The organism is Paenarthrobacter sp. E2MeOHC11 (assembly GCF_058744955.1).
The window spans coordinates 4,742,818-4,857,564 of record NZ_CP196673.1 but is presented as its reverse complement, the minus strand read 5'-3'; the positions used below and the strand labels follow the sequence as shown (position 1 = coordinate 4,857,564).

At 62.1% G+C, this 114,747-nt stretch carries 102 protein-coding genes and 1 pseudogene (2 of these 103 cut by a window edge); 51 read left to right on the top strand and 52 right to left on the bottom strand.

Annotated features, from left to right (window positions below; genetic code table 11):
* The 4 genes in view from ACSSVG_RS22465 to ACSSVG_RS22450 are tightly spaced (each overlapping or abutting the next) and all read left to right on the top strand, a layout consistent with a single transcriptional unit that may run on beyond the window.
* On the top strand, positions 1-2,813 hold the 3' portion of the coding sequence (locus tag ACSSVG_RS22465; protein ID WP_492416419.1) for an HAD-IA family hydrolase. 355 nt of this gene lie to the left of the window's left edge; 2,813 of the gene's 3,168 nt are visible here — the last part of the coding sequence; the start codon falls outside the window, past its left edge; it ends in the stop codon at positions 2,811-2,813.
* Complete coding sequence (locus tag ACSSVG_RS22460) at positions 2,810-3,835, top strand: 6-phosphofructokinase (RefSeq protein ID WP_492416417.1); 1,026 nt, start codon at positions 2,810-2,812, stop codon at positions 3,833-3,835. Before ACSSVG_RS22465 ends, ACSSVG_RS22460 begins: the two co-directional genes overlap by 4 nt.
* Complete coding sequence (locus tag ACSSVG_RS22455; RefSeq protein WP_492416415.1) at positions 3,798-4,274, top strand: YegP family protein; 477 nt, start codon at positions 3,798-3,800, stop codon at positions 4,272-4,274. The genes ACSSVG_RS22460 and ACSSVG_RS22455 overlap by 38 nt, the downstream gene beginning before the upstream one ends.
* Positions 4,271-4,492, top strand: a complete 222-nt coding sequence (locus ACSSVG_RS22450) for a hypothetical protein (protein WP_492416413.1) — start codon at positions 4,271-4,273, stop codon at positions 4,490-4,492. The genes ACSSVG_RS22455 and ACSSVG_RS22450 overlap by 4 nt, the downstream gene beginning before the upstream one ends.
* Before the next feature lie 26 nt (positions 4,493-4,518).
* Here the strand turns inward: ACSSVG_RS22450 and ACSSVG_RS22445 are convergent, their stop codons facing one another.
* Positions 4,519-5,526: a zinc-dependent alcohol dehydrogenase family protein gene (locus ACSSVG_RS22445; RefSeq protein ID WP_492416411.1), complete on the bottom strand. Its 1,008-nt coding sequence runs from the start codon at positions 5,524-5,526 to the stop codon at positions 4,519-4,521.
* 211 nt (positions 5,527-5,737) lie between these two features.
* Between ACSSVG_RS22445 and ACSSVG_RS22440 the strand changes: the two genes are divergently transcribed.
* Together ACSSVG_RS22440 and ACSSVG_RS22435 are read left to right on the top strand one after the other, a co-directional pair.
* Positions 5,738-6,184: a universal stress protein gene (locus ACSSVG_RS22440; RefSeq protein WP_231340644.1), complete on the top strand. Its 447-nt coding sequence runs from the start codon at positions 5,738-5,740 to the stop codon at positions 6,182-6,184.
* A gap of 1 nt (position 6,185) precedes the next feature.
* The gene (locus ACSSVG_RS22435) at positions 6,186-6,629 is read left to right on the top strand and encodes a pyridoxamine 5'-phosphate oxidase family protein (RefSeq protein ID WP_231340643.1); all 444 of its coding nucleotides are present in this window, start codon (positions 6,186-6,188) and stop codon (positions 6,627-6,629) included.
* Between the two features lie 85 nt (positions 6,630-6,714).
* Here ACSSVG_RS22435 and ACSSVG_RS22430 read toward each other — a convergent pair whose 3' ends face one another.
* From ACSSVG_RS22430 to ACSSVG_RS22420, 3 genes are all read right to left on the bottom strand, one after another.
* The gene (locus ACSSVG_RS22430; protein WP_231343483.1) at positions 6,715-7,578 is read right to left on the bottom strand and encodes a universal stress protein; all 864 of its coding nucleotides are present in this window, start codon (positions 7,576-7,578) and stop codon (positions 6,715-6,717) included.
* Positions 7,579-7,677: 99 nt separating this feature from the next.
* Positions 7,678-9,063, bottom strand: a complete 1,386-nt coding sequence (locus ACSSVG_RS22425; RefSeq protein WP_492416409.1) for an MBL fold metallo-hydrolase RNA specificity domain-containing protein — start codon at positions 9,061-9,063, stop codon at positions 7,678-7,680.
* Between the two features lie 130 nt (positions 9,064-9,193).
* The gene (locus ACSSVG_RS22420; RefSeq protein WP_231340225.1) at positions 9,194-9,556 is read right to left on the bottom strand and encodes an SPW repeat protein; all 363 of its coding nucleotides are present in this window, start codon (positions 9,554-9,556) and stop codon (positions 9,194-9,196) included.
* Between the two features lie 240 nt (positions 9,557-9,796).
* On the opposite strand from ACSSVG_RS22420, the gene ACSSVG_RS22415 reads away from it, so the two are divergent.
* The gene (locus ACSSVG_RS22415) at positions 9,797-10,495 is read left to right on the top strand and encodes a response regulator (protein ID WP_492416407.1); all 699 of its coding nucleotides are present in this window, start codon (positions 9,797-9,799) and stop codon (positions 10,493-10,495) included.
* 4 nt (positions 10,496-10,499) lie between these two features.
* Here the strand turns inward: ACSSVG_RS22415 and ACSSVG_RS22410 are convergent, their stop codons facing one another.
* Positions 10,500-12,209 carry a GAF domain-containing sensor histidine kinase gene (locus ACSSVG_RS22410; protein ID WP_253468084.1) on the bottom strand — a complete coding sequence of 570 codons (1,710 nt, stop codon included), beginning with the start codon at positions 12,207-12,209 and terminating at the stop codon, positions 10,500-10,502.
* Positions 12,210-12,362: 153 nt separating this feature from the next.
* On the opposite strand from ACSSVG_RS22410, the gene ACSSVG_RS22405 reads away from it, so the two are divergent.
* The 4 genes from ACSSVG_RS22405 to ACSSVG_RS22390 all read left to right on the top strand — a co-directional run bounded on the left by ACSSVG_RS22405 (position 12,363) and on the right by ACSSVG_RS22390 (position 16,367).
* Positions 12,363-12,833, top strand: a complete 471-nt coding sequence (locus tag ACSSVG_RS22405) for a pyridoxamine 5'-phosphate oxidase family protein (RefSeq protein WP_231340222.1) — start codon at positions 12,363-12,365, stop codon at positions 12,831-12,833.
* Positions 12,830-13,294 (top strand): pyridoxamine 5'-phosphate oxidase family protein, encoded by a 465-nt coding sequence (locus ACSSVG_RS22400; RefSeq protein ID WP_253468085.1) that lies wholly within the window; start codon positions 12,830-12,832, stop codon positions 13,292-13,294. Before ACSSVG_RS22405 ends, ACSSVG_RS22400 begins: the two co-directional genes overlap by 4 nt.
* Positions 13,295-13,355: 61 nt before the next feature.
* The gene (locus tag ACSSVG_RS22395; RefSeq protein WP_492416405.1) at positions 13,356-14,423 is read left to right on the top strand and encodes a zinc-dependent alcohol dehydrogenase family protein; all 1,068 of its coding nucleotides are present in this window, start codon (positions 13,356-13,358) and stop codon (positions 14,421-14,423) included.
* 9 nt (positions 14,424-14,432) lie between these two features.
* Positions 14,433-16,367 (top strand): heavy metal translocating P-type ATPase, encoded by a 1,935-nt coding sequence (locus ACSSVG_RS22390; protein ID WP_492416403.1) that lies wholly within the window; start codon positions 14,433-14,435, stop codon positions 16,365-16,367.
* On the opposite strand, the gene ACSSVG_RS22385 is transcribed toward ACSSVG_RS22390, so the two are convergent.
* Positions 16,306-16,728, bottom strand: coding sequence for a pyridoxamine 5'-phosphate oxidase family protein (locus ACSSVG_RS22385; protein WP_231340219.1), 423 nt, complete (start codon positions 16,726-16,728; stop codon positions 16,306-16,308). The two genes, ACSSVG_RS22390 and ACSSVG_RS22385, sit on opposite strands and share 62 nt — an antisense overlap.
* Before the next feature lie 210 nt (positions 16,729-16,938).
* Here ACSSVG_RS22385 and pta point away from each other — a divergent pair, with 210 nt between their 5' ends.
* On the top strand, positions 16,939-19,008 hold the full coding sequence (pta, locus tag ACSSVG_RS22380) for a phosphate acetyltransferase (RefSeq protein WP_492419279.1): 2,070 nt from the start codon (positions 16,939-16,941) through the stop codon (positions 19,006-19,008).
* Between the two features lie 2 nt (positions 19,009-19,010).
* Here the strand turns inward: pta and ACSSVG_RS22375 are convergent, their stop codons facing one another.
* Together ACSSVG_RS22375 and ACSSVG_RS22370 are read right to left on the bottom strand one after the other, a co-directional pair.
* A complete protein-coding gene (locus ACSSVG_RS22375) occupies positions 19,011-19,469 on the bottom strand; it encodes a universal stress protein (protein ID WP_492416401.1) in 459 nt (152 codons plus the stop codon).
* A 66-nt stretch (positions 19,470-19,535) separates the two neighbouring features.
* Positions 19,536-22,136 carry a cation-translocating P-type ATPase gene (locus tag ACSSVG_RS22370; RefSeq protein WP_492416400.1) on the bottom strand — a complete coding sequence of 867 codons (2,601 nt, stop codon included), beginning with the start codon at positions 22,134-22,136 and terminating at the stop codon, positions 19,536-19,538.
* 134 nt (positions 22,137-22,270) lie between these two features.
* On the opposite strand from ACSSVG_RS22370, the gene ACSSVG_RS22365 reads away from it, so the two are divergent.
* The gene (locus ACSSVG_RS22365) at positions 22,271-22,777 is read left to right on the top strand and encodes a pyridoxamine 5'-phosphate oxidase family protein (RefSeq protein WP_492416398.1); all 507 of its coding nucleotides are present in this window, start codon (positions 22,271-22,273) and stop codon (positions 22,775-22,777) included.
* On the opposite strand, the gene ACSSVG_RS22360 is transcribed toward ACSSVG_RS22365, so the two are convergent.
* Positions 22,774-23,568: a universal stress protein gene (locus tag ACSSVG_RS22360; RefSeq protein ID WP_492419278.1), complete on the bottom strand. Its 795-nt coding sequence runs from the start codon at positions 23,566-23,568 to the stop codon at positions 22,774-22,776. The genes ACSSVG_RS22365 and ACSSVG_RS22360 overlap by 4 nt on opposite strands.
* A gap of 170 nt (positions 23,569-23,738) precedes the next feature.
* On the opposite strand from ACSSVG_RS22360, the gene ACSSVG_RS22355 reads away from it, so the two are divergent.
* From ACSSVG_RS22355 to ACSSVG_RS22340, 4 genes and pseudogenes are all read left to right on the top strand, one after another.
* Positions 23,739-24,887 (top strand): acetate/propionate family kinase, encoded by a 1,149-nt coding sequence (locus ACSSVG_RS22355; protein WP_492416396.1) that lies wholly within the window; start codon positions 23,739-23,741, stop codon positions 24,885-24,887.
* Positions 24,888-24,894: 7 nt separating this feature from the next.
* The gene (locus ACSSVG_RS22350; RefSeq protein ID WP_492416394.1) at positions 24,895-27,312 is read left to right on the top strand and encodes a phosphoketolase family protein; all 2,418 of its coding nucleotides are present in this window, start codon (positions 24,895-24,897) and stop codon (positions 27,310-27,312) included.
* A gap of 39 nt (positions 27,313-27,351) precedes the next feature.
* Positions 27,352-27,810 carry a DUF1003 domain-containing protein gene (locus ACSSVG_RS22345; RefSeq protein ID WP_231340213.1) on the top strand — a complete coding sequence of 153 codons (459 nt, stop codon included), beginning with the start codon at positions 27,352-27,354 and terminating at the stop codon, positions 27,808-27,810.
* A 127-nt stretch (positions 27,811-27,937) separates the two neighbouring features.
* Positions 27,938-28,347: pseudogene (locus ACSSVG_RS22340) on the top strand (thiamine pyrophosphate-dependent enzyme); the annotation flags it as partial.
* Between the two features lie 223 nt (positions 28,348-28,570).
* On the opposite strand, the gene ACSSVG_RS22335 reads toward ACSSVG_RS22340, so the two are convergent.
* The 4 genes from ACSSVG_RS22335 to ACSSVG_RS22320 form a co-directional block, all read right to left on the bottom strand.
* Entirely contained in the window at positions 28,571-29,251 is a 681-nt protein-coding gene (locus tag ACSSVG_RS22335; protein WP_492416392.1) for an MBL fold metallo-hydrolase, read from the bottom strand.
* Between the two features lie 189 nt (positions 29,252-29,440).
* Positions 29,441-29,902, bottom strand: a complete 462-nt coding sequence (locus ACSSVG_RS22330) for a hypothetical protein (RefSeq protein ID WP_231340211.1) — start codon at positions 29,900-29,902, stop codon at positions 29,441-29,443.
* Between the two features lie 39 nt (positions 29,903-29,941).
* Positions 29,942-30,199: a hypothetical protein gene (locus tag ACSSVG_RS22325; protein WP_253468091.1), complete on the bottom strand. Its 258-nt coding sequence runs from the start codon at positions 30,197-30,199 to the stop codon at positions 29,942-29,944.
* Positions 30,200-30,385: 186 nt separating this feature from the next.
* Complete coding sequence (locus ACSSVG_RS22320) at positions 30,386-31,102, bottom strand: FadR/GntR family transcriptional regulator (RefSeq protein WP_231340209.1); 717 nt, start codon at positions 31,100-31,102, stop codon at positions 30,386-30,388.
* Positions 31,103-31,440: 338 nt separating this feature from the next.
* On the opposite strand from ACSSVG_RS22320, the gene ACSSVG_RS22315 reads away from it, so the two are divergent.
* The gene (locus tag ACSSVG_RS22315) at positions 31,441-33,636 is read left to right on the top strand and encodes a beta-glucosidase (RefSeq protein ID WP_492416389.1); all 2,196 of its coding nucleotides are present in this window, start codon (positions 31,441-31,443) and stop codon (positions 33,634-33,636) included.
* 22 nt (positions 33,637-33,658) lie between these two features.
* Here the strand turns inward: ACSSVG_RS22315 and ACSSVG_RS22310 are convergent, their stop codons facing one another.
* From ACSSVG_RS22310 to ACSSVG_RS22275, 8 genes are all read right to left on the bottom strand, one after another.
* Entirely contained in the window at positions 33,659-35,122 is a 1,464-nt protein-coding gene (locus ACSSVG_RS22310) for an MGDG synthase family glycosyltransferase (protein WP_492416388.1), read from the bottom strand.
* A 403-nt stretch (positions 35,123-35,525) separates the two neighbouring features.
* Positions 35,526-36,812: an ATP-binding protein gene (locus ACSSVG_RS22305; protein ID WP_492416386.1), complete on the bottom strand. Its 1,287-nt coding sequence runs from the start codon at positions 36,810-36,812 to the stop codon at positions 35,526-35,528.
* A gap of 42 nt (positions 36,813-36,854) precedes the next feature.
* Positions 36,855-37,700 (bottom strand): pyrroline-5-carboxylate reductase, encoded by an 846-nt coding sequence (gene proC / locus ACSSVG_RS22300; protein WP_269215657.1) that lies wholly within the window; start codon positions 37,698-37,700, stop codon positions 36,855-36,857.
* 80 nt (positions 37,701-37,780) lie between these two features.
* Entirely contained in the window at positions 37,781-39,274 is a 1,494-nt protein-coding gene (locus ACSSVG_RS22295; protein ID WP_492416384.1) for an aminopeptidase P family protein, read from the bottom strand.
* Between the two features lie 157 nt (positions 39,275-39,431).
* The gene (locus ACSSVG_RS22290) at positions 39,432-40,889 is read right to left on the bottom strand and encodes an APC family permease (protein WP_492416382.1); all 1,458 of its coding nucleotides are present in this window, start codon (positions 40,887-40,889) and stop codon (positions 39,432-39,434) included.
* Positions 40,890-40,974: 85 nt separating this feature from the next.
* A complete protein-coding gene (locus ACSSVG_RS22285; RefSeq protein WP_231340202.1) occupies positions 40,975-42,549 on the bottom strand; it encodes a hydantoinase B/oxoprolinase family protein in 1,575 nt (524 codons plus the stop codon).
* Positions 42,546-44,555, bottom strand: a complete 2,010-nt coding sequence (locus ACSSVG_RS22280) for a hydantoinase/oxoprolinase family protein (RefSeq protein WP_492416380.1) — start codon at positions 44,553-44,555, stop codon at positions 42,546-42,548. The genes ACSSVG_RS22285 and ACSSVG_RS22280 overlap by 4 nt, the downstream gene beginning before the upstream one ends.
* A gap of 55 nt (positions 44,556-44,610) precedes the next feature.
* A complete protein-coding gene (locus ACSSVG_RS22275) occupies positions 44,611-44,949 on the bottom strand; it encodes an antibiotic biosynthesis monooxygenase (RefSeq protein WP_492416378.1) in 339 nt (112 codons plus the stop codon).
* A gap of 518 nt (positions 44,950-45,467) precedes the next feature.
* Here ACSSVG_RS22275 and ACSSVG_RS22270 point away from each other — a divergent pair.
* Positions 45,468-46,154 carry a TetR/AcrR family transcriptional regulator gene (locus ACSSVG_RS22270; protein ID WP_231340199.1) on the top strand — a complete coding sequence of 229 codons (687 nt, stop codon included), beginning with the start codon at positions 45,468-45,470 and terminating at the stop codon, positions 46,152-46,154.
* Positions 46,155-46,272: 118 nt separating this feature from the next.
* Here the strand turns inward: ACSSVG_RS22270 and ACSSVG_RS22265 are convergent, their stop codons facing one another.
* The gene (locus tag ACSSVG_RS22265) at positions 46,273-47,367 is read right to left on the bottom strand and encodes a DNA glycosylase AlkZ-like family protein (protein ID WP_492416376.1); all 1,095 of its coding nucleotides are present in this window, start codon (positions 47,365-47,367) and stop codon (positions 46,273-46,275) included.
* Positions 47,368-47,647: 280 nt separating this feature from the next.
* The gene (locus tag ACSSVG_RS22260) at positions 47,648-48,445 is read right to left on the bottom strand and encodes an SDR family NAD(P)-dependent oxidoreductase (RefSeq protein WP_492416374.1); all 798 of its coding nucleotides are present in this window, start codon (positions 48,443-48,445) and stop codon (positions 47,648-47,650) included.
* Between the two features lie 62 nt (positions 48,446-48,507).
* Here ACSSVG_RS22260 and ACSSVG_RS22255 point away from each other — a divergent pair, with 62 nt between their 5' ends.
* Positions 48,508-48,963 carry a MarR family winged helix-turn-helix transcriptional regulator gene (locus ACSSVG_RS22255; RefSeq protein ID WP_492416372.1) on the top strand — a complete coding sequence of 152 codons (456 nt, stop codon included), beginning with the start codon at positions 48,508-48,510 and terminating at the stop codon, positions 48,961-48,963.
* 318 nt (positions 48,964-49,281) lie between these two features.
* Here ACSSVG_RS22255 and ACSSVG_RS22250 read toward each other — a convergent pair whose 3' ends face one another.
* Together ACSSVG_RS22250 and ACSSVG_RS22245 are read right to left on the bottom strand one after the other, a co-directional pair.
* Positions 49,282-50,268, bottom strand: coding sequence for an aldo/keto reductase (locus ACSSVG_RS22250; RefSeq protein ID WP_492416370.1), 987 nt, complete (start codon positions 50,266-50,268; stop codon positions 49,282-49,284).
* A 2-nt stretch (positions 50,269-50,270) separates the two neighbouring features.
* Entirely contained in the window at positions 50,271-51,191 is a 921-nt protein-coding gene (locus tag ACSSVG_RS22245) for a helix-turn-helix transcriptional regulator (protein WP_492416368.1), read from the bottom strand.
* 179 nt (positions 51,192-51,370) lie between these two features.
* Between ACSSVG_RS22245 and ACSSVG_RS22240 the strand changes: the two genes are divergently transcribed.
* The gene (locus ACSSVG_RS22240; protein WP_492416366.1) at positions 51,371-51,706 is read left to right on the top strand and encodes a carboxymuconolactone decarboxylase family protein; all 336 of its coding nucleotides are present in this window, start codon (positions 51,371-51,373) and stop codon (positions 51,704-51,706) included.
* 20 nt (positions 51,707-51,726) lie between these two features.
* Here the strand turns inward: ACSSVG_RS22240 and ACSSVG_RS22235 are convergent, their stop codons facing one another.
* Positions 51,727-52,599, bottom strand: coding sequence for a helix-turn-helix transcriptional regulator (locus ACSSVG_RS22235; RefSeq protein ID WP_492416364.1), 873 nt, complete (start codon positions 52,597-52,599; stop codon positions 51,727-51,729).
* 106 nt (positions 52,600-52,705) lie between these two features.
* Entirely contained in the window at positions 52,706-53,677 is a 972-nt protein-coding gene (locus ACSSVG_RS22230; RefSeq protein ID WP_492416362.1) for an aldo/keto reductase, read from the bottom strand.
* A 189-nt stretch (positions 53,678-53,866) separates the two neighbouring features.
* On the opposite strand from ACSSVG_RS22230, the gene ACSSVG_RS22225 reads away from it, so the two are divergent.
* A complete protein-coding gene (locus tag ACSSVG_RS22225; protein ID WP_492416360.1) occupies positions 53,867-55,015 on the top strand; it encodes an MFS transporter in 1,149 nt (382 codons plus the stop codon).
* 92 nt (positions 55,016-55,107) lie between these two features.
* Positions 55,108-55,311, top strand: coding sequence for a hypothetical protein (locus tag ACSSVG_RS22220; protein WP_231340190.1), 204 nt, complete (start codon positions 55,108-55,110; stop codon positions 55,309-55,311).
* Positions 55,312-55,365: 54 nt separating this feature from the next.
* On the opposite strand, the gene ACSSVG_RS22215 is transcribed toward ACSSVG_RS22220, so the two are convergent.
* The 6 genes from ACSSVG_RS22215 to ACSSVG_RS22190 all read right to left on the bottom strand — a co-directional run bounded on the left by ACSSVG_RS22215 (position 55,366) and on the right by ACSSVG_RS22190 (position 61,656).
* Positions 55,366-56,385 (bottom strand): fumarylacetoacetate hydrolase family protein, encoded by a 1,020-nt coding sequence (locus ACSSVG_RS22215; RefSeq protein WP_492416358.1) that lies wholly within the window; start codon positions 56,383-56,385, stop codon positions 55,366-55,368.
* 10 nt (positions 56,386-56,395) lie between these two features.
* Positions 56,396-57,475: an amidohydrolase family protein gene (locus ACSSVG_RS22210; protein WP_492416356.1), complete on the bottom strand. Its 1,080-nt coding sequence runs from the start codon at positions 57,473-57,475 to the stop codon at positions 56,396-56,398.
* Positions 57,472-58,596, bottom strand: a complete 1,125-nt coding sequence (locus ACSSVG_RS22205) for an FAD-dependent monooxygenase (protein ID WP_492416354.1) — start codon at positions 58,594-58,596, stop codon at positions 57,472-57,474. Before ACSSVG_RS22205 ends, ACSSVG_RS22210 begins: the two co-directional genes overlap by 4 nt.
* Positions 58,597-58,691: 95 nt before the next feature.
* Positions 58,692-59,699, bottom strand: a complete 1,008-nt coding sequence (locus ACSSVG_RS22200; protein WP_492416352.1) for a cyclase family protein — start codon at positions 59,697-59,699, stop codon at positions 58,692-58,694.
* On the bottom strand, positions 59,696-60,637 hold the full coding sequence (locus ACSSVG_RS22195) for a fumarylacetoacetate hydrolase family protein (RefSeq protein WP_492416350.1): 942 nt from the start codon (positions 60,635-60,637) through the stop codon (positions 59,696-59,698). Before ACSSVG_RS22195 ends, ACSSVG_RS22200 begins: the two co-directional genes overlap by 4 nt.
* Entirely contained in the window at positions 60,637-61,656 is a 1,020-nt protein-coding gene (locus ACSSVG_RS22190; RefSeq protein ID WP_231340184.1) for a VOC family protein, read from the bottom strand. The genes ACSSVG_RS22195 and ACSSVG_RS22190 overlap by 1 nt, the downstream gene beginning before the upstream one ends.
* Before the next feature lie 304 nt (positions 61,657-61,960).
* On the opposite strand from ACSSVG_RS22190, the gene ACSSVG_RS22185 reads away from it, so the two are divergent.
* The 13 genes from ACSSVG_RS22185 (at position 61,961) to ACSSVG_RS22125 (ending at position 76,988) form a co-directional block, all read left to right on the top strand.
* A complete protein-coding gene (locus tag ACSSVG_RS22185) occupies positions 61,961-63,169 on the top strand; it encodes an MFS transporter (RefSeq protein ID WP_492416348.1) in 1,209 nt (402 codons plus the stop codon).
* A 28-nt stretch (positions 63,170-63,197) separates the two neighbouring features.
* Positions 63,198-64,154, top strand: coding sequence for a LysR family transcriptional regulator (locus tag ACSSVG_RS22180; RefSeq protein WP_253468119.1), 957 nt, complete (start codon positions 63,198-63,200; stop codon positions 64,152-64,154).
* A gap of 82 nt (positions 64,155-64,236) precedes the next feature.
* Positions 64,237-65,034: an SDR family NAD(P)-dependent oxidoreductase gene (locus ACSSVG_RS22175; RefSeq protein ID WP_253468120.1), complete on the top strand. Its 798-nt coding sequence runs from the start codon at positions 64,237-64,239 to the stop codon at positions 65,032-65,034.
* Positions 65,035-65,073: 39 nt separating this feature from the next.
* A complete protein-coding gene (locus ACSSVG_RS22170) occupies positions 65,074-65,835 on the top strand; it encodes an SDR family NAD(P)-dependent oxidoreductase (RefSeq protein WP_253469234.1) in 762 nt (253 codons plus the stop codon).
* Between the two features lie 124 nt (positions 65,836-65,959).
* Entirely contained in the window at positions 65,960-67,066 is a 1,107-nt protein-coding gene (locus tag ACSSVG_RS22165; RefSeq protein WP_231340179.1) for a LacI family DNA-binding transcriptional regulator, read from the top strand.
* A gap of 78 nt (positions 67,067-67,144) precedes the next feature.
* Entirely contained in the window at positions 67,145-68,818 is a 1,674-nt protein-coding gene (locus tag ACSSVG_RS22160) for an ABC transporter substrate-binding protein (RefSeq protein WP_253468121.1), read from the top strand.
* Between the two features lie 121 nt (positions 68,819-68,939).
* Positions 68,940-69,917, top strand: coding sequence for an ABC transporter permease (locus tag ACSSVG_RS22155; protein ID WP_231340177.1), 978 nt, complete (start codon positions 68,940-68,942; stop codon positions 69,915-69,917).
* A gap of 10 nt (positions 69,918-69,927) precedes the next feature.
* Positions 69,928-70,854, top strand: a complete 927-nt coding sequence (locus ACSSVG_RS22150; RefSeq protein ID WP_492416344.1) for an ABC transporter permease — start codon at positions 69,928-69,930, stop codon at positions 70,852-70,854.
* Entirely contained in the window at positions 70,851-71,813 is a 963-nt protein-coding gene (locus ACSSVG_RS22145) for an ABC transporter ATP-binding protein (RefSeq protein WP_231340175.1), read from the top strand. Before ACSSVG_RS22150 ends, ACSSVG_RS22145 begins: the two co-directional genes overlap by 4 nt.
* On the top strand, positions 71,810-72,904 hold the full coding sequence (locus ACSSVG_RS22140) for an ATP-binding cassette domain-containing protein (protein WP_492416342.1): 1,095 nt from the start codon (positions 71,810-71,812) through the stop codon (positions 72,902-72,904). Before ACSSVG_RS22145 ends, ACSSVG_RS22140 begins: the two co-directional genes overlap by 4 nt.
* The gene (locus tag ACSSVG_RS22135) at positions 72,901-74,451 is read left to right on the top strand and encodes a glycoside hydrolase family 32 protein (protein ID WP_492416341.1); all 1,551 of its coding nucleotides are present in this window, start codon (positions 72,901-72,903) and stop codon (positions 74,449-74,451) included. Before ACSSVG_RS22140 ends, ACSSVG_RS22135 begins: the two co-directional genes overlap by 4 nt.
* Before the next feature lie 137 nt (positions 74,452-74,588).
* Positions 74,589-76,013: a glycoside hydrolase family 32 protein gene (locus ACSSVG_RS22130; protein WP_492419276.1), complete on the top strand. Its 1,425-nt coding sequence runs from the start codon at positions 74,589-74,591 to the stop codon at positions 76,011-76,013.
* A gap of 30 nt (positions 76,014-76,043) precedes the next feature.
* Positions 76,044-76,988: a carbohydrate kinase family protein gene (locus tag ACSSVG_RS22125; RefSeq protein WP_492416339.1), complete on the top strand. Its 945-nt coding sequence runs from the start codon at positions 76,044-76,046 to the stop codon at positions 76,986-76,988.
* Positions 76,989-77,226: 238 nt separating this feature from the next.
* Here the strand turns inward: ACSSVG_RS22125 and ACSSVG_RS22120 are convergent, their stop codons facing one another.
* From ACSSVG_RS22120 to ACSSVG_RS22105, 4 genes are all read right to left on the bottom strand, one after another.
* Complete coding sequence (locus ACSSVG_RS22120) at positions 77,227-77,379, bottom strand: hypothetical protein (protein ID WP_492416337.1); 153 nt, start codon at positions 77,377-77,379, stop codon at positions 77,227-77,229.
* Between the two features lie 95 nt (positions 77,380-77,474).
* Complete coding sequence (locus ACSSVG_RS22115) at positions 77,475-77,864, bottom strand: FCD domain-containing protein (RefSeq protein WP_492416335.1); 390 nt, start codon at positions 77,862-77,864, stop codon at positions 77,475-77,477.
* Positions 77,865-78,278: 414 nt separating this feature from the next.
* Positions 78,279-80,474, bottom strand: a complete 2,196-nt coding sequence (locus ACSSVG_RS22110) for an amylo-alpha-1,6-glucosidase (RefSeq protein ID WP_492416333.1) — start codon at positions 80,472-80,474, stop codon at positions 78,279-78,281.
* Between the two features lie 85 nt (positions 80,475-80,559).
* Positions 80,560-80,817, bottom strand: a complete 258-nt coding sequence (locus ACSSVG_RS22105; RefSeq protein ID WP_253468128.1) for a hypothetical protein — start codon at positions 80,815-80,817, stop codon at positions 80,560-80,562.
* A 170-nt stretch (positions 80,818-80,987) separates the two neighbouring features.
* Here ACSSVG_RS22105 and ACSSVG_RS22100 point away from each other — a divergent pair, with 170 nt between their 5' ends.
* Entirely contained in the window at positions 80,988-81,344 is a 357-nt protein-coding gene (locus ACSSVG_RS22100) for a cupin domain-containing protein (protein WP_492416331.1), read from the top strand.
* 73 nt (positions 81,345-81,417) lie between these two features.
* On the opposite strand, the gene ACSSVG_RS22095 is transcribed toward ACSSVG_RS22100, so the two are convergent.
* From ACSSVG_RS22095 to ACSSVG_RS22065, 7 genes are all read right to left on the bottom strand, one after another.
* Positions 81,418-82,110: a GntR family transcriptional regulator gene (locus ACSSVG_RS22095; RefSeq protein ID WP_253468130.1), complete on the bottom strand. Its 693-nt coding sequence runs from the start codon at positions 82,108-82,110 to the stop codon at positions 81,418-81,420.
* Positions 82,111-82,149: 39 nt separating this feature from the next.
* On the bottom strand, positions 82,150-83,604 hold the full coding sequence (locus ACSSVG_RS22090) for an NAD-dependent succinate-semialdehyde dehydrogenase (RefSeq protein WP_253468131.1): 1,455 nt from the start codon (positions 83,602-83,604) through the stop codon (positions 82,150-82,152).
* A gap of 25 nt (positions 83,605-83,629) precedes the next feature.
* Positions 83,630-84,883: an aspartate aminotransferase family protein gene (locus ACSSVG_RS22085; RefSeq protein ID WP_253468132.1), complete on the bottom strand. Its 1,254-nt coding sequence runs from the start codon at positions 84,881-84,883 to the stop codon at positions 83,630-83,632.
* 80 nt (positions 84,884-84,963) lie between these two features.
* Complete coding sequence (gene solA / locus ACSSVG_RS22080; protein WP_253468133.1) at positions 84,964-86,097, bottom strand: N-methyl-L-tryptophan oxidase; 1,134 nt, start codon at positions 86,095-86,097, stop codon at positions 84,964-84,966.
* Positions 86,098-86,099: 2 nt separating this feature from the next.
* Positions 86,100-86,867, bottom strand: coding sequence for an amino acid ABC transporter ATP-binding protein (locus ACSSVG_RS22075; protein ID WP_492416328.1), 768 nt, complete (start codon positions 86,865-86,867; stop codon positions 86,100-86,102).
* The gene (locus ACSSVG_RS22070) at positions 86,864-87,778 is read right to left on the bottom strand and encodes an amino acid ABC transporter permease (protein WP_492416326.1); all 915 of its coding nucleotides are present in this window, start codon (positions 87,776-87,778) and stop codon (positions 86,864-86,866) included. Before ACSSVG_RS22070 ends, ACSSVG_RS22075 begins: the two co-directional genes overlap by 4 nt.
* A 26-nt stretch (positions 87,779-87,804) precedes the next feature.
* A complete protein-coding gene (locus ACSSVG_RS22065) occupies positions 87,805-88,725 on the bottom strand; it encodes an ABC transporter substrate-binding protein (protein ID WP_253468136.1) in 921 nt (306 codons plus the stop codon).
* Positions 88,726-89,059: 334 nt separating this feature from the next.
* On the opposite strand from ACSSVG_RS22065, the gene ACSSVG_RS22060 reads away from it, so the two are divergent.
* The 11 genes from ACSSVG_RS22060 to ACSSVG_RS22010 all read left to right on the top strand — a co-directional run bounded on the left by ACSSVG_RS22060 (position 89,060) and on the right by ACSSVG_RS22010 (position 102,491).
* Positions 89,060-89,734: a haloacid dehalogenase type II gene (locus tag ACSSVG_RS22060; protein ID WP_492416324.1), complete on the top strand. Its 675-nt coding sequence runs from the start codon at positions 89,060-89,062 to the stop codon at positions 89,732-89,734.
* 27 nt (positions 89,735-89,761) lie between these two features.
* Complete coding sequence (locus ACSSVG_RS22055; RefSeq protein ID WP_253468138.1) at positions 89,762-91,039, top strand: NAD(P)/FAD-dependent oxidoreductase; 1,278 nt, start codon at positions 89,762-89,764, stop codon at positions 91,037-91,039.
* 15 nt (positions 91,040-91,054) lie between these two features.
* The gene (locus tag ACSSVG_RS22050; protein WP_253468139.1) at positions 91,055-92,605 is read left to right on the top strand and encodes an aldehyde dehydrogenase family protein; all 1,551 of its coding nucleotides are present in this window, start codon (positions 91,055-91,057) and stop codon (positions 92,603-92,605) included.
* On the top strand, positions 92,602-93,714 hold the full coding sequence (locus ACSSVG_RS22045) for a tartrate dehydrogenase (protein WP_253468140.1): 1,113 nt from the start codon (positions 92,602-92,604) through the stop codon (positions 93,712-93,714). Before ACSSVG_RS22050 ends, ACSSVG_RS22045 begins: the two co-directional genes overlap by 4 nt.
* Positions 93,711-94,691: a D-2-hydroxyacid dehydrogenase gene (locus ACSSVG_RS22040; protein WP_253468141.1), complete on the top strand. Its 981-nt coding sequence runs from the start codon at positions 93,711-93,713 to the stop codon at positions 94,689-94,691. The genes ACSSVG_RS22045 and ACSSVG_RS22040 overlap by 4 nt, the downstream gene beginning before the upstream one ends.
* 59 nt (positions 94,692-94,750) lie before the next feature.
* A complete protein-coding gene (locus ACSSVG_RS22035) occupies positions 94,751-96,247 on the top strand; it encodes a CoA-acylating methylmalonate-semialdehyde dehydrogenase (protein WP_492416321.1) in 1,497 nt (498 codons plus the stop codon).
* Between the two features lie 88 nt (positions 96,248-96,335).
* Entirely contained in the window at positions 96,336-97,379 is a 1,044-nt protein-coding gene (locus tag ACSSVG_RS22030; RefSeq protein WP_492416319.1) for an NAD(P)-dependent alcohol dehydrogenase, read from the top strand.
* Positions 97,380-97,543: 164 nt separating this feature from the next.
* Entirely contained in the window at positions 97,544-99,094 is a 1,551-nt protein-coding gene (locus ACSSVG_RS22025; protein WP_253468143.1) for an ABC transporter substrate-binding protein, read from the top strand.
* Between the two features lie 32 nt (positions 99,095-99,126).
* Positions 99,127-100,068 carry an ABC transporter permease gene (locus ACSSVG_RS22020; protein WP_253468144.1) on the top strand — a complete coding sequence of 314 codons (942 nt, stop codon included), beginning with the start codon at positions 99,127-99,129 and terminating at the stop codon, positions 100,066-100,068.
* Entirely contained in the window at positions 100,052-100,897 is an 846-nt protein-coding gene (locus ACSSVG_RS22015) for an ABC transporter permease (RefSeq protein WP_253468145.1), read from the top strand. The genes ACSSVG_RS22020 and ACSSVG_RS22015 overlap by 17 nt, the downstream gene beginning before the upstream one ends.
* Positions 100,890-102,491, top strand: coding sequence for an ATP-binding cassette domain-containing protein (locus tag ACSSVG_RS22010; RefSeq protein WP_253468146.1), 1,602 nt, complete (start codon positions 100,890-100,892; stop codon positions 102,489-102,491). The genes ACSSVG_RS22015 and ACSSVG_RS22010 overlap by 8 nt, the downstream gene beginning before the upstream one ends.
* Before the next feature lie 248 nt (positions 102,492-102,739).
* On the opposite strand, the gene ACSSVG_RS22005 is transcribed toward ACSSVG_RS22010, so the two are convergent.
* Both ACSSVG_RS22005 and ACSSVG_RS22000 read right to left on the bottom strand, forming a co-directional pair.
* Positions 102,740-103,420, bottom strand: a complete 681-nt coding sequence (locus ACSSVG_RS22005; RefSeq protein ID WP_253468147.1) for an MBL fold metallo-hydrolase — start codon at positions 103,418-103,420, stop codon at positions 102,740-102,742.
* 166 nt (positions 103,421-103,586) lie between these two features.
* Entirely contained in the window at positions 103,587-104,087 is a 501-nt protein-coding gene (locus tag ACSSVG_RS22000; RefSeq protein WP_253468148.1) for a cupin domain-containing protein, read from the bottom strand.
* Between the two features lie 76 nt (positions 104,088-104,163).
* On the opposite strand from ACSSVG_RS22000, the gene ACSSVG_RS21995 reads away from it, so the two are divergent.
* Positions 104,164-104,778: a TetR/AcrR family transcriptional regulator gene (locus ACSSVG_RS21995; protein ID WP_253468149.1), complete on the top strand. Its 615-nt coding sequence runs from the start codon at positions 104,164-104,166 to the stop codon at positions 104,776-104,778.
* A 315-nt stretch (positions 104,779-105,093) separates the two neighbouring features.
* Here ACSSVG_RS21995 and ACSSVG_RS21990 read toward each other — a convergent pair whose 3' ends face one another.
* Positions 105,094-105,240, bottom strand: coding sequence for a hypothetical protein (locus tag ACSSVG_RS21990; protein WP_253468150.1), 147 nt, complete (start codon positions 105,238-105,240; stop codon positions 105,094-105,096).
* Positions 105,241-105,804: 564 nt separating this feature from the next.
* Positions 105,805-107,553 carry an L-aspartate oxidase gene (locus ACSSVG_RS21985; RefSeq protein ID WP_492416314.1) on the bottom strand — a complete coding sequence of 583 codons (1,749 nt, stop codon included), beginning with the start codon at positions 107,551-107,553 and terminating at the stop codon, positions 105,805-105,807.
* 71 nt (positions 107,554-107,624) lie between these two features.
* Between ACSSVG_RS21985 and ACSSVG_RS21980 the strand changes: the two genes are divergently transcribed.
* The gene (locus ACSSVG_RS21980) at positions 107,625-108,566 is read left to right on the top strand and encodes a LysR family transcriptional regulator (protein WP_492416312.1); all 942 of its coding nucleotides are present in this window, start codon (positions 107,625-107,627) and stop codon (positions 108,564-108,566) included.
* Positions 108,567-108,606: 40 nt separating this feature from the next.
* Here the strand turns inward: ACSSVG_RS21980 and mtr are convergent, their stop codons facing one another.
* The 3 genes from mtr to ACSSVG_RS21965 all read right to left on the bottom strand — a co-directional run bounded on the left by mtr (position 108,607) and on the right by ACSSVG_RS21965 (position 113,117).
* Positions 108,607-110,019 carry a mycothione reductase gene (gene mtr, locus ACSSVG_RS21975; protein ID WP_492416310.1) on the bottom strand — a complete coding sequence of 471 codons (1,413 nt, stop codon included), beginning with the start codon at positions 110,017-110,019 and terminating at the stop codon, positions 108,607-108,609.
* Positions 110,020-110,540: 521 nt separating this feature from the next.
* Positions 110,541-111,986, bottom strand: a complete 1,446-nt coding sequence (locus ACSSVG_RS21970; protein ID WP_253468154.1) for an SLC13 family permease — start codon at positions 111,984-111,986, stop codon at positions 110,541-110,543.
* Between the two features lie 12 nt (positions 111,987-111,998).
* Positions 111,999-113,117, bottom strand: coding sequence for a PrpF domain-containing protein (locus ACSSVG_RS21965; protein WP_492416307.1), 1,119 nt, complete (start codon positions 113,115-113,117; stop codon positions 111,999-112,001).
* Positions 113,118-113,355: 238 nt separating this feature from the next.
* Between ACSSVG_RS21965 and ACSSVG_RS21960 the strand changes: the two genes are divergently transcribed.
* On the top strand, positions 113,356-114,294 hold the full coding sequence (locus ACSSVG_RS21960; RefSeq protein WP_231340965.1) for a LysR family transcriptional regulator: 939 nt from the start codon (positions 113,356-113,358) through the stop codon (positions 114,292-114,294).
* A 239-nt stretch (positions 114,295-114,533) separates the two neighbouring features.
* Here ACSSVG_RS21960 and ACSSVG_RS21955 read toward each other — a convergent pair whose 3' ends face one another.
* Positions 114,534-114,747, bottom strand: the final stretch of a protein-coding gene (locus ACSSVG_RS21955) for a hypothetical protein (protein WP_492416305.1). It continues 344 nt past the right edge of the window; only the last 214 of its 558 coding nucleotides appear in the window; its start codon lies beyond the right edge, outside the window — the gene reads right to left on this strand; it ends in the stop codon at positions 114,534-114,536.

The window sequence follows — 114,747 nt, the reverse complement described above, 5'->3', positions numbered from 1 at the left end:
ACGGCGTTCAGGCATACCCGGGAACACTGGAGCTGCTGGGCAGTCTGCAGGCGGCAGGGGTTAAGGCGGGGGTGGTGACGTCGAGCCGCAACGCCACTCCCGTGTTGGCCGCGGCCGGCATGGCAGAGACTTTCGCGGTGGTGCTGGACGGTACCGTCGCCTCAAAATTGGGGCTCCCGGGCAAACCTGAACCGGATGTATTCCTGGAGGCGGCCAGGCGCCTGGGGGTCCCGCCGGCTCGCGCCGTGGTCATAGAAGACTCAGTGGCGGGGGTGACATCCGCGCGTCGCGGTGGATTCGGGCTTGTGGTGGGCATCGACCGGCAGGGGACCCGCCGACAACTCGAAGCAGCTGGTGCGCACGTGGTCCTCAACGATGTAGGCGAGCTGGACCTGGGCCTGGTCATGAGTGATCCTTGGCAGCTCACCTACGAAGGGACAGCGCCGGAACACGAGGGGCACCGGGAAGCCCTCACGACGTTGGGCAACGGATATATGGGTGTTCGCGGGGCTGTTTCCGAAGGCGGCCGGGAGTCGCGCTATGCCGGCATGTATCTGGCCGGTGTCTACAACAGGGTGGTCGCCAGAATGGGCGAGGAGTCTGTAATCGACGAGCACATGGTCAACGCACCCGATTGCCTTCCCTTGGACCTCTGCCTGGAGAACGGCACGTGGTGGTCGGAGGGTGGCTTGCGTTTGGTGGAGGAGCGGCGGACTTTGGACATGGGTCGGGCTCTGTTGATTCGTCATGTTCTTCTGGAGTCCCCGGACGGTCGGCGTCTGGACGTCGCTGCAAGGCGCTTGGTCTCCATGGCGGAGCCGCACGTGCTGGCTGTCGAGACTCTCTTGACGCCGCTGGGCTGGAACGGAACAGTCACGGTGCGGAGCGGGGTCGATGTTGGCATCAGGAATGCGAACCTGCCGGAGCCGGCCATGGGAAGCCGCGTCCACTTGAGCGACAAGACGGCAGGAAGCCGTGGTGGCCCAAGCTGCGATCTTCTGGTCGAAGCCGAAACCAGCCAGAGCCAAATACGCGTAGCCGTTGCCTTCCATGCAGATGCTGCAGGCAATGCAGGGTCGCCTGGAAGGGTCAAGGCGTTCCACTTCCTCACTTTTGACGTTGCTTGCACTGATGGTGCGGCAACCGCCTTAACCAAGGTTGCCGCCGTCGTAACATCCCGGGATAAGCCCATATCGTCCGCGGGTTCGGCCGCTTCGGCCGTTCTTGCGAGGGCGGGCACAAACTTTGAAGCTCTGCTGAGTTCCCATGTGGCCGCGTGGAGGCGGATCCTTCGGCCGTTCCTCGTGGAACTCGACTCCTCCACCCAGGTCCAATTGGTCTTGAACCTTCATCTTTTCCACCTCCTGCAGACCCTGACGCATCACACGGCAGAGCTCGACGCCGGTGTTCCGGCCAGGGGACTGCACGGCGAGGGCTATCGGGGTCACGTCTTTTGGGACGAGCTCTTCGTCCTGCCCGTACTTACTGCCAGAACCCCCGAGGTGGCCCGGGCACTGATCGAATACCGATGGCGGCGGCTCCCGGAAGCAAGGCAGGCGGCGTCAAGGCTCGGTTTGCCCGGAGCAATGTTCCCGTGGCAAAGCGGCAGCGACGGCAGCGAAGAAACTCCGCATTGGCTCTACAACGCCAGGTCGGGGCGCTGGGTGCCGGACCATTCCAGGATGCAACGGCACGTGGGGCTCGCGGTTGCCTTCAACGTCTGGGAGTACTTTGAAGCCACTGGTGACAAGGCTTGGTTCCTGTACAAAGGAGCAGAACTCGTTGTGGAGGTGGCACGCTTCTTTGCTGCCATGGCGGCGTATGACCACCATGATCACCGTTTCCACCTGAAAGGCGTCGTAGGCCCGGATGAATACCACACCCGCCGTTCAGGGGAGCCCGATCCGGGCCTGGATGACAACGCCTACACCAACGTCATGGCGGCATGGACCTGCGAGCGCGCCGCAGAGATTCACGGGATGCTGAAGGGCCATGAGCTGGCTGATCTCACGGAGCGTTTGAGCATCACGGCTGACGAAGTGTCGTTGTGGAAGCGGGTGTCCCGGAGGATGTTTGTTCCGTTCCACGCCGATGGTGTCATCAGCCAGTTTCATGGGTACGACGCGCTGGAAGAACTTGACTGGGACAAGTACCGCCAGATGTACGAGAACATCGAGCGGCTGGATCTCATCCTTGAAGCGGAGGGCGACGACGTCAACCGCTACAAACTCGCGAAGCAGGCCGACGTGTTGATGTTGCCGTATCTGCTGGGCCATGAGGGGCTCCGCGAGTTCATGGCGAAACTTGGTTACGCCTTGTCCAACGAGCAACTGGACCGGACTATTGAGTACTACCTGGCCAGGACGGCTCACGGTTCCACTCTGAGCCGCGTCGCCCACGCCTCTGTCCTGGCTTCCGTGGACCCGGATAGGGCATGGGATAGCTTTCGGGAGGCGTTGGACGCAGATCTCGATGACACCCAGCATGGGACAACCAAAGCGGGCATTCACCTGGGTGCCATGGCAGGTTCCATAGACGTCATTCAGAGGAGCTTTGCCGGGCTGAAGTTGGGGCGGGATGGTTTGTCTTTCACGCCGTCCATGCCGAGGGGATTGCGCGCGGTTACCTTTCATGTGAAGTACAAGGGACATTCGTTGAAGATCCAGCTGAAGGATGGTCGCCTCCGAGTATTGTCCGCGGATGGCGATGCCGCTCCCGTTTCTCTTCGGATGGAAGGGCAGGCTGTCATGTTGGCTCCCGGGGAGAGCCGGAGCTTCAGGATGAATCCTGGCCAGGAGGCGCGCCGGTCATGAGGCGCTTGGGGATTCTCACAAGTGGTGGTGACTGCCCGGGTTTGAATGCTGTCATCCGAGGGGCAGTTCTCAGGGGGACCATCAGCCACGACTTCGAGTTCGTTGGATTCCGCGATGGGTGGAAAGGTGTCCTGGGTGACGATGTCATACCACTGCCCAGGTCTGCGGTGCGGGGGATTTCCGGTCTCGGGGGCACGATGCTGGGGACATCCCGGACGAATCCCCTGCGGGACGGTGAATCTGGGGCCGTGAGCCAATCACTTCGCAGGCATGGTGTGGACGGGTTGGTAGCCATTGGGGGTGAGGGAACCCTTGCGGCGGCCCGGATCTTGTCAGAGCAGGGAGTCAACGTTGTTGGTGTACCAAAGACCATCGACAACGACTTGGGTGCTACGGATTACACGTTTGGATTCGACACTGCCGTCCAAACGGCTACCGAGGCAATCGATCGCCTGCGAACAACCGGGGAGTCCCATCATCGGTGCATGATTGCTGAGGTCATGGGAAGGAGTGCAGGGTGGATCGCCTTGCATGCAGGGATGGCCTCGGGCGCCCACGCGATCCTGATACCCGAGCACAGGGTTTCCTTGGAGCAAATAGCCGTTTGGGTCAGTTCGGCCCATGAACGCGGCAGGGCCCCTTTGGTGGTTGTTGCAGAGGCTTTCGCACCCACGGGACAGGAGGCACCGTATTCACCAAGGGGTCTTGATACCTTCGGCCGGCCGCGTCTCGGTGGCATCGGAATAATGTTGGAAGGGCTGGTGCAGGAGATGACCGGGATCGAAACCAGGGCCACCGTTCTGGGACACATCCAGCGCGGGGGCGCACCCACGGCTTTCGACAGGGTCCTCGCCACCCGCCTGGGTATGGCTGCGGTTGGTCTCGCTTCTGAAAGGAAATGGGGGACCATGGTCTCCCTGAGAGGCACCGACATCACGGACGTGCCCCTCGCGTCGGCTTTGGGGGATCTCAAGACCGTTCCGGATGCACGCTTCAAGGAAGCGGAAGCCTTGTTCGGATAGCGGGGAGATTGGTCCGCCGTCATGGGGCATGCCTTCCAGCGTCCAAGGTCCTGCAACGGGACCGGGCAAGAAGCAACGGGACTTCCGGCCCTTACGACCCAACTCTGTCAGCGGGCATCCTGATGGAAGGCATAGGGGGACCGATGATGCCGTGATCAGCAAGTGCAGAAAGGGCGGACCCATGACTGGGATCTTTGAGCTTTTTACTGACGGCCAAGCCAACGTCAGGTTCCGGCTGGTGGACTCCGAAGGACGGGAACTCGCAGTCTCGTGCTCGTACGTAGACAAGGACTCCGCGGTGCGGGGCATCTCTCGTGTCCGTGAGTGCGCGGGGATGGGCTTGGTCCAAGACCATTGTTTGCCGATGTCGCCAGCCGACACGAAACCCGCAGGCAGCCGGGTTCCTGCGCATGGGCAGATGCGCAGGGTTGCCGAATGAAGATCGAACGCAGTTCTGGGAAATCGGAACCCGGACCTCAACGCCCATCTGAGACGGCCGAGCCAGGGTCGGGCAATCAGGGCAGTCAGCCGCAACGCCGACGGGTTCCTTCAATCCCACAGAATCCGCTGGTTCAGCAGTTGTTTCGGATGGGCAAACGCCGCGAGGACGCGGAAGCAAAACTCGAGAAACGGTTCGCGAAAAGAAAGAAAACCTGACGTCCAAGCCCGGTGACGGTGACCCGTCATGGAATCCTCAACACGGCGGCTCCAGTGATTCTGTCATTCGCGAGGTCGTCCAAGGCTTGATCGGCAGCGGCAAAGGGATATGCCGTGGTGGTGGGAATCAATGGCATGTCCGCTGCGAGGGAAAGCAATTCCGTTCCGTCAGCCCTCGTGTTGGCGGTGACGCTGCAGACTTGCTTCTCGTAGAAGAGCTCGTCCGCGTAGCTAATCGAGGGGATGTCGGAGAGGTGGATGCCGGCGACCGCCAGAGTTCCGCCCCTGTCCAACGCCCTCATCGCGATAGGTACCAGTTCACCGACCGGTGCGAAGAGAATGGCTGAGTCCAGCTTCACCGGGGGAGCGTCGAATGCACCGCCGACGTATTCTGCCCCCAGGCTTCGGGCCAAAACCTGCGCTTTCCCGGATCGTGTCATGACGAAGACCGACGCGCCTGAATGGATTGCGATTTGCGCGGTCAGGTGGGCTGAGCCTCCGAACCCGTAGATGCCCAAGCGGCCGCCGGGGGGAAGGGCAGCCCGTTTCAGGGCACGGTAGCCAATGATTCCGGAGCAAAGGAGCGGCGCTGCCTCCTCATCACTGAAGTGGGGAGGAATGGCGTAGGCAAAGTCCTCCCTGACTGTCATCATTTCCGCGAAGCCGCCGTCACGGTCCCAGCCAGTGAAAATCGGTTTGCTGCACAGGTTCTCGGCGCCGCGCTGGCAATAGCTGCAAGCACCGCATGTGCCGCCGAGCCAGGCGATGCCCACCCTGTCGCCGGCTTCAAACCTGCCTGTGCCTGATTCCACTACGATTCCCACAGCTTCATGACCTGGAACAATCCGGGAATGGCGCGGAGGAAGGTCACCTTCAGCCAGATGCAGGTCCGTGCGGCAGACACCACACACGTTGACTTTAACGAGTAATTCGCCCTCGTCAGGTGTCGGTACGACCTTGCTCCCTTGCTCCAGCGGGTGAGTCGAAATGCTTCCTGGCCGTCCCACCCACCACGCCTTCATCGTGTTTGCCATGCAATGAGCGTGATGCAGATGTGATCCGGCAGCAAGAGTCAAAGGTCCTACAGGAACTGGGGTGGGTACGCCTGCTCATCCCTATCGAGGTCTGGACCGAAGATATCGGGCACTTGGGTCTCCGGACACTGTGACCTTCGGCCCTGTTCGATGCTGGCCAACCACGGCATTCTGACAGGAAGGAAAGCCACAAGCGCCAGGAGGAAAAAGAATGAGCAAAGACGGATCACCGGGGAAGATTATTGTGGGGGTGGATGGTTCGGAGCCGTCCATCGAGGCGCTCCGCGAAGCCCAACGTTTGGCAGTCCCCTTGGGGGCAGCAGTCGAGGCGATGGCCTACTGGGATTTTCCGCCGGTCTATGAGGGCTATCTCGCCGTGGGGATCACGGGATTTGAGGAGGCAGCCGGGCAAGTCCTGAAGGAGTCAGTCGAAAAGGCGTTCGGCATTGACGTGCCGGACAACGTCACTTCGCACCTGGAACAGGGCCATCCCCGGCAAGGACTGATCAAAGCAAGCCGCGGGGCTGAGATGGTGGTCGTGGGCAGGCGCGGCCATGGCGGATTCGGCGGCCTACTGATGGGATCGGTCAGTTCGGCCTGCGTCGCCCACGCACATTGCCCCGTTCTTGTAGTGCACACCCCCGAAAAGGAAGCATGAAATGAGTGTGCCCAGCCAAGAACCTGTACGCATCGATGGTGCCCGTCACGTCAGCGAAGACCTTAGTGAGGTGCAGTGCTGGGAGAAGCTGCATTCGCACGACACTGGGCGGATAGGTTTCGTCCACCACGGCAGGGTGATGATCTTGCCTGTCAACTATCTGGTTCACGATCACGCCATTTACTTCCGCACTTCGCTGGAAGGGCTGATTGGTGGGCCGGCGGCCCGGATGCAGACATCTTTCCAAATCGACGATGCCAGGACTGATCGAAGCGAAGGATGGTCGGTGTTGGTCAGCGGGTCCTCAACCCATGTTGTTGACCGGGAGTTACTCACGCGCCTTTGGGGCCACATGACGGCAGAACCATGGGCCGGTGGGGACCGAGGCCTCTTCATCTGTATCCAGCCCACCATCATGACAGGGAAGCACGTTTATCTCGCCTAGCTGTGACGCGAAAGTGCGGGCTTGCCCGGGGGAACCGGCAAGCCCGCACTTTCAGTGCCCTAAGTTTGGGGTGTCATCGTCACTTTCAGTCGGAGTGCTTGACCGGGCTGATCCGCGCGATAATCGTGGGACACGGCAATTTGGTGAGAACCGCATGCGCTGTCGAACCCAACAAGAGGCGTTTGAAACTGCCCCGGCCGCGGCTGCCTACCACCAGCAGTTGTGCTGTGGCCCCGGCCGCGAGCAGTGCTTCGGCGGGCCGCGTGTGGGTGTCGAGGACTTGGTGTACCACCAGATCCGGGTACTTGTCTGCCAAACCGGCGACAGTTTCGGCCAGGACGACGCGCTCTTCTTCCGTGATGACCTCGAAGTAGTTGGTGTTCGGTACACCGCGGGTTACCCAAGGTTCCGGTGTGAGGAAGGCATGGAGAACCGTCAGCTCCTGTCCCTGGCGGTCGGCCTCTGCCGCGGCAAACGCGACGGCCTGTGTGGCCTCTTCAGAACCGTCCACGCCGACTAAAATCCCTTTGCGGTTTGTCATGTCGTGCTCACCGATAACTGCTACGGGACAACGCGCGACGGCGGCAACCTGTAAAGCACGATCGGTCAGGGAACCTCCGGCCCAGCCATGGCCGGAACCAATGACCACCATGGCGGCCTTTTTGGACCTCTTGCCCAAAGCGTAGCCGGCCCCACCCGAGACGAGGTCGGTGGTGACATTGACGGTGGGTTCCATCTTTGCGGCACGGTCCTTGGCAGCAGCAAGAAAGTTGATGCCGGATTCCCGGATCCACTCGTTATAGCCCACAGAATCGTACGCCCAGCGGTCATCCACGGCATGGACAAGCTGTACCGGCAGCTTCAGGGCGGCCGCTCGACGCATGGCCCACCCCATGGCAGCCTCGCTGCTGGGTGAATCGTTGACACCGACGACAATTGCTTCATTCATGGCTTGGCCCGTTCTTCGTTGATGGGTTCCCGGATATCGGCCGGGGCCTTGTTGTCAGTTTGTACCGGGTTCATACCGCCCAGTTAGGGCCGGAAGTCCTTATTCCGGTGTGGCTACGGAGATGGTCTCCTGATACTCCGGAACCCGGGCATTCCACCCCAGTTCATGCTTGATACGAAGCCGGAGTGCCTCGGATGCCTCCGGTTCACCATGAGTGATATATGTCATCCGTGGTGAGGTGGGTGCTGACCGCATCCAACGAATGATGGCGTCCGAGTCCGCATGGGCGCTGAATCCTTCGAGTTGGACTACTTCTGCACGGATCCGGACGTCTTGCCCATAGACCCTCAGCTCTCGTGACCCGGCGGCCAACGCAGCGCCCCTTGTTCCGGCGGCCTGATACCCGCTCAAGATGACTGCGTTCCTGGGATCGCTGCCGTATGCCTCAAGGTGATGCAGTATCCGTCCACCGGTCAGCATGCCGCTGGCGGAGATGATGATCATGGGACCACCTCGGAGATTGAGGAGCTTTGAATCGTCCGCCGTTCGGGTCATGGTGGCCAAGTGGTACATGTCCTTGAATTCTTCCGGGCCCAGCCGATGTTCATCCGGGTGCTGCTGGTACATGTAGGAGGCATCAATTGCCATGGGGCTGTTGAGATAGACGGGAATATCGGGAATGAGGCCTTTTCGGCGCAGGCGCGCCAGCTGCAGCATGAGTGTTTCCGCGCGGCCGACGGCGAATGCTGCGATGAGGATGACGCCATTCCGCTTGGCCACCCTGGACACTACCTCGCCTAGTTCGGTTTCGGGACTTCCGGACGGATGGGTCCGGTTGCCATAGGTGGACTCCGTGATAAGCACGTCAACGGACTCCAGCGCCCGGGGCGGGTACATCAGCGGGTCGTCGTCGCGGCCCAGATCTCCGGTGAAATGAACAGTGTTTCCGCCCACCCGGATGTGAAGCTGCGCGGCCCCCAGGATGTGACCTGCCGGAACGAACCTGGCCTGGACGCCGTCGCCAAGGTCCATGGGCTCGTCGAACTCAACAGGGCGGAAACTATTGAGCGACTTCACTGCGTCTGCCGCCGTATACAAAGGCAGGTCGGGGGTGTGGATTGACGATCCACGGCGATCGGCGTACTTGGCTTCCTCCTCCTGCAGGTGTCCGCTGTCAGGCAGCAGGAGTTTGCACAGTTCAGTGGTCCCGTGTGTGGCATGGACGGGACCCCTGAAACCATCCCTCACGAGCCTGGGAACGTAGCCTGTATGGTCCAAATGGGCATGCGTCAGCAGGACTGCATCAATGGATGCGGGGGAGACAGGAAAAGGCTGCCTGTTCCGTAGGCGGAGCCGTTTGTAACCTTGGAACAGTCCGCAGTCCACCAGGATTCGTGTTCCTTGGAAGTCCACCAGGTAGCGGGAGCCAGTTACGGTGTCCGTGGCGCCAAGAAAGCGCAGAGTTGCGGGACTTTTGGTGGCCATGTCGATGCTCCATCCTTAGGGCAGGGTACGGCTCCACGGGGTGAACAAAGGCCGGGCCGTTGAGGGCTGTTCACTGCGATGAAGCCATTGGCGCCGCGCGGTTGCGCGGCGCCAATCAGTGGTGTGGTGATTATGGCGTGGACGCCACGTGGTGGTGCCTGTATTCCTCAGTGCTTGGCCTGATCGCCAGAGCGGTCACCACCAAAGCCACCGCACCTGGGATCCAGGCACTCCAGGCTGCGCCGGTTGCGGAGGTGAAGCCACCCACCCAAGGAGCCAGGAGGAGGGCTACTGCCACTATTGCCTGGGCCCACTCAGCGACGGGCATGCCGGGCATGGCCAGGTTCACCACGCCTCCAATGACCAGCAAGAGGCCCAACGTGACCATGATCGCCGTCGACGACCCGGTTTGCGTGGTCCACAGAACTGACAGGGCTGCATATGCGCCGGCAGCGATCACGGTATAGTCCTGCCAACGCGTCCATTTCTTCATGGGGATCGATACTCCTTCATTTTGTTCGATGCCGGGGCCGCCCACCTTCTGCGAGCGGTTTCGGGTCTCCCGTTCTTCCAGCGTCGGTACAAAGGCACGTTCCCAACAGGGCCAAAAGTCACACGCGCCGGCAGGGTCCTTGGGCCCTTGTGGGCAGGGCAGGCAGTCGGCAAGAATTTGGCAGAGCCGCCAACAAAAAGCTCTCGATATTGCGGCCATCGGCCGCCGGACAGGAGAATCATGGATCGCCCAGAAACAGCCGGCCAAACCACCGGCGTTTCCCCCGGAGAACCAATCCGCGTCTTCATCCTCGATGACCATGAGTTGGTTCGCAGAGGCCTCCAGGAACTTTTGGAAGGCGAAGGTTTCGTGGTGGTCGGCATGTCTGGTTCAGCGGAAGAAGCGACGCGCCGGATTCCCGCGTTGCGTCCCGATGTCGCTGTTCTGGACGCACGGTTGCCCGATGGCACCGGAATCGAGGTGTGCCGGGACGTTCGCTCCGTCGACCCTGGACTGAATTGCCTGATCTTGACGAGCTACGACGACGAGCAGGCCCTCCGCGCCGCTGTTCTTGCCGGGGCTGCAGGCTACGTCCTGAAGGAAATCGGGGGCACGGACCTGCTGGGCGCCTTAAGGAAAGCCGCCCACGGTGAGTCGTTGTTCGACGAAGCCGTCAAGACGAGAATCGTCCAAGGCCTCACTGCACCGAAGAAGCAGGATCCCAGGACAGCTTCCCTCACGCCGCAAGAGCGCCGTGTCCTTGACTATGTTGGTCAGGGCATGACCAATCGCCAGATCGGTGAGGAAATGCTTTTGGCAGAGAAAACGGTTAAGAACTACGTCTCATCCTTGCTGGCCAAACTCGGGTTTGAGCGCAGAACCCAGGCGGCGGTGTTCATGGCTCAAGCACCCGAAGAGGATGCCGGTTCCCTGCGCTGAAGGATCAGCTCAGCGGGACAGACCATGTCATTGCTGTCCCGTTTCCAGGCGCACTGGTGATGGAACTGGTCCCGTTCATTTCCTTTGCGCGCAGAGCAATGTTGGCCAGGCCGTTTCCCGGGGCCGGATCGACAAATCCGCATCCGTCGTCCACCACTTCCAAGGTCAGCCAACCTTCGGCCACTGAAACTGAAACACTGATGGATTGAGCCCCTGAGTGGCGCACGGCATTGCTGAGGCCTTCAGATACGACAGCCAGAAGGTGTTTGATGATGGCTTCATCGTCCACCAAGTCAACGGCGCCAGCCAGCGTCAGATGTGGCGCGTACGGCAGGGACTTGGCACCGGCCTGGATTGACTGGAGGATGCGGCCGCTCAACGGCTCCCGCTCACGGGTACTGGCCTGCAGCGAATAGATGGTGTTGCGCAGATCGCGGATACTTGTGTCCAGCTCTTCGGTCACAGAGTCGATCCTGCTCAAGGCAGCCTCGCCGGTCGTGAAACGCCGGAGGCTTTGGAGGCTCAGCCCAGCTGCAAACAGCCGTTGTATGACCAGGTCATGGAGATCCCGTGCGATCCTGTCCCTGTCGGAGAACACCATCACTTGTTCCCGGAGCCGGTGAATCCGCTCCAGCGCCAGCGCGAGGGCCACGTGCGAACCGAAGACTGCCCCCATCTCCACATCGGTCTTTGAAAAATTGCCTGAACCGGGATCGCGGGCAAGGACCAAGAGACCGTGATGGGCTCCTTGGGCGCTGAGGTCGATGATCAGCAGCCGGGCCGACACCCCCTCGCTGGCAAGACCGAGGAGATCCTGGGAATCATCAAGGCAAGCGGGCTTTCCGGTGCTTGCGACGCCCTGCACTTCAGTGGCTTTCATCGCCAACGACGCGCCGGCGAATTCAGCGCCACGGGCTCCAGCGGTGCCCGCCACTACATAGGGCTCATGAGGAGACGGAACAAGGATCAACGCCAGATGGGAACCCGATTCCCGGAGGGCCCTCGCCGCGATCAGGTCCAATGCCGAGTTCTCGGCCTGCCCCAGTTGGTCTGCGCCGAGCATTGTTCCCGTAACGTCCATGCAGGCTTCAAGCCAAGAGGCGCGGCGGCGGGCATCTTCATACAGCCGGGCGTTCTCGATTGCCACGCCGGCCGCCGCGGCCAACGCCACGGCAAGGTCCTCATCCTCTGGCGTAAAGTCTCCGCCGCCTTCTTTTTCGGTCAGGTAGAGGTTCCCGAATACCACATCCCGTACCCGCACCGGGACTCCGAGGAACGACTTCATGGGAGGGTGGTGCTGCGGGAATCCGTAGGCTTTCGGATGGTGGCCGAGGTCATGGAGGCGCAGCGGCGTCGGCTCCGTGATGAGCAGTCCGAGGACACCGTGTCCAGTAGGGAGAGGGCCGATGCGTCGGGCGAGCTCGCCGTCTATACCTACCGTAATGAAATGACTGAGAGCGTTGTCCTCCCCGATGACACCCAAGGCGCCATAGCGCGCCTGAAGCAGCCGACATGCCGAGGTCACCACGCGGTCCAGCACCGCTTCGAGGCTTAGGTCTTCTGCCACGGCCACAACCGCCTCGAGCAAGCCCCGTGTTCTTTCCTGTGCCTGGAGAAGCTCTCCCGCGCGGCCAACAAAGTCCTTCAGGAGGTCCTCAATCCGAATCCGAGGCACAACGTTGGGCTGGGGCTCGGGTGCTTCTGAGTCGTTCACCGGTTCCTTTCAAAGAATGCTGGAAATCCTGTGAGGGGACCGAACGGCGCCCTGTTGCCAGACTACTCTGGCGCCCGCGCGGCAACCATGGACATTGTGCATGTGGGCCTTTGGGCCCTGTTGTCCCCGCGCAGCCGGACCTACGGTCTAACCATGACGAACAAACCCACGGTTCCGGAAGCAGAGATCCTGGACAACAAGCAGTGTTGGGAACTGCTGCGCGGTGTCTCGGTGGGCCGCCTCGCAGTCTGGGCGCAGGACCATCCAGACATCTTTCCCATCAATTACAAAGCAGACCACGGCACGCTGGTCTTCCGCACCGGTGAGGGGAGTAAGCTCCACGCAGCCCTCAGCGCCACACCGGTAGCGCTGGAAGCTGACGGAGTTGACCCACAGTCGGGAGTCGCGTGGAGCGTGGTGGTCAAGGGAAAAGCAGAGAGCATCAAGCTGACCCAGGAAGTACTGGACACTGTCGGTCTGCTGCTCTTCCCGTGGCAGGCCGGGCGGAAGGATCATTTTGTCCGGATCGTTCCCACCTCGTTGACCGGGCGCCGCTTCAACGTGACCCCACCGCTGACGTGGTGGAGTCCGCTCGACGACGCCACCCGGGCGGGTTTGGAATGAAAACAAAGCCAAGTGCCGGCGTCGAACGTCTGGAACCGGACGAATGTTGGGACTTGCTGGCGCAGACCAACGTTGGACGCTTGGCCGTCCTGGTGGACGGGCACCCCGATATCTTTCCCGTGAACTATGTGCTTGACGGTGACAGCATCGTGTTCCGAACCGGGGCGGGCACCAAGTTTTGGAGCACACTGACAACCCCTTGCGCTCTGGAAAGTGACGGCTACCGGACCTTCAGCGGAAAGGCATGGAGCGTCGTTGTCCGAGGGCAGACGCACCTGATACTCGACCGGCAGGAAAGAGCCGACGTCGACGCCCTGGGCCTGGATCCTTGGCAACCAGGCATCAAGGACTGCTACCTGAGGCTGACTCCGGAGGCGGTCACTGGGCGGCGGTTCAAGACCAAACGGCCAGATCTCTGGGGGACCCCCTTGAACGACGCCCGCCTGGACGACTTCCACTAGCGCACGCACCAGCGCACGCGCCCGGTGTTTCAGCCAGGCATAACAAGGACGGAGCAACACAATGAAGGCACTCGTCTACGGTGGCCCCGGCGAAAAGTCCTGGACAAACGTTCCGGATCCGGTCATCCTGCACCCCACCGACGCAATCGTTCGCATCGACACCACCACCATTTGCGGTACGGATCTGCACATCCTCAAAGGAGATGTCCCAGCGGTCCAGCCAGGGCGCATCCTCGGGCACGAAGGGGTAGGGACCGTCACCGATGTTGGGAGTTCAGTGAGTTCACTCCGCCGGGGGGACCGGGTGATCATCTCCTGTATCAAGTCATGTGGGCATTGCGGCAACTGCAGGAGGGGCCTGTTTTCGCACTGTCTGGGTGATGAAGGACAGGCTGGAACCGGCTGGATCTTCGGCCACCTCATCGATGGTACCCAGGCTGAATCCGTTCGGGTTCCCTATGCCGAGAACTCCCTGCACAAACTGCCCCACGGCGTGACCGACGACGAAGCCGTCATGCTCTCCGACATACTGCCCACGGCCTTCGAAATCGGAGTCCAGGCCAGACACGTGGCTCCGGGAGACGTCGTGGCCATCGTGGGGGCAGGACCCATTGGACTGGCGGCCATGGCAACAGCCGGACTCCACGGTGCGGCAACGGTGGTGGCCATAGATCCAGACGAGGGCCGGCTCACCAAGTCCCGCGACTTCGGAGCCACCCACACGGTCAATCCCGGCAACCCCGAATGGATTGCGGACGTTCTCGCCCTCACTGATGGCGCCGGGGTGGACGTGGCCATGGAAGCGGTCGGATTACCGGAGACTTTTGACATGGCCCTGCGCTTGGTCCGCCCCGGCGGGCACGTAGCCAACATCGGGGTCCACGGAAAACCCGTCCAACTGCCCCTCCAGGACCTGTGGATCCAGAACATCAACATCAGCATGGGACTGGTCAACACCGACACCACCCCGATGCTGCTTCGCCTGGTGGCCCAACACAAGCTCCCTGCGGATAAGTTCGCTACGCATCATTTCGGGTTGGAGCAGATCATGGATGCCTATGACACGTTCTCGCGGGCGGTGGAAACAGGGGCCCTGAAGGTGGTTCTCAGCCGAAACCCTCATGACTGACCAGCGGACATGACACAACGTCTGCTGCACTCGGCCTTGCGCTTTCCGTTAGTGACAGCGACAGTCGTGGTGCTCGCCGCCGTCGCGGTCCTGGCTGCCATCGGACTCATACCGGCAGCCCAAGGGCTGGCGAGCATATTTGCCCTTGGTGTTGCCCTCTACCGGGCCGGCACCATGATTAAAGGGCTCCTGCACGGACGCTGGGGCATCGACCTCCTGGCCGTGATGGCCATTTGTTCAACTGTTGCGGTGGGGGAATACCTGGCATCCCTGATCGTGGTGCTGATGCTGACAGGCGGGGAAGCGCTGGAACAATTTGCCCAGGGCCGCGCAACCAAGGAGCTCCGTGCACTCCTGGATCGGTCCCCACGGAACGCGCACCGGGAACGTCCCGGACTGCCCGTGGAAGATATCCTGGTCGATGCCGTGATCCCGGGGGACGTGCTGCTGGTCAGGCCGTCAGAGTTGGTTCCGGTGGACGGTAGCTTGCTGTCCGACGTCGGAATCTTTGACGAGTCAGCGTTGACGGGCGAAAGCCTGCCTGCTGAGCGAACCAAGGGCGAACTGCTGCTCAGTGGCTCGATCAACGGGGCCGATGCCGTGCGTATGAAGGCTACGGCCACCGCCGGGGATTCCCAGTACAGCCAAATAGTCGCCTTGGTTCAGCAAGCCGCTGCAAGCCGTGCGCCGACGGTACGGCTTGCGGACAAATATGCTGTGCCTTTCACTCTGGTCGCCTTGGTGCTGGCCGGCGCTGCCTGGTTTTTCAGCCAGGATCCGGGACGGTTCGCTGAGGTCTTGGTGGTAGCCACCCCGTGCCCATTGCTGATTGCTGCACCTGTCGCGTTCCTTGCGGGGACCAGCAGGGCCGCACATGCCGGCATCATCATCAAAAACGCCGGGACGCTGGAGCAACTCAGCAGAGTCAAGACCGCCGTCTTCGACAAGACCGGGACCCTCACCCAAGGCAATCCTTCCCTGGCCGGAATTCGGGTGGCTCCGGCCTCGAATTTGTCCGAAGATGCCCTGCTGCAGCTGGCCGCTTCCGCTGAGCAGTATTCCACCCACGTCCTGGCAGCTTCAGTCATGGCAGCAGCCCGAGCTCGAGGCCTGGCGCTGATACCGGCAACGAGCGCGAGTGAACATGCAACCAACGGGGTCACGGCCGACTGCGGAGACCACCACGTAGTCGTCGGAAAACCTGCCTACGTCGGTTCCCTGGTGAGCGGCTTCGTCAAGACGGCACTGCCCGGAGGCCATCTCGGGATTTACGTCGGCGTGGATGGTGGCTTTGCCGGCACTCTGGTCATGAGCGATCCATTACGCCCAAATGCGAAGGACACCCTGACGGAACTTCGGAGGCTCGGGGTCGCTGAGACGATGCTCCTGACCGGAGACACCGCAACGACAGCCCAACATATCGCTGCGGAGGCGGGCATCAGCAACGTCATGGCCGAATGCCTGCCTGCTGACAAAGTTACTGCCGTCGCGGCCCTTCCGCTCAGGCCCGTGATGATGGTTGGCGACGGCGTCAACGACGCTCCGGTACTGGCAGCGGCCGACGTCGGCATCGCCATGGGTGCCAAAGGTGCCACTGCGGCCAGCGAGTCGGCGGACGTGGTGATTATGGTCGATGACCTGTCCAAGGCCGCGGTCGCGGTTGGCATCGGTCAGCGTACCCTTCGAATCGCGCGGACCAGCATTTGGACTGGGATACTGCTGAGCCTGGGCCTGATGGTGATGGCCTCGCTCGGCATGATTCCGGCTGTCGCCGGGGCGCTGCTGCAGGAGCTGGTGGATCTTGCCACCATTCTCAATGCCCTCAGGGCCTTGGGTCCCGGACGGTCTGTCGCGTCAGTGCAGGTTGCGGAGGGCCGTGGGGTCAATACCGCTCCGGCTCATCACCGAGTTCAAAGTGGCGGCCATGGACCCGGGTGGGAGTGATCTCCACGTAGGTGTATTTGCGCGTCGGAATCCACGGCTTCAGGGGCAGTTTGTCGGCCTCGTCGATCTCCGATTGCGACTCGATCACCCTGGCAGTCCCCTTAAGGACAACACTCCAGGCTTCGGCGTCGACAATCTCCTCCACTTCGAAGGCGACCTTCTCATTGACGGTCAGCTCAGCGAGCTTTGTCCCCGGGTTCGTCCTCAGCAGCAGCCGCTGCTGGTGGGCGATGAAATTCAGGGGGTAGATGTCCGGCTCGCCCAGGACGCTCACTGCCAAGCGACCATGCTGGTTGCGTTCCAGGACCTTCCATGAGTCGGCTTCGGATAGGACGGTTCCGGGGCGTTCGTCGGTTTCCATGGGTCTTTGTCTCCTGGGTGGGGGTGGCTGCTGGCGAATCGCCACGTCACCGTTGGCTTCGATGCTCCCGAGCCTATGGCTGGCTCCCCGCCCCCAACAGAGTCCAAAGTCCCGAGGGCGAAACAGCCATCGTGACCTTTGCCTCTGGTGGTGACGGCCTGCGGGGTGGAACCTGTGAAGCATCGGATGACCGGCCCGGAGGGATACACCATGGTCCAAGGCGTTTATGTTCTGTCCGTTGCACCGGAAGCCGGGAAGTCACTCGTGGTCCTGGGCTTGGCTGACGCGTTGCACCGCAGAACAGGCCGTCTGGGTTTCTACCGGCCAATCGTGAACGGAACAGATCCGGCCAACGACCCGCTCCTCAGGATGCTTCGCAGGCGGTACAAAATGGAGTCAGTCCGCTGCAGGGGCGGAATGACGTTGGCGGACGCCCGGGAAGCACTGGCGGCAGGCCGCGAGGACGAGGTTTCTTCCCGGGCACTCGAGGAGTATGGACGCATCGCGGAGGAATGTGACGTGGTTGTGGTGGACGGTTCGGACCTGAGGGGCGCGGACGCCGGGAGGGAGTTCGACCTGAACGCCCAACTGGCCACCAATCTCGGTTTGCCGGTTCTTGCTGTCATCGGGGCCCAGGGCCTGACCCCGCGGGAGACCACCCAGGCTGTGGCCGAGGCATCACGGCAGCTCGAGGCGGCCAGATGCACGGTGTTGTCCGTCGTGGTCAACCGCGCCCGGCCAGCGGGCATCGACACAGTCCGGGGAGCTGTTAGGGCAGCTACGGGAAGCCTGCCGAGCTATGTGATTCCCGAGGTTCCTGAGATATCGGCGCCCACCGTGGCCGATGTGGCGATGTCGTTGTCTCTTGAACGGCTCTCGGGCAGTGCAGAGCTGGACCGGGACGTGGGCAGCGTGCAGGTGGCCGCTATGAACGCGGAGAACTTCCTGCGGGTACTTGAGCCAGGGAACCTGGTGATTGTTCCCGGGGATCGCACTGATATTGTCCTGGCCTGCATGGCCTCTGCCTTGTCACCGGAGCTGCCCACGCCGTCCGGAGTCATCCTGACCGATGGCCTTGTCCCTGCAAGCTACGTTTTGCCTTTGGTGGCACATGCGCCATTCCCTGTCTTCGCTGAAACTGCGGATACCTACACTACGGCTCGACGGGTCTCGCGCGTCCGCAGCGAGATCCACTCCGGGGAAAGCCGCCGGCTCGCTGCAGCGTTGGGAGTGTGGGCCCGCTCCATCGACGAAACAGAGTTGCTGGAACGTCTGGCGCTGCCGCGTCCGGCAACCATGACGCCACTGCGCTTCCTCAATGACCTCGTTGAACGCGCCCGCCAGCAGAAGAAGCGCATCGTTCTGGCTGAGGGCACGGATAGCCGGGTATTGCGTGCGGCGGAGATTCTGCGTCGCAGGGATGTGTGCCGCGTGACGCTTCTTGGGAACCCGTCGGCGGTCCGGGAGCTTGCCCATGCCGAAGGTATCGAAGTAGCCGGCATCACGATCATCGACCCCGCCCACTCGCCATTACGTGATCGATTCGCGTTGGAATATCAGCGGTTGCGCGCCCACAAGGGCGTGATCCTGGAACGGGCCAGGGAGGTCATGCTCGATGGCGCCTACTTTGGCACCATGATGGTCCACCTGGGAGAGGCCGATGGGATGGTCTCCGGAGCGGCGCACACCACAGCCAACACCATCCGGCCGGCGTTGGAGTTCATGAAGAGCCAGCAGGGCAACGGGCTGGTGTCCTCGGTGTTCTTCATGCTGTTTCCGGACCGCGTGCTGGTGTACGGAGATTGCGCCGTGGTGCCCGATCCCACGGACCGGCAACTGGCAGACATCGCGCTGGCATCTGCGACGACGGCGGGGCAGTTCGGCGTCGAGCCCAGGGTGGCTATGTTGTCGTATTCCACTGGCGTATCCGGCGCCGGGTCGGCGGTGGACAAGGTCAGGCGTGCCACGGAAATGGTGGCGGCTGCCCGGCCGGACCTTGCGGTGGATGGGCCCATCCAGTACGACGCAGCGGTGGATGCGGCCATCGCGAGTTCAAAGTTGCCGTCCTCAGCCGTCGCGGGAAAGGCGACAGTGTTCATCTTCCCTGACCTGAACACAGGCAACAACACCTATAAGGCCGTGGAGCAGTCTTCCGGTGCTGTCGCCGTCGGGCCCATCCTTCAGGGGCTCCGCAAACCCATCAACGACCTGTCCAGGGGATCAACGATAGAAGACATCATCAATACCGTGGCCATCACCGCTGTCCAAGCACAGAGGTAGTGCTAGCCCTTTTTATCCTGAGTGACTACCAGGACGGGGCACTGCGCATGGGCCGAGCAGGCCCGGCTGACGGATCCAATGGGCTGATTGAGGAAACCGCCGGAGCCCCGCCTCCCCACCACGAGTAGTTGTGCCCCGTGGCTTTCTTCGACGAGTACCTTGGCTGGTTCGCCGAACTTGACCGTCACCGTTAGATCCTTGGGGCGGTCTGCACCGAAGGCTCGTTCCACGGCCTCATCGACCAGCCGCTTGGCGGTGTCTTCCAATTCCGTGGTGAAGCGTGTCAGTTCGGGCTCGAAGCGGGAAGCCATGAAGTAGTCGGACATTCCAATACAGGTGATCACCTCCAGGGGGCCTCCCAACGCAGCTGCCATGCGACCGGCCATCTGCAAGGTGTTGGAGGAATATTCGGATCCATCGACGCCGACAACGATCCGATCAGAGCGCGATTGTGTATTCATGGGACCAGCCTGCCGTCCACCTGGCCGCCCCACTAGGGTCGAAGGGCACGGATCCGGCGAGCTGCATCAATGGGGGAGGGCCCCTCCGTGGCGCAGCCGTTTGTAGAGCCAGTCCGCGCCGAGCACGCCGGGAATCGCCAGGAGCGCAACGGCAAAGCCAGGGAGCGGAGGAGGAGCCTGGCCCAGGATGCCCGCAACGGGAGGTAGGTAGAGGAACAGTGCCAACGCCGCCAGTTCCACCCCAACGGCCCACAGCAGCAACTTGTTGGTGAACCATCCCTGCTTCCATGCAGGAGCCGTAGCACTGCGGCAAGCGAAGGCAGTTGCCAACTGGCCAAGGACCACCGCCGTGAACGCAGATCCGGACGCGCCCATCAGCACTCCCTGGTCCAACGGATCCCCACGGCCCCAACCACTGCCAAAGAGCACCACAGAGAAAGCACCCATGGCGAACAACGCCTCGGTGGGACCCATGACCGCAAACACCCTCAGTATGAGTTGCCGATCCAGGAGATGCCGCTTTTCGGGAGGCCGGCTCAACACCCGTTTACCTGGTGGCTCCGCCCCGAGCGCCAGCGCGGGAAGCAGGTCGGTTCCGATGTCCAAGGCCAGTATTTGGAGGACGCCGAGGGCCAAGGGGAATTGACCACCGGACAGTGCCCAAATCACGAAGGGCGTGAGTTCAGCGACATTGTCAGTCAGGTGGTACGTGAGGAACCGGTGAATATTTGAATAGGTGGCCCGGCCCTGTTCTATGGCGGCGACGATGGTGGCGAAATGATCATCCAGGAGCACAAGGTCTGCGGCCTCACGGGCCACATCGGTGCCGCTGAGTCCCATGGCCACGCCGATATCGGCTTGACGCAACGCGGGACCGTCATTGACGCCGTCGCCGGTCATGGCAACAACGTGCCCGCGGCTCTGTAAGGCTTTGGCCACCCTCAGTTTCTGTTCAGGAGAAACCCGGCTCACCACCACCCCATCACGGTCCAAGAGGGCCCCAAGAACCTGTTCGTCATGGGGGAGGTCCGCGCCTTGGAAGACCAGGTCCGGGTGCCCCAGCAGGCCAATTTCCCGAGCAATCGCCGCTGCTGTGGAGGGGTGGTCGCCGGTGATCATCGCAATACGGATTCCTGCGCGCCTGGCCGTGGTGATGACGTTGGCGACGTCCGGCCGGGGTGGGTCGTGGAGGCCAATGAGGCCTAGTCCTTCGAGGTCCCGCTCAGCCTCGTCCGCGGGCCGGTCGCGCCAACTGCCGGCTGCTCCAGGCAGTTCCCTCGTGGCGACGGCAATGACGCGCAGGCCTTTGGCAGCCATGGTTTCCACTGCTTCGAACAGTTGGGCGGCTTCGACTCCGCAGAGGGGAAGGACGGATTCAGGAGCTCCCTTCAAGTAGAGGGTATTGCCCACCATCACAGACTCCCTCCTACGGTCGGCGTCGAAGGCGAACCTTACCGCTGGCTGAAGTTCCCCTGGTGGACTCCCCAACAGGCGTCGCGCCAGAACATCGATCGCAGCTTCCATGGGATCCCCGCTCGCTACCCATTCGTCGCCGTGGAGCACTGCGCGCCCCTGCGAAGCGGCCCGGGCTGCACAGGCCACCCGGAGGGCGTCGGGATGTCCCGGCCCTTCCACCCGGGCCTCGGGTGCGTAGCCGTCGCCGCTGATATGGAGCGACCCTTTTAACGTGAAGACCTCGACGGCGTTCATCCGGTTTTGCGTCAGCGTGCCGGTCTTGTCGGTGCAAATGAAGGTCGTGGAACCGAGCGTCTCCACCGCTTCAAGGTTGCGGACCAGTGCGTTTCTGGATGCCATGCGCTGTGCGCCCATGGCGAGGGACAAAGTAACCGTTGGCAGTAAGCCCTCGGGGATGAGCGCAACCGCAACCCCAATGGCAAACAGGAAGGAATCACGCCACACAATTCCGACGAGGAGCGAAACCACAAAGAACAACCCGGCGACGGCGAGCGCCACGGTGGCAACCAAGCGGACTATTCTGCGCAGCTCCATGGTCAAAGGTGTTGGCGGAGCTTTGGTGCCGCTGGTCAGCGCTGCTATGGCTGCCAGCTTGGTGTTGGCACCGGTGGCGGTCACCAGCCCTTCGGCTTGGCCATTGACCAGGAACGTTCCGCCCCACGCTGTGTCCGTCGCGGTTTTGGGTACGGCCTCACTCTCTCCGGTGAGCATGGATTCATCGATGCTGCATGCTGATGCGGAGATGAATTGCACGTCTGCCGGCAACCTGTCTCCTGCGGTCAGGACCACCACATCTCCGGGTACCAAAGCACTCGCGTGCACGCTCTGACGCCGCCCATCCCGCCGGACAGTGACGTCGGCGGGAAGCAGCCCTTGCAATCGTTCGGCTGCGTGTTGGGCGCGTTCCTGCTGAATATGGGCGAAGACGCCGTTGACGATCACCACGATGATGATTGCGATGCCCAGCTGTGGCATGCCTGCCACGTAGGCGAGTGCCGCTGCAACCCACAGCATCAGGGCGAAGAAGTGCGTCAGTTCCCCGAGCAGTTTTCGCCATTGGGGGACGTTCTTGGCGGTGGGCAGAACGTTTGGTCCGCTTCGTCGCAACAAATCGCCGGCGGCCTGCGAGCTCAGGCCCTCGGCGCCCGGGGTCGCGGACAGCGAGGCGGGGGATGTGTTCCCAGGGGGCATCTTTTCTCCAATGCGGGAATGCCTGTTCGATGACAGACTCCACCGCGGAACTGCCCGCGTCTAGGGTCGAAGGGCACGGTAGGGCGGGACCTTCTGCCCTATATGGGGATAGCCGGAGGGGATAGGCTCGGCCAATGGAGAACACATCGACGGATCAGGACACCAAGGAACTCAGCGTCCACGATTGCTGGAAGTACCTTCAATCGGTGTCCATCGGCAGGATCGCCCTCATCAACGGCGAGGTCCCGGAGATCTTTCCGGTGAACTTCGTCCCGAACTATGGAACTGTTCTTTTCAGGACCGGGCCGGGGACCAAGCTCGACGCCCTGCGGGAAGGGGCGGTGATTGTGCTGGAAGCCGATGGGTTCAACCGTTATGGGACCGTCGCCTGGAGTGTCATCCTCAAAGGAAGCCCGGAGTTCGTGACCCAGCCTGAAGACATCCAGGAGGCAGTGGAAGCCGGCCTTTCTCCATGGCAGCCCGGGGCCAAGGACGTCCTGGTCAGGGTCACGCCAACGGAGATCAGTGGGCGCCGGTTTGTCATTGCGCCTCCGTCCAAGTGGTGGCCGCCGCTGGATCCGACCGCCTCTGACGTTCACGACGGCGAAACTCACGTTGTCCCGCCCGGCACCTCTGGCTAGGGTCGGGTCAGGAGGGTGGGGCACTGCACATGCAGGAGCACATGCTGGGCAACGGAGCCCAGCAGCACGCTCAACCCTCCCCGCCCTTTGCAGCCCATGACCAGCAGCTGCGCTTCCCTTGCAGCAGCTATCAGAGCCTCTCCGGGGCTACGGGTGGTATCCAGGACTTCCTTCACGACGACGGACGGGAACTTGTGGTTGACCCGCTGGACAGCCGCGTCAAGGACATTCCCACCCTCGGCAAGCCCAACGTCGGGCCCTGTCGCATGGACAATCATCAATTCATCATCCAAACGTTGGGCTTCCGTGGCCCCTTGATCCAGGGCATCGACTGACTCAGCGGAGCCGTCAACGCCAACCACTACGCCCGAACGCTGGTGAGGTGCAAGCACCGGGACGACGGCGACGTCGCACTTGCTGGTCACAGCAACCTGGAAACTGACCGAACCGTATCCCTGTCCTTCCGTGCCGGGTCCGCGGTCCGTGCCCAGCACCACCATCGAGTAGGCAGGTGACAAGGAAGCAATCGTTGCGGCAGGTTCGCCAGACAACCGCTGAGTCGTCACGCCCACGTTGGGAAAGGCTGCCGCCAGCCGTTGCGCTTCGCTGTTGAGCAGATCCTCAGCGCGGCTTAGGGCCAGGTGATGGTCGTTCTCGCGGGGGTAAGCCCACTCCCCGGGAACCACGTGGACCAGGGCCAGGCCAAGATCAAGGGAATCCGCTCGGGCCGCAGCCCAGTCAGCCACAGGCGAGCCAGCCCGTGAGCCGTCAAGGGCAACCAGAATCTGCATCTTCACGAACCGACGTTCCCTTCGGATTACCAACGGTGGTGGTCTCCACTATCGGCGGGACGGCCTTTCGTCGCAAGGGCCGGAAGGCCCTCCCACTGAACGGCTCAGTGCATTAGGGTCCAGAGGAGAGGCCTCGACCGTAGCCTTCCCCGCGGAAGTGAGAGGAGAACATGCGTGTTCTTGTGCTGAATCCCGGGTCCTCATCGCTGAAATACCACCTGCGTGAAACGGCAGCTACCAACCCGGCTGCTGCCCTTCTTGCCTCCGGACAGGTTCACTGGCCACCGGACGAGCGTTCCAGCGCGACCCGCCTGCACACTGCCTTTGAAGAGCTGAATGACACCATGAAGCGCCTCGGAGCCGTGCATCCGGAGGCTATTGGACACCGCGTCGTCCACGGCGGCGTCCGGTTCGGAACACCGGTGCTTATCACGGCTGACGTGATAGCGGCGATTGAAGGGCTAAGTCCTTTGGCGCCTCTCCACAACCCCGCCAGTGTCGCTTGTATTGACGCCGCCGGCCAACGTTGGCCCGATCTTCCGCAGGTAGCCGTCTTTGACACGGCGTTCCATCGCACCATTCCGGACTTCGCCGCCCGCTATGCCATTCCGGAAGACGCCTACCGTGTCCATCCAGTGAGGCGCTATGGCTTTCACGGCATCTCGGTGGAGATGGCCTGCCGTGACACAGCAGAGTTTCTCGACGTGGCGCCTTTGACTGCGATAGTGGCCCACGTTGGCAACGGCGCATCCGTCACCGCCGTCAGGAACGGGCTCAGCGTGGACACCTCCATGGGAATGACCCCGTTGGAGGGCCTGGTCATGGGGACGCGGTCGGGAGACCTGGATCCTTCCATCGTCTTGTTGATGCAGCATGGCGGTGCCACTGCCGAAGAAGTTGATGGCATCCTCAACCACCGCTCGGGCTTGTTGGCGCTGGCTGGAACTGCTGACATGCGGGACGTTGGCGCTGCTGCCCGCCAAGGAGAACCTGGTGCGATCCTCGCCCTGGACATGGCCGCCTATCGTCTCGCCAAGTACATAGCTGCCTACTCCATGGTGGTTGGCCGGCCTGACGCCCTGGTGTTCACCGGCGGCGTGGGTGAGAACTCTGCTCTTTTCAGGGCCAGGGTGGTCGCCTGGTTGGGACCACTGGGGCTTGGGCTTGATGAGGACCTGAATACGTCCGTCCAGGAGGGCACTCGCAAAATCAGCAGCACAAATTCGGCATTCCCGGTGCTCGTAGTACTAAGTGACGAAGAACGAGCCATTGCAGAATCGACGGCGGCCTTGCTCGCCATGCCCCCTATGGAAGGTTGATCGCGACATGAGCCTGGATGAGAAAAGGACCGCCACAGACACCGTGCCGGACGCCGGGAACTTTGACCTCCTGCACCGGTATTGGTCCGCGGCCAACTACCTGACCGTGGCACAGATCTATCTGCAGGAGAACGCCCTGCTCCGGGAGCCGCTGCAAGTAGAGCACATCAAGCCTAGGCTCTTGGGCCACTGGGGTACCAGCCCGGGCTTATCGCTGATCTACGCACACCTTAACCGCCTCATTCGTCGCACCAGTGCGGAAGTCCTCATGGTGACGGGCCCAGGCCACGGAGGTCCCGCCGTCGTCGCCAATACCTATCTGGAAGGCAGCTACTCGGAGGTATACCCGACCGTTGGCCAAGACCTGAAAGGGCTTCGGAAACTGGTCCGGCAGTTTTCGACGCCGGGAGGCATCGCCAGCCACGTCGGCCCGGCCACGCCCGGCTCCATCCATGAGGGCGGCGAACTGGGCTATTCCCTCATGCACGCCACCGGCGCGGCCATGGACAATCCGGGCCTGATCGTTGCCTGCGTCGTCGGTGACGGAGAGGCGGAAACCGGTCCACTCGAGGGCTCCTGGAAGGCGCCCTCGTTCATCAACCCCCTCAGGGACGGGGCGGTACTTCCCATCCTGCACCTCAACGGGCATAAGATCTCCGGCCCCACCGTGCTGGGCAGGCGGTCGAACACGGACGTGGCGTTATTGCTCGCAGCGCACGGCTGGGATCCAGTCATCGTCTCCGGCGATGACCCCGCGCTCGTCCACCCTGCCCTGGCCTCAGCAGTGGACTCGGCCTACGCATCCATCCGCGCCATCCAGTCCCACGCCCGCACGGAGGGAGTCACCGGACCCGCACGATGGCCCGCCATCATCCTGCGCACCCCCAAGGGATGGACAGGACCGGCGACAGTAGACGGAAAGCCTGTCGAGGGAACCCACCGCTCCCACCAAGTCCCACTGGCCGGAGTCAGGGAAAACCCGGACCATCTGAAGCAACTTGAAACGTGGATGCGTTCCTACCGGCCGGAAGAACTCTTCGACGACGACGGGCGCCTTATCCCCGAGCTCGCACAACTCGCCCCAACAGGCGATCTCCGCATGGGCGCACTGCCCGCCAGCCGCGGAATGGAAAGTACCGACCTGGTGATCCCCAGGCTCGATCGTTACGCCATAGAGGCTGTTCCCCGCGGGGGCGTGATGCACCAGAGCACCAAACCGTTGGGGGAGATGCTGCGGGATATCTACATCGATACCGCCGATGACCCCCGATTCCGCCTCTTCTGCCCGGACGAAACCAACAGCAACAGGCTCGGCGCAGTCTTCGAAGCCACTGACCGGTGCCTCCTCGAACCAGCCGCCTCCACGGAGGCCGCGCTCGCGGACGATCATGTTTCCGCCAGCGGACGCGTGATGGAAGTCCTGTCCGAACACCTCTGCCAAGGGTGGCTGGAAGGGTACGTGCTGACGGGCCGGCACGGACTCTTCGTGAGCTACGAGGCATTTGCCATGGTGAGTGCTTCCATGACCATTCAGCATGCCAAATGGCTGCAGCATTCACGGGAGCTGGAGTGGCGGCAGCCCGTGCCGAGCCTGAACATCCTGCTGACCTCTACGTGTTGGCGGAATGATCACAATGGGTTCAGCCATCAAGGTCCTGGCCTCATCGACACGGTTCTGTCCCTGTCCAGCACCGTCATCCGTGTCTACTTCCCTCCTGATGCCAACACCTTGCTGGTCACCGCGGAACATATGCTGCACAGCAAGGACTACGTGAACCTGGTGGTGATCGACAAGCAGGAACATCCGCAATACCTGACGCTCGAAGAGGCACGGGAGCATGCAGCCGTGGGCGCATCCACCTGGGATTGGGCTGGAAATGAAATACCAGGGACCTCAGCGGGCATCGCCCCGGACATTGTCCTGGCATGTGCCGGAGATGTGCCCACGCAGGAGACCTTGGCGGCAGCCTGGCTCCTCAGGAAGCACGTCCCGGACATGTGCGTCCGGGTGGTCAACGTGATGGATGCCATGGTCTTGCCACCTCCAGAGGTCCATCCACATGGGCTGGCGGGCGACAAGTTCGAAGAACTCTTCACTCCTGACGTGGACGTGGTGATGGCGTGGCATGGATACGCGAGGGCCCTGCATCAACTCCTGCACGGCCGACCTCATCCTGAGCGGTTCCATGTTCGCGGTTACAACGAGCAAGGCACCACCACCACACCCTTCGACATGGTGGTCCTGAACAAGGTCAGCCGTTACCACCTGGTGATGGAAGCGTTACGCCGCGCCAGTGGGCAATTTGCGGGGGCAGACCACCTGCTGGAGCTTTGCAGGACGCAATTGGACGCCCATTACCGCTACATCCGCGAGCACTTCGAGGATCTTCCCGACATCAGGGACTGGGTGTGGACGCAGCAGTAGCAGGCTCCCGCCCAGGTCCCGTGTCCTTACTCTGTGCTCATGAGTGAGCGGGAGAGTACTTGGCACGGTCAGCACAAGGCTGGCCTGAGCAGGGGTGAGCGTGCAGCCGACTACCTCCGCAATGGCATGGGCAGCTGGATCTTTGTTGGATCTTTCGTCCTGGTGATGCTGGTCTGGGCCGCCGTGAATTCATACCTGCTGGCCGAGGATGCCTGGGACCCTTACCCGTTCATCCTGCTGAATCTCTTCCTGTCCATGTTGGCAGGCCTCCAGGGCGCCATCCTGCTCATCGCCGCGAAAAGGCAGGACGCCATAGCGGCAGCCATGGCCCAGCACGACTACGACACTGACGTGCAGGCCAAGACGGAGATCGACCGGCTCATGGCCATCAACAGCCAACAGCTGGAACTGCTGGAGGAGCTACGGGCTCTTCTACGCCAACAAAGGGCGATCGGGGAGGATGACGACGAAAAACCACGAAGTGGCGATTCGCCGTAAGTCAAAAGATCATCAGCGCTGCTTGGAAGCTTGTCGGTGCCAAACATCAGCGGAGCCAGGAAGGCCGCGGGGTGTCCGTGGCGCCGCGGGTCGCGACGTTGTTTGCTGCAAGGTCGCGAAAGCGGACGGTCCGGATACAGCCACCTCTCTTGGGGCGGCATTTGCCAGGCCTGACCGACTACCGGCCCTGGGAACGGGGATGGTGGCTTCCTCATGGCTATTTCAGAGTTGGAGACAGCGGTACGCGAACGCATCCCGCTGGTGGTCATTGTCTACAACGATTCCACATACGGGGCCGAGGTCCACCACTTTGACGCGGACGATTCAGAACTTGAGGTGGTTCGGTTTCCAACCACCGACATCGCCTCAATCGCGGCCGGATACGCCGCGGCGGCCCTCACGGTTCGACGACCAGAAGACCTGTCCAGAGTGAACGAGTGGTTGTCGGGTCCCCGCGAGACCCCGATGGTCATCGATGCCAGGATCGCGTCTGATGGCGGCGCTTGGTGGCTGGCCGAAGCTTTCAAGGGCCACTGAGGCCGCAAACCCTGTCGGCAGCGTGTGTACATTTTGGGTGGTCAGGTTCGTCTGACACTGGCCGCGGGGTATGCCTGGCGCCGCGCGTCGCCTCCTTGGTGCGTCCGGTAGGTCGTTGTTGTTCTTCCGTCCGCCATCATCTACTCATGCGAGTCAGTGGCCATGACTACATGACGCCTCAGTGTTGCTTGATCTCTGGGGGCGTCGCGTTCGCCCACCCGATTCAGCCCTGCTCGGATAGATCGACTAGCCGGCGGAGTTGGGCGACCGGGTCGGGGATCTCGGGTCCGTGCGAGAAAAGCATTCTTGTTGGTTGTAACTGGCTGAGTTTAAGCAAAGAAAGTTCAGCTTCGGCGGCATCCGCTGTGAACTGGGAAGGACCACGTGTCATGGCCCCTTTCATTGTGCCTACTGTGTCTCCGACGAACAGGATGCCTGCATCGTCGTGGAGCAAACTGATATGACCTGCTGTGTGTCCCGGCGTCTGTAGTATCCGCATTCCGTGGACATGGTCCCCGTCCGAGAGCGGGCGGATTGGTGCATCTGAAGCGATTTGGGGGATGTCCGACGCTCCGGCCCAGATGGCGGCCTCGGGCGCTTTTAATGCCACCTCCGCCAACCCGCCGACATGGTCTGGATGCGAGTGGGTCAGTACGAGATCCGTGATGTCCTTCCATTCCGCTCCGAGCCGTCCCAGCGCTTGTTCTAGCGCAGGTGCGCTGCCCTCAAGCCCGGCGTCGATCAGCACCACCCCGGACGCTTCCCCCACAAGAAAGCAACGCACGTCAAAGTCCAGCTCATCAGCCCCGGCTACTCCCGCAGGTAGATGGATCTGCTGGATGATCGGCTCCACAGAAAGCTGAGGTGCAGCAGCGAAGGGTTTTCCCGGGTCGTTGTTGGTCATGAAGGCATCGTGCCACCGCATGCCCGATTCAGGAAGGCACGAAAGCCGGGGAGGGCCTCACTCGGCGTCGGGCCTGACGTCCCGGGCGTCGCCCCCACCCGCTCCTGGGCAGTGACGCATGGAAGCGCAAGGCGGAACTGCGTTCTGGCGGTTCCGTGGCGTGGTGGTTGGCAGCGCATGGCGCTGGTGCTAGAAGCGGATGAGGATTGTGAAGATTTCTGCAGGGAGGTGGGTGTGGCGGGCTGCTGCTGTTCGGGCCGCATTGGGGATGTCGACGAAGCTGCGGGCCGTACTGGTGAGGCCTGGGTAGTCGTCGAACGCCAAGCCCAGCCGACCGTCGGATGCGTCACTGATGTAGACGGTCACGGCTATTCGCGGTGGTTGTAATGGTTTGTGTTCTTTTGTCGGAAGAGCGGTGAGGGAATAGTAGGGAGTCGACCCCCATCGTTGGCCCGCTGGGATGTCCACTTGGACACTGCCTTCCTGTTCAAGTTCAGCCAAGCGGGTTCTGATGGTGTCGCGGCAGGCGGGTACGGCATTCGTTATGTCGGTGATCGGGCTGGCGCCGTGTCGGTCGAGGTAGTTGATGATATGGGCTTTGATGCGTTCGACACTGGTCCGGGGTGCATACGTATTGGCGGTGGTAGTCATAGCCAGGCTTTCGCTGCAGTCAGAGGTTACTAATGGTGATCAGTGCACTGGGATTTGTGCCGCCGGGCTTGGGGAGAGCCCGGAGTCTGGTACGGCAGGTGGGATCGTTTGACTGGTGGATGCGGTGTCGTGGTGGCGGCCGATGACGGCGGTGGCGATGGCGTTGCCCAGAACGTTGGTCGACACCGCGGCTTCCCGGGGACCGTCGGGTAACAGCCAGTGCCCGATAAGTCCACTGATTATGCCCAGCAGCAGTGCCGCCAGGATCCACAACGTTGGTTTCTTCTTGTTCTTCATGACGGGAATTCCTCCGGTTATCGGATGCCTGGCACTGCGCTGTGCCAGGCAAACACATATTTCGGGTGTGAAAGATCACCCTTTGTACCGGCGCGAACGTGCAGTACAAACGTTGTCCAATGACCACTGGTGCTGGGTGGATATGAAGCCGGTAGAGGTGCCCTGGCTTAGCCGGCGGGCGCCTGGCTACAGCTTGGGAATATCCGTGACGGTGACCGACTCAAGGGCGACTTCCACGCCCTGCAAATGAAGCTCCATTGCACGCGTTGCATCATCGGCCGATCCGCGTTCAATCGCGGCGAAAATTGCTGCATGTTCGGCCCCGGATTCCTTACGGCGATCCACGACCTGGTTCAAGGTGTTCGACTGTTTCGCCATCGCGTCATCGATGTCCTCCTGCATCGTCGCGAACACTCCGTTGCCGCTGGCGCGGGCGATACTGGCATGGAACTCCGAGTTCAGAACCACCCACTGGGACAGTTCTTCCTCATGTTCCATCGCTTCCAGAATCTCCCGCAGGCGATCGAGTTCTTCGATAGTTCGGCGCTGCGCCGCGAGTCCCGCGGCCGGGATCTCGATGTGGGGACGGGCCTCCAGCAGCTGCTGTGCCGAATACTTCCCCAACCGCAGGTCTTTTACGGCTCGGTCGGCAACTACGAACGTGCCCTTGCCTGTATGCGTCGCTGTTAGGCCCAATGATGACAACGATCTCAGCGCCTCGCGCACCATGGTCCGGGACACCCCGAACCGCTGGGCGAGGGCCGCTTCAGCTTCCAATTTTGTCCCGACAGGGATTTGCCCGGACTCTATGGCGGACCGCAAAGCGGCCAGAACACCCTCAGCGGCCCCCACTCTCACCACGGGCCCCTGACCAACTGTCCAGCTGTCCAACAGGTTGTTCATGCTCATACGATGACAGGCCCGTCACTGTGGGTCAAGAAATTCCATGAATATGTCGCAAGAGGTTGCTCTAAGACCGCGGCGCGATGGATACAGCACCCTTACACAGAGGATCGGACCAGAGATTCTGGATACCAGTGACGTGCGGAGCCATCCCCATTCCGCCACTTCGGCGGGTGCCGGACGGGCCGACGAGTACACGACCGGCACAGGCGCGTAACGGCCACGCCCACTACGCGCATTAACAGGGTGCAGACTTAGGCATGAAGACTAATGCGGGCGTCAGTGTACGGAGATTGGTGCGGGCAGCGCGAACGCGAGAGTTGGATTCGACGGATACGATGCCGGCAGAGAGCAGCCCCTACGTCGATGCCGTCCGGGCAGTCCGGACGGGTGAGCTCACCGCGGATGAAGCGGCGAACCAGCTGATCACCATGATGACGGATAGGGAGATCCTCGGGCTGCTCGATGGCGACTCGCCCAGATTGGTGCTCCCGTTCATCCCGATACTGCTGGACAGGGTGCCGTTCGTGGCCGGGGCGGTTTCGAGGCTCGGAATACCGGGCATTCGGTTCAGCGACGGTGGCCGCGGCGTAGTGATCGGCGCCTCTACGGCATTCCCGGTGACCATTGCGCGGGCAGCGACCTGGGATCCATCGCTGGAAGAACGCGTCGGCGTCGCGATCGGTCTGGAAACCAGGGCGCGCGGAGCGAACTACTCGGCCTCGGTCTGTGTAAACCTGCTTCGCCACCCAGCGTGGGGCAGGGCGCAGGAGTGCTACGGGGAGGATCCGGTGCTCACTGCCCGTATGGGATCGGCCCTCACCCAAGGTGTGCGGGTAAATACGATGGCGTGCGTAAAGCACTTTGCGCTCAACTCGATGGAGAACGAGCGCTTTGAGGTGGACGTGGCGGTGGACGAACACTCCTTGCACGAGGTGTATCTGCCGCACTTCAAAGCGGTCGTTGACGCCGGTGCAGACTCCGTGATGAGTTCGTACAACCGTGTGCGGGGCGAGTACATGGATGTCAATCGGGCCCTGCTCACGGACGTCTTGAGGCACGAGTGGGGCTTCTCCGGGTTCGTGACAAGCGACTGGGTGTTCGGTACGCACAATGCGGTCGTCAGCCTCGAGGCGGGAATGGACGTGGAGATGCCGCTCCGGTTGCTGCGCGCCCGCGCGCTGCCCCACGCACTGCACCACGGTGACTTGGCCCGTTCCACTATGCTCCAGTCCGCCCGCCGCATTCTGCGCACGTGCGTGCAGCACGCCGCGACCCGGGAACCGGCGGTCCCCACCCGCGCCGTCATCGCCTCTCCGGCACATCGGGCGCTTGCCCACGAGGTAGCGACGGAGTCTATCGTCCTGCTGAAGAACGAAGCCGTCGGCGCGGCGCCGCTGCTGCCATTGGCTCCCGCTACCCGGCATCTCGCCGTGATCGGACGACTCGCGGCACAAGCGAACCTCGGCGATCATGGCTCATCCCGTGTAAGGCCGCCCTCCACTGTTTCGCCCCTGCAGGGCCTGCGTGAGGCGCTGCCGGGGGTCAGGATCACCACGACGAACGGTCGGGACGAAGGCCGCGCGGCCTCGTTGGCTGCCGCGGCGGAGACGGCGATCGTCGTCGTAGGCCTGGACCAACACGACGAGGGCGAATCCGTCGTCACCGGAGGGGTCGACGTGGGCGTGCTCGGTCGGGAATTCCGCTCAGGGCCCCTCCGACGGTTGCTCATCGGACTCGCGCACCTGGCCTCCCGGTTCGTCCGGGGCGGGGACCGGAGCTCGCTTAACCTGCGTCCCTCTGACGAGCGGCTTATCCACCTGGTCGTCACCGCGAACCCCAAGACCGTCGTCGTGCTGGTCAGCGGCAGCGCCATCCTCACTGAAACATGGCGTGACCGCGTGCCAGCGCTCCTCTTTGCCTGGTACGGCGGTATGGAGGGCGGCCGCGCGCTCGCGAGCGTGCTGACCGGCAGCGAGGAGCCCGGCGGACGGCTGCCTTTCGTGCTGCCAACGGACACCGCACATCTGCCATTCTTCGACTCCACGGCAAAGTCCGTTGTCTATGACAACCAATGGGGTCAGCGCAGGCTCGACGGCCAGGGCCACAGGCCCGCGTACCCGTTTGGATTCGGCCTGGGCTATACAAACATCGAGCACCGACTCCTTGACCACACGTTGGACGACTCTGGCGGCAACGCGAACGTGCACGTAGCGAACAATGGCAACCGCAAAGGCTCCACCGTTGTTCAGGTCTACGCTGCAGATGTGTCCCTCCGCAGGCCTGTGGCCCAGCTCCTGGGCTTCCGGAAAGTGACCCTGGAGCCTGGCGCGGAGACCACTGTGCGGGTCGATTTGGATGCGGGCCCCACCCTGCAGCGCGATTCGACCACACGGCGCTGGTCTGCCCGCTCGGGGGAGTGGGCCCTGCAAGCCAGCCAACACAGCCCGGACAGCTGGGAGAACGCCGTCAGCTTGCGATGTACGGAGGGTCTGATTGACCAGGAAGGTATTTCAGACGGCAAGCCGGCCTGATGTAGTCGGGTGGTTCGGCCGGTTATCCGGGAAGATCGCGGAACGTCGCCAAGGGCCCCTCGACACGGACAGGCAGCGCGTCCTCGCCCCGCAGCATAGCGCGTACCAGCCGACGTTCCTCCCAATGGAGAAGCAGGGACGCCCGGCCTGGGCGCAGCACCAAGTTCCCGTCCGGAGTCGTGTAGCGCTTCTGCAGATCCGCCAACTCCTCCTCTTGCAGCAGCGCAACCGTGCTGCCCGAGACTTGGTCGATCAAGCGGACCAAGGACGACGGCCCCGTGAGATCGGTCGCGACGAAGCGCTGCTCGCTGGCGGCAAGAATCGTCCTTTGCGCCGCCCGCGTTACCACCAGCGGACGGGACGGCCCGCCCAGCAGCTCGCTAAGTACGTCGGCCGCGGCATCGGGGCGACTTGTCCTCTGTGCCGCCGCCTGCATCTTCTGTAAACGGCCGGGTTCGCGCAGCACCCCATCGATTTTCCAGCCGATGGTTGCCGCTGCGTTGCATCGGACTGCCGCCCCCTGCTCCATGAGGTAGTCGCCGTTGCGGACCTCCTGACCAGGGATCGGGTTCACAAGCACCATGGGGAGCCCTGCGGCCATGCACTCCGACGCCGAGAGCCCACCCGGCTTGCCCACGAACAGGTCCGCGCGCTGCAGCAGCTGCGGCATTTCCGAGGTGAATCCGAGCACGCTGTAGCGGTCGCCAGCCGACGCGACGAGCGTCTCGATGCGCTGCCGGAGCGCATCGTTGTGTCCGCACACGACTGTGGCTGTAAACGCGGAGCGCATATGCATCGTCTGCCGCACCACCGAGACAGCGTAGTCGCCACCGGTCGCGCCAGCCGAGATCAGAAGCATTGGCGGCTTGTTGGCATTGCGCACGGGCGCTGGATTGAGCTGTTTGCCGATCGGAATTCCAGAAGCACAGACGCGGTCGGAGGGAAGGCCGAGCGCCATGAGCTCCACCTTTCCCTCTTCCCTTGCCACAAAGATCTTATGGAACGCGCCTGTGAGCGACAGGCCCTGGAAGTCATAGTCGGTGGTCACCACAGCTGTCCGCGCATCAACCACGCCGCGAAGAAGCAGTGAGGCCAACAGCTGAGCGGGGAGGAAATGCGTGCAGACAATCGCGGTGGGCCGGAACCGCTTGATGGCACTGACAACAGGGCCGGCATTCGCCCGCGTCCAGGGGTCGATCGGGCCACGACGCCGGAACGGCGGGTTGCTGATGTCATAGCCCCACTCGACCAGCCAAGGTAAATCCTCCACGAGGACGAAGTAGCCCTTGCCCAGCAGGGCGCGGTAGAGAACGCTGCTCACCTGCAGCACGTCAAGCACCTGCACCTCGGCGATGTCATCGCGGGCGGCACATGCTTGCTGCACCGCCGCCGCAGCGCTGTTATGCCCTGATCCCACGCCAGCGGACAGGATCAGTACGCGCTGTCCGCTGGCGGTGGCTTTGGCTCGTGCCGACGTTGTGCGCATGAGGAGAGGCTAGCAGGCCGCATTCCTGTGGAGGGTTGGCCCGCACCTCTTCATGGACCGGCATGCTGAGGACAACATGACGTATAAATCCGGTTGGAAACTGGTCTGGACAGGCGTCCCGCGAGACGTGCAGCCCTCGTCGATCTGTGTCGGTGCAGGAGGACGACTTGATCGCCAGTAGGTATGCGCAGTTGCCACCAAGAACTCAACGCCGGGCGCCTGCGATGACGGCTCTGAGTTGGACGAAGTCGCTTCCGTTGCCGTCATAGGTGCCCCGAGGTGGAGGCGATGTTTTCGGCGGTGCGTTTTTATCGTGCCCGGCGGCGGTGCCGAGGTCCTGATTGACCTGAAGTCGCGTTCGGGCGGGGCCACGTGCCTGCGCAGGGAAGATAAGCATTGCCATCTAGACGCGTGCTATCCGGTCGATGTCTTCCAGGAATTCCTTCACGACGGCTTCGGTCACTGTTGCACGCGTTCCCTCGATGGCCTGCAGGTAGGCCGCAGTGGTGAGGGCCGTTTCGGTGGTTGCAGGCTGCCGTGATTGAACAGCAAATTCCAGCGCTTTTTGTGAAGCCTTTCTGGCAGCGAATTCTATGTCGGCCGGGGAGAACCGGTCGCTGGCTTTGGCCAGCACTTCCAAGTCGACGTTCTGCGAAAACGCAGGGGGTATATAGCGGTTCCAGATTGCCATGCGAGCCATGAGGTCCGGCGGCCCTATGGGTATGACGTAGTCGAACCGGCCGTGGCGGAGGAAGGCGTTGTCCAGGGAGCGGATGAAGTTGGTGGCGCAGATCAGGAGGCGTCCCTCTTGTTCCCGGAATGCCGGGATGATTTTCAGAAGCTCATTGGTGACTCCTTGGAGTGGGGACGTGACTTCACCTGTGCGGGTGGACGCGATTTCCTCGACCTCGTCAATGAAAACGACTCCATGTTCGAGTTCTCCGATGTCCAGGAAGACCTGGCGCAGGGCCCCAGCTAGACCGTGGGGATGGGAGGCGAGCCGTGATGGAAATACCTCAATGAATGGCCAGTCGAGTCGGGAAGCTATGGCCTTGGCGAAAGTCGTTTTCCCGGTTCCCGGCGGACCGAAGAGGACCACCGAGCGTGGGGGTGTTACGCCTAATGATTTCGCGAGTTCGGTGTGTGCAAGGGGAAGGATGAGGCGCTGCTCAATCAGGTGCTTTTCGTTCTGCATGCCAGCGAGGGCTTCCCAGAGTCCGTGGGGCAGAAGCCGGCCTCCAAGCTGGCTGAGGGGGCGGGTTTCCTTGGGGTGTACCGGTATGGTCCTTTCGAAGTAATGCAGGTCCTCCTCGACGCGGTAGTCGCTGTTTCGGAATGCCCTGATTCTGGTTTCCGGGGCGGGGACCAGCGCGGATATCCTTCTGACTCCACGGCTGGCCAATCGTCCTTCAACGTGGGCGAGCAGCGCACTTCCCAATCCTCGTTCCCGCCATTCTGTGGCCTGGGCAAGTGTCACGACCCAGGCACGGTCGTCCTGAATGACGCAGGCAACTGCGCCAACGATCGTGCCTTCTGTCAGGGCTACGAAGGCCAGCCCGTTGGTGCAGGCATTGATGATCTCGGCCAGTGTGTACACGGGGTGGACGCCGGAGGTTCTGGAGTCTTGCCATACCTCGATCAATTGGTCGAGATCGTCAAGGTGAAAATCCCTGATAATCCAAGGTTGCATAGGAACAATCTCCTGTCGTTGTGCGTCGAGGGGCCTTGCCGGTTATATGGCGAGTTCTCTCGCACGACGGACGGCGGCGGCTGCAGCTCGTTCAAATAGTTCCCGGAGACCTCCGTCTTCAAGGACGGAGATAGCTGCCGCTGTTGTGCCCTTGGGGCTGGTGACGAGTTGGCGGAGTTCCCGGGGTGATTTGTCGGAGTCCACGAGCAGCTCACATGCTCCCCTGAACGTTCCGTTGACCAGAAGAGCGGCCTGCTCGGAAGTGAAGCCCAGGTGTTCCGCGACCGTTGTGAGTTGTTCGATGAGGTAGTACACATATGCCGGGCCCGATCCCGAGATGCTGGTGACCTCGTCGATCCGGCTCTCTGGAACTCTGAGAACGGTTCCGATTCTTCCGAAGAGCGCCTCGGCGAGGGATATGTCCTTCATCGTTCCCCGGGTCCCGGTGCTGATGCCTGAGACGCCCATGCCGACGAGGGCTGGGGTGTTCGGCATAACCCGGATGACGGAAACCGTTTCTGGCAGCAGCGACTCTATGGTTTGAATGGTGACGCCGGCGGCAACGCTGATAACGATTGCGCCGTCGCGTAGGAAAGATGAAATCTCCCGGAGAACGCTCACCATGACGTCCGGTTTGAGCGCCAGGACAACGATGCCCGCATGTCTTACTGCACGGATGTTTGCCTCGGGATCGGTCTCCGCATCGAATCCTTCGACTCCGGGCAGATCCGTGAGTTCTTGCATCTGCTGGGTCCAGTGACCACTGACGCTCATCCCTTCGCTGACCGTCGCGCCGCTTTTGAGGAGCCCCCGGGCAATGGCACCACCCATGGCGCCAGTTCCAAGGACAGCGATTCGGGGAAAGTGTTCCGGCGTCTTCGGCGGCATCTTACGGTGTCCGTTCTTATGGGGAGGGGAGTTTGTGTCGGTGTCGGTGGATCTGGCTTTTTCGGTTCCGGGCATGACGTTCAGGTGCTTGACTGCTGGATCCACACTTCAATGTCATCGGCGGTGCGGGGGATTGCAGCCGAGAGATTTTCTGCGCCTTCTGCTGTTACCAGGATGTTGTCCTCGATGCGCACCCCGATGCCGCGTAGTTCATCCGGCACGGTGAGGTCATCAGGCTGGAAGTAGAGTCCCGGTTCGATGGTGAAGACCATGCCTGGCTCAAGGATGCCGTCGAGGTACATCTCGCGGCGGGCCTGTGCACAGTCGTGGACGTCGAGGCCGAGGTGATGACTGGTGCCATGGACCATGTAGCGGCGATGCTGCTGGTTTCCCTCCTCCAATGCTTGCTCGACGCTGACCGTCACCACGCCCCATTCGACGGTCGCGCGGGCAATAACAGCCATGGCGGCGTCGTGAATGTCACGGAACCGGACGCCGGGACGTGCGACGGCGAAGGCGGCGTCTGCTGCTCCCAGGACAGCCTCATAGACTTTTCGTTGCGCCGCAGAGTAGGTTCCGCTCACGGGAAACGTTCGGGTGATGTCGGCTGTGTAGTAGCTGTCCAGCTCCACGCCGGCATCCAGGAGAACCAAGTCACCGTTCAGAGCGGGTCCGTTGTTTTGGGTCCAGTGCAGGATGCACGAGTGCGGGCCGGCTGCTGCAATCGTGTTGTAACCCACGGTGTTTCCTTCGGCCCTGGCCCGGTTGTTGAACACTCCGTCGATGAGGCGCTCGGCGCGGGCATTGCCACGGATTCGGGGGAGCTCGGCCATGACGTCCGAGAATCCGACGGCGGTGGCGGCGACCGCCTTCCGCAGTTGCTCTACCTCGTAGGGATCTTTGACGAGTCGCAGTTCGGAAAGGTCCCTGACGAAATTGGCGTTGCGCGTGGCGGCATCGGATTGCCGGCTGCCGACAATATCTGCCAGTTCCGGGTCTGCTTCAGGTATCGTCACGGTCGGGTGCAGGACCGTGGATTCTTCTGCTGGTCCGAGGTGCATGAGCAGGTCCAGATCGGCGATGTCGCGGGTCTGGAGTCCGAGGTCGGTGGCTACTTGCCGGAGGGAGGGCCTCGGACCAATCCAGAACTCGCCGATTTCCGGGTTCGCGTAGAACTCGTCCGTGCCGCGTCCGGCCCGTTCGCGGAAGTACAGAGTTACCTCGTGGGCGTCGCCTGCAGGTTCAAACACGAGCACGGCTCCGGGCTCGGAATCGCTGCCCCATCCCGTAAGCCAAGCAAACGCCGAGTGGGCCCGGAACGGATACGTCATATCGTTCGTACGTTGTTTGAGGCGGCCGGCCGGCACCAGCAGCCGAACGCCGGGGTACAGCCCGGAGACTCGGCTGCGTCTCGCTGCGGCAAATGCAGCCTGTTCCCGCGGCGGGGGCAGGACTTCCACGGGGGTGGCCCAGCTTTGGCCAATGTACTTCCTGAAGTATTCGGAATCGGGTGTGGTTGAGCGGTTCGAAGAGGAACCTGCGTGAAGAGGAACAGTGGTTTCTGAGGGGGGCATTCGTCCACCTTTGGGGAGCGGGGGCGTTGTTTTGAATCGCGTGGGGAAGGCGTTGGAAGAACGCCCCGCCTGCCGTGTCCTGGAAGAGTGCCTTGGCTGGGGCATTTTCGTATGGACCTGGCAGGCGAGGCGTCGTCCGTTCTGTTGGTGAGAGCGCTTATTCCAGGCCGAAGCGGCCGATGCGGTCGTAGAGGTGGGGAGTGCGGGATCGCATCCACAGGGCGCGGGCAACGCCTATCCCGAGGACTACAAGGTTGATGCCGGGGAGGATCCAGTTGATAGGGCCGGTCTGGGCGGTGTAGAACTCCATGTTGGCCAGCACCAAGTAGACAACTATGGCCAGGGCGATGGCTGACACTGCCGGTGCCACGTACACGGCCCACGGGGATTGGCCGCGACGGTCCCGCAGGAAGAAGGCGACCACTGCGATTGCCGTGAGTAGTTCCATGGCAGGGATACTGACGGCTACCGGCACGCTGCCCAGAATAAACAGGTCCAGGTAGGGGTCCAGTCCCGCCAGGATGCAGAGCACGATCAGGACCAGGGCGAAGAGGCTATGGGTGAGGCTGGCCACCCAGGGGGCGTTGGTGCGGCGCGAGCGGCGGGTGAAGACGGCCGGGATCACGCCGTCGCGTGACAGCGCCACAAGGTACCGCGTGGTGGCGTTGTGGAATGCGCTGACGGAGGCGAACCAGCTCAGGACCACCAGGACGGTGACGACGTTCGCGAACCAGTCACCCACGTATTGCCGGGAAGCAATGGCGAACATTTCCGTGGGAGTTGCGTTCGCCACGTCCACCACGGTGGCGCCAAAGGCCTGGACGATGTACCAGGCAACGAAGGACTGCAGCAGCGCGATGACGGCAATGGAGCCGAACGTTGCACGCCGAAGAGTGCGGACGGGATGCTTCGCCTCCTCGCGGAACAGCGCAGTGGCCTCAAAGCCCGCGAAAGCCGCGAAGACGAACAGAAGGACCACCCCGATCTGGCCCTCTGCGATGGCGGCCGGACTCAAGGCCTCCATCGAGATTCCGGAGGCACCGCCCTGGCTTACGACGGCGACCCCCAGGATGGCGAGCACCGTCACCTCCGCGATCATGAAGAACCCCAGCACCCGCATGTTGAGCTCGACGTTCAACTGGCCCAGGAGGCCCATCACCAGGATTCCGGCCAAGGCCCATACCGGCCAGGGAACTGCCACACCGAAGAGGGACTGGGCTGTTTGCTCGGCAAATACTGCGAAGGGGCCAACGGCGCCGGCTGAAACCAAGGCGTAGGAGATCGCTGCCACGAATGCGACGCCGATGCCCAGAGGCCGGCCGAGACCTGCCGTGATGTAGGAGAACAGTGCTCCCGCATTGGGGACAAAGCGTGTCATGGCCACGTATCCCACTGCGAACAGCGCGAGGAATCCGCCGGCGATAATGAACATGGCCGCGGTGCCTATGCCGCCGCGGCCTATGGCCAAGGGGATAGATCCCACAGCGAACCCGAGGGGTGCTGCGGCGGCGATCACGAAGAAGATGATGTGGCGGGCGCTCAGCGTTCCGGACGGAGCCCCTTTCGGGCCCCGTCCGTCGGGGACCGTCGCAGTATTCGATGACCTGTCGGTCATGGCGTTGCCTTTCGATGCGAAATACCAAGGGTGGATTCTGGTGCGGAGAATGTGTGTGTGGTGGCGCGAGGAAGCCTCATTGTGCTCATTCGGGACTCCCGAAGCCGCCGCCGCCACCCGTCAGGATCTTCAGCTCATCGCCGGCAGAGAGCTGCAGCCCGTTGACCTTGAGCAAGTCCGATCGGCGGACGCTGCCGGAGATTTCCACGCGCGGCGGTTCGCCGGGGGAGCCGCCGTTCAGTCCCCAGGCGGGGGTGAGGGACCGGTCGAGCCAAAGGAATAGCTGCGTGGGCTCATCGAAGCGGTAGCTTCTGATGATGCCGTTGCCTCCACGGTGCATGCCAGCGCCGCCGGAGTCGTGCCTGATGGCGTATTGGGTGACCGTGATCGGGTATCGGGATTCCAACGCTTCTATGGGAGTGTTCCGGAAACTGCCGTTGAGGACGTTGATGAGACCATCGGCTCCGTCTGACCGGCTGGAGGCACCCCAACCGCCGGCGTGGGCCTCGACGCAGAGGTAGTCCGCACCGCGCAAGTCCTTGCCGGCAAAGTAGGTAATCATCGAATCACCAAACTGGGCCGCAGTGACACGTCCGGGCAGGACTTCGGCGAAGGCGCTGATAAAAAGATCCACCAGAAGTCCCAAGGTGGTGTAATACCAACCGCAAGCCGCCGGTTCCTCTGCATGGTGGACTGACCCCGGGCGTGTCAGCACTTCGACGTTACGGAAGCAGCCGCCGTCGAACGAGCGCTCGGGGGCGAACAGCAGCTTGTAGGCAACGCGGATGGCGGCAACGGCTTGGGCGCGGCCGCAATTGATGGGCCCTGTAGTTGAATCAGGGCTTTCCGTTAAGTCGACGGTGAGTGTGTCGCCGGAGACAGTGATCTTGATCGGGATCCGGACGGGCTTGTCGAGGATGATGCCGTCGTTGTCCATGCAGCCGCTTCCGGTGTAGACGCCGTCGGGTATGTTGCTGACAGTGTCCCTGTCTGACTCTTCGCTCTGGCGGAAGATTTCGTCACGGGATGCCTCGATGACGCCGATGCTGAAGCGCCTGACGATCTCCAGCATGCGTCGCTGGCCGATCCGGCACGAGGAGATCATGGCGTTGATATCGCCAACGATCAACTCTCCACTGCGGCTGTTGCGGCGGATGATGTCGATGATGTCCTGGTTTGGTCCTTGTGCCGTGCAGATTTTTACTGGCCCAAGCAGGAGCCCTTCCTGATACACCTCGGTGGTCTCGGTTCCTCCGCCGGGATCTTTACCGCCGACGTCGGTCACATCGCCGCGGACGGCGACGTAACCGATGATCTCGCCCCCGGAATGTACGGGCGCGAAAAGGGTCACGTCGTTGACATGCGTGCCTTGGATGTAGGGGTCGTTCAGGATGACAACATCGCCTTCGTCGAGCCAACCGGTCCCGCCCCGGCGACGCAGTGTCTCTTTGATCGCTTCATCCAGGTTTCCCAGGAACAGGGGCAGGCCGCTGGACTGGCCCAGGACGTCTGCGTTGCGGTCAAGGATGGCGACGGCGGCGTCCTCGTTTTCGTAGAGAAGCGGCTGGAAGGCCGAGCGCACCAGAGTTGCATGCATGTCTTCTGCTGCTGAAAGGAAAAGGTTTCGGACGATCTCTGTGGTCACTACGTCGGTGTTCATCGGCCGACCTTTCTAAGAATCATGGTGTCAAATTCGCCGCGCGTGGCCTGCCACGACGGGGGGACCAGAGTGGTGGAACCGTCTTCCTGGATGATCGCGGGCCCGTCGACCGTTGCGACACCGAGCGCGCTCCTGTGCACAACCCGTGCGTCATGGGTGACACCGTCAATCCGCACTTTCCGGGCTGATTCTTCCGGGACATCGGAGCCGAGGCCTGATGATTCTGCTGGAGCCGAGCTGACGCGGCCAACAGCAGCGAGCCTCACATTGACAAATTCGACGGGTGATTCGGGCATGCTGTGCCCGTAACGGCGCCGGTAGGCGTCGTGGAAGAGGCCAAGCGCATCCTCCTCGTCGGCAATGGCGACGGAGATTGCGTGCTCCTGACCGACATATCGCATGTCCGCCGAGAACTCGAAGGTCTTGTCCTCGTCGGGGACGCGTTCGGTGTCAAGCAGTATCGATCCGTGGGCTTCAAGTTGCTGGCGTATCTCTCGGAAAGTCCTCAGCGCCTCCGGGGCGTCGGCCAGGCCGGAGAGTGGTGCGGAGACGTCGTGCCGGATGTCTGCGTGCAGCATCCCCCAAGCCGAAAGCACACCGGTAGCGAAGGGGACAATCACCTCCCGGATTCCGAGTTCGTCCGCGAGGGCGGCTCCATGGAGGGGGCCCGCACCGCCAAAGGCCACGAGCGCGAAATCCCGGGCGTCGATGCCCCGCCGCATGGTGAGCGTGCGGATCGCGTTGGCCATCATGCCGTTCGCCACGGCCACGATGCCTTCAGCGGCGGTCTCCGGCTCAATGTCCAAGGCTTTGCCCAGCCGGCCGACAGCCATCTGCGCCGCGTCAAGGCTCAGCTTCATCCTGCCGCCCAGGAACCAGCCAGGATCAATCCGCCCCAGTACCACCTGGGCGTCGGTGACTGTGGGCTCAGTACCCCCCTGTCCGTAGCATGCCGGGCCGGGGTCGGAGCCGGCACTCTTGGGACCCACTCGAAGACCTCCGGCTTCCGCGCGGGCAATGGAACCGCCCCCGGCACCGATGGTGTGCAGTTCAACTACCGGCATCCGCATGACTTGGTCGGCGATTTCACCTTCCGTAGCCAGCGTCATCCTGCTGTCGATCACCAAACTCACATCCGATGACGTTCCACCCATATCGATGGCGATCAGGTTCGGCCGGCCGAGGGAGCGGGAGAGAGTCTCAGCGGCAACGACTCCTCCAGCAGGTCCGCTGAGGATCGTCTGGATCGGTTGGCGCGCGACCAGTGTCGCCGAGCATATCCCTCCGCTGGACCTCATGACCTGCAGGGGAGCACTGCACCGCCGTTTGTCCAGTTCCACCGAAAGTGCTGCGAGGTAGCGGTCAACGGTGCGCGCCACGTAGCCGGTGGCGAGCGTGGTGGAGGTCCGCTCGAACTCTCCTTGTTCCGGTGCGACTTCGTGGGAGAGAACGACGGAGGCCCCAGGCACGAGGGCGGTGAGGCGTTTGCGCAGGGTGATCTCATTGACAGGATTCCGGTGGGAGTGGAGGAAGGAGGCCGCAACGCTCGTAATGCCCTCCGCCAGCAGCCAGTCGGCAACCCGTCGGACGTCGTCGTCCTGGAGTGGCCGTTCAACGGATCCGTCAAAGCGGACCCTTTCATCGACAGACATGATGTCATGCTCGGCGACGAGTGGCTTGGGCCGTTCAGGCGTCAGGCTCCAGATCTCTTTGTTCCCGCCGCGGCCCAGGATCGGAACATCTTCAAACCCGGCGGTGGTGATCAGCGCGACCCGCTCACCAGTGCGGGAAAGGAGGGCGTTCAGGCCGGCAGTTGTCCCGTGAACAAGGAAGTCTATGTCCTCTGCAATGCCGAGCTCGTCCAGGCCACGGAGCATTCCGACGCTGGGATTGTCCGGCGTGCTGAGGACTTTATGGAGGAGCGTGCTGCCGTCGCGCTTGTTTTGCACGACGATGTCGGTGAAGGTTCCACCGATGTCCACTCCTACCCGTAGGTCTTTCTTCATTACTTATCCCTTTATGGTGTGAATTTGATGTGGATTTACTGAGTCAGCCGACGGCTCAATTGGTAGTTGAACAAGGATGCGCGGCCTTGAAGTCGTGGATGACAGAGACTTCGGCGTCGCCCAAGGCGCCCTCCGTGTTGTCGAGCAGAGCAATGAGCTCCTTGGCAGCGGAGTCCCGCTCCGGGTTTTCCACCCAGGACTGGTAGGCCGTCCCGGATTCCCAAAGTGCACTGACGACGACGCAATCCTGGAAGTGAAGCGGTACACGTATCTCCGCTGCCAAGCACCCCGGCTGCGCGAGGGACCTTGCGAGGATGCCACGGTCCGCATAAAAGTCCAGAACATCTTGAACGAGGCCAGGACGGGTTTTCAGGTGCAATTGAGTCCTGATCATTGGATTTCCTTCCGGTCGAACGGGTTTCTGCGGGGCATTCCTGAATCTGGAATCCCACACCATGAAAAGCGCTGACCAATGCAGCAGTGCGACTTCTTTGTCAGTTGGGTAGTCCAGCGAAGGACCCGCACCCTTCCTCCTCAACAACCAGCCATTTCTTCCCGATTGGAAGGGGGATTGGTTGGTCGAATGTTGTGGCGGGGGTAACACTTCGCTTGTCTGAGCGTCCCACTTCCACCAATACCTGTCAAGCGATAGGTAGTGTATTTTTGAAGAAGCAGGCACCTTCACGAAGGGAGGCTGCGGTGATGTCCAGGGTTCCTGCGGTGTGCCGTGCGGCCGGCGAAGGAGAGAGGAGCGTGGTCGGGATTGCCGATTCGGGAAATGACGGAAAGTGGCTACGAACACCCGGAGGGGTGCAGAACCCACGTCGCCAAACTTCTGAAGTTTTTGTGCCCGGGACAGCGGCGGGCTCACTATTCCGGGTGCTCCGAGGTCCCGCGTGAAAGGATGGATTCATGTCAACCGAAACAAGGCCAGTACGCACCGGTCGTCCACGCAGCATCCCGGACTCCGACACTGAGCACTCGCCCCGGGAACAGATCCTCGACGCCGCTGCGGCGCTCTTCGTCGAGAACGGATTCACGGCCACACCGACTCGCACGATCGCCGAGCGGGTTGGCATTCGCCAGGCATCCCTCTACTACCACTTCGCGAACAAAGAAGAAATGCTCGACGAGCTGCTCACCGCGTCCGTTCGGCCCGGCTTGGAAGCTGTGCGCACCCTTGAAGCACTCGTGCCCGCTTCCGCCAGCGCCGCCGGCGCCCTCCACGCTGCCCTCATCCTGGATACAACTACCCTGATCAAAGCCGCGCACAATTTCGCCATTCTCTGGTTGTTGCCGGAGGTGCAGGGTGAGCGCTACAACAGCTTTCGCCTTGAGCGGCAAGAGTTGCTCAATGTCTACGGACGGCTAGGGGCCGCCGCTGCTACCGAGGCCGTAGCAGCTTCGGTCTCGGAGGAACAATTGGGCGCCATCATCATCCATCTGACGGAACTGATCAGCCATTTGCGCAGGAGCGGGGAACCGGACCCCGCCTACTTGGAAGTGATTGCCGCAACCGCTCTACGCGCGTGTGGACTGGACGCCGACGCTATCGAAGCCGCGACCGCCGAATCCCAGGGACTCCGCAACAAAGATTAGGAATCGGCCGGAAAAGTATCCGGACGGCAATTTTCCACTTGCCAAATCTACCCGTCGGTAAGGCATGTTCTGTCGGGCCGTTCGTAAGTTCAGCTGATTTCGTGGTCCAGTCCCCGTCTCAGGTTTGGGGTTCGACTACGATGTCGAGATCTTTGTTCAGGATCCGGGTGAGATGCTTGATCTCGTCTTCCAGTAGCTGGAATGGCAGCTGGGAGCTTGGCACGAAGGGTTTGACGACGACAGTCTGGGCGCGCACGCGCCACGTAGCTACGGCACTGCCCCTTGAGATGACCAGTGGGTAGCCATTTGACGCCAGGGCCCGTTGGGCGGTGGGGATGAGGCGATGGTCGGCAGTGCCGGGTCCGAAGAACCAAGGGTCGAATGCTGGCAGGAGGCGAAGGATTTCGGACGAGCGAGCGGATGCGATGGAGGCCACGTCTTCTGTTAGGGCCAGTGAGGGCACCCCATCAACATCGATCGTTGTGATCTCGGAACCGAGGTCCCCGATCCACGACAGGAGCCTGCGTCGGGGGACACCGAGCCCTTGGGCCAGCCAGTAAGCGAGATTATCGACGGTGGCTGGCGCGTAGGAGTGCAGGTAGGTGCGAATGGACCTTCTGCCGGCTTCATCGACGGCGGCGTCGGCGGGCTCATCCTGCAAGGGGCCGGCCAACTGGAATGTCGCTTCCGTGCCGCGGGTCGGGCCGAAGCAAATGTCACCCCACCAATGCAGCGGTTTGTACAGGCTGTCAGCGCCCGCACCCAACGCCGCCTGCGCTAGATCCCGTAAGCCGGGAATCCTGTCGAGTCTTTCGCTGATCTGCGAGCGGGTCAATGGCCCATCTCCGAGGATTCCGCGCATTGCCTCGCGTAACGGCTGCCAATCGCTGATCGCAAAGCCGCCTTGTTCCTGCCACCGGTTCGTTTCCCATATCCGGGTCGCGGTACGCGTCATCAGCAGATCAGCTGCGATGGAAGGGGTAAAGATGAAAGAGCCGCCGCGAAACGCGTAGCTTCTCACCACGCTCCCGGACTCCAGCGCCTGGCTCAAGGCATCGCGCTTCGGGTCAAGAACCCGTAAAGCGACTGCCAGGTCCGCCGCATCCGAAGGCCAAGCCCGCGTAGCGACCACACGGTCGACCGCATCAGCTACCGAGGTGACAGCTGCGCCAGCCAGTGCGTGCCTTTCGAGCCTCCACTGGAGTGCGTCCACGAAACGAATTGTGCTGCTGGTGTGAGCCATGGTCGGTTGCATGCAGGTCAGCTCTCCTCTAGTGGGCAATACCGTACATCCAAGTGCAGTGGGGGCTGCAATGCCTGCCTGGCGCAGCCAAGATTCGGGTGGACGATGGCGTTTCTGTCATGGAGCATGGTGGCCCTTCCGGGCCGCGGCGGCCGTGCTCGCAGCGGTGCGATGTGTCGACGGTTCCATGTGGGCGTTGTCGGCGCCAGGTTCTGCCCGTGGGTCTCGAACCGGCCGCGACACCGCCGGCTTACGGTAAGTAGCGGGTGGCGAGGTCCGACCCGATGTTCCCGCCGAGGATGCGGCGTTCCGTCTCTGCGAGCTGGTCTAGAAGGTCAACTTGCTCGAGGCCGGGCAGGCAAAGGGTTTCGCCCTTCGTGAAGCTCGACCATGCGGCAAGGGCGACGTTTTCGGGTGTCATTGATTGGGGGCCCTGTGAGGCGCCGCCGTTCCACTCCGAGGACACCAGCCCGGGGCAGACAACGGTGGCCTGCACGCCGGTTCCGTCGAGTTCCGAGGCGAGAACTCGGGTGAATGCCACCATCCCGGCTTTTGCGCCAACGTAGAGTGCGCGATGCGGCAGGGCCCTTCCTTGGTCCGCCGGAACTGTGGGGATCCCCGCGCTGAAGGCGAGGTTTGAGGCAATCGCAATGATTCCGCCCTTGCCGCGTTCGAGCATGCCAGGCAGGGCAGCCCGGGCGAGCATGGGTGTCGCGTCGGAATTGAGCCTCCAGGCGCGGTCGAGGTCGGCTGGATCGATCTCCGCGAACGGGCCGTACGCGCTGACCCCGGCGTTGGAGACGATGACGTCGATGTCTCCGACGCCGGCACGCCGCGTTGCGTCAGTAAGACCGGTCCGCTCCGAAAGATCAAGCGAAAGGGTCTCGCTGTTCGCTCCGATCCCCTCAAACTCTTGTTTCAGGGCAGCAAGGCGGTTTTCGCGCCGAGCAACGAGTACCAAGTCATAGCCGGCATGCGCCAGCAATGCCGATATCGCTGCCCCGATGCCGCTGCTGGCCCCGGTGACAAGTGCGATGGGTCGACTCATGGGGTTCTCCTATTATTGATGACTATCAAACGTTTGATATGTGTAAAGTAATGTATGCTAGCATGATGACAACAACCCTGCCTACCACCGAGCCAGACCCCCGGGATCGGGTCATCTGGGCACTCCGACGCGCCGAATTGGCAGTGCAGAATCTGAAGGATCGAGAACTGCGGGCCTTGGGGATGGCGGCTGCTCATTACACACTGCTCGTCTCTGTGCACGCGGAACCTGGGCTGGCCGGCGCGACCCTTGCCCGACGTCTGAATGTGACACCCCAGGCCATCGCTTCCCTGGTCACCCGCCTGGAGGGACGCGGGCTGATCGAGCGCCGCACGCACCCCCGGCACCCCCAAGTGCAGGAGCTTCACCTCACCACCGCAGGACAGGGAGCGCTGGAGCAAGCGGACCAGGTCATCGCGGTCATTGAACAGCGGGTAGTCGATAGTCTGGGCGCGGCTGGCAGCGACCAGCTGCGCTCAGCGCTTGATCGGCTGACCGCCTCGATTCGCCCGGAATGAAAGCGAAGTGCTCTCCGAAGTGCTCACGCAGGACGAAATCGCCTACCTTGCCCTGCACGTCGCCCGCCTCGTTGGTGATCTGACCGGCTGAAGCGCCGGCTGCCTCCCCGGTGGGCTCCGGACAACAGCTACCCGTCGGCGGACCTATTGCTCCCCCATTGGGGTTCCGTCGATTCGCCCGATTTCGCCACGTTCAACGCTGATCCTTCGGATCTCTACGGCGCGGTGGTCAACCCGGAACGCATTCGCGTGCTGGCCCCTGGGTAACCATTCCGACTCCAAAGGCGCTGAGCAGACCGGAAGCCTCGGAAAGCATTCTTAGCCGTTGACGTAACCCATGTGCGTGGCGTTGTAGCGATCGCCATGGACTCCCAGGCTCCGGGCAAGGGCATCAAGGCCGGCTACTTCGTCAGCGCTGAGCCCCACGTGGGTAGCTTCGGCGTTCTCTTTGATGCGGGTGGTGCGCCGGGTGCCGGGAATGGGGACGATCCATGGCTGCTGGGCGAGCAACCATGCCAGTGCGATTTGGGCCGGCTCCACATCTTTCACCCTTGCCAGTTCGACGACCTGCGCGAGGAGGGCTTGGTTGGCCGCCAGGTTTTCGTCATTGAAGCGTGGGACCTGGTTGCGGATATCGCCGTCGGCGAAGCTGGTTGCCGGGGTCACCGTACCGGTGAGGAAGCCCTTACCCAAGGGGCTGAACGGTACGAGGCCGATACCGAGTTCGGCGAGCGTTGGAAGTACTTCGGCCTCGGGGTCCCGTGTCCACAGCGAGTACTCACTTTGCAGGGCGGTGACGGGCTGCACCGTGTGGGCGCGCCGGATCGTGGCGGCAGACGCCTCAGACAGTCCGAAGTGGCGGACTTTGCCCTCAGCGATCAGATCCCGGACGGTGCCGGCGACCTCCTCGATGGGGACCTGGGGGTCGACGCGGTGCTGATAGAACAGGTCGATAACGTCTGTTCGCAGGCGCTTGAGGGATTCTTCGGCGACGCGGCGGATCTGTTCGGGGCGGCTGTTTAGTCCGACGCTTTTGCCGCCTTGGATGTCCCAGCCGAACTTGGTGGCGATCACCACTTGGTCGCGGATCGGTTCCAGTGCCTCGCCGACGAGTTCTTCATTCACGTAGGGGCCGTACACCTCGGCCGTATCGAAAAATGTGACGCCATGGTCCATGGCTGATCGAAGTACATCAATCATGTCTTGACGGCTCCCTGGATTGGGACCGTAGCTCTGGGACATGCCCATGGCGCCCAGTCCGATAGCTGAGACCTCAAGGCCCTGTCCGAGAGTTCGTGTGTGCATGCTCATGCCTCCGTGGTTCCGTTGTTGTACTTGTTGCTGTATCGGTCGCTGGTTACGTGTTCGTGCGAAGTAGCGGTGGACAGGGTGGCTGCCCAGCTGGCAAGCAGCCGGAGGCGTTCCTGGCTCGGTGATCCAGGTTCGGCGGTGTAGATGAGCAATGACAGGCCTGGTTCGGCGGTGAGCTCCATGCCCTCGTAGGTCAAGGTCAACTCGCCCACTTCATGATGCTGGAAGTTTTTGGTGCCTGAGCCGTGCCGCCGGACATTGTGAGCCCCCCACCGGGTCCTGAACGCGTCACTTTGGGTTGAAAGCTCGCCGATCAGGTCGTGAAGGCGTTTGTCGTGAGGGTCGCGGCCCGCCTCGGTGCGCAGAATCGATACGGTGACGTCGGAGGCGGCTTCCCAGCCCGGGTAGAAAGCCTTGGCCCGTTCGTCGAGGAAGCAGAACCGTGCGAGGTTGCCTTGCCCCGGGCCGTCGAAGACGTGGTCGTAGAACACTCGACCCAGTGCGTTGGTGGCGAGAATGTCCATCCGGCCGTTCCGAACGAAAGCGGGCCCTTCAGTGATCACGTCCAAGGCGCGTATCAGGCTTTCCCTCGCCACCCACTTCTGCGGTTTGCGCTTGCGCACGGGCTGGGCAGCGCCGTTGGCGACGCGTGACAGGTCGAACAGGTGTTCGCGTTCAGCGTCGTCCAGCTGGAGGGCTCCTGCCAGCGCGTCAAGGACCGCATCGGATACCCCCGAAAGGTTCCCACGCTCGATCTTGGAGTAGTACTCCACGCTGACTGCGGCCAGAGTGGCAACCTCATTGCGCCTCAGGCCCGTCACACGGCGGTGTCCGGTAACTGCCAGGCCAGCCTGCTCGGGGGTGACCTTCGCACGGCGGGACATGAGAAAGTCTCGAACTTCATTCCGGTTGTCCACAACCCAAGGCTACGACGTCCAAACCAGGGGAGGGATGCCCTGCTGGTACGCCCCTTATCAGTGACTCCTAAAGGGGATCTATTTGAGGTTCCATTGGAACCTCAGGCTTCAGCGCTCGGTGGCGTTGGAGGCAAACCTCGCGTTGTCAGCGGCTGCAGGAATCTACGAAAGGAATGATGATGGTTGAGAACACAAGTACTGGCTGGACCGGGGGGCAGAATGCGTTTGGGGACTTCGCGCCCGGACTGGTCCACTACACCGACAAGGTTCTCTTCGACGAAGTATGGGAACGCGAAGGCCTGTCCAAAAGGGACCGCAGCCTGCTCACTGTGGCTGCGCTAACCGCAACAGGGAAGAACGACCAACTCATGTTCCACCTCGACTACGCACGCCAGAACGGAGTGACAGAAGAAGAGCTGAAGGAAGCGATCCTCCACCTCTCGTTCTACACCGGCTGGCCCAACGGCATGAGTGCCATGGCCGTCGCCAAGAAGGTCTTCACTGAGGAAAACTAGAAACAAAACATTGAGCAGGATTACAACGAACCGGCGTCTGCTTCGAACGAGCGCAGAGGGGCGTTCCAGCTGGCGAGTATCCGCATGGCGTCTGACGTTGGGGAGCCGGGCGCCACGGTGTAGACCAGCATGACCAGGCCAGGGTCTGTGGAAAGTTCGAATGATTCATACCCGAATTCGAGGTCTCCGACCGTTGAGTGGGTGAGCATCTTGTGCCCGGACCGGTACCTGAAGACATCGTGCGAGGCCCACAATGAGCGGAATTCTTCACTCTGCGTTGAAAGCGTCCCGATGATTTCGATGAGCTCTTTGTCGTAGGGATCCCGGGCTGTTGCGGCATGAAGCAGCGCCACGACATTATGTTTCGCTGTGTCAAAATCGCGATGGAAGCGTGGGGCGCGGGAGTCCAGAAAAAGGTAATGGGCGTAGTTGAAACGGTCACGGGATCCGTCATCGGGGAGGGAATACAGTGCCCGGCCGAGTCGGTTGGCCGCCAGACGGTCAAGTCGCGCGTTCTGTATGAACGCCGGGGCGTCGATGGAATCCAGAACGCTTTGAATCCCCGGCCTGACAGTAGTTCGATGTGAAGGTTTCCGGCGGGGCGGGCGCCGTTGCGTCATTCGGGTGAGATCAAGCAGATGGTCGCGCTCATCCTCATCCAGTTGCAGGGCGCGGGCGATGGCCTCGATAACCTCACGGGATGCGCCGGAGATTTTGCCCCGTTCGAGACGGGCGTAGTAGTCCACACTGACGCCGGCCAGGTGCGCGACTTCCTCGCGGCGAAGGCCGGGTACCCGGCGGGCTCCGCTGTACAGTGGCACGCCTGCCTTTTCGGGGGAGAGCTTGGCACGCCGGGATGTCAGGAAGTTGCTGATCTCGGATTTGGAATCCATGTCTCCAAGGGTATGTCTTGTGCTGTGGGTGCTGGGAGGACCTGTCAGGTCCTCCCAGTGCTCATTGCTTCTCACCGGACGTTCTGCCGGAAACCGGGAATGCGTATCAGTACCATGCTGGTCCGTGGTTGACGTACGGAGCCTCAAGTTCCTGTGCTTCTTCGTCGCTAAGTGTCAGCGATAGCGCATCAGCGGCTTGCTGGAGGTGGTGTGGTTTGGTGGCGCCAACGATGGGCGCCGAGACAGCGGGATTTCGCAGCACCCACGCCAACGCGATTTGGGCCATGGTAACGCCGCGGGCGTCGGCCACAGCTTGGACAGCATTGATGACGGGTTCGTCGTAGTCGTTGTCGAAAGCCTGGACCACTTTGTCGGTGGTTGACCGGGTACTTTGTTCACCCACAGGGCGGGCGAGCCGACCTTTCCCGTTGGGAGAGTAAGGAACAAGCCCGACACCCATGTCAGCGCACATGGACATCAACTCGGGCTCGTCCTGGCGACGCAAGAGGTTGTACTGGTTCTGCATGGACACAAACGTTGTCCACCCGCCGCGTTCTGCGGCGTGCTGGAGCTTCGCGAACTGCCAGGCATACATGGAGGAAGCGCCGATGTAGCGGACTTTCCCGGACTTGATCACGTCGTGGAGAGCTTCCATGGTTTCTTCCACCGGGGTGTCATCGTCAAATCTGTGGATCTGATAGAGGTCGATGTAGTCCGTGCCGAGGCGGGTCAACGAGGCATCGACCTGCTCCAGGATGGCCTTGCGTGAGAGGCCTTCGCCGCCAGGGCCGTCGTGCATCCTTCCGCGAACCTTCGTGGCGAGGACCACGTCTTCACGCCGTGAATACTGTTTGATGGCGCGCCCGACGATCTCCTCGGAGGTGCCGGCCTGGTAAACATTGGCAGTGTCCCAGAACGTGATTCCCAGCTCCAGTGCCTGACGGAAGAACGGCCCGGCCGCATCTTCGTTCAAGGACCATGGGTGGGAATTCTCCGTTGAAGGGTCGCCGTAGCTCATGCAGCCAAGGGCAAGGCGGCTGATCTTCAGTCCGGTGTTGCCGAGTCGTGTGTATTCCATGACAAGTCCTGCTTTCAGCTTGGTGGGTTTGTCTCCTTCGAACCTAAGTGGGTTCCGCACTTCGAAACAGGACCTGTCAGACCATGTCTCAATGGAGCCTTCTCCGCTGTGGAGGAGTACGGGATTGTCAAAGGGGCGGTACATTGCCGCCCTTGACGTCTCATCAGCGACAAAAGGAGCACCAGACGAATGACGACATCCACAACGGCAGAGCCGAAACAGCAGCGGCGGCTCCCGAGGGTCGTCCCGCTTCTTGCGGTGGGCACCTTTCTCATGATCACCACCGAGTACATGGTGGCCGGGCTCCTGCAGGAGATCGCCGGTGACCTGAACGTCAGTGTTGCCCACGTGGCACTCCTGATCACCGCCTTCGCAGTGGGCATGATCCTTGGTTCCCCGGTCATGGCATTGGCAACTCTGCGTTTGCCGCGGCGCGCGACACTCGTCCTGGCCTTGCTGGTCTTTGCGGCCGGCCACGTTCTGGCGGCACTCACCAGCGATTTTGGCATCGTTCTTCTCGCGCGTGTCATCACAGCCCTGGCGGCCGGGGCCTTCTGGTCCATTGCTTCTGTGATAGCCACCCAGGCGGCCGGGCCGGCCAACAGCTCCCGCGCGTTGGGTGTCATGATGAGCGGTGTAGGACCGGCCCCCGTCATCGCACGTTTTACCCCGGAGGACACGCACACCAGCGCACCGTCTGTACGTGCTGAAATTCGGGCCGTCGTGACCGGTCGCATGGTCGTTCTCGTCCTCGCCACCGTTTTTGCCACCGGAGGCTACATGACCGCCTTCAGTTACCTGTCTCCCGTGGCCACCGACCGTGGAGCCGTCCCACTGTGGGCGGTGCCGCTGCTCTTCGTTGTATTCGGCCTCGGCGCGGTCCTTGGCACCAACCTGGCCGGACGATTCGCAGACAAGCGTCCGGTCCGCACCTTCATCACAGCCACAGGAGCAACCGTGCTGTTGCTCGTCATGCTCATCCCACTCTCGGCAAATGCCGTAGCACTCTTCGTTCTCATGTTTCTACTGGGCATCGCCGGCATGGGCATACCGCCCGTCGCAACCGGCCTCGCGGTTACTTTCGCCCAGGGTGCACCGACTTTGGCGGCCGCAGTAGCGGTTGCCGCATTCAACGGCGGCACAGCCATCGGCACCTGGGCCGGTGCAAAGGCGCTCGAATCGGCACTGGGAGTCCTCGGCCCCCTCGTCGTTGCAACCATCATGGCGTCCCTCGGGCTGCTGACGCTGCTGGTCTTCGCCCGAAGCAAGGCCATGACCCCGCTGACCCACAGAACCAGGCTCGACCTTTCTTCGTTGTTGCGCGGTCGAAATGGCTGAGGTTCGACGCTTGGTGCAGGCGCTATGCAAACCATCCTCCCAAGAAGTGAACCGCCCGGGTAGTGTTTGCCCTAGCCGACAAAGGGGTCACCATGAGCTACAAATATCGAACTGTCCGGGTCCGCGGTACCGAGCTCGTTGGAACAATTGCCAGGAAGCACGGGGCTGCGGCTGAGATCTACGAAACATCCAAGGACCTGAGCACATCGGTTGTTCCGGTGTTCTTCGAGGCAACGGGTGAGATCCGCTTCTTCGATAGGTCAGCGCTGGAGGACGTGGTGGCGCCAGTCGGTTGACCGCCCTGCAGCTGGCAATAACGCCGGCCGCTTCGGTCTGCCCGGTGGTGTGGGTCATGAGGCTTCCTTCCCGGCGGTAACGCAGGAAAGGGCGGCAGAGACAGCCCGGTTGCGGGGCCGGGTTCTGGCAGGTATCCGTGGTGTCGCCTCGCGACGCTCGCCCACGGTATTTTCTATGGTTCCAACGCCCTCCACTGTCATCCGCACGACGTCCCCGGTCTTCAGCGGCGGGGGAGTCTTGGACCCGTTGCGTCCCCAGAGTTCAGCGAGGCATCCGCTGCCGCAGGTTCCGGATCCGAGAACGTCGCCGGGGCGCACTACCGAGTCCTGCGATGCGTACGCGACCAGTTCGGCGAATGGCCACCCCATGTTGGACAGCAGATCCTGGCCAATCTGTTCCCCGTTGACTTCCACGGCCATGGAGATCGGCAGGAATCCTTCGTCGTCGTGCAGGTGGTCGAACTCGTCGGCGGTCACAATCCAAGGACCGAGCGTGTTGGCGAAGTCCTTGCCTTTGCAGGGGCCCAGACTGACCTTCATCTCGCGACGTTGCAGGTCGCGAGCCGACCAGTCGTTGAGAATGGTGTAACCAAAGATGTGGCGGTGGGCATCTGCCGCTGACAGGCTACTGCCGTCGCTTCCCGGTACATGTCCGACGACGGCAGCTACTTCGGTCTCGAAGTCCAGTTCGCTGCATCCCGCCGGAATGCCGATCACCTCGCCGGTGCCCGTCACGGTGTGCGGATTCGTGAAGTAGAACGTAGGTGCCTCATACCATTCGGCCACCACGCCCGCTACGCCATCGATGCTTTTCCGAACCCCCTCCACGTGTTCCTCGAACGCCACGAAGTCCCGGATGGTGGCCGGTTCCAGCGGTGCCAGCAACTGGACGTCCACGAGGGCGACCGAAGGTGCGCCGCGAAGCGTTTCCGCGGCAATCTCCAGAGTGGCGGCAAGCCCGGCACCCAACAGGTCATTCACGGTTTGTCCCTCCGGCAACTCGAAGCAACTGCCGTCATCCACGAACCCAGCGTGAGTGCCGCCGTCGTAAGCCCAGCGGGCGATCTTGACCATGTGTTCTTCCTTAGGCTGTGGGGCGGGCGGCGAGAGCTGCGGAGGCGGTGATGCCGAGGGCCGCGGCATTGCCGGCAAGAACTCTGGCGGCGTCGGCCGTGGGGAGCCCGGCTGCGTGGACATCGTCAACAGGTTGCTCCGAGCCCATGTCGAATGGGTAATCCGAGCCGAGCAGCACCTGCCCGGGGCCGACCGCCTCCACCAGGGCGCGGAGTTCGCGGGGGCTATGCACCAGGGAGTCGAAGAAGATCTTTCGAAGATACGTCGACGGCGGTTCGGCGCACCGCTGCGCCTCCGGCCGGACCCTCCACGCGTGGTCGGAACGTCCGATGGTCGTTGGAAGATAGCCCCCGCCATGGGCGGCCACAATCTTGAGGTTCGAGTGCCTGTCCAGGACTCCGCTGAAAATCAGGTGGGAGAGTGCGACGGCGTTCTCGGCAGGCTGGGAGACGGTATTAGCCAGGTAGAAGCGATCCAGTCGTTCGTCCAGGGAACAGCCGAACGGGTGGAGGAAGACAAGGGCGCCCAGTTCTTCTGCCCGGCTCCAGAACGGCTCAAGCCGCGGATCGGAGAGCTCCACGGTGCTGCGTTCAGGGTCTGCCGGCGTGGCAGCAAAGGAGCCGATCTCCACACCGAGGAGTCCACATTCGAGGACGGCATGTTCCAGGGCTTCGACCATGTGCTGCGGGTGCTGGAGGGGGACGAAGCCAAGGCCGTTGAGCCGCTCGGGTGCGCGGTCCACGAAACCGCGAACTGCATCATTTGCCTGCTTGGCGAGCTCCAAGGACAGCTTTTCGCCGGCAAAGTAGTAGAAGTGCGACGGCGAGGGCGAGACGAGCTGGACATCCACTCCTTGAGCGTCCATGTCCGCCAGACGACGATCCAAATCCGTGAGCTGAGGCCACCGTTCTTTGATCATGCGCCCCGATGCAGCGAGCGACTCCTGGCCGTTCCGCCGCATTTCCAAGGCCTGGAGGGCAGCGAAACCGTCAGCGTCGGCCTCCGCCACACGTTGCTGGAGAGCCGGAATCAGGATGTGGGCATGCACGTCGACCGTAGGTGCCGGTGCTTCGGAGGGACGGGTGCTCATGCAGGTTCCTTCAACATCGTGGAAAGCGAGTTCATGAGGCCGGGAACGTTGGCGTCGCGCACGCCATCCAGCATCCATTGGCCGAGCTGGACTGAGGCCTTGACGACGGCCGTAGCCCTCTCCAACCGGCGGTCGGTGAACTCCTTCCAGAGGGTTTCCGTGACGTGGTCGGCTGACATGAGAAGTTCGGCGAGCACCGCAGCGTCCTCGAAGGCCATGGCGGCGCCTTGGGCGACCGTCGGTGGGCAACTGTGGGCGGCGTCCCCGATGATCACAGTGCGCCCGCGGTTCCAGGGTCCATCCACCAAGTGCGTGGTGAACCAGGTGTAGTTGATGCGCGCGCTGTGGTTCAGATTGGCGCGGATCTCGTTCCACGGGCCGCCGTAGGCTGCCGCGAGTTCGGTCATGATGCGAGGACCGTCCTCGTGATTGCGTTCTTGCGCCCTTTCTACAAGGTAGGCGTAGATGGAGTCGGGGCCGGTGGGGCAGTATCCGGCAATGAAGCAGGGGCCGCCGTAGGTGAGATCGGTCCGCACCACGTCCTCGGGGCGTTCCACGAAGGCCCGCCAGATGCCCATGCCGGTTGGTTGGGGTCCGACGTCGATGCCGATGGCCTTGCGGACTGCGGAATGAAGCCCATCGGCACCGATGAGGAGGTCGTAGCGGGAGCTGCCGCCGCCGGAGGTATGGACGGTGACGCTGTCGCCGTCGTCCTCTATGTCGGTGGCCGTTTTGCCGTAGGTGATGCGGGTGCCCGCCTGCAAGGCGCGTTCACGCAGGATCGCAGTCAGGTCCGGGCGATACATTCCAAGCGTGGCTGGAAGATCGTCACCACCGGTCCGGATGTCTTCCAACACGGCCATGACACTTCCGGCCGGATCGGGGGCGCGCAGGCCCAGGGTACTGAACGGGTAGCCTTTCGCTTCCACCTGCTCCCAGACGCCGAGTTCGCGCAGGATCCTCAGGGCATTGCCCTGCAAGGTGATGCCCGACCCCAGCGTCTGCGGCTCGGCGGCTTTCTCCAGAATCTCGACGTCGACGCCCGCGTCGGCGAGGAGGATGGCGGCGGTCAGTCCCGCAGCTCCCGCTCCGACGATTCCAACCTTTTGTACTGCTGCCATCTTTGACTCCTTTGTGGTGACGGCGTTACTGCCTATTGTGCTGCTGTCTGTAACTCCGGGACCTTCATTGGTCCTCAACCTGACAACTGGACCTGTTACCGGACGGCGATGGGATTGACCGGTGAACCGACAGCCCCGGTGATGGGCAGTGGGGCGGCGGTGAGCATGAAGTCGTACTTGCCGTCGGCAGCACATGCTGCGGCCAATGCATCCGGATCCCACATTTCACCCAGGAACAACCCCAAGTTGGGGATGGCGATCTGGTGAAGCGGCTGGAAAGCGCCCTCGAACTCATTGGGCCGGACCTCGAAGCCCCAGGTGTCCGTGGCGATTCCCGCGATCTCCGAGGCATGCAGCCACACCGCCGTAGTGAAGGACAGCCCCGGAGCGGAACCGCCGGCATAGTCGCCCCAGCCTTCACGGCGGACCCGGGCGTATTGCCCGGTCCGGATCACCACGATGTCTCCGCGGCGAACGGCGGAGCTGGGGCCCTGACGTTCGATGGTGCGCTCCAAGTGCTCCGGGGTGATGGCAAATCCATCCGGCAGCTCCCCGACATCGCGGCCCAGCTCCGGGCCGAGTGCATGCCCGACGTCGAGCAGCACGCCGCGGGTCACGATCTTGGCCGAGGCGGTCTCGATCCCGGTGACGAGGTCGCCCTCCGAGGTCACGACGTCCCCAGCGGCACGGCCGTTCCAGGCTTTGCCCCGGTCGAAGATGTGTCCCAGCCCGTCCCATTGCGTGGAACACTGCAACGGCATGGCAATGACGTCATCAGCCCCGCCGAAACCGTGCGGGAATCCCTGGTTGCCTCGTTCCGCGTCCACGCCGGTGTCCGTCATGGTGTGCACCGGATTGGTCCGGCGACGCCACCCCTTCTGCGGGCCGTTGGTGTCGAACGGTTGCGACAAGGAGAACGCCTCGCCCGTGGTCACCAAGGAAGCTGCTTCCACACGCTTGGCGTTGTCAACGTAGTTGAGCGTTCCTAGAACGTCGTCTTCACCCCAGCGTCCCCAGTTGTTGTATTTTTCAGCAGCCGCAGCAATGCTGGCCAGCGGATCGGAGCGCTGGATCAGGGAAGCGTTAGCTGCTTCAGTGGTCACTGTTCGTCCTTGCAGTGGATGAGTTGGGTTCCGAGTCCGGTGATGGTGCCTTCCATGACGTCGCCGTCCTGGAGGAGCCTGCCCCAGTGCTGTCCGTTGCCCGCGGGGCTGCCGGTCAGGACCAAGTCACCGGGCTTCAGGGGCATGATCTGGGATGCTTCACTGACAAGCTTGGCGACACCGAAGATCATGTCCTGAGTCGATTCGTCCTGCATGGCCTTTCCGTTGAGCTTCAGCGTGACCTGGACATCCTGCGGGTCTCCGAAGAACTTGGTTGGTACCAGCAGGGGGCCGGTGGGCAGGAAACCCGGTGCATTCTTGGCGCGGTACCAGTCCGAACCAATGGCGGGCATGTCCTTGCGGAACACATATTCGCGCGTTGTGATGTCGTTGACCATGGTGTACCCAAAGACATGCTCCAGCGCTTGCTCGGGCGTGACACGGAAGGCTTCCTTGCCGATCACCGCGGCGAGTTCCAGTTCCCAGTCGTGGGATTTACTGTAGCCCGGCAGGGTGAGATCGTCCGTGGCGGACGCGATCGCCGTCGGGAGGCCGATGAAGAAGTACGGCGTTCCCTGCCCAGCACGCTCATCCATCATGGCAGCGGTCTTGGCGCGCACCTCTTCTGCGTCCTGGCCGGCGTCGCGATGTGCCACCGCAAGGTCAATCACATGCTTGCGGTAGTTGGCGCCGGTCTGCAGGACCTGCGCCGGTTCAACCGGGGCAAGGACCTCGACGCCGGGCAGCGGCAGGCCTGCTTCGGCGCCAACTGTTGCGGCCAGTTGGTCGAGCTCGCCTTCGGTGGTTTCCCAGTGCTGGATCAGGGAGTTGATGTCACTGTCCAGGGGCAGGACGCGGTCACCGACCAGCAAACCAGCCCGCGGTTTACCTGAACCTGGTTCCTGGAAGCGGACCAGTGCATAGTGTGCCTGCGTCATTAGCCCCGGCCCTGCTTTGCGTAGGGGTTCAGGAGTGCTTCCTTCATTTCAGCGGAAGCGCCTTCCTCTGTGGCAGTGAAACCTTCGGCGGGCGGGAAGGACTCGGTCATGGAGTGCGGCATGGCGCCGTTCTTGTAGAAGTTGTTGGATCCTTCAGAAGGCTTCCAGGTATTGGCGTCCCAGTCCGGGACGTAATTGCGGTAGCCGCCGGAGTTCAGTTCCACGCGCAGGCCGGAGGGGTCGCGGAAGTAGAGGAAGTTCTGCTCGCCCACGCCGTGGATGGACGGGCCGTATTCCATCGGGGTCCCGTTTTCCATCATCACGTCCGCTGTGCGGAGCAGGTCCTCGGTGGCGTCCACCCAAAAGGCGATGTGGTTGACGCGGCCGGCGCGCTGGGAAGTGTCCAGGACGACGCCGAGGTCGTGGGACTTCTCGTTGGTGGTGAGCACGGAGAAGACGGTGATGGGTGCTTCATCCAGGTCCACGAAGGCCATGACGCGGAAGCCCAGGGCTTCGTTGTACCACTTGGCAAAGCCCCGGACGTCGGAGGAAGCGACCGTGACGTGGTCCAGGAACCGGGGTGCGGCGGCGTGGCTGCTGCGGCGCTCGGGACGGTCCGGGTAGGTGGATTCGAAGCCGGGCTCGGCGACGAACTTCTCCACGTCATAGAACAGGCGCATGTGGTGGCCGTAAGGGCCGGTGAATTCGTAGGCCTTGCCGAAGCCGTGGCCACCGGCAGTCCAGCTGCCCTGCACGCCGGTTGCTTCAACACGGGCTGCTGCGGCTTCCAGCGCGGACTGGGAGTTTGTGCGCCACGCCATCCGACCCAAGGATGCTTCGGGGCCTTCGGTGATGACCAGGCTGTAACGGTAGTAATCGCCCCAGCACCGCAAGTAGACGTTGCCATCCACGCGGTCGATGATGCGCATGCCGAACTTTTCCTCGTAGAACCGTGCCGAGGCTTCGACGTCCGGAGTGGTGATTTCGAGGTGGGCAAGATGGGAGAGGGGAGTTTCCACGATGAATTCCTTCTAAATACTGATGGCTCGGACAGTGACCTGCAGGTCCTGTAACAACCATGAGCCACGTCACGTATTCGGAGAAGGGCAACTATCTGATAGCAACTATCCGCCGCACAAATACTAATGGTGCCTTCCGTGGCACCCTCAGCCCCACCCAGGGAAACCACCCATCAACCGAACAAATAGCAGCTATACGGAAACCGCTATTCTCCGCCTGCAGACCCCTTGCCACAGTGAGTGCAGTCCCTCCCGGCACCTCTGCCACTTTTGGGGGATCATCTTCAAAGGCGAAGGAACACCAATGAGCACCACGGATCCAACTGCGACCGAGACCCGCCCACCAGCTGACAACCGAACGGCCGGAAAGACACAGGCCGCACTGCTGGTGGCCGGCAGCTGCATGCCCGTACTCGGCGCAGTCCTGCTGGCACCTGTCCTCCCCACCCTGAACCAGGTCTTTGCCGATACCCCCGGCGTCGCCATCCTCGTACCCCTGGTCCTCACCCTTCCGGCTTTGTTCGTAGCGCTGTTCTCGCCACTGGCCGGCTACGTCGCTGATCGCGTCGGGCGCAAGCAGCTGCTCATCTTTGCGATGCTTGCGTACGCCCTTTTTGGGACAGCACCGTTGTGGCTGGAGTCCCTCGGCGCCATCGCTGTGTCGAGAGTCGGCGTAGGAATTGCCGAGGCGGCCATCATGACCTGCTGCACCACCTTGATCACCGACTACTACTCGGGGCAGCAGCGGAACAAGTACCTCGGTCTCCAGACCATGGTCAGCGCGCTGGCAGCCACTGCGTTTTTTGCCCTTGGCGGCGCCCTGGGCAGCATCAGCTGGCGGACTCCGTTCTGGCTCTATGCGGTTAGCGCCGTGCTGGTGATCCCCATGGTCCTCAAGCTGTGGGAACCTGCAAAAATCGAGCCCACAACCACGACGAAACAGCCTGTGCCGTGGCGGCAGATTGGCACCCCGGCCGCTGTGACGCTGTTCGGTGGCATCGTGTTCTACGCGTTGATCGTCCACTTGCCGTATGTGATCACAGGTTTGGGCGTGACGGATACCGGGCTCATTGGCGGTGCCGCTGCGATCGCCTCGTTGGCCACTGCGGCGGGCGCTATCTCCTTCCGGTACCTTGCCAATCTGGGCACTCGGAAACTGCTGATCGGCGCTTTTGGCCTTGCTGCCGTCGGGCTTTGCCTGGTCTCGTTGGCCGGGAACGTGCCCCTGGCGATCGCGGGCGCCGTCATCGCCAGCGCTGGCACGGGGGTGCTGTTGCCGACGCTGCTGACCTGGGCAGTCAACGGCCTGGACTATGCCCAGCGGGGACGCGGGACCGGCATCTGGACCGGCAGCCTGTTCATCGGCCAATTCCTCACGCCGATCGTCCTCGGAGCTGCGGCTGCCGCCTTGGGAAACCTCAGCCTGGCAATCGGGGCGTTGGGCATGGCGTGCGTCCTTGCCTTGGTAGTTACCCTGGTCCGCGGGCCACGGTTGGTCACGATCAGCCACTAAAATCCCGCTGGCTGGATAACCTATGGGAATGAAGAACCTGGACCTGAACCTGTTGCCCCAACTGCAGGTTCTGTTGGAGCTGCGGAATGTGTCCCGGGCAGCGGAACGGCTCCAGCTCAGCCAGCCGGCTACCAGTGCGGCGATGGCCAGGCTCAGAAGGCATTTCGACGACGAACTGCTGGTTCGGAATGGCCGCACCTACGATCTCACTCCCTTCGCACAATCATTGGTCCCGCTGGTCGATGAAGCCATGCTTCACGTCCAGCGGGCCACACGCATTCGGTCAGGCTTCGATGCCGCTACGAGCGAAAGGGAGTTCGTCATTGCGGCGTCCGACTATGCGGCCGCGCTCATCGTGGGGCCCCTGCGCGGAATCCTGCAACAGGAGGCACCGCACGTGGTGGTGGACTTCGTACCCACCTCGGGCCTGCGGGGCGATCTCGCTGAGTACTCACGCATGGACCTTCTGGTAGGCCCCACCGGGTACCGCATGAAGGGTGATTCCAAGCAGCTATTCCGTGACAGCTTCGTGGCTGTGGCCGACGCGGGAAATCCACTCCTGACCTTGCCCGCGCTGACGTTGGAGGACCTTGTTGAAGTTCCCCACGCCGTCGGGTATTTCGGTGAGGGCATCAGCACGCCGGCGGACAAATTGTTCGAGTCCCGGGGTGTCCGACGCCGGGTGGCGGCCGTGGTGGCGGGCTTCCTGTCACTGCCGTTGTTGGTTGAAGGCACGGATTTGGTCGCCTTGGTACCGCGCATGCTGGCCTCCAGGGCGCAGCGCGGGGCATCCATTGAGGTTCTCGAGTTCGCCGAGGAGTTGGAGGCCGCCCTGGTGGAGGCGATGTATTGGCATCCCTCGCAGACGGAGGACCCTGCAAACGTCTGGCTCCGCTCTGTGGTGCAGCGCGCTTGTTCCCAGCTTCATGAAATCTTTCCGGTGAAGGCACATCCGATCACGGTCACGGCAGTTTCCAGTAACTGACGCGAGGGCTATCCACGTCATGGATAGTTCGTATCCGAAACGGGCCATTCTTCAATAGTTCCCCTGACCGGAGGATGGAGGCATGACACCCGACACCACCGCACCGCCGCTCCGACTCGCAGGGAAGATAACGGTGATCACCGGTATCGCGTCAGGACAAGGCCGGGCGGCAGCCCTGTTGTTCGCCCGTGAGGGAGCAATCGTGGTGGGGTGCGATCTCGATCTCGAAGGGGCAGAGGCAACGGTGGAAGCCATCCGCGCCATGGGCGGTCAGGCGGATGCGGCTCGCGGTGTTGACCTGACCAGCGGGGCTTCCGTGCTCGAATGGGCGAATTTCGTGCTCCAATACCATGGCCGCGTAGATGTGCTGTACGCCAATGCTGCTGCCACTCGCTTCGCGGCGTTGGAGGACATCAGCTACGAGGACTGGACATGGAATTTCCGGCACGAGGTGGACGTCGTCTTCCTTCCCGTGCGGCACTTTTGGCCGCTGCTCAGCAAAGCCGGCCAATCCGCCGTCGTACTTGTCGGCTCGACGGCAGGAGTGACCGGCTCGGTCACCAACGGCCGGCTGGCACACACAGCAACCAAGGGTTCCGTGGTGGCTATGACCAAGCAACTTGCCGCAGAAGGGGCACCCCGGGGGATCCGCGTGAACTGCGTCAGCCCGGGCATGATCCGTACGCCAGCCACCGAAGCGGACCTCTTGGCCGAAGACCATCCCATGCGGAGCATTGCCGCCCACATTCCTCTCGGCCGGGTTGGTGAAGCGGAGGAGGTAGCAAAGTGCGCGCTGTTCCTCGCTTCCGATGACGCTTCCTACGTCACCGGCACCAACCTCATGGTCGACGGCGGCTGGTCGGCTGTTCTGCCCGGCTGACACTTTCAAGCAACGAAGGACCAATCTGCAGTGATTGATATGACCGACCGGACCGTCGTGGTCACGGGTGCCAATGGCGGCCAGGGCCTGGCCGAAGCCCTGATGCTGGTCACGGCCGGGGCCACAGTCATCGCAACGGACCTGACCCCGGAACCGTCCACTGCCCTGGAGGCAGTGGTCACGAAGCACCTTGAGCGGATTGCCTATCGACCACTTGACGTCACGCTGCCCGACGCGTGGACGGCTCTGTCCCGTTTCGTCCGGGATGGATGCGGCGGCCTGGACGGCTTGGTCAACAACGCCGGGATCACCCGCCGCAGCCGCCTGCTTGAGGCAACCCCTGCTGACCTCGCTGCGGTCTCGGACGTGAACGTGACCGGTGCCCTTTTGGGGATGCAGGCCTGCGTCCCGCTGATGGCGCCGGGGGCTTCGATCGTCAATGTCGGCTCGGTGGCAGCCCTCACCGGCCACTACCCGGTGGCCTACACTGCCAGCAAGTGGGCGCTGCGAGGTCTCACCATCGCTGCCGCCACGGAGCTTGGAGCCCGGGGGATCAGGGTGAACTCCGTTCATCCGGGATTCATCGAGACACCCATGACCGCAGGTGCCAATCCCGCGTTCAGGAAAGCGACCATAGCCGAGACCCCACTCGGCCGCACGGGTACGCCCGAGGAAGTAGCCGCCGTCGTGCTTTTCCTCCTCAGCCCCATGGCCGCTTTCGTCACCGGCGTGGACCTTCCAGTAGACGGTGGGCAAAGCAGCCATGGAGGCGCCAAATCCGTGTCGGACGCCTTGCGCTGACCTGCGCGGTGCGGGGTGTTGACACACATGAAGTAACGCGGGTAACCTGAGTCACATGTCCGGCAGGTAACGCGCGTTACTGAACCAGGGTTCCCCGCCGAACACACCAGACTACGAGAGTCTGGTGAAGACTCAGATCGAAGAAATCCCGGAGCATTCGATGGCGAAAAGCACCACCCCAGGCGAGACCGTACCCGTACGGCAGCGGGGCGTCACCATGAAGGACGTCGCCAAGCACGCCGGTGTCTCCCGCACTGCAGTCTCGTTTGTGTTGAGTAACCGCGAGAACGCAAGCATTTCAGAGGAAACCCGCACCCGGATCAACGACGCCGTGCAGGAATTGGGTTACCGCCCCAATGCCGGCGCTCGCGCGCTCGCGTCCCGACGCAGTGATTGGTACGGAATTGTCACTGAGATCGTCACTGCACCCTTCGCCGTCGACATCATCAAAGGAGCCCAGGACCAAGCCTGGCTTGACCGCCGGTTCCTGCTCATCGCGCCCTCCGACCAGGCCGATGCCGTAGGACCCAACCAGGGGCTGGAAGATGCTGCAACCGAAAAGCTGCTGGAACAACGAGTGGAAGGACTCCTGTACGCAGCCACCTTTCACCGGGGCGTCCACGTTCCGGTCAGTGCCAATGAAGTACCCACCGTCCTGATCAACTGCTTCGACGCAGACGGAAAGTTGCCCTCGATCGTCCCTGACGAGCGCGGTGGTGGTCGCGTGGCGGTGGAACATTTGCTCCAAGCCGGCCACACCCGGATTGGCGTCATCAACCTTGACCCAGATATTCCTGCTGCAGTGGGGCGACTGGAAGGTGCCCGCGAAGCACTCGCCGACGCCGGACTGGAGCTGGATCCGGAACTGGTGGTGTCCGGATATGCAACGGCCGACGGGGGCTACGACGCCGCGTGCCGGATCCTGGATCGCTACCCGGAAAGCGACAGGCCGACTGCGCTGTTCTGCCTCAACGACCGTATGGCGATGGGCGCCTATGACGCCATCAAAGAACGGGGACTGACCATCCCCGGGGACATCGCCGTGATCGGCTTCGACAACCAGGAACTCATTGCGGCCTACCTCCGGCCGAAATTGACTACCGTTGCGTTGCCTTTCGAAAAAATGGGCGCCCTGGGTGTCCAGACACTCGCCGCTCTTACAGCAGGACAGCCGATCCTTGCCGACCAGCAATTGGTCGGCTGTCCGCTGCTAGAACGCTCTTCGGTCTGACCGCGAAATCAACGTCGAAGAGCAAACCCTTACCCACCCCTTCACCTAGCGGATGAAGATAGGAAAGAGATAACCATCATGACACAACCCCGATACTTCCGGGCTGCCCGGATGACAGCGGCAAGCCTTGCAGTGGGCGCGATGCTGCTCACCGGCTGCACCGCCAACGTCGCCAAGACAGGGACCTCCGACGCGGGAGCGAACGCCAGCGCGTTCCTCACTATCCCGCGTGAGGACATGGGCACCTTCGTGCAGAACTTCAACCCGTTCGCACCCACGGTTAATCCCATGGTTCAGCAGTCCATCTACGAATCCCTCCTGATCTTCAACCCGGCAAAGGGCGACACGGTGCCGTGGCTCGCCACCGAGTGGAAGGCAGCAGAGGACGGCAAATCGGTCACCTTCACCCTTCGTGACGGCGTGAAGTGGTCCGACGGGCAGCCATTCGTGGCTGACGATGTTGCCTACACGTTCGAGCTCCAGAAGAAGATCAAGGGCGGCTTTGAGTATCTGGACACCGTCACGGCCGAGGGCAACAAAGTCACCTTCACCTTCAACAAGCCGTGGTCGCCAGCCCTCTACGACGTCGGCCAACTCAGCATCCTGCCCAAGCACATTTGGTCCGCGTTGCCGGACCCGGAAAAGGACGCGAACGCCAAGCCGGTAGGTACCGGACCCTATACAGAAGTGGATACTTTCCAGGCCCAGTCCTTCGTGCTGAAGAAGAATCCCAACTACTGGCAGCCTGGGAAGCAGAAGATCGCCGGCATCAAGATGCTCGCTTTCGCAGGAAACGACGGCGCCAACCTCGCCGCCGCGAACGGGGACGTGGACTGGGCTCCGCAGTACATTCCCAACATTGAAAAGACCTTCGTTTCCAAGGACAAGGAACACCGTCAGTACTGGTTCCCGGCCACTGGCGCCATGATCAACTGGCAACTCAACACCACCAAAGCGCCGTTCAACGACGTTGACGTGCGCAAAGCACTGAGCATGGCCGTGGACCGCGACCAGGTCACCAAGATCGGCATGAGCGGATACGCGAAGCCGGCGGACTGCACTGGACTCTCCGGGAACTATGAGACCTGGAAGAACGCCGCGGTCAAGGACAACTGCACGTGGACCAACCACGACGTGCAGAAGGCCAACGAGCTGCTGGACAAGGCAGGTTATCCCAAGGGAGCCGACGGGAAACGCACGTTCAAGGACGGCAAGCCCTTCGAGTTCAAGATCTCCGTGGGCGCGACTTCTTCCGATTGGTTGTCCGTGGCCAACGTCATCGCGCAGAACCTGGCCGAGGTGGGCGTCACTGCCAAGGTGGAGTCCCCCGACTGGGCGGCAGTGGTGGCCGGCTACGAGACCGGCGACTTCGATTCCGGGATCGTCTGGAGCGCCAACGATCCCAGCCCTTACAAGTACTTCAACACCTCCATGGGCACCGCCACTGTGAAGCCGGTAGGCACCAAGACGTTTGATAACTACCACCGCTTCGGCGACACGAAGGCCGATGCCCTGCTGTCCGACTTCGCCGCAGAGGCCGACGAATCCAAGCAAAAGGACATCGCCAACAAGCTGCAGGAAGAGTACAACGACGTCGCACCGCTGGTGCCGCTGTTCTCCGGCCCTGAATGGGGTGCCTTCAACGACACCCGCTTTACTGGCTGGCCCACCGAGGACAACCCGTACGCCACGCTCTCCGTGCGTTCACCTACAACGGTGCTGGTCCTGACCACGCTGGAACCGCGTAAGTAGTCCCTCTTCCTCGGACTTAGGCCCTCCAGGCCTCACACCGCACGCCCGGCGGCTCCGCCGCTGACCGGCCAACCGCCGGGCGTGCCCCCACATTTCCGCAATTCCCGAATGGAGGGAAACCGTGCGCTTCATCCTGCGTCGCCTGGGTTTCTACCTGATCGCCTTCTGGGCATCCATCACCCTGAATTTCATGCTCCCGCGATTCATGCCGGGCGACCCCGTGTCCCGCATGTTCGCCCGTTCCCAAGACCGAATGCAACCCGAACAGATCGAGGCCCTGCGCAAACTGCTGGGTGTTGATGATCGGCCCATGTGGGAGCAGTACATCGACTACATGCACAACATTTTCACCGGGCAGATGGGTGTCTCCATCTCCCGTTTCCCCACTCCGGTCACCGAGGTCATCTCGTCCCAAATCGGCTGGACACTCCTACTGGGCGGAACCGCACTGGTGATTGCCGCCGTCGTGGGTAACCTGCTGGGCATCCTGGCCGCATGGCGGCGCGGAGGCGCGATCGACTCCGCGCTCCCACCCGTGCTGGTTTTCATCGGTTCGTTCCCCTACTTCTGGCTTGCGATGGGGGCGCTGTACCTGTTCGGCGTGGTGCTCGGTTGGTTCCCGATCCGGCACGCGTTTACGGACGGTTTGGAGCCGGCGTTCACCTGGGAGTTCATCGGCGACGTCGGTGCGCACCTTGTGCTGCCCGCGCTGACGATTGTGCTGGTCTCCATCGGCGGCTGGATGCTCGGCATGCGCAACACCATGATCGCCACCAATTCCGAGGACTACATCACCATGGCCGAAGCCAAGGGACTCCGCCCGGGCCGGATCATGCTCCGCTACGCAGCACGCAATGCCATGCTCCCGTCGGTGACGAGCTTTGGCATGGGACTGGGATTCGTCGTGGGCGGTGCCCTGCTCACAGAGGTCGTGTTTGCTTATCCCGGCGTCGGCTACCAGCTCCTCAACGCTGTCCAAGGCCTCGATTATCCGCTCATGCAGGGCCTGTTCCTGACCATCACCGCCGCTGTTCTGCTGGCCAACTTCCTGGTGGACATCCTGTACGTCCGCCTCGACCCGCGCGTGCGCAGCAACTAGAGGACTGATCATGACTACCGCACTTCTGAAGCAGCCAACTCCAACACCGGCTGTCCGCAAGCCCAACCGCAGTTTTGTTCACGGCCTCATCAGCAACAAGAAGGCGCTGACAGGCATGGCCGTGATGGTCATTTTCATTGCCCTTGCCCTGCTGGCGCCTGTGCTGTTTCCGGGCGATCCCTCACGGATCACGGCCATGGCCTCCCTTGAACCGTCGGCCGAGCACTGGCTGGGCACCACCGCCAAAGGTCAGGACGTGCTCGCCCTGACCGTCCACGGCTCACGTAGTTCGCTGTTCGTGGGACTGACCGTGGGCTTGGCGTCCACCTTCATCGGTATCCTGGTGGGCCTGGCCTCGGCGTACTTCGGCAAATTCATTGACGAAGCCCTGTCCCTGGTCACCAACGTCTTCCTGCTCCTGCCCGGCCTGCCGCTGCTGGTCATCCTGGCCGCTTTCCTTCCGCCCGGCCTGGGCACCGTAATCCTCGTCCTGGTGGTCACCGGATGGGCCGGTTCAGCGCGCGTCCTGCGCTCACAAGCGTTGTCCATCCGCTCCAAGGACTTTGTGGCCGCGGCCGTCGTGTCCGGCGAACGGGCCGGGAGGATCATGTTCCGCGAGATCCTGCCCAACATGGCCTCGATCGTCATGGGTACCCTCCTTGCCTGCGTGATCTACGGAATCGGCGCACAAGCAGGCCTGGAGTTCCTGGGACTGGGCGATGTCAGCACGGTCTCCTGGGGCAACAACCTCTTCTGGGCCGGCAATGAAGGCGCCTTGCTGACCGGCAGTTGGTGGGTCTTTGTACCCTCCGGCGTCTGCATCGCACTGGTGGCGTTCGCCCTTGCCCTCATCAACTATGCCGTGGATGAGGTCACCAACCCGCGGCTCCGAAAGATCAAGACCCCGAAAGACACTGAAAGGAGCGCCGCCAAATGACCATCTCCCAAGTTTCCTTCGGCTCCCACGAACCTGTGCTTGACGTCAAGGACCTCACGGTCAAGTACATCGGCGACACCCGCTCGACCACCGCCGTCGACCACGTTTCCTTCAGCATTGGCACCGGTGAGGTATTCGGCCTCGCGGGGGAGTCCGGCTGCGGGAAGTCCACCATTGCCAATTCGATCATGCGGCTGCTGAAGGATCCGGCGAAGATTGCCGGCGGCAGCATTTCCTTCGGTGGAAAGGACGTCCTGGCCATGAGCCCGGAGGAGCTGCGGCGCTTCCGCTGGCAGGACGTGGCCATGGTGTTCCAGTCGGCCATGAATTCACTCAACCCGGTGCTGACCATCGGCGAACAGATCGTGGATATCTTCACCACCCATGCCGGCTACTCCCGCAAGGAATCAATGCGGCGTGCCGGTGAGCTGCTGGAACTGGTAAGGATCGATCCCGCCCGGCTCAAGTCCTATCCGCACCAGCTCTCCGGCGGCATGCGTCAACGTGCGGTCATCGCCATGGCCGTGGCGCTCAAGCCGTCCCTGTTGATACTGGACGAGCCCACCACCGCCCTGGATGTGGTGGTACAGCAAGAAATCATGGCGCAAATCAAGGAACTCCAGCGCGAGCTCGGTTTCTCCGTCCTCTTCATCACGCACGATATGTCCCTCATGGTGGAACTCTCGCACCGCATGGCCGTGATGTACGGCGGCCGGATCGTGGAGACCGCGAAAGCCCAGGACGTGTACGCCACCCCCCGCCACCCCTACACCCAGGCGCTGATGGGCGCCTTCCCGCCTCTCACCGGTCCCCGTGTTCCGCTAACCGGCCTGCCCGACGGCGTGAAGTTCCGGAACATTCCGGACCTCGCCGAGGTGGCACCCGGCCATTTTGTGGCCCCGTTTGGTGCCGACGCCTCGGTTACTGATGCCGCAAACCTGGAAGGGGCTGCACGATGAGCCACTCACTGATGACCCCATCGGCCGTGTCCAACACCGGCACCCCTGCCCTGGAGATTCGCGGTTTGGGAAAGACTTTCCCCATTGGAGGGTTGTTCGCCCGCGATTCTGTCCGCGCCCTGCACGGGATCGATCTCACTATCGGCACGGGCGAAATCGTGGCGCTCGTGGGGGAGTCCGGTTCCGGCAAGAGCACCTTGGCCCGCTGTGTAGCGCGGCTCGAAAAGCCGAGCTCGGGGGAGATCCTGATTGACGGCGTCGACGTCCTCAAGCGCGACCGGTTCCAAGCCTCGCGCGCCTTCCGATCGCAATTGCAAATGGTCTTCCAAGATCCCTTCGGTTCACTGAACCCGGCCCACAGGATGGATCACTTCCTGCGGCGCTCGTTGGCGATCCACGGCAGGAGCGGCGGTTCTGAGAGCGAGACCCAAAGGCGGCTTGAAGAACTCATGACCACCGTTGGCCTGCAGGCGGACATGCTGAACTCGTATCCGCACGAGCTCTCCGGCGGCCAGCGCCAACGCGTTGCGATCGCCCGGGCCCTCGCCGTTGAACCGCAGGTCATCCTGGCCGACGAGCCCACCTCCATGCTGGATGTTTCAGTTCGGATCGGGGTGCTGAACCTGATGCGCAAGCTCCGCGACGAGCAGGGCATCTGCATGCTCTACATCACCCACGACCTCGCGTCCGCACGGTACCTGGCGGACCGGACCGCGGTCATGTTCGCCGGCGAATTGGTGGAGGAAGGCGAGTCCCTGGACCTTTTGGCCAATCCTGCGCACCCGTACACGCAACTGCTGGTTTCAGCTGTCCCGGACCCTGCCCGTGCAGGCTCGTATGATCCGGTCCGCAGGGCAGAATTGCGGCAAGCGGTCATGGCCTCGAAGCAGTGCGCGTTCCACGGCGATCCGAACCAAGCATGCTCGTCCAAAGAACCTGTGCGCCATCAGGTTGGCGACCCCGAAAACCGTCACTGGGTCCGCTGCCACCTCTATAGGCCGTGGGCCGCTGCCGGCAGCCATGCCTTGGCGAGTGAACCACTGCAATCCAGCCACCCGGCGTCGAACGCTCAAGAAGAGGCTTCCGCATGACTGAACTTACCCACCCGCTCGCCACCATTCCGCGGGATGAGTTGCTGTCCCGCGCCGAGGCCGACCCCCTCCGCCCACGATTCCACTTCGTCTCGCCGGCCGGTTGGCTCAACGATCCCAACGGGGTCAGTCAATGGAACGGCACGTACCACCTGTTCTACCAGTACAACCCTGAGGGTGCTTTCCACCACCGTATCCAGTGGGGCCATGCCACCAGCACGGACCTGGTCACCTGGACTGATCAGCCCGTGGCCTTGGAACCTTCCGCGGGACCGGACGCCGAGGGCTGCTGGTCGGGGGTGCTGGTGAACGACGGCGGCACGCCCACCTTGGTGTACTCGGGGCGGTATGAGGACAAGGAACTGCCCTGCGTCGCCGTAGGATCACCGGACCTGCTGAAGTGGACCAAGGATTCAGGAAATCCTGTCATTGGCGCCCCGCCGGCCGGCGTCGACATCACGGCGTACCGCGATCACTGTGTATGGCGCGAAGGCGGCAAGTGGCGGCAACTGGTGGGTTCGGGGATTCGGCACCTCGGCGGCACGGCGTTCTTGTATGAGTCTTCGGACTTGCGGTCCTGGGACTACCTCGGGCCGCTGTTCATCGGCGATGCGTCCCTGGGTGATCCTGCGGACACTGACTGGACCGGGACCATGTGGGAGTGCGTCGATCTGTTCCGGGCAGGACAGGGATCGTTGGGGTCTGCACCCGCTGATGGCTCGCCGGATGTGCTGGTTTTCTCCGCATGGGACGACGGCGAAACCCGCCACCCGCTGTACTGGACCGGCCGCTACGCCGGGGACGCCTTCGAGCCGGAGGCGTTGCACAGGCTGGACTATGGAGGCCGCTTCTTCTATGCACCGCAGTCTTTCCAGGATGAGTCCGGCCGACGCGTCATGTTCGGCTGGATGCAAGAAGGACGAAGCGACGCAGCAATGGTGGAAGCCGGCTGGTCAGGCGTCATGAGCCTGCCGCGCATCACCACTGTGGCGAAGGATGGAACCTTGGCGTTTTCACCGGTTCCCGAAATCGCGAAACTGCGCAGCGATCACGTCAGCGTTCCGGCCCAGGTGTTGGTGGGGGCGGGAACGTCCGTGACGACGGGTGTGTCCGGCAACCAGCTGGACCTGGAGTTGGACGTGCAACTGGCGCCCGGAGCGGAGGTTCGGCTCGGACTGCTGGTGTCCACGGACGGTGCTGAGGAAACGGTGATCGTGCTGGGCCGGGCTGCTGACGGAACACCCACCGGCACGCTCCGCCTTGATCGCACGCGCAGCAGCCTCAACCCATACGTGGATGTGGAGGACAAGTCCGGCGCCCTTCCCATGACGGACGGTCGTGTTCGCCTGCGCGTCCTGGTGGACCGGTCCGCCGTCGAAATTTTCGCCAACGGAAAACCGCTCACAGCCCGTATCTACCCGACCCTCGGCGGTGAGCGCGTGACGCTGGCCGCCACGGAGGGTTCGGCGCGGCTCCTCTCATTCGACGCTTGGACCATGGCCGGAGTCTTTGAAGAGACCCGTAGCCTCCTGCCGGAACGGAAGTGACACCCATGGAAAAGACACCATCAGTCTCCCGCCGCGGCCTCCTGACCGGGGCTGGTGCAGCAGCGCTGGGCGGGTCCTTGGCGCTGTCCAGTGGCCCCGCCACTGCGGCAGGCAGCCCTTCGAAAGGATCATCCCGGATGCGGCCGGTCTATCACTTCAGCGTGCCTGACAACTGGAAGAACGATCCCCAGAGACCCATCTACCTGGACGGGGAGTACCACTACTACTACTTGTACAACGCTGACTACATCAAGGGCGGGGGCGGCACATCCTGGCGCCGTGCCACCACCACCGATCATGTCGCATTCCGGGACCGCGGGGTCGCGATACCCAAGTTCAGCAACGGCAACGGTGACTGCTGGTCCGGTTGCATGGTGGTTGATGAGCGAAACACGGCGGGATACGGGGCGGGCGCGGTCATAGCCCTTGTTACCCAGGCGCCCGAAGGCCGGCAAGCGCAGTACCTCTGGTACTCCAAGGACAGGGGGCGCTCTTTCAAGCCCGGCGGCCAGGCCCCGGTACTGCCCAACCCCGGGGTGCACGATTTCCGCGATCCCAAGGTGATCTGGGACGAGGACCGCGGCCGGTGGTTCATGGCCAACGCAGAAGGGCAAAAGCTCGGTTTCTACACCTCCCCGGACCTGCGGTCCTGGAACCGCGTTGGAGAGTTCCTTCGCAGCGACCTGGGGCTTCTTGAGTGCCCTGACCTCTTTAGGATGACTGCCGACGACGGCACCTCCCACTGGGTCCTGGGCACCAGCGCCAACGGCAAGGGCCGCGGACTGCCCGCGACGTACGCGTATTGGACCGGAGCTTTCGACGGCAGTTCATTTAGCCCCGACCACGCCGAGCCGGAATGGCTGGATTATGGTTTCGATTTCTATGGCGCAGTGACGTACCCGCATCATGATGCTTCGGGTGCGGAGGACCCAACCCTGCGTCGGGCCATTGGTTGGGCAAACTTCTGGGACTACCCCCACAACACCCCAACCCTTGCCACTGACGGCTACAACGGCGATGACATGATTGTCCGCGATGTCCGGCTCAAGCGTGGAAACGGGGCCTACTACCTCGCATCCACTCCCACGTCTGCACTGGAAGACCATGCGAAGCGCACCCATCGACTCGGTGATGTGGCGGTTGCCGGTACTCATGACCTGGCGATCCGCTCCGACGCCTACGATCTGAGCTGCGAGCTGGCCTGGGACCCGGCGGCGCCGCCAGCCAATCTCGGGCTGGAGGTATGCCGTGCGCCTGGTGGAGGCAGGCATGTGGCCGCGGGCGCCTTCCTGCGTGGCCCGTTTACCTACGTCAACCGCCGCCCCACCATCAACCCCACTGCCGGCGAAACCCAAACCCCTGTGGACCCCTCCACGGGGAGGCTCACGCTACGCATACTGGTGGACCGCACCAGCGTGGAGGTGTTCGTCGGCGATGGGCGTGTGGTGCACTCGCACCGGGTTTTCCCGCTTGAAGGCGATGACGGCATCCGACTCTACGCCCACGAAGGAGCGGCCACGTTCCGGAACCTGACCATCCGTGAACTTAAGGTCACGCCGTAGCCCGCCCTTGAGAAGAAGGAGAGACAATTGATGGGTTACCTCAACACCGCCTCAGACCGACCGCATCCCGAGCTTGATGTGATGGTGGTCGGCGAAGCACTTATCGACGTGGTCACCACCGGAAGCCACCGGGTGGAACACCCTGGCGGTTCGCCGGCCAACGTCGCTTACGGACTTGCACGACTAGGTGTCGCCACAGGCCTCCTCACAGCCATCGCCCCGGATCCTTGGGGGAGGCGCATAGAAGGGCACCTCAGTGGCGCTGGAGTAGTGGTGCTGCCGGGATCACAATCCCTCGTCAGGACGGCATCGGCCACAGCAACCGTTGCGGCCGATGGCTCCGCCCACTATGACTTCGACATCACCTGGGATCTGGCGCCCCAAGCCCCTGCGTTCTTCCCGAAAATATTGCACACCGGGTCCATTGCCACTTTCCTTGATCCGGGAGCCGGCGTGGTGAAATCCCTGCTGGAACAAGCCCACCGGCACTGCGTGATCACTTACGATCCCAACATCCGCCCGGACCTGCTTGGCAGCCATGCGGAAGCGAAAGCGATCTTCGAAGACCTGGTGACCTTCACCGACGTCGTTAAACTCAGCGACGAGGATGCACAGTGGCTGTACCCGGGGATGAGTAGTGGCGAGACAGCCGAGCACATCCTGGGACTGGGCACCGGCCTGGCAGTCATCACCAAAGGCGCCGAAGGCTCCTACTTCAGCACCCCGGGCTTTGATGTCACCCTCCCGGCCGTAAAAACCAACGTAGCTGACACCATCGGTGCCGGCGACTCGTTCATGTCCGCCCTGATTCTGGGATTACTCAATCGCGAAACGGAAGGGTTCGCCCCCGGCGTACTGGAGCAGCTTGGACGCACTGCCGCTGCGGCCGCGGCCATCACTGTGCAGCGCGCGGGAGCAAATCCGCCAACCCTTGAGGAGCTGAACGCCGTGGTGCACGTCGGCGCGGTGATCTAAGCCGGATAGTCCTGATGCATGGAGACGACTGCTGGATTCAGCCGTTGTAGGAGGGCCGGATTATAAAAGCCTCAGGCAGGGCCACCTGTAGGGTGGCCCTGCCTAGGTTTCGTGAAGACTTTGCGCTTTTGCGCCCGTCTCTCGGGCTACCGGTTGCGGTGGTGTGCAAGGCGCAAACCCTACGCCGGCCGATCAGTGGTGCCGGCAGCTCTTGGGCCTTGAGGCTATTGCTTGGGCCCTACATGATGCCGGTTGGTACCAACAGGCCCCATGCCAGTGCAGGTGCTGCCATGACTACTCCGCCGGCGTACATCATCAGCTGCTTGTAAGCGCTGGCGGTCCGTACCGCCGTCGGACTCATCTTTTGCTGCCGTGTGGCGGGGCTGGCCATGATGGACCTCTTTCTGACGACACTGACTTCCCAGGGATTCACTCTTCGAACCCAGAAGCCTGCCGGCTTTGCCGGCAGGCTTCCCCCGCTTGACGTTAAGCCGGGCCCGGGGTTTGAGCGCCCAGCGCGTTGTGGAATTGACTCCGCATTTCCTTGCGGTAGCCCTCGATGTCACCGTCCAAAGCAAGCTCAGCCAACTTGTCGTGTTCAACGGCGATCTGATGCAAGTCGCTGTAAGTAGGATGATCCGCCGCGAAGTAGAGACGCAGGTTGTTCTCCCAACCATTCCGGAGACTGTGCAGGGCCGAGTTTCCGGAAAATTGATAGAAGAGCCCGTGGAATCGAAGGTGGGCATCAATGCTCGCCGGAATATCGTTCGTGTCCGTTGCCCGGTAAAGTTCCTCGATGGTCTGTTTGAGCCGAAGCCGTTCCGCCTCCCGCAATGTCGGGGCAGCAAGCCCAGCAGCGTAAGGCTCCACAAGCATGCGGATTGATGCGATTTGCGGTCATCAGTGGCCGTCGGGAGCTTGGCTCGTAGCGGTACATCCAGCCATGAAGTGGGTCGGCGCAGTAGCGAGCCAAAACTCCTCCCGTCGAACTCTTTCGTAGATTGTTGACAATTGCTAAGGTGGATTCATGTTCTCTTCCCACCCCAAACCCGTCATGTAGACGAAGGAAATCCCATGAAAAAGCGACGCCCTTATGCAGCTGCCCCGGACCATTTTGAGACGGCCAGCACGGGTCACCACTGCCCTAAGACCGGATGGTGGTCACTACGTTGGAATGAAGAGGCCCCTACGTTCATCACCGAGGGTCAGGTGATGCCCGCCGTGGGCGGGGTTCCGACTGTGTGGATTCTGCGCGAGGAGGCCAGCCGCGGCCGTGCGGGGGCAACTGTCTTACTTCCAGTCTCCTAGGCGCGCGTAGCGTTGCCGCCCCTTGTCTATCTGCCACAGCCCTGCCTGTTCCACGAGTTCGGTCAGCCACGGCCGATGGCCTTGATGGAACACCATCCCATCCGGCAGGCCCCGCACTCTGGGGACTGAACCGGAAATGTCGATGGTGACCCTGCCACCCGCCATCGGAGCGTTAGTGATGTGTAAGTCGCCGAAAGAGGCCGGCAGTTGTGGATCCATCCAGAACCCGCCGTGGGAAACGTGGGCGTCGTACCTCATCAGGCTCGTGATCAACTGGATGGGCGTTGTCGCTGCCCAGGCTTGGGGTGAGCAGGCTGTGGGGTAGGGCACCGGTTCGCTGTACTGCTCCCGGCTGAACCCACAGAACAGCTCTGGGAGGCGGCCCTCGGAGTAGTCGGCTGCATCCAGCAGGGCTGTGGCGATTCGTTGAGCTTCCTCCACGAATCCGTAGCGCATCAGCCCCGCCGCGATGACTGCATTGTCGTGCGGCCAGACGGATCCGTTGTGGTAACTGGCCGGGTTGTAGGCACCCATATCGGTTGCCAGCGTGCGCACGCCCCAGCCGCTGAACATCTCAGGTGACATCAGCCGTTCAGCTACGAGGGGCGCCTTGTCGTCGTCCACCAAGCCGACCCAGAGGCAGTGCCCCATGTTGGAGGCGCACGCGTCCACCTGCCGCTTGTTGCCGTCCAATGCGATCGCATAGTAGCCCCGGTCCGGCATCCAGAATTGCTCGTTGAAACGTGCTTTCAACTGGGCCGCACGGTCGGCGAGTTCGCGCGCCAAGGGTGCGTCGCCGCCGTCGTAAGCCATCCAGGCCCGGGCCATGTACGCGTCATAGACGTACGCCTGGACCTCGCACAGGGCGATGGGCGGCTCGGCGAGCCGCCCATCCGCGAAGTTGATCCCGTCCCATGAGTCTTTCCACCCTTGGTTGATCAGCCCGCGATCGTTGAGTCGCTCATACTCGACGAATCCATCGCCGTCCCTGTCTCCGTATTCCCGGATCCAATCGAGGGCTCGGTCTGCATGGGGCAGCAGTGCGGCGATGGTGTCCTTTGCGAAGCCCCAGCGGCTCACCGAACCCAGGACCACCACGAACAGGGGAGTGGCATCGATGCTGCCGTAGTAGATGGATTTGCCACCCAAGGCGAGGCTGCTGGAGACGTCCAGTCGGACCTCATGCAGGATCTTGCCCGGCTCTTCTTCGCTTACGGGGTCCACCACCCTGCCCTGCCGCTCAGCCAACGTTTGCAACGTCCCCAAGGCCAGCGAGGGATCCACCGGCATGGCCATTTCCGACGCCCACAACGAGTCCCGCCCAAACAGGGTCATGAACCACGGCGCTCCGGCGGCCACCACCACTCTTTCCGGGTGGGCGGGATCCTCAATGCGGAGGGCGCCGAGATCGTCATAGCTCCGACGCAAGGTCCTCTCGATGGAGTGGTTGCCCATCTGCAGGACGGGAATCTTAGCCACCCATTCCTGCCGGCGTCGATCACTTCGGGACAGTTCGCCGACGGCGGGACGCACCACTGGGGCTGCAGGCGCCGCCCCATCCAGCCCGGGCATCACGGAAAATTCGGTGCCCCACTGTCCCCGCGACGGGATAGTCGTCCGGTACGCGAAACCTTCACGGCCCGCTTCAGCGACATCGGAACTTACGACGACGGACTTCCGGACTTCCTGCCAGCGGGCGCGAATCGTCAGCGCCTTGGCATGGACCTCGCGGCTTTCTTCCCACTGCGTATGGACGCGCGCTTCCTTCACCTCGAAAACATCGGCGAAATCGGAACCTACGGTGATGGAAATGAGGCACTCCGCCGGGTTCGCCGAGTAGTTGCGCACGGTGATGTGCTCCACCATGCCAACGCCCACTTCCCGTGTGCGTTCCACGATCAGCGGGTTGTCCGCGTATCCGTCGGACATGGTGATACGGCCGGCGAAGATTGCCCGGTAGGGTTCCTTCGTTTGGGCGGTCAGGGGTTCCACCGGCTGCCCGTTCACGGTCAGTCCCCACGCGGAGAGGATGCGGGTGTCCTGGAAGAACAGGCCATGTGGATGTTCCGGGCTGATGTCACCGCTGGGCAGCGAGATGCAGAAGGAAGTGCCCTCAACCAGGGTGACTGTCCCGGCGCCCAATGGACCGGCTGCGGTATCGGCATTCCATCCAGCCATTTTCCGGCTCCCTTGGCTGTCCTGTTACGTCCTCAGGGTGAGGCTACTCTTGCCCGTGGCCGTGGGCCACACCTTCGGATCGGGGTCAGCTTCCGGGTGCGATGAATAGTTCGGTTTCGTCGTCGATATGGATGAGCCTGCGATCGCCAATGCGGTCTACTACCCAGATTGTGCGGCCATCAGCAGTGCGATCGTCCACCGAACCGCTGTGGTATTCATACCCACGCAAAGTCACTGTGACCCTGTCTCCGCGGTTCAGGGAGTTCCACAGGGACGCCTGCCGGCTCCTCGCGCTGGAAGAGGTGGCGGTGCTCACCGTCACGTTTTTCCGGTCTACGTTCATTTGGCGCGTTCTCCTAGGTGAGTGGACTGCGCCTTAGGCGAAGTGTCCGTCCTTTGGCTGTTTCCATGAAAGCCTATCGTCGATTGTTGACAATTGCTAGAATGGAGTATGTGCCTTTCCAAAGACGGCGGGCACATTTACTTGGGGCCTCAGGCCCAGAAGGAGCAGTAATGGTCAAGGCCACTGTTATGAACGATGCATTCACCGCCAACCCCGGGGAACACATCCCCAAAGCAACAAGCAGCACACCCGGTCAGACAGAAGTCTCGTTCCGCCTGTGGGCCAGGGACGGGCACAAGACGGGCATCTGGGAGGTCACGCCGGGAGTATTTCAGAGCACACGTCCGGGATACGACGAGATCTGCCAGATCCTCAGTGGCAAAGGAACCATCACCGAAGAAGATGGAAGCAGCTTTGAGGTTGGTCCTGGCACGTTGTTCGTGACGCCGGCCGGTTGGACGGGAACATGGACCATCCACGAGACGCTGCGGAAAATGTGGGTCGTGACTGACGTCCCCACGAACTAGCAGTGGCGATATAGCAGACAAAGGAAGGGCCCGGTACGACCGGGCCCTTCCTTTGTGCGAATCAAAAACGTGCCTAAGCGGTGATGCCGGTGACTTCCGGTTTGGACGTAAGGTCCTCCACGGCCTTCTGCATGTGTCCCTTGATGGCTTCCTGAAGACCGCTCCGATCACGTGCTTCGAGCAGGTCCAGGATCATCTGGTGTTCCTGCACGAGTGCATCGATGCGGGGATATGCCACCTCCAGGCTGAGGATACACATCCTGGACTCGGCAGCAAGGGTCTCGTAGATCCGGATCAGGCGTGTATTCCCGGTTCCGGACACAAACGCGGTATGAAACTGCATATCCAGCCGGGCGATAGCCTGCCAGTCCGACGCCGCGACCTGTTTGGCCATACTGCGGATGATGCCTTTGAGTTCCCGGCAGGTGTCAGTGACCTGGTCCGGCTCGGAATCCAGGAGGGTGGTTGCGGCGGCAAGTTCCACTGCCTCGCGAACTGCGTAGATCTCCCTGACATCCTCCGTGGAGAGCTCCAGCACGAAAACGCCACGGTTGCGCTTGCTCACCAGGATGCCTTCCTGGCACAGCCGCTGCAGTGCTTCGCGGAGCGGGCCCCTGGACGTACTAAGCTGGCTGGCTAACGCTGACTCGTTGACCTGCTGTCCAGGGCTGAAGGCTCCCTGGACTATCAGCTCACGCAATTGATCAGCGATCAGCTGCGCCGTGGGCCGGCCCTCCAATACGAACATTCCCTCCGGTGCCGCCATTGACATCCCCTCATTTCATGCTTCGGCAAGTTGAATCTATTAGACCGCGATTGCTGTGTACTTATACTCCAGGAATTCTTCAATTCCGATTTTTCCGCCCTCACGGCCCAGCCCGGACTGCTTGACGCCGCCGAACGGTGCCGCCGGGTTGGAAACCAGCCCGGTGTTCAGGCCAACCATTCCGACTTCCAGTTCCGCGGAGAACCGCAGGGCCTTTTCCATGCTCTCAGTGAATACGTACCCCACCAGGCCCCATTCAGTATCGTTGGCCAGGCGAAGTACTTCGTCCTCGCTGTCGAACGGAGTGATCGCAGCAACCGGACCGAAGATTTCCGTGGCCATCAGGGTGGCATCCGTGGACACATCCACCAGCACCGTGGGGGAGTAGAAGTATCCCGGACCTTCCGGACGGCTTCCGCCGGTCAGGACCCTTGCGCCCTTGGAAACGGCGTCTGCAACGAGGCTTTCGACCTTCTCCAAGCCTTTCTGCTCGATGAGGGGCCCGACGTCGGTGCCGGTCAAAGCGCCGTTTCCCACCTGCAATTCTGACATCCTTTTGGAGAACTTCTCGCCAAATTCGTCCACCACGGAGCGGTGCACGAAGAAGCGGTTGGCAGCTGTGCAGGCCTCGCCCATGTTCCGCATTTTTGCCTTCATGGCGCCATCGACGGCCTTCTCGATGTCCGCGTCGGCCAGGACGATGAAAGGGGCGTTGCCGCCGAGCTCCATGGAGGACCGCATGACATTGTCCGCGGCCTGCCGCAGGAGAATCTTCCCCACTTCGGTGGAGCCGGTGAAGCTGATCTTGCGTGCGATCCCGCTGTCCGTCCAAGTTCTGACGACGCTGGAAGCGTTCGACGTCGTCACGACGTTCAGCACGCCGTCGGGAAGTCCCGCTTCCTTGAAGATGGCAACGAGCGCCAACGACGTGAGTGGCGTCAACTCCGCCGGTTTGAAGACCATGGTGCATCCCGCGGCGACTGCCGGCGCAATCTTTCGTGCACCCATGGCGAGTGGGAAGTTCCAGGGAGTCACCAGCACGGAAGGTCCCACAGGTTCCTTGGTGATGAGGATGCGGGTATTGCCATCCACGGAGGTGGCATTGTCGCCGCCGATCCGGACTGCTTCCTCCGAGAACCAGCGGAGCATCTCAGCACCATAGGCCACTTCGCCCCTTGCTTCGGCGAGGGGCTTGCCCATCTCGGCCGTCATGATGAATGCCAACCGGTCGGTGTTCGCAAGGACCAGGTCATAAGCGCGGCGGAGGATGTCTGCGCGCTCTCGGGGAGTGGACTTACCCCACGTTGCCTGTGCCTGTCCTGCAGCCTCGATAGCCAAGGCTGCGTCTTCAGGGCTGCCATCGGCGACGTGCGCAATGACTTCGTTCGTAGCGGGATTCTCCACAGCAAAAGTGGCGCCGTTTGCAGCGCTCTGCCACACGCCATTGATGAAGAGATTTGTCTGCAGGGTTGTGGGATCAAAGGAGGTGGTCATGGTGGCTCTTTCAGTGATCGTAAGGTTAGGAAGTGGCCGCTTTGAGTGCCTGCGTGAACCGGGTCAGGCCGGCTTGGATTTCGTCGCTTGTGACGTTCAACGCGGGGATGAGGCGGATGACGTTACCGTGCGGCCCACAGGTGAGGAGCAGGAGCTCTTCCTTGATGGCGGCCTGTTGGACGGCCAAAGCAGTGGTCGCGTCCGGGGTCTTGTCAGTGGCCGTGAATTCGACGCCCTGCATCAGTCCCCGGCCCCGGACATTGCCAATTCCGGCGAACTCGGTTTGCAGCGCCTCCAGGCCCGTCCGCAGTTCGTCGCCGCGAAGAAGCGCGTTCTCCACGAGGTTTTCGCGCTGGATGACGCCAAGAGTGGCGACGCCGGCGGCTGCGGCTACAGCGTTTCCACCGTAGGTTCCCCCCTGGGAGCCAGGCCAGGCTTTGCCCATCAGCTCTGCTGAGGCGGCGATTGCCGAGATGGGGAAGCCGCTGGCGAGGCCCTTGGCGGTAATGACGACGTCCGGCGTGATTCCGGCCCAGTCGTGACCCCAGAACTTACCGGTGCGGCCCACCCCGGCTTGGACCTCATCAAGGATCAGCACGATGCCGTGTTTATCTGCTCGTTCACGCAGTCCCTGGAGGAAGGCAACGGGCGTCGGGATGTAGCCGCCGTCACCAAGCACGGGTTCGATGATGAAACCGGCAGTATCGCTCGGGGCGCTGATAGTCAGCAGGAGGTGGTCCAGTTCTTTCAAGGCGAATTCGACGGCGGTAGCTTCGTCCCAGCCGTACCGGTACCAATGCGGGAACGGGGAAACATGAACCCCACCCATGATGGGGGAGAATCCGGAGCGGAACTTGGTGCCGGCCGTTGTGAGGGATGCCGCGGCAACTGTCCGGCCGTGGAACCCTCCTTGGAAGGAGATGATGTTGGGCCGCCCGGTGGCCATACGGGCCAGGCGGATGGAGGCTTCTACTGCTTCAGAGCCCGACGTGGCGTAAAAGACGCTGTCTAAACCTTGCGGCAATATATCGCCAAGGAGTTCGGTGAGTTCCAGTAGCGGCTTGTGCATCACGGTGGTGTATTGGGCGTGAACAATTTTTCCCACCTGTTCACGGGCTGCGGCCACAACATCGGGGTGGCAGTGACCGGTGCTGGTCACACCAATCCCGGTGGTGAAGTCCAGGTATTTCTTGCCGTCGGTCGCGTGGATCCAGCTACCGGCCGCATGGTCAACAACCACCGGGGTGGCTTGCTTCAGGATAGGGCTAAGTGTTGCCATGGCTTCATACTTTCTTAGGAACTGTAGATTGTCAACAATACGCGATTGGCTGAGATATTCCCAGGACGAGGCGGAACTCGTCAGGTCTCTTGGAACCTCTGTGGCCGAAGGAAGTCCAAACCGTCGAACCAGCGTTTGCCCAGTGCTTCGTTGGCGGCAATTTCCCCGTAGCCGGATGCCATTTTGAAGCCTGCGCCTGAGAACCCGGTGGCGGAGTAGATGTGGCTGGACTCGTTGAGGAAGCCCATCAGCGGCTGCGAGTCGGAGGTAAAGAGATCCGGAAACGCATCGGAGCGCACGACGCTTGGAATCAAACCGGGGAAGAACTCTGAAACTGTTTCCGTGGTTTCGGCGATCTCGGCTTTGGTGAGGTCGCGGGGTACTGAATCGGCCTCGGGGGTCGGTGCGCCACGACCATCAAGGGTGGCTTTGACGGTCACGCCGTCCACGGCGGGTGCGCCATACATGGAGCGATCACCGGAAATCCTGATGAAGATCGGAAACTGCTCCGGCGAGAATTGTTCTGCGTCACGTGCGACGAACCATGAGAGGAAGATCCTTCTGGTTTCGGTGTGGGCCTTGAGATATTCGGGCATGAGCTGTTTGGACCATGCCCCGGAGGCGACAATGACTCGTTCAAAGGTCCAGGAATTTGCGCCGGAGGTGATAACGACGCCATTGTCGGTTTCAGTAATGCTGTCAATTGGAGTGTTGGTGTTCACTGTTGCGCCGTTGGCCTCAGCTGCGGTGACGGCCGCGGTGATGGCACGATCTGTACGAAGGGCGCCCGCCTTGGGATCGTAGACGGCGATGTCATCAGCACGGAGGTTGTGTTGGGGGTAGCGGGAGGCCATTTCCTCACGGCTAAGTATCTGGTGGGTGCCTCCGGTCATTCGCGTGGTCTCGAGCAAGCTGCGGATGTATGGTCCGTCGCTGGTGCCGATGGAGAGTCCCCCACATCGGGTGAGGATGTCTTGTCCGGTCTCCGCTTCGAGTTCTGCCCAGAGTTCGCGCGAGCGTTCCAGTATGGGGTAGTAGGCAGGGTTGCCGCGGTAGATCATGCGGAAAAGCCGGGTGTCGCCACCTGCTGCACTGCGCCCGTGGGCAGGAGAGTGGGCTTCGAATCCCACGACGGAGTCGGTAAGGCGTGAGGCTTGCCAGAGGGCCATGCTGCCGATGCTGCCCAAGCCAATGACTGCGAGTTTCCCGTCCATGGTTAGAGGACCTGCTTGAGGAAGGCTTGGGTGCGGGGTTCTTTGGGGTTGGTGAGGACTTCGCGGGCGTCGCCGCGTTCTACGACGTTGCCTTCGTCCATGAAGATCAGGGAGTCGGCTACTTCGCGGGCGAAGCCCATTTCGTGGGTGACGACCACCATGGTCATGCCTTTTTTGGCGAGGTCTTGCATGACGTTGAGGACTTCGCCGACTTTTTCGGGGTCCAGGGCGGAGGTGGGTTCGTCGAAGAGGATGATTTCGGGGTTCATGGCCAGGGATCGGGCGATGGCGACGCGTTGTTGTTGTCCGCCGGATAGTTCGGCGGGGTAGCGGTCACCGAAAGCGCCGAGGCCGACGCTGGTGAGGAGTTCCTGGGCTTGTTTGGCTGATTGCTTTTTGTCGGCACGTTTGACCAAGACGGGGCCGGCCATGACGTTTTCGCGAGCGGTCATGTTGGGGAAGAGGTTGAAGGACTGGAAGACCATGCCTACGCGGGTGCGCTGTTGGGCTAATTTTTTGGGTGGTAGTGCGTGGTAAGCGGTGTCGGTTTCGTAGTAGCCGAAGTCTTCGCCGTTGACTTTCAGGATGCCGGAGTCCACGGTTTCGAGGCCGTTGATGCAGCGCAGGAGGGTGGATTTGCCGGAGCCGGAGGGGCCGATGATGCAGCAGATTTCTCCGCTGGCGATGGTCAGGTCGACGTCCTTGAGGACTGTTTTGGGTCCGAAGGACTTCCTGATCTTTTGGGCGTGGATGGTGCCGTCAGCGTTCATCGTGCGATGCCTTCCGGTGCGGTGAGTGTCACTTTGCGGGCTTTGCGGGGGACCCGGGCGGAGGTGTGGGAGTACTTTTGTTCGAGCTTGGATTGGGGGTAGCTCAGGAGCATGGTCATGACGAGGTACCAGAGGCTGGCGACGATGAGCAGGGGGATGGTTTCGTAGGTGCGGGCGTAGATGAGTTGGGCGCTTTGGAGGAGTTCGGCTACGCCCAGGACGGAGACCAGGGAAGTGCCTTTGAACATGCCGATGACTTGGTTGCCGGTGGCGGGGATGATCGAGGGCATGGCTTGGGGGATGATGACTTTGCGCATTTTCATGGCACCGCTCATGCCCAGGGAGTCGGCGGCTTCGATTTGGCCTTTGCCTACTGAGGAGAATCCGCCGCGGATGATTTCGGCCATGTAGGCTGCTTCGTTCAGGGTCAAGCCCACCAGGGCTGCGGTGATGGGGCCCATAAGGGCGTTGGTGTCGATCGCGGTGCCGATGTCGGTGAAGGGGATGCCGATGGACAGATTCGGGTACAGGGCGGAGAGGTTGAACCAGAAAATCAATTGGACCAGGACCGGGGTGCCGCGGAAGATCGTGATGTAGACCCCGGCGACGGCGGCTATGGGTTTGATGGTGGAGGCCCGCATGATGGCCAGGCCCAGTCCGAGGAGAGTGCCCAGGGCCATGCTGGCCACCGTGAGGAAGATGGTGAGCATCAACCCGCGCAGGATCGATTCGTGCGTGAAGTACTTCGCCACGACGTCCCATTTGAAGTTCGGGTTCGTCGCGACCGAGCTAAGGACGCCGATACCGACCAGGATGCAGACAACCCAGGAAACGTACTCAAAAGTGCTGCGCCGCTTCAGCCGCGGCTTCAACGCCGAATCCAACCCGCTCATCACTTTGCTTCTTTCCATAGTCACTTGCTTCATCGGAAGACCCACTAGTTCAATTTGGCGTCGGTAATGGCTCCGGACTCGAGGCCCCAGTTGTCGAGGGACTCTTTGTACTCCGGGGTCTGAAGAACGGACTGGAGCGCCGTCTGGAAGGCCGGCGTCAAGGGTGAGCCCTTCTTCAAACCGATTGCGGTCAGGTCGCTGGCCCCCACATCAACGCGGCCCACCAGCTCGAAGGATCCGGGCTGCTGTTTCTCAGCCCACGCAAGTGCAGTTGTGTCGTACAGGATTCCGTCAATGCGCTTGGAGTGCAGCTGGGTCAGGGCGTCCTGGACGTTGGGCAACGTCACGCCATTGATGGCCGGCTGTCCCTTTGACGTGCAGCTCTGTTCGCTCAGAGCGGGGAGGCGCTTAAGCTGGCCTGTTGACCCTTGGGTGACGGCGATGTTCTTACCGCACAGGGTTTCCACGGTGAGCTTGAGCGGGTTGCCTTTGGGCACGGCCACGGAGTTGCCGGCCTTGAAGTAGTCGATCATGTCCAGGACTTTCAGTCGTTCTTCCGTCTTGGACATGGTGGTGGCAGTGAAGTCGAAGCGACCGCCATCAAGCCCAGGAACAATAGTGTCGAACTTCGTGTCCACGAATTTCAGCTTCAGGTCAAGCTTCCTCGCAATGAGCCTGGCGATGTCGGGATTGAGGCCAATCGCGGTCGTATTGTCTTCCGCGAGGAAGGTGGTGGGCGGGTAGTGCAGGTCCATGGCGACCGTGAGCTCGCCCTTGTCCTTGATCGACTGCGGCAACAGGGCCACGGCAGCCGAATCAGGCTGGACGCCCTCGGAAATGTCTGTGGTGTCGGCAGTCTTGCTGTTGTCTGCAGAGTCGCTAGTGGCGGTGCCGCCACATGCGCTCAATGCAAGGAGTATTGCAAGTCCTGCGGCGGCGGTTTGCGCCTTGGTGCGAATCTTCATGGTGGTTCCCTTCGAGGGAGTCGGTCACTGGGGAGGGAGAAGTTTTCAGTTGCACTGTGATCCGGATCTCTCCGTCATCTAATGCAATGCAACCCCTTCAATAGTAGATTGTCAACAATTGACGGAAACTTTTTTCAACAATCGAGTGTATGAGAATCGTTCTAATCTGCGCATTCAAACTGTTGACAATTGACAATCCAGCGGCCTAGAGTCGAGACATCCGGCGACGATCTTTCGCTCGCCCAGCAGGATTTTTGCGGTTCATTTCGCTTCACCTGATACCCCAATAGTGCGGGGCCAGCCCGCTTCCATCTCCCCAAAAGAACGGAATCCCATGGCAGACACCAACTTCCGGCCCAAGTACATCTCTTTTGATATCTACGGCACCCTGATCAACTTCGACATCGATCCCACCACCCGGCGGCTGCTCGATGGTCGTATTTCCGAAGAGCAGTGGCCTGTGTTTAAGAAGCAGTTCCGCGGATACCGCTTCGACGAGGTGCTTGGCGATTACAAGCCTTACGAGGAGATCCTGCAGGATTCCTTTGACCGGGTGTGCAAGCGATGGGGCATTGGGCCGACCGAGGGCGCCGGCGCAGAGTTCGCTGACGCTGTACGCGGCTGGGTTGCCCACGAGGACGTGCCGGCCCCGCTCAAGGTCATGGGCGACAACTACCAGCTGGTGGCTCTGTCCAACGCGGACACCAGCTTCCTGGACATCAGCATCCCCAAGCTCGGCGCAGACTTCCACTCCGTCCTCACCGCCGAGCAAGCCCAGGCGTACAAGCCGCGCTACCAGGCCTTCGAGTACATGCTGGACACCCTGAACGCCAAGCCGGAGGACTTCCTGCACATCTCTTCCCACACGCGCTACGACATGCATCCCATGCACGACATGGGCTTCCGGAACCTCTGGATGCTGGACCGCGGCTATGACCCCATTGGCGACGGCTACGACCTCGACACCGCTAAATCCCTGGACGAGATCAACAAGTACCTCGGTCTCTAAACCGACTACGAGGCGAAAGGCAAACCCGTGAAACTTGTTCCCTACTGGCTCGATACTGCTGAGCCATCCGGCGATTACCGCCGCACTCCGGTCCCGGAAAACGTTGATGTTGCGATCATTGGTGCCGGCTTTACCGGTCTATCCGCAGCACTTGAATTCGCCAAGCAAGGCGCCAGCGTGGCCGTTTTCGAGCGCCATACCGTTGGTTGGGGCGCGTCGGGCCGTAATGGGGGCATGGCTACCACTGGCTTGGCCATTGGCTTCAGCACGGCAGTCAAACGGTACGGGGCCCCACGAGCCGTTGAGATGTTCAGGGAATACAACGACGCCATCGAAACCATCGAGAAGCTGGTGCACGACAACGGCATCGACTGCGACTACAAACGTTTCGGCAAACTCTCCCTCGCGTTCCACAAGTCACACTACGACGGCTTCCTGAAGTCCCAGGAGCTGCTCGCCAACCTTGTGGATCACCACGTAAATGTCATCCCTAAGTCCGAGATCCACAGCGAAATCGGAACAGACTTTTACCAGGGTGCAATGATGGACCCCCTGGGGGCGGGCCTGCACGTGGGGAAGTTCGTTCACGGGCTGGCAAAAGTGGCCGCTGACCATGGAGCTGACATCTGCGAGAACGCAAGCGTCACTGAGCTGAAGAAGGTTTCGGGCACCGTGCATGACGTCCACACCACCCGGGGAATAACCCGGGCCAAACAGGTCCTGGTTGCCACCAGCGGCTACACCGGCAACGTCACTCCCTGGCTTCAGCGCCGCGTGATTCCGGTGGGCAGCTTCATCATCGTCACCGAACCCTTGCCCGAAGAAGTGGTGAATCGAATTCTCCCGAACAGGCGACAGGCTTCGGACAGCAAGATGCTGACGTACTACTTCCGGATTACCCCTGACAACCGGCTGCTCTTCGGTGGCCGGGCGCGGTTCGCCATGTCCAATCCGGAATCGGATGTCAAGAGTGGCGAGATCCTGCATAGCGCCATGACTGAGCTCTTCCCATACCTGTCCAACGCCAAGGTGGATTACATCTGGGGTGGCCTGGTGGACCTGTCCATGGACCAGATGGTGCACGCCGGCGTTCATGACGGACTGTTTTACTCGCTCTGCTACAGCGGCCATGGTGTACAGATGGCCGCACACATGGGCAAGAGGATGGCCCACTACATGGCAGGGGACAAGCAGGCGAATGTGTGGGAAGACCTGAAGAACCCGCCAGTGCCGGGCCACTTCGGCCCGCCGTGGTTCCTGCCCTTCATCGGCGCAGCGGCAAAAGTCATCGACCGGATCAAGTAGCAGGAAAAGGTTTCCATGAGTTCATCAACCAAAGACGCTGCAGCGCGCCCAAAATCAGGGCAGGAGACTGCCTACAGGCGGGCAAGTATTGCCGCCCTGCCTGGCGGTGCCTTCCTGGAAGGCCGTTGGGAAACGGTTGACAGGATCCTTGAAGTCCGGGATCCCGAAGACGGCGTCCTGCTGGGCGCTGTGTGTTCTTCTTCCCCTCAGGATGTGCGCCGTGCGGTTGCCTTCATTCATCGCCACCTCCAGGAAGATGATTGGGTTCTCCGGGACCGCCGGGAGGCCCTGGAACGTGCTGCACTGCTGCTTACGGGCCAGAGCGTGCGGTTCGCGGAGATCATCGCCGCAGAAAGCAGCAAGACCATCAACGAGGCTGAGCGTGAAGTGCGCCGGTGCATAGAGACGTTGCGACTATCCGCTGCGGCGTCCAGCGAACTCGTCGGAGAGACGCTCGCGTTTGAAGACAGTATCGTCGGGGCGAATAAGATCGGCTGGTACAACCGCAAGCCAGTGGGAATCATCGCGGCCATCACCCCCTTCAATGATCCGCTCAATCTCGTGGCACACAAGCTGGGCCCGGCACTGATCGGGGGCAACGGCGTCGTGCTTAAACCCTCAGGCCGAACGCCACTCACCGGCCTTGCCCTGATCCAACTGTTGTTGGAAGCGGGCGTCCCCGCAGGTCGCCTTGCCGCAATCGTCTCGGGGCCGGGCGTCTCAGAAGCGATCGTGACCGACCCTCAGGTGGACCTCATCTCTTTCACGGGTGGACCGAAGACTGCCTACCGTATCGCTGCCGCCGCGGGAGCAAAGAAGATCCTTTCCGAGCTCGGCGGCAACAATGCAACGATCGTCTGCGCGGACGCAGACGCAAACGCCGCTGCCGAGGCGGTAGTGGCCGGCGCTTTCGGAGTGGCAGGCCAAAACTGCCTGTCCGTGCAACGGGTCTACGTTCACATCTCCCTGTTCGATCAAGTCCTTGAAAAGGTGGTCGCTGGAACCCGGACGCTTCGTGTCGGGGCTAAGTTCGATCGCGCCACGGACGTCGGGCCGATGATCACTGAAGCCGAGGCCCGCCGGGTGGAGGAATGGGTGGAGAAGGCCAAAAGCGCTGGCGGAACGGTCCATGTGGGTGGCCAGCGACACGGCGCGTTCTACCAGCCAACAGTGCTCACGGACGTGCCCCCAGACGCCCTGGTCATCCGCGAGGAAGTGTTTGGCCCCGTGGTCAGTATCTTGCCGTTCATCCAGATCGCCGATGCCATCCGTGCCGCCAACGACTCCGATTACGGGCTCCAAGCCGGCGTATTCACGGAGTCGATCGAGCTGGCCCTGGCCATAGCCGACAAGTTGCACGTGGGTGCCGTGGTGATCAACGAGACCAGCGATGTACGGATTGACTCAATGCCCTTCGGCGGCTTCAAGAAATCCGGGGTGGGCCGCGAAGGCGTCAAACACGCGGTCCGCGAGATGACCGAACCCAAAAGCACCATCATCAAATTGGCCGAACCCGCCACCCGCTGGCAGCAACTCAATGCCACCTCAGAACGGAATGCATCATGACGACCCATAAGATCGCAGTTATCGCGGGCGACGGAATCGGAAAAGAAGTTGTTCCCGCAGCCATTGAATGCCTCGAACGGATCGCGCAGCTCCACTCCATCAACCTTGAGTTCACCCACTTCGGCTGGGGCTCGGACTACTACGGCGAGCACGGGCGAATGATGCCCAATGACGGGCTGGAACAGCTGTCGCAGCATGACGCGATCTTCCTGGGCGCCGTCGGCTCACCGGAAGTTCCGGACGCTGAATCCTTGTGGGGCCTGTTGATTCCCATTCGCCGCGAATTCCAGCAATACATCAACCTCCGCCCGGTGAAAACGCTCGACGGCGTGAAGTCACCCCTGGCAAACAAGGAACCGATAGATATCCTCATCGTGCGTGAAAACAACGAAGGGGAGTACTCGGAGGTCGGCGGCCGCGCCTATCGCGGGTTGCCCCATGAGACAGCCGTCCAAGAAACCATCTTCACCCGTCTGGGAGTATCGCGTGCCGCACACTACGCAGCATCGTTGGCATCAACCCGGAAGGGTCACCTGACCTCGGCCACCAAGAGCAACGGCATCATCCACACCATGCCGTTCTGGGACGAAGTAGTGGAAGAAACCACCCGCCTGTACCCTCACGTGACGCTCTCGAGCGAACTGGTGGACGCGCTGGCTGCCCACTTGGTTTTGAAACCCTGGACCTTCGACGTCATTGTCGCCTCCAACCTGCTGGGCGACATCCTCTCCGACCTCGGCAGCTCCGTTACCGGTTCCATCGGCGTAGCCCCCAGCGCCAACCTGAACCCGGAAGGTGACTTCCCGTCCCTCTTCGAACCCGTCCACGGATCAGCCCCGGACATCGCAGGCAAAGGACTGGCCAACCCGGTAGGCCAGATCTGGTCCGGAGCAATGATGCTCCAGCACCTGGGCCACCCGGAAGCTGCCGAGCACCTGCAGCTGGCCTTCGAATCAGTGCTGCGCGAGGGCCTGGGCACCCGCGACGTCGGAGGACCCTCGTCGACCTCGGAATTCACTGCCGCCGTGCTGGCTGCCATCGATGTCTTGAGGGCTGTTGTCTCGCTGGATGCGAGCCCGGCCGGAAAGCCGGCAACGGCGTCGTCATGACGATAGCCGAACGCAAGCGGCCGGTTGTCGCACTCCTGTATCGGGAGGCTCTGCCGCCCGGATTGGACGAGATCGAGGAATTGGCTGACGTGCGCCTGACCACGGCAGACGGCCTCGCTGAAGCAATGGACGGTGCGGATGTGCTGTACCAATGGCATTCCTTCTCGCCTGCACTGCGTGAGAACTGGGCTGCGGCCTCATCACTGAAATGGGTCCACGTTTCAGCGGCCGGCGTCAGCCAACTCCTCTTCGATGATCTGATTAACAGCGACGTTGTATACACGAACTCGCGTGGTGTCCTGAGCCGTTCAATCGCCGAATTTACGCTTGGATTTGTCTTGGACATCGCCAAGGATTCCCAGGACTCGCTGAGGCTCCAGCAGGCCCGGCGTTGGAAGCACCGGGTCACCCGGAAGATCCAAGGCCAGCGGGTGCTGGTGGTCGGGACAGGGTCAATCGGACAGGAGATCGCGGCCCTGTTCCGTGCCGTGGGCCTGCGCGTCAGCGGTGCCGGACGCAGCAGCCGACCAGGGGATGAGTACTTTGATGAGATCCACTCCTCCCGGGATCTGGCCGTGATTGTCCGCGACTTTGACTACGTTGTACTGGCCGCACCGCTGACCGAAGACACCAAGTATTTGGTGGACGCCAACGTCCTTTCCGCCATGAAGCCCACAGCACATCTCATCAATGTGGGGCGCGGAGAGTTGGTTCAGACTGATGCCCTGGTGGACGCACTGCGCTCGGGATCCATTGCCGGGGCCGCGCTCGACGTGGTGCACCCGGAACCACTGCCGCCTGAACACCCGCTATGGAGCATGAACAATGTCATCCTCACTCCACACATGAGCGGCGACACCGAGGACTACCTCGACGATCTTGGGAAGCTGTTCGTCGAAAACCTCTGGCGGTTCAGCCGGGGAGAACCACTGCAGAACGTTGTGGACAAAAAACTCGGGTTCGTTCCCGTTCCCTGATTCCTCCTTACCTCTACCTATTCAGCTTCCAAAGGGACTTTGCCATGAGCACTTAAACGTTGACGCTCACCATCAACCACTTCATCAACGGCGCCGAGTCCGCAGGCGAGGGGACCAGTACCCGGCCGGTGTACAACCCGGCGACCGGCCAGATCTCCGCTGAACTGCGTCTGGCCAACGAGGCAGACCTGAACACCACCGTTGCTGCTGCGAAGAAGGCTGCCGGGTCGTGGGGCGATATTTCCCTGGCCAAGCGCACCGCCGTGTTGTTCAAGTTCCGTGAACTCGTCGCAGCGCACGTGGACGAACTCGCCGAGCTGATCACTGCCGAGCACGGCAAGGTCCTCTCCGATGCGAAGGGTGAGATCGGCAGTGGCCTGGAGGTCATCGAGTTCGCCTGTGGCATCCCGCAGCTGCTCAAGGGCGACTACTCGGACCAGGTCTCTACCGGCATTGATGTCTTCTCCTTCCGCGAACCCCTGGGCGTGGTGGCTGGTATTACCCCGTTCAACTTCCCGGTCATGGTGCCGTTGTGGATGGCGCCGATGGCGATCGCCACGGGCAACGCCTTCATCCTTAAGCCTTCCGAGCGTGACCCGTCCGCCCCGATGCTGCTGGCCCAGCTGTGGAAGCGGGCCGGCTTGCCCGATGGCGTGTTCCAGGTCCTGCACGGCGGCAAGGAAACGGTCGATGGGCTGCTGACCCACCCGGACGTGGACGGGATTAGCTTTGTCGGGTCCACTCCGATCGCCCAGTATGTCCATGAGACCGCCACCAAGCACGGCAAAAGGGTCCAGGCCTTGGGTGGGGCGAAGAACCACGCCATCGTGATGCCCGACGCGGACCTGGACAACGCCGCCGACCACCTCGCTGCTGCTGCTTTCGGTTCCGCGGGGGAGCGCTGCATGGCCATCTCCGTCGCCGTTGCTGTGGGGGACGCTGCGGATCTGATCGTGAAGAAGGTCGAGGAACGCGCCCTGGCCGTGAAGGTCAAGAACGGCACCGAGCCCGACGCCGAGATGGGCCCAGTCATCACCCCGGCCTCCAAGGAACGCATCGTCAAGATCGTCACCGAAGCCGAAACCGCCGGCGCCGCGATGGTGGTGGACGGCCGCGACCTGGTGGTCCCCGGCCACGAAGACGGCTTCTGGGTTGGGCCTACCGTGATCGACCACGTCACGGCCGAAATGACCGCGTACACCGAGGAAATCTTCGGCCCGGTCCTGGTGGTGGTCCGTGTCGCGGACTTGGACGAAGGCATCCGACTGATCAACTCAAACCCGTACGGCAACGGGACGGCGATCTTCACCTCCTCGGGTGCGAACGCCCGCAAGTTCCAGCGCTCCGTGACCGTAGGCATGGTCGGCATCAACGTGCCGCTGCCCGTCCCCGTGGCCTACCACTCCTTCGGTGGCTGGAAGAACTCCCTCTTCGGCGACAAACACATCTACGGCCCCGAAGGCGTCTCCTTCTACACCCGCGGCAAAGTCATCACCTCCCGCTGGCCCGAACCCACCCACGCCTCCGGCGCCTCCTACAACTTCCCCTCCAACTAATCCCCACCTCCACCCTCGCCTCGCAAGCTCGGCCAGGGAGCCCGGGCGGCGTGTGCCCAGCCCCGAAGACACGGAAAGACCCAGTGGTATGCCAATCAACGCCAAGGCCTATGTCGTTTCCTCTCCAACATCGGACCTTGGGCCTGGCGCCGTGGAACGACGGGATCCCGGTGACTTCGATGTGCTGATCGCCATCAGGTTCACCGGGATCTGCCATTCCGACATCCACGCTGCACGCGGCGACTGGGCAGGAGTTAAGTACCCTCTTGTGGTTGGTCACGAGATCACCGGCGTGGTGCAAGCTACCGGCCGAAAGGTCACCAGTCACTCAGTGGGGGACCGGGTTGGGGTAGGTTGCTTTGTTGATTCCTGCAGGGAATGCGCCAACTGCCGTGAAGGGGAGCAACAGTACTGTCTGCAGGGGGCAACGAGCACCTACAACTCGTTTGGCCGGGACGGCCTTCCAACTGCCGGAGGTTACAGCACAAGCATCGTGGTGGACGAGAACTACGTCCTGAGCATCCCCGACGGCATTTCCCTCGAAGCCGCGGCGCCCCTGATGTGTGCGGGCATCACCATGTACTCGCCGCTGCGTCAATGGCGGGCAGGGCCAAGGAAACGCGTGGCCATCATCGGTATGGGCGGACTTGGCCACATCGGCGTCAAGATCGCTTCTGCGATGGGAGCCGAAGTGACAGTCCTCAGCCAATCATTGAAGAAGCAGGAGGACGCCCTCCGGCACGGCGCACATCGCTACTACGCAACGTCCGAAGCCACAACCTTCGAATATTTGAAGGGCCAGTTGGACCTGATCATCAACACCGTCTCTGCGGACATCGACATGGATGCTTACCTGTCCTTACTCTCCATGGGCGGCACCATGGTCCTTGTGGGCCTTCCCTCGAAACCATTGAGCCAGCGTGCGTGGTCCCTCATTGGAATGCGACGAAACCTCACGGGTTCCAAAATGGGTGGCATCCGCCAAACCCAGGAAATGCTGGAGTTCTGTGCGGCCAACGGGCTCGGAGCGGAGGTGGAAGTCATTCCGGCGCACCAGATTAACCAAGCCTTCGAGCGGGTAATGGCGAGCGATGTCCGATACCGGTTCGTCATCGACGCCGACACCTTCTAAAACACTGCCCGTGGGCTCGAACACACTGTTACGCGGGACCGGGAGTGTTGTTACGTCGGCCCGCTAGCGTTATTTCCCGCAGGTGGCTAGGTAAGGCTAACCTAAATATTCTTCACTCTCTCCCATGCCCCTCCCGTTCGGGCATAAACAGCAGGCGGTTCCCTTTGCGCACTCCCGGCCGATCCACGGCAGCCCTTGGGCTGGCAGCCCTCCTCACTCTTTCCGGTTGTGGCCTCAGTGGCGGCCAGCCGACGACCACCGAGAAGTTGGCGGACACCAACCAGCGCATCGTCGTGGATAACTTCCGCGCACCCGTGGCCAACTGGGCCCCCGAGTCCGACGCCGCGTACATCCTGTCATTGTCCGGCTGCTTGGAAACCCTCACCAAGTACGATTCCGCCGAGGGAAAAGTGGTTCCCTTCCTTGCTACGGAATGGAAGCAGACCTCACCGCTGGAATGGGACTTCACCGTCCGTGATGGCGTGAAATTCCAGGACGGCACCGATCTCACCGCCGAAGCTATAGCCGCTTCCCTGAACCACGTTCTCAAGGCAAAAGTGCCTGCCAGGGCGTTCAGCCCCAGCGTTGTTAGTGCTGTCCAAGCAATCGATGCCAAGACTGTTCGCGTGACCACGCCCGAGGAGGACCCACTCGTGCCGTTCCGCCTTGCGAGCGTCAACACCGGCATTCTGGCTTCTGCGGCTTATGCAGGCGCCACTGTTGATCCCTTCGGTCATTGCACCGGCCCGTTCACTCCGGTTTCGGAGAAAGCCAAGCAGTCTCTGACGCTGGACCGTAACGAAAATTATTGGGGCGGAGAAGTGCAGCTTGCCGGGGCGGAGGTCCGCTTCATCACGAACGGCGCAACACGCGCGGCGCAAGTCCAAACCGGCGAGGCAGACATTTCCCTGTCCATCCCGGCATCTGCCCTGTCCACGCTTGGGAATGCCCCCGGAGTCTCCGTGCTGAAGGCAGACTCACCGCGCACGGCCACGCTGTATATGAACAACGGCAAGGCTCCATTCAACAACATCGATTTCCGCAAGGCATTACGCTCGGCACTCGACTTGGAGGCGTTGGCCGCCAGCGTTTACGAGGGCGCTGCACTTCCGGCCGCCGGACCCTATGCGCCTTCAGAACCGTGGGCGTCAACCAATGCGAGCTCACCAAAGCAGAACGTTGAAGAAGCGAAGAAGCTTCTCGCTAGTGCGGGATACACGACGGAGAAGCCGCTGGAAATCATCGCGATCGTAGAGCGTGCAGAGTTCGCCGACGTTGCTACAGTCATCCAGGACAACCTGAAGAGCATCGGTGTCCCGGTCAGTATCCAAGCCAAGGAATACGCCTCCGCCGAGCCCGATGTTCTAGCCGGGAACTACGACATGATCCTTAGCCAGCGCAACCGGCTCATTGACATTGCCGATCCCATTGGCTTCCTGACGGCCGACTACACCTGCAAAGGCACGTACAACCTCAGCCACTTCTGCAGCGAAGAATACGACGCGATCGTCACCGAAGCAGCCCGTACCTCCAGCACAGAGGAACGCTACAAGCTGTATGCCAAGGCCGGTCAGCTGCTGGATGACCAGGCGGTAAACCTCTGGCTCGTCAATGAACAGGCCACCGACGCCGTTCGCAGCAACGTCCTGTCTTACGTCCAGGATCCGCTTTCCCGCTACGTCCTGACCGCCCAAACGGCCAAATCCGGCTCCTAGCCAGAGAACTGAGACCGACAAACCAAAATCGCATGATCACGTTCCTTGCGAAGCGGACGGCGACCCTCATGGTCGCCGTATTGCTGTCGTCTTTTGCTGTTTTCCTGATTCCCTACGTCACCCCGGGCGATCCTGTCCGGAAGATCATCCGCTCCCGCGTCGCCGAGGACGTGGTGGATGACGCCACCGTTCGAGCCTTGGGTGAGAGCCTGGGACTCAACGATCCCCTTCACGTCCAGTACCTGAGGTGGCTGGGTGACTTCTTCAGGGGGGATATGGGGCTATCCCATATCAGCAGGACACCCGTGGTTGACCAGGTGATGCCCGCGTTGGGCATTACCCTCAGCCTGGTGATCGTCGCCCTGGGCGCCGCGGTGGTGGTGTCGCTGCCCTTGGGGATTGTGGCCGCGCTGAAACAAGGCAGTAGAACCGACAAATTGATCACTACGGTTACCCAGTCCTTCATCGCAATGCCTGAATACTGGCTGGCTCCGCTGTTGGTGCTCCTGTTCGCCCTCAAATTGTCCTGGCTGCCTTCTGCAGGTTGGAACACGGCCTCGTCCATCGTCCTGCCGGCGGTGACGCTGGCATTACGGCCCATTAGTTTCTTCACATCGGTTGTGCGCTCGGGAATGATTGATGCCCTCGAAGCAGAACACATCTCCGCCGCACGAGCCCGGGGGCTGAGCCACGTGCAAACCGTCATGCGGCACGTTGTTCCCAATGGCCTGGTCCCGTTGTCCACCCTGTTCGCGGTGTGGTTCGCGGGGCTGCTGGGAGGCTCGGTCATTGTGGAGGTGATCTTCGCGATACCAGGCATGGGCAGGCTCCTGTTTGATGCCGTGGTCAACAGCGACATCCCCCTGGCCCAAGGAGGCGTGGTAGTGGTAGTGGCGTTGGCTGTCGCGATCACCACACTTGCCGATTTCCTGCACCGGATCCTGAGCCCGAAAGTGAGTGGCGCCCTTGCGTAACCGTTCAGCGATCGACGCCGCCGCCGTCGTGATTCTCGTCCTGATAGTTGTAGCCGTGGCAGCTGCGCCATGGCTGGCACCTTTCCCTCCGGATGATCAAAACCTCGCCGAACGTCTTGCACCGCCCAGCGCCACGCACTGGCTGGGAACGGACCACCTCGGGCGGGACACCCTCAGCCGCTTGCTCGACGGCGGTCGCTTCTCTTTGCTGGTTGCCGCACTGGCCACCGTGCTCACCGGCGTCATAGGTTTGGTGATCGGTGTCCTCAGCGCCCGCCGCAAAGGCTGGATGGATGAGTTCTTCACCCGCACCAATGACGTCCTGCTCGCGTTGCCTGAGATGGTGGTGGCGCTCTTCATTGTGGCTGCGATGGGGACCGGCTTCACGTCGCTGTTGGTGGCGCTGACCGTGACAGGGTGGACGCCGTTTGCGCGGCTGGCCCGGACTCTGGCCTATGACATCTCGGCACGCGGCTTCGTGGAAGCAGCGCGGGTGGTCGGTTGTTCGCCGTCGTTCATTGTGGTCCGGCACATCCTGCCGCATCTGGCCGCACCAATGCTGGGGCAGGCGACGCTGCGCTTCGGGCAACTGCTGATCAGCGTGGGTGCCTTGTCTTACCTGGGGCTTGGCGTCCAACCGCCGCAGTCTGACTGGGGATCGATGCTGGCTGCCGCCCAGCCGTATGCGGAGAGGGCGCCGTGGGGCATCTTTGCTCCCGGCCTCGCCATCTTCCTGGTGGCATTGTGTGTGACCCTTATCGGCCAGCGGGCATCACGTCGGACCGGTGAACCCGTGGACGTTCTTGTGGCGGAGGGCCAGCATGTCTGAACTCATCGTTGAGGACCTGACTGTTCGCAGCACCGCAACACAGCGGACTGTGCTTTCCAAGGTGAGTTTTTCCGTAAAGCCGGGCGAGTTCGTCGCATTGGTGGGTGGTTCGGGCTCCGGCAAGACCATGACAGCCAGGTCCATACTGCAGTTGTTGCCTGGGCAATTGCAGATTGCGTCCGGCTCCATCAGGCACGGTGGTGTGGACGTGGGCAGCGCGCCCGAGGCAGAGCTGAATCGCATCCGGGGCGGTCGACTTGGGATGCTGTTCCAGCAACCCAAAAGGATGTTCAACCCGAACCGAACCATCGGCAAGCATCTTAAGGAGCCATTGAAGGTCCACGTCGGCCTTCGGGGCAGGGCTGCTGATGCGAAGGTGCACGAGTTGCTGGCCGACGTCGGCTTTGAGGACCCTGCGTGGGGGGCCCGGGCGTACCCGCACCAGTTGTCCGGTGGCATGGCGCAGCGTGCCATGACGGCCGTGGCCTTGGCTGGCCAACCCGAGATCCTGCTGGCCGACGAGCCGACCTCCGCGCTGGACAAGGTACTGGAGCAGCAAATCCTGGAGTTGCTCGACCGGCAACGGATCCAGCGTGGGTTGGGGATCCTTTACATCACGCACAACCTGGCCTCCGTGGCCGCCTTCGCCGATCGGGTGTTGGTGATGGAGGCCGGAGGGATCGTGGAATCGGGCGCCACCGAAGCTGTGCTGGGAAGTCCCAAGACTGCCTACACGCGCAAACTCCTGGACGCGTCCAACCTGACACCGACCAGCACCGCTGACACCGCGGCAACCGGGCGTAGCGTCCTGACACTAACTAATGTGGTCAAGCACTTCGGCTCCGGCAAACGTCGGATTTGGGGTGGCCGTGAGCGTCCAGCCTTGGACTCGGTCTCCCTCGATGTGAAGCAGGGTGAGATCCTGGGTGTTCTCGGCCAATCCGGATCCGGGAAGAGTACCCTTGCCCGGGCCATTGTTGGACTGGAAGGAATCAGCGGGGGAAGTATCACCAGGGCCCTCGCCGCAGGGGCAACGAGTGCCCCCACTGCCGTGCAGCTGGTGTTCCAGGAACCACACGATTCCTTTGACCCCCGGATGACGCTGCGCGCCAGCCTTGAAGCGCCGCTCCGACCGCGCAAAGAACTGACATCTGCTGAACGGAGCCAGCGGCTCGAAGCGGCTATGGTGGAGGTCGAATTGGACCCTGACCTGCTGGACAGGCACCCAAGTCAATGTTCCGGTGGCCAGTTGCAGCGCGTCACGATCGCCAGGGCACTGCTGATGGAACCCGAAGTGCTCATCTGCGACGAAGCCACATCCGCCCTGGACGCGCTGACCCAGCGGACCATTCTGGATCTGCTTCAGCGCCTCCACCGGGAGCGCGGAATGACCCTTATTGTCATCACCCACGACATGGACGTGGTGCGGCACATGTGCCAGCGGGTTGCTGTCCTCTTCCAAGGTCGCTTGGTGGAACTGACCGGCACCAAGAAGTTCTTCGCCGATCCGCAGCACCAACACAGCCAAGACCTCGTCTCAGCGGCGATCCCTTGCCGGGGGCTGCACCTGAAGAAGATCAGGGCAGTGAGCTAACTGGTTGGAACCGACTCTTTCCCGTGGGGACGTTCCGCCGGGCTTTATGCGTCGACCCGTGGCGATAGCGAGATGACACCGATAAGCAAGCACCCCGTTTGGAGGGCCATTTCCACGTGAGACGTCAGCTGTACGGCTGACCGAGTGCTTTTGGGGTTGGTTTTTGTCCGTATAGTCGGCGCGGCATTAAGAAGGAATATGGGGGAGGTGGTCCAGGGTCTGTGAGCCGTTGCGTTCGCCCACCCGATTCAGTCCCGCACGGATTGGTCAAGGAGCCGGCGGAGTTGAGCGACCGGGTCGGGGACCTCGGGTCCATGCGAGAAAATCATTCTTGTTGGTTCCAACCGGCTGAGTTTGAGCAGTGAACGTTCAGCTTCGGCGGCATCCGCCGTGAACTGGGAAGGACCACGTGTCATGGCCCCGTTCGTTGTGCCTACTGTGTCCCCGACGAACAGGACGCCTGAGTCGTCGTGGAGCAGACTGAGATGACCGGCTGTGTGTCCTGGTGTCAGTAGGGTGCGCATTCCGCGGACATGGTCCCCGTCCGAGAGCGGGCGGATGAGTGTATCTGATGGGATTGTGGGGATGTCGGGCCCCCCGGCCCAGATGGCCGCTGCGGGCGCTTTTGAGGCCACTTCTGCCAACCCGCCGACATGGTCTGGATGCGAGTGGGTCAGGACGAGATCCGTGATGTCCGCCCATTCCGCTCCGAGGCGTCCCAGCGCCTGTTCTATCGCCGATGCGCTGCCTTCAAGCCCTGCGTCGATCAGAACCAGCCCGGACGCGCCCCCCGCAAGAAAGCATCGAACGTCAAAGTCCAACTCCAAAGCCCCGGCTACTCCAGCCGGCAGATGGATCTGCTGGATGATCGGCTCCAGAAAGAACTGAGGTGCAGCAGCACGGGGTTTTCCCGGGTCATTGTTGGTCATGAAGGCATCGTGCCACCGCATGCCCCATTCCGGAAGGCAGTAAAGCCGGGAACGAGGTCTCACGGCGATGAGCTGTCGAAGCCCTGTCAGGTACTCCGGGCAGGAGTCAATGGTGCCTCATTGCTGCCCACATCATATTGGGCCGGGGTCCGGACCCGATCACCGGTCAGATCCCGGGCTCGGGAAAAGGCGGCGGGCCGATGATGTGGATACCGCCATTGAGCCTCCCTGACTCTCGAATGCGATTGAAGTCCACCTCCCCGTCATCCATTCCGGGAGCGAGCGGCTCGCTGGCCTCGTTGTAAAAAGCTTGCGCGCTTCCTGGGGTATGGAGACACAGGACTCGGGTTCCGTCCTGAAGGACCTTGAAGGCGTGGGGAACGCCGCGTGGTGCAATCGCCACGCCACCCGCGGAGAGCCTATGCTCGGTTCCGTCCATGTGCATCAGGATTTCCCCGGTCAGGACGTACATGGTTTCGTCGGCGTCAGGATGGGTGTGCAGGGGAGTGACCTTATGGAGAGCCATCTCGTCTTCAAAAAGAAGGAAGGCTCCACCGGTTTCGTCTTCGGTCGCCTTCCAGGTGTGCACTCCTCCGCCATAGAACCAACGTCGGGAACCTTCTCCTGGCTGTCGGACGATTGCTGATGCGGTCTTGTTCGTCTCCATGGTGTTCGCCTCAATGGTCAAAAGGAAGACTTGTGAGACACATGTCCCATAACAAGACTCATGTACCATGAATGACATGTCAAGAGGTTATGTTGAGGTCGGAAGGACGGGGCAGAAGCGGCGCACGTTTGACGCCCTTGTTGAGGCTGCCCGCACACTCGTCGCATCAGGGATTTCACCCACTGTTGACGACGCCGCGCAGGCCGCCGGGATCGCGAGGAGTACCGCTTATAGGTACTTCCCGGGCCAGCGGGAGCTGCTCGCCGCCGCGCATCCGGAAACCAGCCGGGCATCACTGTTGCCGGTGCCGCATCCGGAAAGCGTGAAGGAGCGGTTGGACGCAGTGGTCTCGGAATTCATCAGGATCATCGTGGACACCGAATCCCAGCAACGCACCATGCTGAGGCTTTCGCTGGAGCAAACTGATTCTGATGGCAACGGTCTTCCCCTCCGGCAGGGACGGGCCATCGCCTGGATCACCGAAGCCCTCACACCCCTTGAAGGGACACTGACGGAGGCCCAGATTCACCGGCTCGTCCTGGCCATCAGGAGTGCCATTGGAATCGAGTCATTGGTGTGGCTGACCGATATTGGTGGTCTGAGTCGAGAAGAGGCTACCGCCTCGATGCGATGGACGGCCAGCGCTCTGTTGGCCCACGCCCTCAGCCATGGACTTGCCGCCCACGAATGAATCACTTTTCCTGGGCGTAGTTTTAGCGATGAAGAGGTATAGGTCAGCGAGCGCGAATCGATCTTCAACGGATAGGGTCAGAACGACCCAGAGCATCCCGCAAACAGGCAATTGGGCAGCGATTTGAGAGCGGGGCGGTCCCTCAGTGACGGCGGTCGCGACATACCCGCTTCCGCGGTGGCTGGGAGTATGGCAGGCCTGACCTATTGCGATGTTGTTTATGGGTCGACCTGCCCACGTCGTGCCTAGCGGCAAGGTCCTCGGGGTCCTATCGCGTCAGCCGCGCATCGCAGGCCGCAAAACCCGAATGAAGTATCACGTGACGCGGCCCCCCATCCGGGCGATGTCTTTCCATTGCGCCAGGAACGATCCTCTGTGGTACCGGCCCAGGAGCTGCGCGAACGCCAAGGGCTGCGTCAGCCCTTGGCGTTCGTATGCCAGGAACGATGATGCCGACCGCAAGCTCACTATGATGCCGACCAACCTGGCTTGGCTGAGCAGTTGTTTTTGGGGCGGAGTCCAGGGCGAACCGGACGTCCGAGTCTCTCGCCATTGCTGTTCTACACGTCGCTGCCGAGGACGTTACTGAGAATCATGGCGTCCTCCGGGGATCTTTCCCATCACGTGGTTCCGCAGCCACCGCTCCGCCCATGAGGTATCGAGCGAATCGGAGCTGACGCCGAAATGGGACACCACGGTCCCACGCAGTGCGGCTGCACTGCGTGGGCTTTCTGTGGACCACTAATGGAGAGTGGTTGGCCCGTAGTTTTTAGGCTGAAGGCTAAGAATCTGGGCAGGTAGTCACGACGTGGACTGTTCGGCGGGGAGTCATCGTGGTCAGCCGGCGGCGGGGCTATGCGCCCCGTATTGATTTACGCCGGACGCCAAAGCGATGATCATGTGTCCCCGCCCTGCCGTATAAAACCGCCTTGGCAATCTGGCGCATGTGAAGATCAGTCTTCTGCGTTCCCGACGCAATAGGCAACCGGTATCGGCCCTCGAACCGGAATGCGGCAGCTTCATGCCTCACTCGACAAGCTTGCCAGCGACGGAGTCCTCGGTGTGGGCCTCGGCCAAGGCTCGGAAGGAGTCTGGAGCCGGGGCCAGCGTTTCGAAGCTGACGCCTTCGCCTGGGGACCAAACAAAGTTGCCCTGCAGTGACGGATCAAGTGCTGGGAAGTCTGCCCGGTTGTGGGCACCGCGGGTTTCGCGACGCTCAAGCGCGCACTCCAAGGTGGCCCGCGCGGCGAGGAGCGATCCCAGCAGGTCGTAGGCGTGGGCCAGGTCGTCGAACCCCGCGATGTCCGGGTGTGCCGTAACGAAACGGGCCCGTTCCTCCAGATCGGCCAGCTTCCGCAGTCCCTCTTGCAGCCCCTGCTCGGTGCGCACCACACCGGCATGTTCGGTCATGACATTGCGCAGTTCACGCTGCAACCGACGCGCTGACTCCGTACCCTTTCCGTTCAGCAGGCCCTGCATTTCGTTGCGGGCCAGCCCGACCGCTGCCGGATCCCGACGGACATCGGTGCGCGAACGCACGTATTCGGCCACGTGCTCGCCGGTAATGCGCCCGTAGACGAGTAGTTCGATCAGTGAGTTGCCACCGAGACGGTTGGCTCCATGCAGGCCCGAGGATGCTTCTCCAATGGCGTACAGCCCGTTCACTCCCGTTCCGTGGTCCTCCGGTGCTACCCAGACTCCGCCCATGGAGTAGTGGGCGGTGGGCGCGATCTCGATCTTGGTAGTGGTGATGTCCAGCATTTGAAGGTCGATCAGGGTGCGGTAGACCCGGGGCAGTTTTTCCATGATGGTCTCCCGAGGCAGGTGGGAGACGTCCAGGTAGACGCCGCCCTTCGCAGTCCCACGGCCTTCTGCGACCTCGGTGAAGCCGGCAAGGGCAACCCGGTCCCGGGTGGAGAGCTCCATCCGCTCGGCGTCGTAACGTTCCATGAAGCGCTCACCGAGTGCGTTGGTGAGGTTGCCGCCTTCTCCGCGTGCCGCTTCGGAGACCAATGTGCCCGCGGCGTCGTCCGGGTCCAGCAGGCCTGAGGGGTGGAACTGGACCAGTTCGGCGTCACGTATCCGGGCACCAGCCAGGGCGGCCAGCCTGAAGGAGTCGCCGGTGTTCTCGTCGCGTCGTGAGGAGGTGTGGCGCCAGATGCGCGTGTGGCCGCCGGCGGCCAGGATGACGGCATCGGCGTGGATCTGCACAGGGGTGCCGTCTACGACGTCGAATCCATAGGCGCCGAATATGGTGCCGTCGGCGACTAGCAGCCGGGTGATGTACACGGTGTCGATGATGGGAACGCTCAACTCGGCGGCCCGGCGCATCAGCGTGCGCTGGATCTCCAGCCCGGTGTAGTCTCCGGCGTAGGCAGTGCGGCGGTATTTGTGCGCGCCGAAGAAGCGCTGGGAGATGCGGCCGTCCTCTTCGCGAGCAAACGGCATCCCCCATTGTTCAAGGTCCTCGATACCGCGGGCAGCGTGCCGCGCAACCGTTTCGACAATGGTCGGGTCGGCCAGGAAGTACGACTCCCGCAAGGTGTCGGCGGCGTGCTGCTCCCAGCTGTCTTCCGGGTCCATGGTGCCCAAGGCGGCGTTGATGCCCCCGGCGGCCAGACTCGTATGTGCATCGTGCTTTCTACGCTTACCTACAGCCAGCACCTGCACTCCTCGCTGGGCGAGTTCAATCGAGGCGCGCAGCCCGGCGCCGCCGGTGCCGATGACCAGCACTGAAGTGGACAAGAGACGTTCTGGAGCTGAAGAAGGGTTCATATCAACAACGGTAGGAGGAGTTCATCGATGTCTCCAATGAATTATCCTGCTCAGGCTGATGCGTTTATGCTATGACCATGAAATTAGACCAGTTGCGCTCCTTCGAGATGGTCGCCCGTGTAGGGCATTTCACACGCGCGGCCGAGGAACTGTATCTCGCTCAGCCGTCACTGAGCCGACAGATCGCCACACTGGAGGCCCATCTCGGTACGGCGCTCTTTGACCGTCGACCTGCAGGGGCCACGCTGACAAATGCGGGAGAGCTGCTCCTGCCCATTGCCCGCCGCATGCTCGGCGACGCGCAGGCAGCGCAGGACCAGATTCAGGAGCTTGCGGGACTGCGCCGCGGCCGCGTTCGCCTTGGTGCACCACCTACGCTGTGCGTTTCGCTGGTGGCCGATGTGCTGGCCGCTTTCCGCAGCGCCCATCCGGGAGTGGAATTGCACATCACTGAAGGCGGTTCGCGTTTTCTGGTTGAAGCGCTTAACGAAAGCACGCTGGATCTGGCCCTGGTGGTCACGCGCGGAACAGACCCCTCTGCTCCCGGCATTGAGTTGGTCCCGCTTCTCTCCGAGGAACTGGTGGTCATTTCCGCCGCCACATCGGGGTCGCCGGAAGAATTCACGCTCGAAGCACTCGCAGGCGTGCCGCAAGTGGCCTTCAACCGCAGTTATGAGCTGCGCGTGGCGACAGATGCTGCGTTCGCCGCGGCCGGTTTAGAGCCCCTGATTGCCGTCGAGGGTGGGGAAATGGACGCCGTACTTCGGTTTGTGGAACGCGGGTTGGGCGTGGCGGTCGTGCCGGCAATGGTGGTCATCGACCGTCCCGGGCTACGCAGTGCACGTTTGGTTCGCCCCTCCCTGACGCGGACCGTCAACCTTGCCCGTCGCAACGACGTCGGGCCTTCAGTGGCTACCGCCGCAATGCAGCAGTTCATCTTCGACACTGTGGACCGGCTCGCGGCACCGGGGACCGAGCTGTCGCGCCTGGTGACGGCAGCGCCACGTACTTGACGGAACGCCGGGCAGGCCGGCCAACCAAGGCAGGGCGACGTCAGGATCTGAAGGTGAGGCCTAACAGGGCGTTTTCGGTGACTTCGGGTAGTGCGGGGTGGATCCAGTATTGCTTGGCTGCAAACTCGCGGACGTCGAGGTCGAAGGCCAGGACGGTGATCATTTGCTGGATCAGGGTTGATGCTTGCGGGCCCATGTAGTGGGCGCCGAGGAGCTTGCCGGTGTCTTGGTCGGCGATGAGTTTGCAGATACCGGTGGTGTCCTCCAAGGCCCAGCCATAGGCGACGTCCCCGTAGTCCTGGACCTTGACCGTGACCTTATGGCCGTGGTCGCGGGCCTGGGATTCGGTCATACCGACGGTGGCGATCTGGGGGTGGGTGAAGGTGGCGGCGGGGACGTGGTCGTGCGGCATTCCCTGCAGGTTATCCGGGTTCAGCAGGTTGTGTCGCACGGCCCGCATCTCGGCGTTGGCCACGTGTTTGAGCATGTAGGGCGAGGAGACGTCGCCGAGGGCCCAGATACCTGCGGCGGAGGTTGACCGACCATACTCATCGACCTTGATGCGCCCGTCGTTTGTCATCTCGATTCCGCCGGCTGGCAGGTCCAGCAGGTCCCCGTTGGGGATGCGCCCGGTGGCGACCAGCAGTACCTCCCCGGTGGCGGAGGAGCCGTCGTCGAGCCTGACAGTTATGCCATGGTCTGTCTGATCGGCGCCGATGGTGGTCCGGCCGGACCGGACGTCGAAACGGTCGGCTGCCACGGTGTTGAACCGGTGGTGCAGGTCATCGTCGAGGTTCCGCAGGAGCGTGGAGCGGGCAATGATCGTGACGTCCGTGCCCAGGGCCTCGAAGACGTGGGCGAACTCCATGGCGATGTAGCCACCACCGATGATAACCAAGGACTTGGGTAGCTGCGGGAGCCGCATGATGTCTTCGTTGGTGTGGTAGCGCACGCCCGACGCGGTGATGGCATCGGGGATGAACGGCCGGGACCCTGCGGCGATAACCACCTGGTCACCGGAGATGGTTCTCTGCTGGGCGCCTTGGCCAGTGCGCAAGGTGCGTTCTCCGACGAAGACGGCGTGCTGGTCATAGACGTCGATGTTCGGGGACTGTGGGCCACGGCGGTATTCCTCACCGGCGGCGGCGATAGGGTCGACGCGGTTCTCGAAGATCCGGTTGACGATGCCCGGCCAGTCCACCGAGTCGACCGTGGCTTGAAGGCCCAGGCGCCCGGACTCAACAATATCCAGCGCGGTGTCGGCGGTGTGCACATACATCTTCGACGGGATGCAGCCTGCGTTCAGGCAGGTTCCGCCGAACGACCCTTTCTCGATGATCGCGATCGACCGGTCGTCGAATTCAGGTCCGGGAATGGAGTTCCCCGACCCGGTGCCGATGATGACCAGGTCGTAGTGTCGATCCACGGTGGTCTTGCTGGCATTGGTGGGCATCTGGGTGGTCCTCACTCCGGGGTCTTCTCCACCTTACTGAACTCGGCGCGAACGGGACGCCCGTGCGATGCCTAAGTGTTCCCGGAAACCAAAGTGGTGCTGTGCGGGTCCAGCTGCTCGCCGGGTGCGGGCTGTGGAAGTCTTTCGGCTCTCATGGATGATGAGGAAGATGTTGACGGTGGCTTCGATAGATCAACTGTGGCGCCGCTGACAAGGATCGTTGGCGCTATCCGCTCGAGATGCGACCGGGTCTGGGACACGAGATCGAGGGTGCCGCCGCTGAGCACCCATTGCTCCGCACCTCACTTGAATGCAGACCTCGTTCGTCGGAATCATTGCCGCCGTTCACGAGGTCCCGCACAAAAACCCCAGGCAGGGCCGCCGGTGTGGCGCCCTGCCTGAGGTGTGTGAGTCTTTGCGCTTTTGCGCCCGTCTCTCGGGCTACCTGTTGCGATGGTGTGCAAGGCGCAATCCCCACGCCGGCCGATCAATGATGCCGGCAGCCTTTCGGGCAATGATGCTTACATGATGCCGGTTGGTACCAACAAGGCCCACGCAAGTGCGGGTGCCACCAGGACTACTCCGCCGGCGTACATCATGAGCTGCTTGTAGACGCGCTGACGGTCGTCTTCGCGGGCGTTGGCCACCACCAGGGCGCCGTCGGTGGAAAACGGCGAAACATCGACGACGGTTGCGGCGATGGCTAGGGCGGCCACCGTTCCCGACGCACTGAGTGAGCTCGTTGCCAGCAGGGGACCAGCCAAGGGGATGAAGGCGGTCAGAAGTGCGGTGGACGAGGCGAAGGCCGAGCCGACGCCGATGACGTAGCAGAGCACCAGGGCGATCAGGAGCGGTGCGCCGAGTGCAAGGGCTTGCTCGGCGAGGGTGTCGATGACCCCTACGTGTTGCAGCAGGGAAACGTAGGTGATCATTCCGGCTACGAGCAGGACGGTTGACCAGGAAATTCCGCCGATGAAGGTCCGGTGTTCCTTGATGTTGACCAGTGCCAGCAGGAGCCCGGCGGAGAGGGCCACGAAACCGATTGGCATGTGGAAACCCAGGGCGCAGACCAGCATGGCGACGATGAGTGCCAGGGTGAGGATCTGCTGGCCGTGGGGCCGGGTCTTGCGTGTCTCCAGATCGGCGTGCTGGCCCGTGGCGCCGTCGCGGAGTTTTCCCAGGAGGGCGAACAGCACCACGGTCGCGACTGACAGGATGAGGTTCAAGGTGAAGCTGGAAGCGAAGAGGGCGCCTTGGGAGATCGGGAAGCCGTTCTTCACCGCGATGTCGTGGACCAGGACTCCGGCGACAGAGAGTGGGGAGAAGCCGCCTGCATGGGCTCCGTTGATAATGAAGGCGCCCATGAGGACGGGGTGGATGCGTGATTCGTAGGCCAAGCCAATGGCGGCAGGGGCCAGCAATGCGACGGCGGCGGGGGAGAACGTGCCCAACGCGGTCAGCGACGCTGCCAGGAGGAAGAAGACCCACGGCAGTAACAACGTCTTGCCGCGCACAAGCCGGACGCAGTTCTGGACAATGATGTCGATGGTCCCGTTCCGCTGGGCCATGCTGAAGAAATACGTGACGCCGATGATAGTGATCACGATGTTGGCGGGGAAGTCGGCCAGGATCTCCTTGTCGGTCATGCCGAGCATGAAGTAGCCGACGCCGAAGGAGGCTACGAGTCCCATCACACCGATGTTCAAGGGCCATTTGGTGGCGACGACAAACATCACCACGAGGATGACCAGCGGGATGATCTGGGTGGCGGTCATGGTCGGCTCCGATTCCGGGGTAGCCGCCGGGTTGAAGATGGCACCCCCGAACAGGATGGCAACCAGACCCAGGATGACGGAAGCGGCAACCGTTATCAGCAGGATACGGCGGCGGTTAATGGGTCGCGGGGAACGTTCTTCCCGGATGTCGCTCTCTGCCTCGGGAGCTGGTTGGTAAATAGTCTTAGCCATGGTGGTTTCTCCTCATCGAGTGGCTGTTGCTAGTGAGGCTTCGACTGCGTTGCCGAGAGTCTCCGGGAGGTGGATGATGCTGGTCGCGATGGTGCGGGCTGTCCGGTCCACGCCCACCAGAAGGGTCCCTTCGTGTTCCTCGCTCCAGGTTTCGATGACCCCGGCAGGTGTCCTGAGTCTCAGGACTGCTTCCGATGTCCTGCCTGTAATGGTGTTGAGCACAGTGCCGGGCGTTCGGGCGGCGAGAGTCAGGGCAATGCTGCCGGTGATGGCCAGGGCAGGATGCGGTTTACCCATGGAGAGCATCATGACGTTGACGTCGTCTTCTGCGTCCGGCCCCGTAGGGGGTCCGACGATTGCAAGCTTGGGGACTGCCCGCGCGGCGTCAGCGGGCGTTGCCGCCATTCCCATGCGGACTGCGGCCTGGCGACGGATAAGATCCAGGGTGTCCAACTGCAGTTCAACGCCGGCCTTCCATGTGTCGAAGCGGGCGGTGTCCAGCCCCAACTCTTCGGCGCGTACAACCACGACTGGCGCTCCGGCGTCGACCATCGAGACGGTCCAGCTTGTTCCGCCGGCCACGAGTGTGTCGGTTGCTGCGCCGGTGGGCAGCAGTTTTCCCGTGGTCTTGCCGGCAGGATCCTGGAAGCCGAGACCTACTCTGTAACCGGGAAACACGACGCCGGGCATCTGCGCATCCGGAACGATCGGCAGGGCGCCGGCTGGAGTTGAGACCCGCTGAATGATGATCTGGCCGGTGTTGGTGTTGCGTGTGACGATGCGCGTGGAATCGCCGGTGGGCACAACCCACCCTTTTTCGATGGCGTAGAGACCCACAACTGCCGAGCAGTTGCCGCAGTTGCTGCCCCAATCGACAGCGGCCTCTTCGATCCCCACCTGGGCGAAGGTGAATTCGACGTCGACGTCCTCTACTGCAGATCGGCTGAGGATCATTGCTTTGCTTGTAGTCGAGGTAGCTCCGCCCACCCCATCAATTTGGCGGGAATCCGGACTCCCGAAGAGCCGGGGCAGGAGATCATCCAGTTTGGCGTGTGCCTTATCCAGATGGTCCGTTTCAAAGACCCAGCACTTGCTGGTGCCTCCGCGCATCCATTCGGCTTCTATCTTCATGGTGTTCCCTGCTTCCCGTGGCTCTTTGTGAATCTGTGGCCTATTACGAGGATGATGCGGATCACATATGAAGACAATGTTGGATAGATTGGGGGGAGTGAAGACTTGCTTCATTCACAGTCGCAGCAGTCTCCAGGGATCTTCTCTTGCGTTCCTGCTCATATCGATTGGGCTCTACAACAGCCCCTACGAACGGTTAACTGCATAGAATGAACCAAATACGAGGAAGGATGAAGCATTGCTTAAGGATGAGAATGTGGATTTATTCGATATCCGGCGGCTCGCCCTCCTGGTGGAGGTGGTGGAACAAGGGTCCATCACGGCGGCGGCTGACATCATGATGTATTCGCCCTCGGCCGTCTCGCAGCAGTTGCGGAAGCTGGAGCAGGAAGTGGGGCAGCCACTTTTGAATCGCCGATCCCGCGGAGTGGTTCCCACTGAGGCCGGTCAGGTGTTGGCAGGACACGCGCGAAAGATCGTAGGACAGATGCGCGCGGCCCGGTCCGACCTTGGCCAAATCGCCGGCCTGAAGCGGGGCTCGCTGACAGTCGGTACGTTTCCCACCTTGGCCGGTTCATTCTTGCCCTTGGTGATCCGCGCCTTCAAGAAGCGCTATCCTGCGATCGGCCTCTCGGTGCGCAGCGCCCGATTCGACGAGCTCGTCTCGGACCTGGAGTCCGGAGTGACCGGATTGTGCTTGCTGTGGGACTACCCATGGAACCGCTTCAATGATGAGTCCATTCGAATCACCGAAGTCTTCCAGGAGAGCACGGTGATTCTGGTGGCCAAGGGGCACCCCCTCGCTGACCGTGATCAAGTGACCATGAAAGAGCTCCGAACGGAGTCGTGGATAGTCCGTGCGGAGGCCCACCCGGTGGTGGAGGTACTTCACCGATCCGCCCACGACGCCGGCTTTGAGCCGAGCATTGGATTCCTGGCCAACGATTACCAGGAGGCCCAAGCCATGGTCAGCGTCGGGATGGGGGTGGCGATGGTTCCCAAGACAGCGGTCGCCCTGCAGCACCCGGATGTCAGGATCCTCAGCCTTGGAGCTGACGCGCCACAGCGACGGGTACTCCTTGCCCAGCGCCAGGACAAGGTGTATGCGCCTGCGGAGGTGGCTTTCCACTCAACGCTTCTGGAAATTGCACGAGAACGGGGTGCGGATTATCTCTGAGGCAGGGCGGCGCTCATCCCATCGACGTCGACATCAACACTCTTGGGCCTCTACTCGTAGACTTGGCCAAAACTGGACGCTGGCCACCTCTGGCCGCCGCCGGACTGCCCGACGACGGCACCAGGGTGGGGGGCATGGGATTCAGACCTTCCTGGGTGGTCACAGGTTCTTCCCGCGTCCCCGACCGTCCGCTGCTGTTTCCGGTCCCCGTCGACGAATTGGTGACGGGGACCGGCATCCTAAGACGGTGCCCGATGGGGTTCAGGCACAAGGTTGAGACAGGCGTCCTGATTGCGGTGAATATCAGGCGTCAAAGACCCAGCCCTTCGAAGCCAGCTCGCAGAAAGCCAAGCCACGATGAAGTCGGCGCCCACAACTCCCAAAGCCGGGAGGACATGGGAGGAATGAGCCGCAACCACCTCGCTCAAGGGCTCTGCTCCGGCATGCGCGTGT

Coding starts and splice junctions, on each gene's coding strand:
- ACSSVG_RS22040 (WP_253468141.1), top strand. CDS start 93,711: ATGACGATAGCCGAACGCAAGCGGCCGGTTGTCGCACTCCTGTATCGG.
- ACSSVG_RS22215 (WP_492416358.1), bottom strand. CDS start 56,385: ATGGTCAAGATCGCCCGCTGGGCTTACGACGGCGGCACTCACGCTGGG.
- ACSSVG_RS22020 (WP_253468144.1), top strand. CDS start 99,127: ATGATCACGTTCCTTGCGAAGCGGACGGCGACCCTCATGGTCGCCGTA.
- ACSSVG_RS22230 (WP_492416362.1), bottom strand. CDS start 53,677: ATGGAATACACACGACTCGGCAACACCGGACTGAAGATCAGCCGCCTT.
- ACSSVG_RS22445 (WP_492416411.1), bottom strand. CDS start 5,526: ATGGCAAACACGATGAAGGCGTGGTGGGTGGGACGGCCAGGAAGCATT.
- ACSSVG_RS22430 (WP_231343483.1), bottom strand. CDS start 7,578: ATGAATGAAGCAATTGTCGTCGGTGTCAACGATTCACCCAGCAGCGAG.
- ACSSVG_RS22455 (WP_492416415.1), top strand. CDS start 3,798: ATGCACGCTTCAAGGAAGCGGAAGCCTTGTTCGGATAGCGGGGAGATT.
- ACSSVG_RS22440 (WP_231340644.1), top strand. CDS start 5,738: ATGAGCAAAGACGGATCACCGGGGAAGATTATTGTGGGGGTGGATGGT.
- ACSSVG_RS22030 (WP_492416319.1), top strand. CDS start 96,336: ATGCCAATCAACGCCAAGGCCTATGTCGTTTCCTCTCCAACATCGGAC.
- ACSSVG_RS22255 (WP_492416372.1), top strand. CDS start 48,508: ATGATGACAACAACCCTGCCTACCACCGAGCCAGACCCCCGGGATCGG.
- ACSSVG_RS22400 (WP_253468085.1), top strand. CDS start 12,830: ATGAAAACAAAGCCAAGTGCCGGCGTCGAACGTCTGGAACCGGACGAA.
- ACSSVG_RS22325 (WP_253468091.1), bottom strand. CDS start 30,199: ATGAAGAACAAGAAGAAACCAACGTTGTGGATCCTGGCGGCACTGCTG.
- ACSSVG_RS22120 (WP_492416337.1), bottom strand. CDS start 77,379: ATGGCCAGCCCCGCCACACGGCAGCAAAAGATGAGTCCGACGGCGGTA.
- ACSSVG_RS22260 (WP_492416374.1), bottom strand. CDS start 48,445: ATGAGTCGACCCATCGCACTTGTCACCGGGGCCAGCAGCGGCATCGGG.
- ACSSVG_RS22085 (WP_253468132.1), bottom strand. CDS start 84,883: ATGGCAACACTTAGCCCTATCCTGAAGCAAGCCACCCCGGTGGTTGTT.
- ACSSVG_RS22175 (WP_253468120.1), top strand. CDS start 64,237: ATGACACCCGACACCACCGCACCGCCGCTCCGACTCGCAGGGAAGATA.
- ACSSVG_RS22425 (WP_492416409.1), bottom strand. CDS start 9,063: ATGGCCACCAAAAGTCCCGCAACTCTGCGCTTTCTTGGCGCCACGGAC.
- ACSSVG_RS21995 (WP_253468149.1), top strand. CDS start 104,164: ATGTCAAGAGGTTATGTTGAGGTCGGAAGGACGGGGCAGAAGCGGCGC.
- ACSSVG_RS22205 (WP_492416354.1), bottom strand. CDS start 58,596: ATGGCAGCAGTACAAAAGGTTGGAATCGTCGGAGCGGGAGCTGCGGGA.
- mtr (WP_492416310.1), bottom strand. CDS start 110,019: ATGCCCACCAATGCCAGCAAGACCACCGTGGATCGACACTACGACCTG.
- ACSSVG_RS22170 (WP_253469234.1), top strand. CDS start 65,074: ATGACCGACCGGACCGTCGTGGTCACGGGTGCCAATGGCGGCCAGGGC.
- ACSSVG_RS22210 (WP_492416356.1), bottom strand. CDS start 57,475: ATGAGCACCCGTCCCTCCGAAGCACCGGCACCTACGGTCGACGTGCAT.
- ACSSVG_RS22005 (WP_253468147.1), bottom strand. CDS start 103,420: ATGACCAACAATGACCCGGGAAAACCCCGTGCTGCTGCACCTCAGTTC.
- ACSSVG_RS22250 (WP_492416370.1), bottom strand. CDS start 50,268: ATGCACACACGAACTCTCGGACAGGGCCTTGAGGTCTCAGCTATCGGA.
- ACSSVG_RS22160 (WP_253468121.1), top strand. CDS start 67,145: ATGACACAACCCCGATACTTCCGGGCTGCCCGGATGACAGCGGCAAGC.
- ACSSVG_RS22135 (WP_492416341.1), top strand. CDS start 72,901: ATGACTGAACTTACCCACCCGCTCGCCACCATTCCGCGGGATGAGTTG.
- ACSSVG_RS22110 (WP_492416333.1), bottom strand. CDS start 80,474: ATGGCTGGATGGAATGCCGATACCGCAGCCGGTCCATTGGGCGCCGGG.
- pta (WP_492419279.1), top strand. CDS start 16,939: ATGGTCCAAGGCGTTTATGTTCTGTCCGTTGCACCGGAAGCCGGGAAG.
- ACSSVG_RS22350 (WP_492416394.1), top strand. CDS start 24,895: ATGAGCCTGGATGAGAAAAGGACCGCCACAGACACCGTGCCGGACGCC.
- ACSSVG_RS21965 (WP_492416307.1), bottom strand. CDS start 113,117: ATGAAGATAGAAGCCGAATGGATGCGCGGAGGCACCAGCAAGTGCTGG.
- ACSSVG_RS22050 (WP_253468139.1), top strand. CDS start 91,055: ATGAGTTCATCAACCAAAGACGCTGCAGCGCGCCCAAAATCAGGGCAG.
- ACSSVG_RS22315 (WP_492416389.1), top strand. CDS start 31,441: ATGCCGGCAGAGAGCAGCCCCTACGTCGATGCCGTCCGGGCAGTCCGG.
- solA (WP_253468133.1), bottom strand. CDS start 86,097: ATGGACGGGAAACTCGCAGTCATTGGCTTGGGCAGCATCGGCAGCATG.
- ACSSVG_RS22385 (WP_231340219.1), bottom strand. CDS start 16,728: ATGGAAACCGACGAACGCCCCGGAACCGTCCTATCCGAAGCCGACTCA.
- ACSSVG_RS21970 (WP_253468154.1), bottom strand. CDS start 111,986: ATGGCTAAGACTATTTACCAACCAGCTCCCGAGGCAGAGAGCGACATC.
- ACSSVG_RS22220 (WP_231340190.1), top strand. CDS start 55,108: ATGAGCTACAAATATCGAACTGTCCGGGTCCGCGGTACCGAGCTCGTT.
- ACSSVG_RS22365 (WP_492416398.1), top strand. CDS start 22,271: ATGGAGAACACATCGACGGATCAGGACACCAAGGAACTCAGCGTCCAC.
- ACSSVG_RS22075 (WP_492416328.1), bottom strand. CDS start 86,867: ATGAACGCTGACGGCACCATCCACGCCCAAAAGATCAGGAAGTCCTTC.
- ACSSVG_RS22100 (WP_492416331.1), top strand. CDS start 80,988: ATGGTCAAGGCCACTGTTATGAACGATGCATTCACCGCCAACCCCGGG.
- ACSSVG_RS22420 (WP_231340225.1), bottom strand. CDS start 9,556: ATGAAGAAATGGACGCGTTGGCAGGACTATACCGTGATCGCTGCCGGC.
- ACSSVG_RS22395 (WP_492416405.1), top strand. CDS start 13,356: ATGAAGGCACTCGTCTACGGTGGCCCCGGCGAAAAGTCCTGGACAAAC.
- ACSSVG_RS22370 (WP_492416400.1), bottom strand. CDS start 22,136: ATGCCCCCTGGGAACACATCCCCCGCCTCGCTGTCCGCGACCCCGGGC.
- ACSSVG_RS21980 (WP_492416312.1), top strand. CDS start 107,625: ATGACCATGAAATTAGACCAGTTGCGCTCCTTCGAGATGGTCGCCCGT.
- ACSSVG_RS22345 (WP_231340213.1), top strand. CDS start 27,352: ATGAGTGAGCGGGAGAGTACTTGGCACGGTCAGCACAAGGCTGGCCTG.
- ACSSVG_RS22320 (WP_231340209.1), bottom strand. CDS start 31,102: ATGAACAACCTGTTGGACAGCTGGACAGTTGGTCAGGGGCCCGTGGTG.
- ACSSVG_RS22285 (WP_231340202.1), bottom strand. CDS start 42,549: ATGAACACCGACGTAGTGACCACAGAGATCGTCCGAAACCTTTTCCTT.
- ACSSVG_RS22145 (WP_231340175.1), top strand. CDS start 70,851: ATGACCATCTCCCAAGTTTCCTTCGGCTCCCACGAACCTGTGCTTGAC.
- ACSSVG_RS22225 (WP_492416360.1), top strand. CDS start 53,867: ATGACGACATCCACAACGGCAGAGCCGAAACAGCAGCGGCGGCTCCCG.
- ACSSVG_RS22095 (WP_253468130.1), bottom strand. CDS start 82,110: ATGGCGGCACCGGAGGGAATGTTCGTATTGGAGGGCCGGCCCACGGCG.
- ACSSVG_RS22275 (WP_492416378.1), bottom strand. CDS start 44,949: ATGATCAGGACTCAATTGCACCTGAAAACCCGTCCTGGCCTCGTTCAA.
- ACSSVG_RS22185 (WP_492416348.1), top strand. CDS start 61,961: ATGAGCACCACGGATCCAACTGCGACCGAGACCCGCCCACCAGCTGAC.
- ACSSVG_RS22295 (WP_492416384.1), bottom strand. CDS start 39,274: ATGCCCCCCTCAGAAACCACTGTTCCTCTTCACGCAGGTTCCTCTTCG.
- ACSSVG_RS22045 (WP_253468140.1), top strand. CDS start 92,602: ATGACGACCCATAAGATCGCAGTTATCGCGGGCGACGGAATCGGAAAA.
- ACSSVG_RS22450 (WP_492416413.1), top strand. CDS start 4,271: ATGAAGATCGAACGCAGTTCTGGGAAATCGGAACCCGGACCTCAACGC.
- ACSSVG_RS22180 (WP_253468119.1), top strand. CDS start 63,198: ATGAAGAACCTGGACCTGAACCTGTTGCCCCAACTGCAGGTTCTGTTG.
- ACSSVG_RS22405 (WP_231340222.1), top strand. CDS start 12,363: ATGACGAACAAACCCACGGTTCCGGAAGCAGAGATCCTGGACAACAAG.
- ACSSVG_RS22360 (WP_492419278.1), bottom strand. CDS start 23,568: ATGCAGATTCTGGTTGCCCTTGACGGCTCACGGGCTGGCTCGCCTGTG.
- ACSSVG_RS22310 (WP_492416388.1), bottom strand. CDS start 35,122: ATGCGCACAACGTCGGCACGAGCCAAAGCCACCGCCAGCGGACAGCGC.
- ACSSVG_RS22435 (WP_231340643.1), top strand. CDS start 6,186: ATGAGTGTGCCCAGCCAAGAACCTGTACGCATCGATGGTGCCCGTCAC.
- ACSSVG_RS22355 (WP_492416396.1), top strand. CDS start 23,739: ATGCGTGTTCTTGTGCTGAATCCCGGGTCCTCATCGCTGAAATACCAC.
- ACSSVG_RS22140 (WP_492416342.1), top strand. CDS start 71,810: ATGAGCCACTCACTGATGACCCCATCGGCCGTGTCCAACACCGGCACC.
- ACSSVG_RS22415 (WP_492416407.1), top strand. CDS start 9,797: ATGGATCGCCCAGAAACAGCCGGCCAAACCACCGGCGTTTCCCCCGGA.
- ACSSVG_RS22235 (WP_492416364.1), bottom strand. CDS start 52,599: ATGGATTCCAAATCCGAGATCAGCAACTTCCTGACATCCCGGCGTGCC.
- ACSSVG_RS22090 (WP_253468131.1), bottom strand. CDS start 83,604: ATGACCACCTCCTTTGATCCCACAACCCTGCAGACAAATCTCTTCATC.
- ACSSVG_RS22375 (WP_492416401.1), bottom strand. CDS start 19,469: ATGAATACACAATCGCGCTCTGATCGGATCGTTGTCGGCGTCGATGGA.
- ACSSVG_RS22130 (WP_492419276.1), top strand. CDS start 74,589: ATGCGGCCGGTCTATCACTTCAGCGTGCCTGACAACTGGAAGAACGAT.
- ACSSVG_RS22195 (WP_492416350.1), bottom strand. CDS start 60,637: ATGACGCAGGCACACTATGCACTGGTCCGCTTCCAGGAACCAGGTTCA.
- ACSSVG_RS22305 (WP_492416386.1), bottom strand. CDS start 36,812: ATGCAACCTTGGATTATCAGGGATTTTCACCTTGACGATCTCGACCAA.
- ACSSVG_RS22330 (WP_231340211.1), bottom strand. CDS start 29,902: ATGACTACCACCGCCAATACGTATGCACCCCGGACCAGTGTCGAACGC.
- ACSSVG_RS22335 (WP_492416392.1), bottom strand. CDS start 29,251: ATGACCAACAACGACCCGGGAAAACCCTTCGCTGCTGCACCTCAGCTT.
- ACSSVG_RS22270 (WP_231340199.1), top strand. CDS start 45,468: ATGTCAACCGAAACAAGGCCAGTACGCACCGGTCGTCCACGCAGCATC.
- ACSSVG_RS22290 (WP_492416382.1), bottom strand. CDS start 40,889: ATGACCGACAGGTCATCGAATACTGCGACGGTCCCCGACGGACGGGGC.
- ACSSVG_RS21985 (WP_492416314.1), bottom strand. CDS start 107,553: ATGAACCCTTCTTCAGCTCCAGAACGTCTCTTGTCCACTTCAGTGCTG.
- ACSSVG_RS22010 (WP_253468146.1), top strand. CDS start 100,890: ATGTCTGAACTCATCGTTGAGGACCTGACTGTTCGCAGCACCGCAACA.
- ACSSVG_RS22280 (WP_492416380.1), bottom strand. CDS start 44,555: ATGAAGAAAGACCTACGGGTAGGAGTGGACATCGGTGGAACCTTCACC.
- ACSSVG_RS22150 (WP_492416344.1), top strand. CDS start 69,928: ATGACTACCGCACTTCTGAAGCAGCCAACTCCAACACCGGCTGTCCGC.
- ACSSVG_RS22065 (WP_253468136.1), bottom strand. CDS start 88,725: ATGAAGATTCGCACCAAGGCGCAAACCGCCGCCGCAGGACTTGCAATA.
- ACSSVG_RS22105 (WP_253468128.1), bottom strand. CDS start 80,817: ATGAACGTAGACCGGAAAAACGTGACGGTGAGCACCGCCACCTCTTCC.
- ACSSVG_RS22000 (WP_253468148.1), bottom strand. CDS start 104,087: ATGGAGACGAACAAGACCGCATCAGCAATCGTCCGACAGCCAGGAGAA.
- ACSSVG_RS22240 (WP_492416366.1), top strand. CDS start 51,371: ATGGTTGAGAACACAAGTACTGGCTGGACCGGGGGGCAGAATGCGTTT.
- ACSSVG_RS22070 (WP_492416326.1), bottom strand. CDS start 87,778: ATGGAAAGAAGCAAAGTGATGAGCGGGTTGGATTCGGCGTTGAAGCCG.
- ACSSVG_RS22390 (WP_492416403.1), top strand. CDS start 14,433: ATGACACAACGTCTGCTGCACTCGGCCTTGCGCTTTCCGTTAGTGACA.
- ACSSVG_RS22115 (WP_492416335.1), bottom strand. CDS start 77,864: ATGCTTGTGGAGCCTTACGCTGCTGGGCTTGCTGCCCCGACATTGCGG.
- ACSSVG_RS22060 (WP_492416324.1), top strand. CDS start 89,060: ATGGCAGACACCAACTTCCGGCCCAAGTACATCTCTTTTGATATCTAC.
- proC (WP_269215657.1), bottom strand. CDS start 37,700: ATGCCGCCGAAGACGCCGGAACACTTTCCCCGAATCGCTGTCCTTGGA.
- ACSSVG_RS22125 (WP_492416339.1), top strand. CDS start 76,044: ATGGGTTACCTCAACACCGCCTCAGACCGACCGCATCCCGAGCTTGAT.
- ACSSVG_RS22460 (WP_492416417.1), top strand. CDS start 2,810: ATGAGGCGCTTGGGGATTCTCACAAGTGGTGGTGACTGCCCGGGTTTG.